Source organism: Anoxybacillus tepidamans PS2 (assembly GCF_000620165.1).
GTDB lineage: Bacteria > Bacillota > Bacilli > Bacillales > Anoxybacillaceae > Anoxybacteroides > Anoxybacteroides tepidamans_A.
In genome coordinates this window covers 1-115,343 of sequence record NZ_JHVN01000009.1, presented here as the reverse complement: position 1 = coordinate 115,343, position 115,343 = coordinate 1, and the positions used below count along the sequence as shown (strand labels likewise).

The 115,343-nt window shown below is 43.0% G+C and carries 96 protein-coding genes, 2 pseudogenes and 2 riboswitches (1 of these 100 running past the window's edge); of the genes and pseudogenes, 22 read left to right on the top strand and 76 right to left on the bottom strand.

Annotated features, from left to right (window positions below; genetic code table 11):
* The 31 genes and pseudogenes from prfB to N667_RS0109050 form a co-directional block, all read right to left on the bottom strand.
* Positions 1 to 390 (bottom strand): peptide chain release factor 2 gene (gene prfB, locus N667_RS0109195; protein ID WP_409978179.1). Its coding sequence is split into 2 segments (ribosomal slippage): positions 1 to 314 and positions 316 to 390, totalling 1,104 coding nucleotides (it extends 715 nt beyond the left edge of the window); the frame shifts between segments, so codons are not numbered across the junction.
* A gap of 90 nt (positions 391 to 480) precedes the next feature.
* Positions 481 to 2,994: a preprotein translocase subunit SecA gene (gene secA / locus N667_RS0109190; RefSeq protein ID WP_027409300.1), complete on the bottom strand. Its 2,514-nt coding sequence runs from the start codon at positions 2,992 to 2,994 to the stop codon at positions 481 to 483.
* 233 nt (positions 2,995 to 3,227) lie between these two features.
* Positions 3,228 to 3,776 carry a ribosome hibernation-promoting factor, HPF/YfiA family gene (gene hpf / locus N667_RS0109185; protein ID WP_027409299.1) on the bottom strand — a complete coding sequence of 183 codons (549 nt, stop codon included), beginning with the start codon at positions 3,774 to 3,776 and terminating at the stop codon, positions 3,228 to 3,230.
* A 660-nt stretch (positions 3,777 to 4,436) separates the two neighbouring features.
* Positions 4,437 to 4,823, bottom strand: coding sequence for a hypothetical protein (locus tag N667_RS0109180; RefSeq protein ID WP_027409298.1), 387 nt, complete (start codon positions 4,821 to 4,823; stop codon positions 4,437 to 4,439).
* Between the two features lie 11 nt (positions 4,824 to 4,834).
* Complete coding sequence (locus N667_RS0109175; RefSeq protein ID WP_027409297.1) at positions 4,835 to 5,185, bottom strand: flagellar protein FliT; 351 nt, start codon at positions 5,183 to 5,185, stop codon at positions 4,835 to 4,837.
* Positions 5,185 to 5,586 carry a flagellar export chaperone FliS gene (fliS, locus tag N667_RS0109170; protein ID WP_027409296.1) on the bottom strand — a complete coding sequence of 134 codons (402 nt, stop codon included), beginning with the start codon at positions 5,584 to 5,586 and terminating at the stop codon, positions 5,185 to 5,187. Before fliS ends, N667_RS0109175 begins: the two co-directional genes overlap by 1 nt.
* A gap of 20 nt (positions 5,587 to 5,606) precedes the next feature.
* The gene (locus N667_RS0109165; protein ID WP_035098532.1) at positions 5,607 to 7,097 is read right to left on the bottom strand and encodes a flagellar hook-associated protein 2; all 1,491 of its coding nucleotides are present in this window, start codon (positions 7,095 to 7,097) and stop codon (positions 5,607 to 5,609) included.
* A gap of 18 nt (positions 7,098 to 7,115) precedes the next feature.
* A complete protein-coding gene (flaG, locus tag N667_RS0109160) occupies positions 7,116 to 7,472 on the bottom strand; it encodes a flagellar protein FlaG (protein ID WP_027409294.1) in 357 nt (118 codons plus the stop codon).
* A 443-nt stretch (positions 7,473 to 7,915) separates the two neighbouring features.
* Positions 7,916 to 13,009: an OmpL47-type beta-barrel domain-containing protein gene (locus tag N667_RS0109155; RefSeq protein WP_027409293.1), complete on the bottom strand. Its 5,094-nt coding sequence runs from the start codon at positions 13,007 to 13,009 to the stop codon at positions 7,916 to 7,918.
* Between the two features lie 76 nt (positions 13,010 to 13,085).
* A riboswitch (cyclic di-GMP riboswitch) is annotated at positions 13,086 to 13,180 on the bottom strand.
* 950 nt (positions 13,181 to 14,130) lie between these two features.
* Positions 14,131 to 15,198: a glycosyltransferase family 2 protein gene (locus N667_RS0109150; RefSeq protein ID WP_027409292.1), complete on the bottom strand. Its 1,068-nt coding sequence runs from the start codon at positions 15,196 to 15,198 to the stop codon at positions 14,131 to 14,133.
* A gap of 17 nt (positions 15,199 to 15,215) precedes the next feature.
* Positions 15,216 to 15,359: a sugar nucleotide-binding protein gene (locus tag N667_RS19765; protein WP_232223945.1), complete on the bottom strand. Its 144-nt coding sequence runs from the start codon at positions 15,357 to 15,359 to the stop codon at positions 15,216 to 15,218.
* Between the two features lie 62 nt (positions 15,360 to 15,421).
* Positions 15,422 to 15,724 (bottom strand): annotated as a pseudogene (locus N667_RS19110) (glycosyltransferase family 2 protein); the annotation flags it as partial.
* Positions 15,725 to 15,737: 13 nt separating this feature from the next.
* The gene (locus N667_RS0109140) at positions 15,738 to 17,666 is read right to left on the bottom strand and encodes a glycosyltransferase family 2 protein (protein WP_035098530.1); all 1,929 of its coding nucleotides are present in this window, start codon (positions 17,664 to 17,666) and stop codon (positions 15,738 to 15,740) included.
* Positions 17,667 to 18,045: 379 nt separating this feature from the next.
* Positions 18,046 to 18,861 (bottom strand): flagellin Hag, encoded by an 816-nt coding sequence (gene hag / locus N667_RS0109135; RefSeq protein WP_027409290.1) that lies wholly within the window; start codon positions 18,859 to 18,861, stop codon positions 18,046 to 18,048.
* Between the two features lie 134 nt (positions 18,862 to 18,995).
* Positions 18,996 to 19,181 carry a hypothetical protein gene (locus N667_RS0109130; RefSeq protein WP_027409289.1) on the bottom strand — a complete coding sequence of 62 codons (186 nt, stop codon included), beginning with the start codon at positions 19,179 to 19,181 and terminating at the stop codon, positions 18,996 to 18,998.
* Positions 19,178 to 19,426: a carbon storage regulator CsrA gene (gene csrA / locus N667_RS0109125; protein WP_027409288.1), complete on the bottom strand. Its 249-nt coding sequence runs from the start codon at positions 19,424 to 19,426 to the stop codon at positions 19,178 to 19,180. Before csrA ends, N667_RS0109130 begins: the two co-directional genes overlap by 4 nt.
* A gap of 15 nt (positions 19,427 to 19,441) precedes the next feature.
* A complete protein-coding gene (fliW, locus tag N667_RS0109120; RefSeq protein WP_027409287.1) occupies positions 19,442 to 19,879 on the bottom strand; it encodes a flagellar assembly protein FliW in 438 nt (145 codons plus the stop codon).
* Between the two features lie 19 nt (positions 19,880 to 19,898).
* The gene (locus N667_RS0109115; RefSeq protein WP_027409286.1) at positions 19,899 to 20,492 is read right to left on the bottom strand and encodes a DUF6470 family protein; all 594 of its coding nucleotides are present in this window, start codon (positions 20,490 to 20,492) and stop codon (positions 19,899 to 19,901) included.
* Between the two features lie 45 nt (positions 20,493 to 20,537).
* Entirely contained in the window at positions 20,538 to 21,452 is a 915-nt protein-coding gene (gene flgL, locus N667_RS0109110) for a flagellar hook-associated protein FlgL (RefSeq protein ID WP_027409285.1), read from the bottom strand.
* 10 nt (positions 21,453 to 21,462) lie between these two features.
* Positions 21,463 to 23,067, bottom strand: coding sequence for a flagellar hook-associated protein FlgK (flgK, locus tag N667_RS0109105; protein ID WP_027409284.1), 1,605 nt, complete (start codon positions 23,065 to 23,067; stop codon positions 21,463 to 21,465).
* 77 nt (positions 23,068 to 23,144) lie between these two features.
* Positions 23,145 to 23,639, bottom strand: a complete 495-nt coding sequence (locus N667_RS0109100) for a flagellar protein FlgN (protein WP_027409283.1) — start codon at positions 23,637 to 23,639, stop codon at positions 23,145 to 23,147.
* A gap of 31 nt (positions 23,640 to 23,670) precedes the next feature.
* Complete coding sequence (gene flgM, locus N667_RS0109095; protein WP_027409282.1) at positions 23,671 to 23,934, bottom strand: flagellar biosynthesis anti-sigma factor FlgM; 264 nt, start codon at positions 23,932 to 23,934, stop codon at positions 23,671 to 23,673.
* A gap of 80 nt (positions 23,935 to 24,014) precedes the next feature.
* A complete protein-coding gene (locus tag N667_RS0109090; RefSeq protein WP_027409281.1) occupies positions 24,015 to 24,431 on the bottom strand; it encodes a TIGR03826 family flagellar region protein in 417 nt (138 codons plus the stop codon).
* Positions 24,432 to 24,470: 39 nt separating this feature from the next.
* Positions 24,471 to 24,908: a YaaR family protein gene (locus N667_RS0109085; RefSeq protein WP_027409280.1), complete on the bottom strand. Its 438-nt coding sequence runs from the start codon at positions 24,906 to 24,908 to the stop codon at positions 24,471 to 24,473.
* Between the two features lie 11 nt (positions 24,909 to 24,919).
* Complete coding sequence (locus N667_RS0109080; RefSeq protein ID WP_027409279.1) at positions 24,920 to 25,177, bottom strand: flagellar biosynthesis protein FlhB; 258 nt, start codon at positions 25,175 to 25,177, stop codon at positions 24,920 to 24,922.
* Positions 25,174 to 26,955, bottom strand: coding sequence for a hypothetical protein (locus tag N667_RS0109075; protein ID WP_027409278.1), 1,782 nt, complete (start codon positions 26,953 to 26,955; stop codon positions 25,174 to 25,176). The genes N667_RS0109080 and N667_RS0109075 overlap by 4 nt, the downstream gene beginning before the upstream one ends.
* A gap of 83 nt (positions 26,956 to 27,038) precedes the next feature.
* Positions 27,039 to 27,755, bottom strand: a complete 717-nt coding sequence (locus N667_RS0109070; protein ID WP_035098527.1) for a ComF family protein — start codon at positions 27,753 to 27,755, stop codon at positions 27,039 to 27,041.
* Positions 27,752 to 29,176, bottom strand: a complete 1,425-nt coding sequence (locus tag N667_RS0109065; RefSeq protein ID WP_269528349.1) for a DEAD/DEAH box helicase — start codon at positions 29,174 to 29,176, stop codon at positions 27,752 to 27,754. The genes N667_RS0109070 and N667_RS0109065 overlap by 4 nt, the downstream gene beginning before the upstream one ends.
* A 175-nt stretch (positions 29,177 to 29,351) precedes the next feature.
* Positions 29,352 to 30,194, bottom strand: a complete 843-nt coding sequence (locus N667_RS0109060) for a DegV family protein (protein WP_027409275.1) — start codon at positions 30,192 to 30,194, stop codon at positions 29,352 to 29,354.
* A 97-nt stretch (positions 30,195 to 30,291) separates the two neighbouring features.
* On the bottom strand, positions 30,292 to 30,972 hold the full coding sequence (locus tag N667_RS0109055) for a response regulator (protein WP_027409274.1): 681 nt from the start codon (positions 30,970 to 30,972) through the stop codon (positions 30,292 to 30,294).
* A 34-nt stretch (positions 30,973 to 31,006) separates the two neighbouring features.
* Positions 31,007 to 32,146, bottom strand: a complete 1,140-nt coding sequence (locus N667_RS0109050) for a sensor histidine kinase (RefSeq protein ID WP_027409273.1) — start codon at positions 32,144 to 32,146, stop codon at positions 31,007 to 31,009.
* A 273-nt stretch (positions 32,147 to 32,419) separates the two neighbouring features.
* Here N667_RS0109050 and N667_RS0109045 point away from each other — a divergent pair, with 273 nt between their 5' ends.
* From N667_RS0109045 to N667_RS0109025, 5 genes are all read left to right on the top strand, one after another.
* Positions 32,420 to 33,058, top strand: coding sequence for a YigZ family protein (locus N667_RS0109045; protein ID WP_027409272.1), 639 nt, complete (start codon positions 32,420 to 32,422; stop codon positions 33,056 to 33,058).
* Positions 33,059 to 33,170: 112 nt separating this feature from the next.
* Positions 33,171 to 34,214 carry an LCP family protein gene (locus N667_RS0109040; protein ID WP_035098575.1) on the top strand — a complete coding sequence of 348 codons (1,044 nt, stop codon included), beginning with the start codon at positions 33,171 to 33,173 and terminating at the stop codon, positions 34,212 to 34,214.
* A gap of 124 nt (positions 34,215 to 34,338) precedes the next feature.
* On the top strand, positions 34,339 to 36,585 hold the full coding sequence (locus N667_RS0109035; RefSeq protein ID WP_027409270.1) for an SH3 domain-containing protein: 2,247 nt from the start codon (positions 34,339 to 34,341) through the stop codon (positions 36,583 to 36,585).
* Positions 36,586 to 36,660: 75 nt separating this feature from the next.
* Positions 36,661 to 37,326, top strand: coding sequence for an SH3 domain-containing protein (locus N667_RS0109030; RefSeq protein ID WP_027409269.1), 666 nt, complete (start codon positions 36,661 to 36,663; stop codon positions 37,324 to 37,326).
* A 3-nt stretch (positions 37,327 to 37,329) separates the two neighbouring features.
* Positions 37,330 to 38,661 (top strand): SpoIID/LytB domain-containing protein, encoded by a 1,332-nt coding sequence (locus N667_RS0109025; RefSeq protein WP_027409268.1) that lies wholly within the window; start codon positions 37,330 to 37,332, stop codon positions 38,659 to 38,661.
* A 27-nt stretch (positions 38,662 to 38,688) separates the two neighbouring features.
* Here the strand turns inward: N667_RS0109025 and N667_RS0109020 are convergent, their stop codons facing one another.
* From N667_RS0109020 to N667_RS0108960, 13 genes are all read right to left on the bottom strand, one after another.
* The gene (locus N667_RS0109020) at positions 38,689 to 39,912 is read right to left on the bottom strand and encodes a glycosyltransferase family 4 protein (RefSeq protein ID WP_027409267.1); all 1,224 of its coding nucleotides are present in this window, start codon (positions 39,910 to 39,912) and stop codon (positions 38,689 to 38,691) included.
* The gene (gene galU / locus N667_RS0109015; RefSeq protein ID WP_027409266.1) at positions 39,909 to 40,775 is read right to left on the bottom strand and encodes a UTP--glucose-1-phosphate uridylyltransferase GalU; all 867 of its coding nucleotides are present in this window, start codon (positions 40,773 to 40,775) and stop codon (positions 39,909 to 39,911) included. The genes N667_RS0109020 and galU overlap by 4 nt, the downstream gene beginning before the upstream one ends.
* A gap of 3 nt (positions 40,776 to 40,778) precedes the next feature.
* On the bottom strand, positions 40,779 to 41,849 hold the full coding sequence (locus N667_RS0109010) for a glycosyltransferase (RefSeq protein ID WP_027409265.1): 1,071 nt from the start codon (positions 41,847 to 41,849) through the stop codon (positions 40,779 to 40,781).
* Complete coding sequence (locus tag N667_RS0109005; protein WP_027409264.1) at positions 41,846 to 42,958, bottom strand: glycosyltransferase; 1,113 nt, start codon at positions 42,956 to 42,958, stop codon at positions 41,846 to 41,848. Before N667_RS0109005 ends, N667_RS0109010 begins: the two co-directional genes overlap by 4 nt.
* A 9-nt stretch (positions 42,959 to 42,967) precedes the next feature.
* Entirely contained in the window at positions 42,968 to 44,365 is a 1,398-nt protein-coding gene (locus N667_RS0109000) for an O-antigen polymerase (protein WP_027409263.1), read from the bottom strand.
* A 12-nt stretch (positions 44,366 to 44,377) separates the two neighbouring features.
* Positions 44,378 to 45,433, bottom strand: coding sequence for a non-hydrolyzing UDP-N-acetylglucosamine 2-epimerase (gene wecB, locus N667_RS0108995; RefSeq protein ID WP_027409262.1), 1,056 nt, complete (start codon positions 45,431 to 45,433; stop codon positions 44,378 to 44,380).
* Positions 45,434 to 45,481: 48 nt separating this feature from the next.
* Positions 45,482 to 46,912: a lipopolysaccharide biosynthesis protein gene (locus N667_RS0108990; RefSeq protein ID WP_027409261.1), complete on the bottom strand. Its 1,431-nt coding sequence runs from the start codon at positions 46,910 to 46,912 to the stop codon at positions 45,482 to 45,484.
* Positions 46,913 to 47,644, bottom strand: a complete 732-nt coding sequence (locus N667_RS0108985; RefSeq protein WP_027409260.1) for an acyltransferase — start codon at positions 47,642 to 47,644, stop codon at positions 46,913 to 46,915.
* Positions 47,645 to 47,669: 25 nt separating this feature from the next.
* On the bottom strand, positions 47,670 to 48,983 hold the full coding sequence (locus N667_RS0108980) for a nucleotide sugar dehydrogenase (protein WP_027409259.1): 1,314 nt from the start codon (positions 48,981 to 48,983) through the stop codon (positions 47,670 to 47,672).
* An 18-nt stretch (positions 48,984 to 49,001) separates the two neighbouring features.
* A complete protein-coding gene (locus N667_RS0108975; protein ID WP_027409258.1) occupies positions 49,002 to 50,015 on the bottom strand; it encodes a Gfo/Idh/MocA family protein in 1,014 nt (337 codons plus the stop codon).
* Positions 50,012 to 50,737, bottom strand: coding sequence for a hypothetical protein (locus tag N667_RS0108970; protein WP_027409257.1), 726 nt, complete (start codon positions 50,735 to 50,737; stop codon positions 50,012 to 50,014). Before N667_RS0108970 ends, N667_RS0108975 begins: the two co-directional genes overlap by 4 nt.
* Before the next feature lie 92 nt (positions 50,738 to 50,829).
* The gene (locus N667_RS0108965) at positions 50,830 to 51,942 is read right to left on the bottom strand and encodes a DegT/DnrJ/EryC1/StrS family aminotransferase (RefSeq protein ID WP_027409256.1); all 1,113 of its coding nucleotides are present in this window, start codon (positions 51,940 to 51,942) and stop codon (positions 50,830 to 50,832) included.
* Between the two features lie 162 nt (positions 51,943 to 52,104).
* Positions 52,105 to 53,187: a glycosyltransferase family 4 protein gene (locus N667_RS0108960; RefSeq protein WP_027409255.1), complete on the bottom strand. Its 1,083-nt coding sequence runs from the start codon at positions 53,185 to 53,187 to the stop codon at positions 52,105 to 52,107.
* Positions 53,188 to 53,403: 216 nt separating this feature from the next.
* Here N667_RS0108960 and secA2 point away from each other — a divergent pair, with 216 nt between their 5' ends.
* Both secA2 and N667_RS0108950 read left to right on the top strand, forming a co-directional pair.
* Positions 53,404 to 55,776: an accessory Sec system translocase SecA2 gene (gene secA2, locus N667_RS0108955; protein ID WP_027409254.1), complete on the top strand. Its 2,373-nt coding sequence runs from the start codon at positions 53,404 to 53,406 to the stop codon at positions 55,774 to 55,776.
* A 14-nt stretch (positions 55,777 to 55,790) separates the two neighbouring features.
* The gene (locus N667_RS0108950; protein ID WP_027409253.1) at positions 55,791 to 56,681 is read left to right on the top strand and encodes an accessory Sec system S-layer assembly protein; all 891 of its coding nucleotides are present in this window, start codon (positions 55,791 to 55,793) and stop codon (positions 56,679 to 56,681) included.
* 207 nt (positions 56,682 to 56,888) lie between these two features.
* Here N667_RS0108950 and N667_RS18490 read toward each other — a convergent pair whose 3' ends face one another.
* The 3 genes from N667_RS18490 to N667_RS0108935 all read right to left on the bottom strand — a co-directional run bounded on the left by N667_RS18490 (position 56,889) and on the right by N667_RS0108935 (position 59,801).
* Positions 56,889 to 57,404: a C40 family peptidase gene (locus N667_RS18490; protein WP_051530004.1), complete on the bottom strand. Its 516-nt coding sequence runs from the start codon at positions 57,402 to 57,404 to the stop codon at positions 56,889 to 56,891.
* Positions 57,405 to 57,639: 235 nt separating this feature from the next.
* Entirely contained in the window at positions 57,640 to 59,037 is a 1,398-nt protein-coding gene (locus N667_RS0108940) for a S41 family peptidase (RefSeq protein WP_027409252.1), read from the bottom strand.
* A gap of 26 nt (positions 59,038 to 59,063) precedes the next feature.
* A complete protein-coding gene (locus tag N667_RS0108935; protein WP_051530003.1) occupies positions 59,064 to 59,801 on the bottom strand; it encodes a hypothetical protein in 738 nt (245 codons plus the stop codon).
* 115 nt (positions 59,802 to 59,916) lie between these two features.
* On the opposite strand from N667_RS0108935, the gene N667_RS0108930 reads away from it, so the two are divergent.
* Positions 59,917 to 61,845 (top strand): WD40 repeat domain-containing protein, encoded by a 1,929-nt coding sequence (locus N667_RS0108930; RefSeq protein WP_027409250.1) that lies wholly within the window; start codon positions 59,917 to 59,919, stop codon positions 61,843 to 61,845.
* 15 nt (positions 61,846 to 61,860) lie between these two features.
* Here the strand turns inward: N667_RS0108930 and N667_RS0108925 are convergent, their stop codons facing one another.
* The 3 genes from N667_RS0108925 to N667_RS0108915 form a co-directional block, all read right to left on the bottom strand.
* A complete protein-coding gene (locus N667_RS0108925) occupies positions 61,861 to 62,256 on the bottom strand; it encodes a hypothetical protein (protein WP_027409249.1) in 396 nt (131 codons plus the stop codon).
* A gap of 148 nt (positions 62,257 to 62,404) precedes the next feature.
* On the bottom strand, positions 62,405 to 64,846 hold the full coding sequence (locus N667_RS19105; RefSeq protein ID WP_156936102.1) for a phosphodiester glycosidase family protein: 2,442 nt from the start codon (positions 64,844 to 64,846) through the stop codon (positions 62,405 to 62,407).
* A gap of 226 nt (positions 64,847 to 65,072) precedes the next feature.
* Positions 65,073 to 66,317 (bottom strand): CAP domain-containing protein, encoded by a 1,245-nt coding sequence (locus tag N667_RS0108915; RefSeq protein WP_232223942.1) that lies wholly within the window; start codon positions 66,315 to 66,317, stop codon positions 65,073 to 65,075.
* 219 nt (positions 66,318 to 66,536) lie between these two features.
* Between N667_RS0108915 and N667_RS18480 the strand changes: the two genes are divergently transcribed.
* The 3 genes from N667_RS18480 (at position 66,537) to N667_RS0108900 (ending at position 70,760) form a co-directional block, all read left to right on the top strand.
* Positions 66,537 to 68,537, top strand: a complete 2,001-nt coding sequence (locus tag N667_RS18480; RefSeq protein ID WP_051530002.1) for a hypothetical protein — start codon at positions 66,537 to 66,539, stop codon at positions 68,535 to 68,537.
* Between the two features lie 319 nt (positions 68,538 to 68,856).
* Positions 68,857 to 70,161 (top strand): processed acidic surface protein, encoded by a 1,305-nt coding sequence (locus N667_RS0108905; protein WP_027409247.1) that lies wholly within the window; start codon positions 68,857 to 68,859, stop codon positions 70,159 to 70,161.
* 5 nt (positions 70,162 to 70,166) lie between these two features.
* Positions 70,167 to 70,760, top strand: coding sequence for a class D sortase (locus N667_RS0108900; protein WP_027409246.1), 594 nt, complete (start codon positions 70,167 to 70,169; stop codon positions 70,758 to 70,760).
* 86 nt (positions 70,761 to 70,846) lie between these two features.
* On the opposite strand, the gene N667_RS0108895 is transcribed toward N667_RS0108900, so the two are convergent.
* The 3 genes from N667_RS0108895 to N667_RS0108885 form a co-directional block, all read right to left on the bottom strand.
* A complete protein-coding gene (locus N667_RS0108895; RefSeq protein WP_027409245.1) occupies positions 70,847 to 72,736 on the bottom strand; it encodes an LTA synthase family protein in 1,890 nt (629 codons plus the stop codon).
* A gap of 297 nt (positions 72,737 to 73,033) precedes the next feature.
* Positions 73,034 to 74,071 carry a hypothetical protein gene (locus N667_RS0108890; protein ID WP_027409244.1) on the bottom strand — a complete coding sequence of 346 codons (1,038 nt, stop codon included), beginning with the start codon at positions 74,069 to 74,071 and terminating at the stop codon, positions 73,034 to 73,036.
* A 382-nt stretch (positions 74,072 to 74,453) separates the two neighbouring features.
* Positions 74,454 to 75,404: a DUF3298 and DUF4163 domain-containing protein gene (locus N667_RS0108885; protein ID WP_027409243.1), complete on the bottom strand. Its 951-nt coding sequence runs from the start codon at positions 75,402 to 75,404 to the stop codon at positions 74,454 to 74,456.
* 412 nt (positions 75,405 to 75,816) lie between these two features.
* On the opposite strand from N667_RS0108885, the gene N667_RS0108880 reads away from it, so the two are divergent.
* Together N667_RS0108880 and N667_RS19760 are read left to right on the top strand one after the other, a co-directional pair.
* Positions 75,817 to 77,757 (top strand): ATP-binding cassette domain-containing protein, encoded by a 1,941-nt coding sequence (locus N667_RS0108880; protein WP_027409242.1) that lies wholly within the window; start codon positions 75,817 to 75,819, stop codon positions 77,755 to 77,757.
* A 23-nt stretch (positions 77,758 to 77,780) separates the two neighbouring features.
* Positions 77,781 to 77,945, top strand: a complete 165-nt coding sequence (locus N667_RS19760) for a hypothetical protein (protein WP_156936101.1) — start codon at positions 77,781 to 77,783, stop codon at positions 77,943 to 77,945.
* 528 nt (positions 77,946 to 78,473) lie between these two features.
* On the opposite strand, the gene N667_RS18475 is transcribed toward N667_RS19760, so the two are convergent.
* From N667_RS18475 to N667_RS0108850, 5 genes are all read right to left on the bottom strand, one after another.
* Positions 78,474 to 81,125, bottom strand: a complete 2,652-nt coding sequence (locus N667_RS18475) for a hypothetical protein (RefSeq protein WP_051530001.1) — start codon at positions 81,123 to 81,125, stop codon at positions 78,474 to 78,476.
* A 480-nt stretch (positions 81,126 to 81,605) separates the two neighbouring features.
* Complete coding sequence (locus tag N667_RS0108865; protein ID WP_027409241.1) at positions 81,606 to 82,367, bottom strand: hypothetical protein; 762 nt, start codon at positions 82,365 to 82,367, stop codon at positions 81,606 to 81,608.
* A 30-nt stretch (positions 82,368 to 82,397) separates the two neighbouring features.
* A riboswitch (cyclic di-GMP riboswitch) is annotated at positions 82,398 to 82,480 on the bottom strand.
* 103 nt (positions 82,481 to 82,583) lie between these two features.
* A complete protein-coding gene (locus N667_RS0108860; protein WP_051530000.1) occupies positions 82,584 to 83,366 on the bottom strand; it encodes an SLAP domain-containing protein in 783 nt (260 codons plus the stop codon).
* A 74-nt stretch (positions 83,367 to 83,440) separates the two neighbouring features.
* On the bottom strand, positions 83,441 to 84,787 hold the full coding sequence (locus tag N667_RS19100; protein WP_027409239.1) for a DUF5050 domain-containing protein: 1,347 nt from the start codon (positions 84,785 to 84,787) through the stop codon (positions 83,441 to 83,443).
* An 18-nt stretch (positions 84,788 to 84,805) separates the two neighbouring features.
* Positions 84,806 to 86,137, bottom strand: a complete 1,332-nt coding sequence (locus N667_RS0108850; protein ID WP_027409238.1) for a UDP-glucose dehydrogenase family protein — start codon at positions 86,135 to 86,137, stop codon at positions 84,806 to 84,808.
* A gap of 154 nt (positions 86,138 to 86,291) precedes the next feature.
* Between N667_RS0108850 and N667_RS0108845 the strand changes: the two genes are divergently transcribed.
* Positions 86,292 to 87,245, top strand: a complete 954-nt coding sequence (locus N667_RS0108845) for a LytR family transcriptional regulator (RefSeq protein WP_027409237.1) — start codon at positions 86,292 to 86,294, stop codon at positions 87,243 to 87,245.
* 20 nt (positions 87,246 to 87,265) lie between these two features.
* On the opposite strand, the gene N667_RS0108840 is transcribed toward N667_RS0108845, so the two are convergent.
* Entirely contained in the window at positions 87,266 to 88,429 is a 1,164-nt protein-coding gene (locus tag N667_RS0108840; protein WP_027409236.1) for a peptidoglycan-binding protein, read from the bottom strand.
* Between the two features lie 201 nt (positions 88,430 to 88,630).
* Between N667_RS0108840 and N667_RS0108835 the strand changes: the two genes are divergently transcribed.
* A complete protein-coding gene (locus N667_RS0108835; RefSeq protein ID WP_027409235.1) occupies positions 88,631 to 90,217 on the top strand; it encodes a hypothetical protein in 1,587 nt (528 codons plus the stop codon).
* Positions 90,210 to 92,972 carry a DEAD/DEAH box helicase gene (locus tag N667_RS0108830; RefSeq protein ID WP_027409234.1) on the top strand — a complete coding sequence of 921 codons (2,763 nt, stop codon included), beginning with the start codon at positions 90,210 to 90,212 and terminating at the stop codon, positions 92,970 to 92,972. The genes N667_RS0108835 and N667_RS0108830 overlap by 8 nt, the downstream gene beginning before the upstream one ends.
* A gap of 189 nt (positions 92,973 to 93,161) precedes the next feature.
* Here the strand turns inward: N667_RS0108830 and N667_RS0108820 are convergent, their stop codons facing one another.
* Entirely contained in the window at positions 93,162 to 93,647 is a 486-nt protein-coding gene (locus N667_RS0108820) for a hypothetical protein (RefSeq protein WP_027409233.1), read from the bottom strand.
* 200 nt (positions 93,648 to 93,847) lie between these two features.
* Between N667_RS0108820 and N667_RS0108815 the strand changes: the two genes are divergently transcribed.
* Positions 93,848 to 94,258 (top strand): helix-turn-helix domain-containing protein, encoded by a 411-nt coding sequence (locus N667_RS0108815; protein WP_027409232.1) that lies wholly within the window; start codon positions 93,848 to 93,850, stop codon positions 94,256 to 94,258.
* A 155-nt stretch (positions 94,259 to 94,413) separates the two neighbouring features.
* Here N667_RS0108815 and ssb read toward each other — a convergent pair whose 3' ends face one another.
* From ssb to N667_RS0108800, 3 genes are all read right to left on the bottom strand, one after another.
* Positions 94,414 to 94,758 (bottom strand): single-stranded DNA-binding protein, encoded by a 345-nt coding sequence (ssb, locus tag N667_RS0108810; protein WP_027409231.1) that lies wholly within the window; start codon positions 94,756 to 94,758, stop codon positions 94,414 to 94,416.
* On the bottom strand, positions 94,755 to 94,964 hold the full coding sequence (locus N667_RS0108805; protein WP_027409230.1) for a hypothetical protein: 210 nt from the start codon (positions 94,962 to 94,964) through the stop codon (positions 94,755 to 94,757). The genes ssb and N667_RS0108805 overlap by 4 nt, the downstream gene beginning before the upstream one ends.
* Before the next feature lie 188 nt (positions 94,965 to 95,152).
* The gene (locus N667_RS0108800) at positions 95,153 to 96,331 is read right to left on the bottom strand and encodes an RNA-guided endonuclease InsQ/TnpB family protein (RefSeq protein WP_027409229.1); all 1,179 of its coding nucleotides are present in this window, start codon (positions 96,329 to 96,331) and stop codon (positions 95,153 to 95,155) included.
* 237 nt (positions 96,332 to 96,568) lie between these two features.
* On the opposite strand from N667_RS0108800, the pseudogene N667_RS18465 reads away from it, so the two are divergent.
* Together N667_RS18465 and N667_RS0108780 are read left to right on the top strand one after the other, a co-directional pair.
* Positions 96,569 to 97,979 (top strand): annotated as a pseudogene (locus tag N667_RS18465) (ISLre2 family transposase).
* Between the two features lie 326 nt (positions 97,980 to 98,305).
* A complete protein-coding gene (locus tag N667_RS0108780; protein ID WP_027409225.1) occupies positions 98,306 to 98,767 on the top strand; it encodes a YwpF-like family protein in 462 nt (153 codons plus the stop codon).
* 24 nt (positions 98,768 to 98,791) lie between these two features.
* Here the strand turns inward: N667_RS0108780 and N667_RS0108775 are convergent, their stop codons facing one another.
* The 5 genes from N667_RS0108775 to N667_RS18460 form a co-directional block, all read right to left on the bottom strand.
* Positions 98,792 to 99,334 (bottom strand): class D sortase, encoded by a 543-nt coding sequence (locus N667_RS0108775; RefSeq protein ID WP_051530008.1) that lies wholly within the window; start codon positions 99,332 to 99,334, stop codon positions 98,792 to 98,794.
* Positions 99,335 to 99,378: 44 nt separating this feature from the next.
* Positions 99,379 to 100,344 carry a processed acidic surface protein gene (locus N667_RS0108770; RefSeq protein WP_051529999.1) on the bottom strand — a complete coding sequence of 322 codons (966 nt, stop codon included), beginning with the start codon at positions 100,342 to 100,344 and terminating at the stop codon, positions 99,379 to 99,381.
* 170 nt (positions 100,345 to 100,514) lie between these two features.
* Complete coding sequence (locus N667_RS0108765; protein WP_027409222.1) at positions 100,515 to 101,888, bottom strand: aspartate kinase; 1,374 nt, start codon at positions 101,886 to 101,888, stop codon at positions 100,515 to 100,517.
* Positions 101,889 to 101,980: 92 nt separating this feature from the next.
* The gene (locus N667_RS0108760) at positions 101,981 to 102,415 is read right to left on the bottom strand and encodes a DUF1284 domain-containing protein (protein ID WP_027409221.1); all 435 of its coding nucleotides are present in this window, start codon (positions 102,413 to 102,415) and stop codon (positions 101,981 to 101,983) included.
* Between the two features lie 72 nt (positions 102,416 to 102,487).
* Positions 102,488 to 102,994: a competence protein ComK gene (locus N667_RS18460; protein WP_051529998.1), complete on the bottom strand. Its 507-nt coding sequence runs from the start codon at positions 102,992 to 102,994 to the stop codon at positions 102,488 to 102,490.
* Between the two features lie 319 nt (positions 102,995 to 103,313).
* Between N667_RS18460 and N667_RS0108750 the strand changes: the two genes are divergently transcribed.
* The 3 genes from N667_RS0108750 (at position 103,314) to N667_RS0108740 (ending at position 105,994) form a co-directional block, all read left to right on the top strand.
* Positions 103,314 to 103,883 carry a hypothetical protein gene (locus N667_RS0108750; protein ID WP_027409220.1) on the top strand — a complete coding sequence of 190 codons (570 nt, stop codon included), beginning with the start codon at positions 103,314 to 103,316 and terminating at the stop codon, positions 103,881 to 103,883.
* 178 nt (positions 103,884 to 104,061) lie between these two features.
* Positions 104,062 to 105,582, top strand: coding sequence for an aldehyde dehydrogenase (adh, locus tag N667_RS0108745; protein ID WP_027409219.1), 1,521 nt, complete (start codon positions 104,062 to 104,064; stop codon positions 105,580 to 105,582).
* Between the two features lie 82 nt (positions 105,583 to 105,664).
* A complete protein-coding gene (locus N667_RS0108740) occupies positions 105,665 to 105,994 on the top strand; it encodes a DUF779 domain-containing protein (protein WP_027409218.1) in 330 nt (109 codons plus the stop codon).
* 83 nt (positions 105,995 to 106,077) lie between these two features.
* Here N667_RS0108740 and dgoD read toward each other — a convergent pair whose 3' ends face one another.
* From dgoD to N667_RS0108700, 8 genes are all read right to left on the bottom strand, one after another.
* A complete protein-coding gene (dgoD, locus tag N667_RS0108735; RefSeq protein WP_027409217.1) occupies positions 106,078 to 107,226 on the bottom strand; it encodes a galactonate dehydratase in 1,149 nt (382 codons plus the stop codon).
* A gap of 292 nt (positions 107,227 to 107,518) precedes the next feature.
* Entirely contained in the window at positions 107,519 to 107,680 is a 162-nt protein-coding gene (locus N667_RS19755; protein WP_156936099.1) for a hypothetical protein, read from the bottom strand.
* 137 nt (positions 107,681 to 107,817) lie between these two features.
* Positions 107,818 to 108,171: a hypothetical protein gene (locus N667_RS0108730; RefSeq protein ID WP_156936098.1), complete on the bottom strand. Its 354-nt coding sequence runs from the start codon at positions 108,169 to 108,171 to the stop codon at positions 107,818 to 107,820.
* Between the two features lie 294 nt (positions 108,172 to 108,465).
* The gene (locus N667_RS0108725) at positions 108,466 to 109,458 is read right to left on the bottom strand and encodes a DUF5050 domain-containing protein (protein WP_027409215.1); all 993 of its coding nucleotides are present in this window, start codon (positions 109,456 to 109,458) and stop codon (positions 108,466 to 108,468) included.
* 81 nt (positions 109,459 to 109,539) lie between these two features.
* Positions 109,540 to 110,364, bottom strand: a complete 825-nt coding sequence (locus tag N667_RS19095; protein WP_051529997.1) for an RHS repeat-associated core domain-containing protein — start codon at positions 110,362 to 110,364, stop codon at positions 109,540 to 109,542.
* A 246-nt stretch (positions 110,365 to 110,610) separates the two neighbouring features.
* Positions 110,611 to 111,369: a HEAT repeat domain-containing protein gene (locus tag N667_RS19090; RefSeq protein ID WP_027409214.1), complete on the bottom strand. Its 759-nt coding sequence runs from the start codon at positions 111,367 to 111,369 to the stop codon at positions 110,611 to 110,613.
* Between the two features lie 368 nt (positions 111,370 to 111,737).
* Entirely contained in the window at positions 111,738 to 112,496 is a 759-nt protein-coding gene (locus N667_RS18445; protein WP_051529996.1) for an RHS repeat-associated core domain-containing protein, read from the bottom strand.
* 351 nt (positions 112,497 to 112,847) lie between these two features.
* The coding region (locus N667_RS0108700; protein WP_027409212.1) for an RHS repeat domain-containing protein at positions 112,848 to 115,343 on the bottom strand (2,496 nt) is incomplete at its 5' end.

Sequence of the window (115,343 nt, the reverse complement as noted above, 5' to 3'; positions counted from 1 at the left end):
AAAATCGCATTGTTTTTATCATACGGTTCGTTGAGCAACAATTGAAGTTCAAACTCGCTAAAATCTTTTGTCAGCTTTTTCGCTTCAGAAACAAGCTCTTGCTGCAAGTCCTCGTCCGGCTCTTCTTTTACGAGCTCATACGTTACTTCTAAGTTTTCAAAACGCTCTTCTAATCGGCGAAACTCTCCGACTAAATCTTTGAGCGCATTGGCCTCGCTAATGATGGTTTGCGCCGCTTTTTGATCATCCCAGAAACTTGGCGCCGCCATTTGCTCGTCAAGCTCGCGAATGCGCGCCTCTTTCACATCGAGGTCAAAGAGACCCCCTAATATCCGCTAATCGCTTAGCCATTTTTTCAAGTTCTTGCTTTACTTCTACTAAATCAATCATCGATCGTCACCTCGTCATTCATTTTACTTGATCTCATTTATAACAATCAACGGGCAAAAACAAAGCGAGAGGCGTCCCCCTCACTTTGATTTAAGCATTTTTCCCGCAGCAATTTTTATATTTTTTGCCGCTTCCGCAAATGCATGGATCGTTGCGGCCGACATCCATCGCTTTTCTTACCGGCTTGCGCTTCACTTCGCCCTCGTCTTCTTTCGGATGTACCGCTTCACCTTTCGCCACTTCCTGGCGTTCAAGGTTGCTGTGAATTTCCGCTTTCATAATGTATTTGGCGACTTCCTCTTCAATCGAAGCGATCATCGCTTCAAACATCGCATATCCTTCCATTTGATATTCACGAAGCGGATCCACTTGTCCATACGCCCGCAAATGGATGCCTTGGCGCAATTGTTCCATCGCGTCAATGTGATCCATCCATTTCATGTCGACGGCACGAAGCACGATGACTCGTTCAAACTCACGCATTTGCTCCGGTTCGATATGCTGCTCTTTTTCATCGTAGCGCGCCTTCACTTTGTCCCAAATGAACTCGATCATCTCTTCCGGCTCTTTACCGCGCAAATCATTCACTACAACGTCTCCTTCTGGCAGAAGGTTAGCGTTGATATAATCGATAATGCCCTTAAGATCCCAATCTTCCGGCAGCTCTTCGCTCGGCGTATGCGCGTTCACGACGCGCTCAATGACCGATTGAATCATTTTTTCTACAATGCTGCGAAGATTTTCGGCATCAAGAACCTCGAAGCGCTGGCGGTAAATAATTTCCCGCTGTTCGCGCAACACATCGTCATATTGCAACAACTGTTTGCGCGCATCAAAGTTGTTGCCCTCAACCCGCTTCTGCGCCGATTCAACCGCTCTTGTCACCATCTTGCTTTGGATTGGCTGCGAATCGTCCATGCCTAAGCGGTCCATCATCGCCATTAAGTTTTCCGAACCGAAGCGGCGCATAAGCTCGTCCTCGAGGGATAAATAAAATTGTGATACCCCTGGATCTCCTTGACGGCCGGAACGTCCGCGCAACTGATTGTCAATGCGGCGGCTTTCATGGCGCTCCGTACCGATAACCGCCAATCCGCCAAGCTCAGTGACACCTTCTCCCAATTTAATATCAGTTCCGCGTCCCGCCATGTTCGTCGCGATGGTCACCGCTCCTTTTTGGCCGGCTTGTGCGATAATTTCCGCTTCTTTTGCGTGGTTTTTCGCATTCAACACATTATGGCGAATGCCGCGCTTTGTTAGCATATTTGAAATCAATTCCGATGTTTCGATAGCGACCGTACCGACAAGCACCGGCTGTCCTTTCGCGTGGCGCTCAGCGATATCCTCCACAACCGCCCGGAATTTGCCTTCCATCGTTTTAAAAATGAGGTCTGGACGGTCTTCGCGAATCACCGGTCTGTTAGTCGGAATCGCCACAACATGCATGTTATAAATATTGCGGAACTCTTCTTCTTCCGTCTTCGCTGTTCCCGTCATTCCCGCCAGTTTTTCATACATGCGGAAATAGTTTTGGAACGTAATTGTCGCAAGTGTCATCGATTCATTTTGAATTTCCAGGCCTTCCTTCGCTTCGATCGCTTGATGCAGACCATCGCTATAGCGGCGGCCTCTCATCAGGCGGCCTGTAAACGGGTCAACGATCACGACTTTACCTTCTTCGACCACATAATCGACATCGCGATGCATCGTCACATGCGCTTTTAATGCTTGATTAATGTGGTGGTTGAGCGTAACGTGCTTTAAATCGAACAAGTTGTCAATGCCAAACGCCCGCTCCGCTTTTGAAATCCCTTCTTCCGTCAACTGCACGCTTTTCGTCTTTTCATCGTACGTGTAGTCCGTATCTTTTTTCAGCGTGCGGACAAACGCGTTCGCTTGAATATACAGCTTCGTTGATTTTTGCGCCGTGCCGGAGATAATGAGCGGCGTACGCGCTTCGTCAATTAAAATCGAGTCCACCTCGTCGATGACGGCAAAGTGAAGCGGACGCTGCACCATATGCTCTTTATAAAGCACCATGTTGTCACGCAAATAATCAAATCCGAATTCGTTGTTTGTTCCGTACGTAATATCGGCATTATATGCCTCTTGCTTTTCTTCACGCGACATGCCTGTTAAGTTCAAGCCGACGGTTAAGCCTAAAAATTCATATAGCTTGCCCATTTCCGTGGCGTCGCGGCTTGCTAAATATTCGTTAACGGTGACAACGTGTACGCCTTTGCCCGTGAGCGCATTCAAATACACTGGCATCGTGGCGGTCAGCGTTTTTCCTTCCCCTGTTTTCATCTCGGCGATATTGCCTTCATGCAGGACTACACCGCCCATGATTTGCACTTTATATGGATACATCCCAAGGACGCGCTTTGCCCCTTCGCGCACGACTGCGAACGCTTCGACTAACAAATCGTCAAGCGACTCGCCTTGCTGATAACGCGCTTTAAACTGTTCCGTTTTTTGACGCAGTTCCTCATCAGAGAGTTTCGCCATGTCCGGACCGAGCGCATCAACTTGATCCGCAATTTTTTCCAAACGTTGAACTTGGCGTTTGTTTGGATCAAACACCTTTTTTAATACTCCAAGCATACATAACGCCCCTTATTTGATATAGACTCACTAATTTACATGATATCATTTACAGGAATAGGTGACAACTCAGACGCGGGGGATAGAGGGGGAAAGCAGACAAAGAAAGAACAGTATTTCAGTTCAAAGCACTTATTCGCTTTAGTGACAGGCCACGAGCGGCCACAATCATCATTGTATGCACGTGCTTTTAAAATTGTAACATCCCCTGCCTAAAAGGCAGGGGATGAAATTTAGTTCGCTTCAATTAAGCCATAGCGGCCATCTTTGCGGCGATAGACAATGTTGGTGCGGTTCGTCTCAGCGTTCGTGAAAACGAAAAAGTTATGGCCTAGCATGTTCATCTGCAAAATCGCTTCTTCACTATCCATTGGCTTTAAGCTAAAACGCTTTGTTCGCACAAGTTCAAAGTCCTCTTCATCTGCTTCAGCTGATGCGGCCGGAACGTCATTTGCTGCAAATACATATTTCGTTTCCTTATCGCGCCATTTTCGGTTCACTTTCGTTTTATGCTTTCGAATTTGTCTTTCCAACTTATCAACCACTAAGTCGATCGCTGCATACATATCATCATGGCGCTCTTCAGCACGCAAGACTAATTGCGGCATCGGAATCGTCACTTCGATTTTTGAGTGTTTATCGTTATATACTTTTAAATTAACATGTACGACAGTTCCTTCGGTCGATTCAAAATAACGTTCCAACTTGCCGATTTTCTTCTCGGCATACTCACGCAATGCTTGCGTCACCTCAATGTTTTCACCGCGAATGTTGTATTTCATACGCTGAAGCCTCCTTTAATAAAGGGTTATCTCTATAATTCTACAATTACTTACAAAATCCTTCTTAAAAACGCTGGGTTTTTTGGTAATTTTGTGAAAAGCCCGAATTCTTATGGTAATATTTACTCGTATTCATCCCTTGTTATGCGAATTTGATTGGACTGCCTATGTATGGGGTGGGTAGTAGTACAGAATCATCAGAAGCGGAACGTGGCGGTGGACTAGCAGCCGACGTTTTCCGTGCAAACAGCGCTCTGTTTTATCAAACGAACCGATCAAATCTATGTTGATGAGAAATATCCATTTGACATTCCAACACCACCTATGCAACAAAAGGCTGTTAATACAGTATATGAAACGATGGCGTCTCTCATTAATGAAAAATGATGGTCATTCTTCGATTTCAGAATGGCATATCAAAAAGTTTTAGGATCATTATTAGGGGATTTATTAAGCAAGGGGTGGGTATTGAAATGTCCGATTCTATTTCGGGGCAGTTCTGTTTTTCACTGCCTGATCAACATTGTTGTCATTGTGGCCGCTCGCACCGACCGTCCGAAACCGTCGCTGCAAAGAACTTAAAGTCCGTACGAAGTAAATGGGGATACAGCCGTGAAAGACGATAAAAAAGAGCTCTCCTGTGGGAGGGAGAGCTTTAGGTTATTGTTGAACATACGGCTGTAGCGCCTCTTGAATCGTACGTTTCCACTCTTGGAAAGCAGGAGAGAGCCTTTGTTGAATCACTCGTTGTTTTGCATTCATGTCTTCAAGTTGACCCTCAAGAGCCATCGCTTCTTCTAATACATCGGTAAATCGTTCGAGGCCGTGGATGATACATGGTTCCTCTGTGAGCCATTGGCTTAAATACGCGTTCGTTGCGTTAATGCTCTCAAATGCCTTCAAGATATCAGTAAGTACCATGTCCGCTTGCGTGCGCTCATAGTTTGTAAAACTTTCCTCAATATAGTCAAATCCTTCTTTGATCGTTTCAAGAAGAAGGTAATATTTATATACTGTCTCCATTTGCGCACTTGCTAATATAACCATCTCACCACAACCTATCGTTTTTTATCATAAAACATTCCATCAACAGAAATCGCTTGGTATGGATTGACGTAATTTTGATTTGCCATTTTCTTTTGCTTCGTGGCTTTTAAATCTTGCTGAATCTGCTGCTTCAGGTGCTCAAGCTTTTGATTAATCGTTTCATTCAAAGAGACAATTTCTATTCCCATTTCCTGTTCTTCGTCGGTATAAGGGGGCTTCAGCTGTTCAATCAGTTCGTCTCTTTGCAACAGCAGCCTTCTCACCGCCTCAATCGTTTCATCGCGCGACTCTCTTGCGATCGGTTTCTCTAGAAGGTCGTACAATGCTTTCGTCACCTGAAACAACTCAACTACGATACTCACTACGCTTGGCCACCTTGCGCGTATTGGCGCTGGCGGCAAATCTGAATGACCTGTTTCCACGTATCGCGGAACTCTGTTACATAGCCTTCGACTTCTTCTAAAATAGTCTTATCTGCTTTAATGTTCGCCTCAACGAGTCGACGGTAAATGTAATCGTACATCGCCATCATATGTTTCGCTACTTCGTATTCCATGTTAAGCGTGACCATTAACTCTTGAACAATTTTTTGCGCTTTTAACAGATTCGTATTTCGCTCTTCAACGTTTTGTTCATCAATCGCTCTGCATGCCTGCTTAATAAACTTTAAGCAGCCATTATACAACATCAACGTCAACTCACCAGGCGATGCGGTTTGCACGGCATTGGTCTGATATGACTGATACGGATTGTTCACTGCCATTAGAAACACCCCTTAACTAATTATTTCGATCCTCCAAACGCATTCATCAAATATGCGCTTTGTGCATTCGCTTTATTGATTGCTTCCTCCATCGCCGAAAACTGACGATAGTAGCGGTCTTCAATTTCCTTTAAGCGGTCGTTAAAAACCGAGATTTGGTTATTAATGTTATTTAGGTCACGACCAATTGAAAATTGCTGATTGGTCCAAATCGTTTTTCCCGCTTTTTGTTCGATTTTTCCAATTGTATCTTTAATTGTATCGCGCAAACGGCGGGCAATCCCTTTTGTATCAAAGCTCGAACCATTCGCATTAAACAACTGATACACTGAATTTGGATCTTTTTCAATAGCCGCGCGCAATTTTGTCTCATCAATAATTAGCTTTCCGTTATCTAAAAAGTTGCTCGATGTCGTAATACCGATTTCAGAAATCGTATCGTAATTCGCATTAATAGTCGGGTCGTTGACTTTGCTGTAAACGCCCAAACGCATTTGATTTAAGCCACTAGACAAAATAGAGTCGCTACGAAGAAGACCGCTTTTTGCTTTTTCTTCCCACAATTCGACCTGCTTATCTGTCATCGCTTGTTTTTGCTCATCCGTAAGCGGTGGATAATCGCGATAGCGAGTTTCCGATATTTTTGCATTAATTTTGCCGATAATGTCATTGTATTTATCTACGAAACCTTTGATCGCATTGAAAATAGTATCTGTATCCGTTCCTGTTGTAACAGTTGCTGTTCCTGCCGACTTGAGCGTATATGTGACGTTATTAATTGTAAACGTGTTTGTTGCACGGGTAGTTGATAATCCGTTAATCGTAAACTGAGCGTCCTGTCCGGCTGTCTTTCCTGTGAGATCTGCGCCGGCTACAGCCCCGCTAAAGCCAAGCTGTTGGAAAAAGGTTGCCGTCGTAGCATCTCCCATTACTAAACTCGCTTGGGATCCCGTATCCTTTTTCGTAATCACAATTTTGCCTGTCTGTGTATCTTGAAACACTGTAATGCCAAGATCGCTATTGCTATTTAACTGAGCAATAACTGAATCTAGTGTTGAGTTAGCAGTGATTGTAACGGTCACTGGATTCGTAGAAGGCGAACTGCCATCACCGTTTGTTACATTAATTTTAAGAGTCGTATCCGTACCAATTGGCGTATAACTCGGCGTTCCACCAGAAATCCAAGTTGCCGATGTTGCCAATTTTGTTACATTCAAAGTCGTACTAATATTTGAAGCTGACGAATTCGCTGTGGCGCTGATTACACTATCATTTGAACTAACAGCTTTCTTTTTTAACATGCTGCTTTGCAACGTTAAGTTATTAAAAATATAACTATCTAAATCTTGCAGAAGCGAATTCATTGAACGATAATCATCGCGTTGCCATTCTAAAATTTGTTTTTTCTGATTTAGCTTATCAAGCGGCATCCTTTCGGCTTTCATTAAGTCGCTGACTATTTTATCAATATCCATGCCACTTGCAAGGCCGCTAATGCGCAGCGTGCTCATAGATTAAATTCCCCTTCCCTAAATTTTTTTATCGACAATTACCCCGAGAAATTCCATCATTGCTGCATACATATCAAGGAGCTTTTTCGGTGGAATTTCACGGATTACCTCCTTCGTTCGGTCGTCAATGACCTTTACATAATATTCTTTTAATTGATCGTGTAATTCAAATTTTAGCGATGTTTGACTCGGTTGCAGAAACTGGTTCACGCTATTAATAATATTTTCTATTTGATCCTTCGAAATTTGTTTCGTTTCATTCTCTTTTCCTACTTTTGATTGGATAGCGATTTGCTTTGATTCATTCGAACCTAGCTGAGTTTGCGTATTCTCTAAAGAAAAAGAAGATTGGGAAGAAATACGTTCAATCGCCATTCGTGTCTTCTCCTTTTTATAACATTTCTTACTTCTTATATCGGATAGAAATAAAAATTATGAAGAGATGTACGAAGAAAAACTAAAGCTCTTGGCTAAATTATCAACAACGTTTTCACACAACGCTAGTATTAGAAAGGGATTTTTATGTTAGAACTATCTTCTCCAAATAGCCAATAATAATATCCTTTTCGCAGTAGTATAGGTAAGAGTGAGGACACCTATAAGGCTCATAACATATATTTGCCTAGTTTCTTCAAATGATTAAAACGTTTTAATCTATAGTAGTATTTTGTAGGTGTTTTCTCACCTTTTTGATTTCCTTGGATTTATTTTATATAATATAAAATAGAAAGAAGTATTATTTTAACTTCATATACTTAGAAACGCCCCCATACCATAAAAATATATGGTTTGAGGGCGTTTCTTTTGTAGGAAAATATTTATTTTTGTACTTTAACCGTTGTTTGGCCAACTACGAGATAGCCATCAAGATAACAGCGAAACTCGACGGTTACTTCGGACGATGTCCAGTTAAAATCAGAACGCTCAAATTTAAACTGTCCGTTCTTTGCTTGATTGTAGTATCCATTATTACTTTTTAGCGCATTTACTCCGTTTAAAGTCGCTGTATTTAGGTCGAAACCTTGACTATCGTACCCCTCTGGAAGAGAAACACGAACAGTGAACACTCCATTATTCCCTTTAATGACCTTTGGCGTTACTTCGATCGTTGCTGGGATATATACGGCAAATCGCTTTTCAATAGTAGTAGTTAGACCCGCACCGTTTGTAGCGGTCACAATTATTTTATAAACACCTGGTTTATCGAGAGTTAGAAAAGCACCGTTGCTTATCACTTTTCCGACAGTTTCATTTGGGCCGTAAACAATCATTTGCTCCGAAGCGATGCCAGACAACTCATCAATAGCTGAATATTGTAGTTGCAGTTTCGAGCCTAATTTGTATTCTCCACCCAACTGCATATTGATAATTGGAGCCGTTTTATCAATTTTCACTTCAATTGTCCGCGGCTGCTCGCTGTTCCCCGCTTGGTCTACCGAGTAGAACGTGACTTTATTAATTCCTTCTTTATCTACCACAAACGAGGTACCTTCTACGTAATCTGAGCCGTTAATTGAGTAGAACGTCTTCGCCACGCCACTTCCTTCATCCGTTGCCGTGAGCTTCACCGTCACTTTTTCTTTGCTCCATGATCCGTTCGCATCGGATGCCGTTACTGGAGCAGTCTTATCAATCTTCACTTCGATCGTCTTCGGCTCCTCGGCATTTCCGGCTTGGTCTACCGAATAGAACGTGACCTTGTTAATGCCTTCTTTGTCTACCACAAATGACGTACCTTCTACATAGTCTGAGCCGTTGATTGAATAGAACGTTTTCGCCACGCCACTTCCTTCATCCGTTGCCGTGAGCTTCACCATCACTTTTTCTTTGCTCCATGATCCGTTCGCATCGGATGTCGTTACTGGAGCAGTCTTATCAATCTTCACTTCGATCGTCTTCGGCTCCTCGGCATTTCCGGCTTGGTCTACCGAATAGAACGTTACCTTGTTAATGCCTTCTTTGTCTACCACAAATGACGTACCTTCTACATAATCTGAGCCGTTGATTGAATAGAACGTTTTCGCCACGCCACTTCCTTCATCCGTTGCCGTGAGCTTCACCGTCACTTTTTCTTTGCTCCATGATCCGTTCGCATCGGATGTCGTTACTGGAGCAGTCTTGTCAATCTTCACTTCGATCGTCTTCGGCTGTTCGGCGTTCCCCGCTTGGTCTACCGAGTAGAACGTGACCTTATTAATTCCTTCCTTATCTACCACAAATGACGTACCTTCTACGTAATCTGAGCCGTTGATTGAATAGAACGTCTTCGCTACGCCGCTGCCTTCATCTGTCGCGGTTAAGTTCACTTTGACAGAATCATTGGACCAGCTAGGAATTTCATTTGCCTTGGTTACCGGTGCCGATTGGTCAATTTTAATATAGGCAGTTTTGACCGATTCCTTATTTCCGACCTTATCGATTGAATAGAAAGATACCTTATGCACTCCTTCTCCTTCAACAGTAAAGGACGTACCTGCCACAAAGTCACTTTCATCTACTGAATAGTAAGTGTTTGCTACTCCTGTTTCATTATCCGTCGCGCTCAACGTCACGAAAACTTTTTGGTTTACCCAGTTTGCCGGTGCATTTATCGTTGTTACTGGCGCCTCTGTATCTATAATCAATTTTGCAATGACTTTGTTAGACGGTTCGGATTCACCGAAGGAATTACTATAGGACGTTACATAATATACATGGTCCGCATATGACAGATTTGAAACTGTATAAGACAGATTATTTACTTTTTCTGCTATTAAAACAGGCTTTCCATCAATAATTTCATATATATTATATCCGTTAGCATAAGTAACAAAGTCCCAAGTAATAAGAGCGCTTGTGTCGCTTAAAAGTTTCAAGCTTGCTGTCGGCGGCTGCATAACTGGATAAACGATATTTTCTGTAATTCGATTTGAAGGTTCGGATTCACCAAAACGTGTGCTGTAGGCTGTCACTTCAAATGAATGCGTGTCTTCTGTCAAATTGTAAACTTTGTAACTTAGCGCTGTCCCTTTATAGATCAGCTCTCTATTACCATCTACAATGTGATAAACACGATATTCATTAGCCCAAGGGACAGACTTCCAGGATAAGGTTATGTTATTAACATTGAAAATAGTTCCAGATAACTGCGGCGGTTGTACGACCGGCCAAGTTAATTTGAACGTTAACGTGCTTCCTTGTTGTGATTCGCCGAAGCGACTGCTATACGAATGAATCTCATAGGTATAATCGCCTTCTGGCATATTCGTGAACGTTGCGCTTGTACTAGTTACGGTTTTTTGCAACACAGGCTTTCCATCAATAATTTGATAGATTTTATAAGATGTCGCATAACTAGCCGCATTCCATCTTAATGTGATATCATTCCCGTTCACAATCGCATACGTCGGATTAGCTGGCGCCTGCATAGTTGGAAAAACTAGTTCAAAAGAAACTTTGCTTCCTTCAGGCGACTCCCCAAAACGGTCACTATAAGAATGGACCTCATATTCGTAATTGCCTTCTGGCATATTTGTAAATGTAACGGAAGTGCTTGACACAGTATTTTTTAGTACTGGCTCCCCATCGATAATCTGATAAATTTTATAAGCCGTTGCATAAGTAGCCGCATTCCATCTTAATGTGATATCATTCCCGTTTGTAATACTATAGGTCAAATTCGTCGGTGCCTGCATTGTATACCCACTTAGATTTACAGACACTTTGCTTCCTTCAGGCGACTCTCCAAAGCGTGTGCTTACAGAACGAACAATGTAAGTATGTTCGCCGGCCGACACTTTAGAGATTGTTGCCGTAAGAGACGTAACTGTACTTTTTAGTACCTCTTGACCATCAATAAGCTCGTACACTTTATAACTCGTTGCATATTGGACAGATGACCAAGTCAAGACGATATCATTGCCATTCTGAATCTTATAGGTTAAGTTGCCCGGTGCCTGCATAATTGGATAAACCAACGAAAACTTCAATTCTGCTCCATTCGGTGACTCCCCTAGAAGCGATGATACGGAATGAACAACATACTCATAGTCTCCACTAGGTAAGTTTGTGTACGTCACAGAAGTGCCGGTTACCGTACTCTTTAGAACTTTTTGGCCATCGACAATTTGGTAAACCTTATAACTTGTTGCATATTGAACAGGCGACCATTTTAAAGTAATATCATTTCCATTGGCTATACTATAAGTCAAATTTGCTGGGGCTTCCATCGTTTGCCCGTTAAGCGTCACCGTCAATTGGCTTCCCTCTGGTGACTCACCAAAACGTGAAGAATAAGAGTGTACAATGTACGTATATTCACCAGGCGCCATATTAGTATAAGTCACACTCGTTCCTGTAACAGTGCTTTTTAACACCTTTTGACCGTTAACAACTTGATAAACCTTATAACTTGTTGCGTAAGGGGAAGGATCCCAACTCAAAGTGAAATCCGTTGCATTTTTAATCGTCTGTACTACATTAGCCGGCGGCTCCATAGTCGGATAGACGAGAGAGAAAGAAACTTGATTTCCGTCTTGGGATTCCCCAAAGCGATCGCTGTAAGAATGTACTTCGTAAATATAATCTCCAGCTTTCATGTTAGTGTACGTGACAGTTGTTCCGGTTACTGTACTTTTCAAAACTTTTTGGCCATCGACAATTTGATAGACTTTATAGTTAGTTGCATTTGACACACTATCCCAACTGAGCACAATGTCATTGCCATTTTGAATCTTATACGTAACGTTACTTGGCGCCGTCATATCTACAGATTGAATGGTTAATGAAACTTGGCTACCTTCTGCTGATTCACCGAAGCGGTCACTATAAGAGTGTACCTCGAAAACATAATCGCCGGCTGGCATTTTTGGATAAGATACGCTTGTTCCTGTTACTGTACTCTTCAAAACTTTTTGGCCGTCAATAATTTGATAAACTTTATACCCAGTCGCATAAGGGACACTATTCCATGTCAAAACAATATCATTGATATTTTGAGTCTTGTAGGTAAAATTTCCCGGTGCCGCCATTGTGACATCACTTACAGTGACAGTAAGGAGGCTACCTTCTGCTGATTCACCGAAGCGATCGCTGTAGGAATGTATTTCGTAAGTATATTCCCCAAACGGCATTTTAGTATAAGTTAGGCCTGTTCCTGTTACTGTACTCTTCAAAACCTTTTGTCCATCAATAATCTGATAGATTTTATAATTAGTAGCATAAGGAACGGAATCCCATTTTAAATTAACGTCATTGCCATTTGTCAACGTATACGTAAAATTCGCCGGAGCTTTCATCGTTGGATAAACAATTTCGACTGTAACAGGAGCCGAGAGCGGAGACTCACCGTATAGAGAATTGACGGCCGAAACAGAGTACGTATAATTTCCAGCAGGAGCATTGCCTATTGTATATGTTCGTGACGTCAACGATTTCAATAACGTCTTTTGGCCGTCTGCAGAGATTTGATATAAATTATAGCTTTCAGCATACTGGGATGCACCCCAGTTAAGCACAATATCATTGCCGTTTTGAATGCTATACGTTAAATTCGCTGGCGCTGTCATTTCAGGATAAACAATATCGACTGTAACAGGAGCAGATGGGCCAGATTCTCCTTCTGTACTCAATGTTGATACAACATATCGATACGATCCTTCAGCAAGATTGTTCAAATTATAACTGGTCGTCGTTGTCTTTCCAAGAAGAGTAAGTTGCCCATCTTTAATTTCATACACATTGTATCCTGTCGCTCCGTAAACTGAATTCCACGTCAGTTTTACATCATCAGGAGTTACTTTTTGCGCTGCTAGATTACTAGGAGGTAAAATACTGCTTTCTGCTGCTAATGCGCTTACAATAGGAAAAAACAATTGAAGCACAAGCAGAAACAATGCTACATAAGAGAAATGCTTCAGATGTCGTTTCCTCATACCATAGACCCACCTTCCCTGAAATAAATAAAAAATGAACCCAACAAGGTTCATAGGTCACGAAACTATGATCCCTTGTGGCAACCGGCTGCCATCCATAGGAAAATGTCCCTATGGTTCAGGCCCTTGGCTTTGCGTCCCATGGTTTCCCATGGTTTGCCTTTTTCACTTGGTTTTTTTTACTATTATAAATTACTCATAAAGCCGATTGAAATAGGTCTAATGTCCTTGATCTAAGATTTTAAAACATTTTTTATTATCATTTGCCCGTATCCTTATCTGTAAAAAAGAACAACTAATAAACAAAAATATAAATTCCTGTCAAATAGGTAATGAGAAAAGGAAGTGTACAAAATTGTAGCCTTTTCTCAATACTCGAGTTTTTTTCGAAAACAATGACGATGGTAATATTTCCAAATTACTTAAAAGGGACGCTAAATAGAACTTATTTTGTCTTTAAATGTGAGAAAAAACGTGCGAACGGATTTCTAGGGATGGCTTCCATGAATTTAGAATGCTTGAATTTGGCTCTCATACAATTAATTGGTCATGTACTGAACCGAATGAAAAGGAACCTTCTAAACTAATAATTCTTTGTTAAGCACTTTGGGTAACAAATACCAACTATGTTCCTTGAAAGGTCTTCCAGTGTACAACTTGTCGTTAAGCGCTTTCTACAAGCAAGAAATGCCTCCTATACTCTTTTATTGATAATTCAAAAAAACTATATGAATAAAGTTTATTACGACGCGGCCCCGTTAATAATTTAGAAACAAGACAATTATCCCCTAATTTTAACTATCATTATGATATTCCACTAAGCATGCATAAAAACTATTTCTATTTAAACTCAAATAGACAAAAAATAATAGTTTACTGAAATATTTTTATCCTCTTAGCGACATCTCTCCTAAAACATTTTTCCATCATTAGATCAACCGGTTGCTCAATTTAGAGCCTTTTGAAGTTCTATTTCTCCTTTGAAGTTTTGATAATTCTTCATCTTGAGTTCGTTCTTTCTTCTTTCACGCCCTAGAAACAGCAAGATCAAGATGAAGAAGTTTATATAAATGTTAACATTTTAAGTTTTATCTATAATTACTAAGATTTCTCGATAAAAACTATCCTAAAAGTTTTAAACGCTCGATTGCTCTTTCATATTGTCCGTTTGCTGATTGCTGGTAGAATAAAATAGCTTTATCCGTATTACCAAGAACTTCATGAAATACCCCTAGGTTGTAAGCAGCAAGAAAACTTCCTGTTCCTTTTACACTATCATATTGATCCGTCTCCCCTATTTCTAAACAACGGAGAAAAGATTGTTCAATAAGCGGAAATAAATGAGCATATTGATGAATATCACCAAAAATTAACTCCATATAAAACAAACCGCACGAAAAATGGAAATCTGGCGAATCAAATAATCGATGCTTTTCTGCATCAATAAGTTGGAGTCCTTTTTCAAACGATTTGTTCCCTATGATCGTATATAAATAATCAATAATGAGGCTATGGCGATACCACGATTGAATAGGAGCGAGGCGATAGCTTTGTTCAAAGTATAATTCTGCTTGTTGCAGTTGCTGCATAAGCTTATACTGTTTTCCTACTTGGTATAAAATATAATCATTTAACGGTTCTTTTTCGAGCTCCAGCAACAACAATCGGAGGTTGCGGTCTGTCTTATCTGCATAAACATACCCGTCATGGTGCATTTCTATATTTAGATTCTCTCTCGGCAAATCGGATTCTACCTGTTCGTGCACCCTTCCGACATATTTGACCCCTTTAGGCAAAAGCCGCGATAAATAAGCCTGCGCATACCGTCTTTCACCATTTTGGATAAACTCATCAATGTGTCGAATGCGACCAATTTTTTTCTCATTTTTCTCAATAAATTGGCGGATAGTACATTTACATTGACCCACTAGATATTCATCCGCATCCAGTACTAAATTCCAATCACTCGTAGATTGTTCAAGCGCATAATTGCGAGCGGCCGAAAAATCATCGATCCATTTAAAATCAAATATTTTCGCCCCAAACGAAGAGGCAATGTCTTTCGTTCGATCCGTAGATCCTGTGTCTGCAATAATAATTTCATCCACTATACCTTTGACGCTTTGCAGACACCGTCCTAAGTGACGTTCTTCATTTTTGACAATCATAACTAATGCTAGTGTCGTCAAGATTTCACCTCATATAATCAAATAAATTCCTTCAATGCTTTTCTCCAGTGCCTTAACTCCTTAAAACTGTTAAGTCTTAAAACCATATGCTCTAGTACGGAATACAAAAGGAGCGCGGCAGGTCTTGGGTAATCTTCTGTCTTACATCGCTCTAACCTTATTCTTAAACCGGCTTCTTCAAAAATCGCGTTCGCAAATTCATATCAAGAACAAGATTCCGAATTCGAAAGATGATATCAAGCCAATTTTGTGTTACGACTGTGTCGTTATTTAAAAGGAGAATATTATCCTCTGTTGCAATCTCTATCCCTTGATTGTAACCTTTTGGAAACCCTAAATTATGATTATTGAAAATTGTTTGAATATCATATTGTTGTCTTAACCATTCTACCGTTCCATCAGTAGAATGGTTGTCAACAACAACGATTTCATAACTTCCCTGCTTCGTATATCGACGAATGCTTTCAATACATTGCTTTGTATATTCCAGCTTATTATGTGTCAGGATAATAATACTTGTTTTCATAGCGCTCTTCTTTTCATATATCCTGTTGCATGAGCCATTTACTATCCGAATAAATATCCAAAGCCTGCCGGATGATAAACTTTCTTTCTTCCCACATACCGCAAAGTTTCATTAGTTCAATCACATATTTATAAAGGCGGAAATCGTTATATCCAAGACTAATAGCTTGCAAACCATATTGAACAGCATTAGTAAGTTGATTTTTAACCGACAATCCCTCAATGATGTTTATAAATGACTGAGCATCCAATTCGTTGACATTATCGACACACTGGTAAAGATCTAAAGCAAGTTCGATAAATTCATAACGGTGAAGCAGATGTCCCAATTCAATATGAATGCGTTGATCAAACGTTTCTTTTAATTGAATAAGCCGTTCAAATAAATTGTATTCTTTTAACTGTAAAGTTCGTTCGAGCAAACGTATATAAAAAGCCGGTTCTGACGCTTGTTCCGCTTCGTTCATAATAAACCATAAAAACTCCTTTTCTTTTTCATCGGAAACAAGATGGAACAATAAACGAACAACTTCAAACTTATTTGTGCTTAAAGAGGCAACTAAAACATCATACAAATCTAAACTTCCGGTTTTAATGTACATTTCCAGCGACTGAACTGAGTTTTTCAAAATCTCTTCTAAAGCTTCTCCATATTTTTTTTGTAAAATATTGATTTTAATTTGAAACCCCTTTTGAATTGTTTTTTCTTTCAATTTACCGGTATAAAATTGTGCAACTGTACTCAACCGTAGCGAAATAACTACTCTAAGCAACAATAGAATCGATTGGTCACTTTCAAACCAATTTCTTTTCTCTAAAAACTGAATAATTTCTTCTTCGTTATGAAACCTCGATAACAATAATAAAACGTGATATAGCGCTTCGTAACTTTTGTTGTTAACTGATAATGCGCTTGTATAATGTTGAATCGCGCTTTGGATATCTCCTTTATGCTTGTAAATATGTCCGAGTAACATATGGGGATCATATTCCAAGTATTCAAAAGTTTTAACACAATGCGTATATTTATCTTTATTTTGAACAAGTTCATTAAGTTCAAGTAAAGCATCGTCATAACGATGTTGTAGGTAATAAATCTCTCCCTTCAAATACTTAAAATCAGCCGTTATGCTATATAGTTTTTCTGCATCAGCAATGACGTTTAATGCATCATGGAATCGTTCTAAATATTTTAAACATAAAACAATTTGAACAATACAAAACGATACCCAACTTAAACGAAAATCAGTCTTTTCTTTATATGCTTTCAAAAAAGATTGTATCGCCTTTTCAATTTCTCCCTTAGAAAGATATTCATTTCCTAAGTTAAAATAGTCGAAAGCTACATTCTCACGTGCTTGTAGTTCTTTTTCAATTAGCGGTGCATTTCGTTGATGCTTATCTTTTTCTGTTATTGTTTGATGCATATAACCTGAATGGTAAACATTTAATAATCCTTGTATTGCGTTTAACGGCTGGCCATCTTCCCTTCTTAGCTGTTCATGAATCGCACGATGATAGCGGATATTGGGGATGTTTCTGTATAATCTTGTATTTCGATGCTGAAGCACTCGCTCTCCATACGTCCCCATGAAATTATAGATGGTGACATCATATGCATCAGTATTCTCATTCGTTTGCCTTAATACTTTGACCATTTCTGTCAGATTGGAACGATCAACATACTCATCGGCATCCAGTACAAGAATCCACTCGCCATTTGCGTGCTGTTGAGCATAGTTTCGAGCGTCAGCAAAACTGTTCGTCCATTCAAACTCATAGACGCGATCAACATATTGCAACGCGATTTCCTTCGTCCGATCTTCAGAGCCTGTGTCTACAATAATGATCTCATCGACAATTCCATAAACGGAATCTAAACAACGTTGCAATACTTTTTCTTCATTTTTGACAATCATGCACAATGATAATAATGGCTTCATAATTTCCTTCCTTTTCTTTGATGGATTTCACTTTTTGGTTTTGTACTTAAATTTTTCAAAAACTCTTTTACAGCTTAAAACAACAACAGTAGTGCAACCATTACTCATCACAACTCATGTGCTGAGACATCTTGATTGGGGCAAATTCTTTTTATTATATTAAATGGTTAACATAGAAACGAATTCATAAATACTTCTACTATTTATATCGGATAGAAAAACATTTTTATAAAGAGGGAGAATTATAAAAACGGTCCCGGTAATGTCAAAGAGATAAGAGGGGGAGCAGCCAGCAATCGAAAGAGAGACACTATTACAAATTAGTAATAATAAAAAAACAAAGACCCTAGACAGTCTAGAGTCTTTGTCCTTGAATTTATTAGCGAAGCAATTGTAATACTCCCTGCGGCTGCTGATTTGCCTGCGCGAGCATTGCTTGCGCTGCTTGAGAAAGAATATTGTTCTTTGTGAATTCCATCATTTCTTTCGCCATGTCTACGTCACGGATGCGAGATTCTGCCGCTGTTAAGTTTTCTGAAGACGTTGACAAGTTGTTAATAGTGTGCTCTAGGCGGTTTTGAAGCGCTCCAAGCTTTGAACGCTCTTGTGATACAGCGTTAATTGCATTGTCAATATTTTGAATTGATGTGCTTGCCAAGCTGTTGTCAGCCACAGAAATATTGGCAGCATCAACAGTAAGTGCAGTTGAGTTCATTGTAGCAATATTTAGAGTAATAATTTGACCATTATTCGCTCCTACTTGGAACGTTGCTGTTAATGAGCCATCAAGCAAGTTTTTAGTGTTAAATTGTGTTGTGTTAGAAATGCGGTCAATTTCAGAGATCAATTGGTTTAACTCGTCTTGGATGTTGTTGCGGTCTGTCGTTGTATTTGTATCGTTACCACCTTGAACCGCTAACTCGCGCATGCGTTGAAGAATCGCATGAGTTTCGTTCAATGCGCCCTCTGCAGTTTGGATTAAAGAAATCGCGTCTTGAGAGTTTTTCGCAGCCATATCTAATCCGCGAATTTGACCGCGCATTTTTTCAGAGATCGCAAGACCTGCTGCGTCGTCACCTGCACGGTTGATGCGAAGACCAGAAGATAATTTCTCCATGTTTTTAGATGCAGCGTTTGTGCCAGCTGTTAATTGGCGGTACGTGTTAAGAGCCGCAATGTTGTGGTTAATTCTCATTTCCATTTCCTCCTTGAATTTTGATTCCACATCCTTGTGGTTTTACAGTGAAGAAAGTCGGCCGCCTTTCCTCACTGTGTTCACTTTTAATATCGGTTTTTTATTTTAAAGTTTAATAGTTTTTTATAAAAAAATTAGATTTTAATGTCGAGAAATTGCGAAAATGGAGACGGCTGCTGAATTTCCCGAATCATGTGCGCCGGATCATCTTTATGCTTATTAATGATTTCGTTTAACGCCTGTTCAGCTATTTGTTTATTGTCTTCCACTACTCGAGCGATCACCCCTTGAACCGGTACACCGCCGATGCTAAGGCTCATTCTTGTTTCCTCCCTTTCAAATGCTGTAATTGCTTATTTAATTCTTGTAAAAACGTTTTGGAGGCGAGAGACGCTTCATTATTTTCTTTCTGGATGGCGAGGTACACTTCTTTTCGATGAATTTCGACGTGTTTTGGCGCATTAATGCCTAGTTTAACCTGATCTCCTTGAATGGCCAAAACCGTGATTTCAATCTCCTCGCCAATTTGAATCGCTTCGTTCAACCTGCGCGTTAGCACTAACATCTTTTCTCGCCTCCTTTATTTGACCCCAGCCTTTTCAGGGAATAGTCGATGTTTCGTCTGATACGGCGTATTGGTTAGAATGACTTGCTTGCCTAATTTTTTTTCATAATTCAACACAATCGGCGCCTGCAAGTTCGCAGTCGTATTATCAAACGGATCGGCAACGGTCAAAATCGTATAAATGGCCACGTCTTTTTCTGAAGAAAGTTCAAGCTGCTCGACCGTCTGTTCATCTAACTCGATATCGTAGTCTAGAAAGTACGAAAATGGATCGATCATCGCAAACCCGAGCGCTGGTGTTTGCACTGATTGCAAGATGATAAATGGAGTATCCTCAAGCGGCAGCAACACAAATTGTTTTTCGTTCAAAAATCCCGGAATACCGTTTTCAAAATGAAAAATCTCGTTTTCGTTAATATCTAGTTCACCATGATATTTTGTACGAAGTTTCATCGTTTCACACCTTTATTGATTAAATTGAAGTCTCAAAATGGTTGGTGCCAACAAATTTTAAATTGACAAAATCGATTTTTAACGAGTTACGCTGCGCTAAATCAACATTTACTTTCCCCGGCGTATAGCTAATAATCGGCTTGTTAATTTTTACATCAATGTTCGGATGATGAACCTTTACATCAATGTGTACTTTCGCTGGCTCATAGTTTGTTTTGACGCTAAAAAGAGATGGAACCCAGCCAATGTTAAATTCATACATCGGCTCTTCGCTATTTTCTTTCGCTTGATCGGCGAGCGGGTTGCCGCCATCTTCAATTCGCATCAGTTCATCTCCTTGCTCGGACAGGCGGGCCATTCCCTCAAGCCAATCTTCATATCCTTTTTGGGCAAACTCTTCGATACGGCGGAAAATATGCTTTAAATCCATATCCTCCCACGCTTTTGTCTGATCGATAGTTAATTTACTCGGTGTCGTTTCAATGGAAATTTCCGCGGGAGGCTGCTCGATCTCAAGCTGCGCTGGCAACTGTTCGATTTCTTGCACAGGCGGTGTTGTTTTCATCGCAATTTGCGCAAACGTTGATTCTAAGCGAATTTGCGGAAGCTGCATTCGTTCCCCTCCTAAAGGAAAAGCTATCTTGTGCCACAAGATAGCTTAACGTAAAAAGTCAAGAAGCGTAGGCTGGATGATGCGCGCGCCAACTCCAAGCGCGGCGCGATGTACGCTCTCTTGTGTTTTTAAATCGGTAATGACTTTTTCAATATCCGCATCCTCATTATCCGACAAAATACGGTTCGCAATAACTTCTTGCTGATCAACCCGATCCTCCATGAGCTCGACACGGTTTGAGCGAGCACCTAATTCAGCGCGGGCACTCAACAAATTATTAATATGTTTGTCAATGTAGCTAAGATATTGGCTAATATCTTGTCCGGTCTTTGCCGGATTGTTTAAATCTTGATTCAAAAACTCCAAATCGCTAAATAGTCCATTTCCATTGGCTGCAGTTGCAGTAGTATCATAACCAAACACTTTTGTCGCATCAACGTTTACTGGAATATAAATTCCTTGCGATAATTCAATGTTCACTTGCTGTGAGTTTGTAGGAGCCACTGGCGGTGTTTGGTTTAAGTCGACCGGTTGCTTTAATGTATCCGTTCCGTTAAAAATATATTTATCGCCGGCTTTCGTGTTGGCAATCGAAGCAAGATGATCTGTCAACTGCTGAATCTCTTGCGAAATCGATGCGCGTTGGCTCGATTCATACGTGTCGTTGCTCGCCTGCACGACAAGTTCGCGAATGCGCTGCAACGCCTGTGTTGCTTTGTCCAGAGCAGAATCGGAGTTTTCGATCCAGTTGTAAGCCTCAGAAAAATTTCGTTTGAATTGTTGCACTTCTGTTAAGTTCGTGCGGTACGCCATTCCTTTCATCGCCACAACCGGATCGTCAGACGGACGATTAATCTTCTTTCCCGTTGACAATTGATCTTGATATTTGCCAAGTTGCGCATAGCTGGCGCTTAAATTTCGCAGCATATTAGAAGCTAGCATTCCTTGTGTTACACGCATGTTACTTCACCTACCTTCCTACAACGCCCATGCTGTTAATGACTTTATCAAGCATTTCATCAATGACCGTAATCTGTCGCGCCGCTGCATTGTAAGCCTGCTGGAATTTAATCATATTCGTCATTTCCTCATCTAATGAGACAGAACTCGTAGATTGGCGGCGGTCGTCCACCGATTGTCTTAACGTATCGCTATTATTTTTCATTCGTTCCGCCTGCTGCCCGTCCACACCAAGCTTACCGATCCAGCCTTCATAGTTTGACTTGATCGTTCCCGATGTTAAAGGAAGCCCAAGCGCTGTTATATTTAAAGTTGTTGATGTGCCGACTAAGCTTACAGAACTAGAGGACAATAGCATTTTTCCAACATTCGCTAAGTTGATCGCATTGCTTCCGTTCCCTGACTTTCCATCCATCGATGCGGCAATTTTTGAAAGATCATCGATCGCTGACGATAAGGAAATATTTTTAGCAGCATTGGTAGTTGTTAGGCCAGTAAAAAAGTCAATACCAGTCGTAGTTCCATCTAAGGCATATCCCATCTCATGAACTTTATTAAAGATCGTTCCAAATGTGTAGGCCAAATCATTCAAATGATTGATCATTTCTGGATAAATTCCTTTTGTATTTCCTAACGAGTCTTTATAGCCGAACGATTCTATTAATCCTCGCAGCTTACCAGGAGAGAATGATGTAGCCGGAATAGTTGTACTGCCCACCTGCAATTGATCCACATCACTTGTCGGCGTTTCTTTCACGCCGTCCCCATCAACATCTTGTCCGCTCGGAAGAGAAAGCGTGTTTGTCGTACTTCCTTGTACTAAATAAATTTTATTGCCGCTTCCGTCGAAAATCGGATTGCCGCTGCTGTCCGTTAAATAAATATTGTACGTCCCTTCGGCGATTTTTAAGGAATTGCCGCCGTTCGCCACCTTTTCGACTTGAATGTTTACAAGCTGCGACAGCTGATCGACCAGCCGATCCCGTTCGTCATATAAATCGTTCGGCAAATAACCGTGCGGCTCAACTTCGCTAATTTGTTTGTTAAGATTGCTGATTTGCGTTGTTAATGAGTTAATTCCTGTAATGGTGACACCAATTTGGCTTCCGAAATCTTTTTGAATTTGCGACAGCGAATCATACAAATAATGGAACGTTTCAACGACTGCCAAACCGCGTTGGCGTACGACGGAGCGCGCTCCTTCATCCTCTGGATTTGTGCTTAAATCCTGCAATGACTGCCAAAATTGGTCCATCGTTTTCGATAACCCATTGTCGGAAGGCTCGTTCATAATATCTTGCATTTTCTGCGTGGCATCCGCTCGAGCTTCCCAATAACCGGATTTATTGTTTTCACTGCGATATTGAATGTCCAAAAAGTTTTCCCGCACCCGCTCAATTGAACCTGCTTCTACTCCTGTTCCCATCTGTCCCGGGATTTGCGGGCGGTTCATCGAAGCGGCCGGATACGGCTCGGTTTGAACGAAATTGACGCGCTGACGCGAATAGCCCGGCGTGTTCGCATTGGCAATGTTTTGGCCTGTGACATATAAAGCCGTTTGCTGCGTAAACATGCCTCGTTTCGCTATTTCTAATCCTTGAAATGTTGAACGCATTTGGTTTCCTCCACTCCCTGAAGCTGTGTGTTGGCTCAAGCCGGCACGTTTCTCTATGTCTTAAACGTTGATCCCGCTTATGCTTTGGAATCGAAAATGGAACGGCTATTTTCATACGAAGATGAAGTTGAATTTGGATGGCGGTAGTTAACTTCCGGCGGCTGCGGCAAGATGAAGTTCAGCGTCATATTAACGAACTGCAGCGACTGTTGAATGAGCTGCTGGTTGAGCTGGTTGACATTCTTTAATTCCGAAACAACCGCTGATAACTCCTCTTGCAATCTTTTAAGCACGCTTTTCTTCGGTTCTTCCACCCATTCGATACATGCTGTTAAAGTCAGTTCTTCTCCCAAATGGCCCGATTGCTGTGCGATCCTCTCCATGAGTTGCATCCGCTCTTTTTCTAATTGGCTCACAGCGGCAATCTGTTTTTGCTCTTCCTTGATCATGGCGGTGAGGGCTTCCATATCGCCTTTTTTTAACACCTCGGTTTTTGTTCGTGCCGATTCTAACAGACGCTCATGCAGCCTTACATATTCTCCAAGCAAATCAATTAATTGCGCGGCAGACATGAAATTCCTCCATTAATCATTGTGATAGATGTCAGTTTTTAAAATAAAAATCGTATATGCTTTTAGCGACTGCGTCCGCATCGATTTTGTAAGTCCCGTTTTGCACTTGCTCTTTTAAAGCCCGCACTTTATTTTGCCGTTCTACCCACCATTGTGAATGCTGCTGAAGCTCTTTTGCCTCGTCGGAAATTTCTACATGGTCTTGCTTTGAAGCTAGCTTATTGTCTCCCGAACCTTTGTCAATATGGCGGCGATAAGGATTGACTCCCATTGAATGAATATTGTTAATCCGCACAAACGCTCCTCCTTTCCTTGCCCGATTCTCTGTTTCCTACTTATATTATCGGCATATAACGGAAATTTTTTATATAAAAATCAAGAATCTTTCTTGTCTTCTTTTCTTGTGTAATAGACCGTTCTTTGTCTCTGTTCCTTCTTTTTCTCTTCCTCTTGCTGCATGCGCTCAATTTGCTTGTTCAAATCTTTCGTACATTGGGCGCAAAGCTTCCCTTCACGAATAAGCGTTCCGCATCGGCTGCATGGATAGCCTAAATTCGGGAAATTAGCCAGCTGTAGACGGCCTGATTTAATAAATTTAATAATGAGCCGTTCTTCCACTCCTGTCGCCTCTACGACTTGGGCCATTGTCGCCATTCGGTTTTCCCGTTTGCGTATATAGTTATACACTTTTTCAAATTGCTTCTCTTCTTCCCGGTAACATACGTCGCAAATATCGCGAAATTGATTTTTGACGAATAAGCGGCCGCAATTCGGGCAATTTTCTAAGTTCATGTGTAATCCCCCATTTTCTCTTTCAATGTGTAGCAGTCTTTACGTATAAATGTTGATAATCAATCCCTGGATTTCACCAATGGTGCTCAACAAATTGATGCCGTCTTGTTCCTTTTGTAAAATTTGGTTCGTCAAATCGATGAGCTTTCGGTCCACTTCTTTGACAATTTTGTATAAGCGCTGGCGGCCATTCCAACTAAAACCGCGCTGCTCTGTTAGCTTCATTCCATTTTGTACCGCATCGTCCAACAACGTTTTCACGAGTTTTTTATATTTGCGCAAATCCTCGACAGAACGCGATTCAGCTAGTACCTTCCCTTGATCTTCAATTTGCTTGACAAGCTCTTGAAAACGTTCATAGATAAAATCTTCTTGCTTTTTAGCCATGACCTCGGCAAACGAAACAGACGAGGACGTCACGTTTTCTTTTTGACTCGTTTTGATCATATTGGTTTTAGTTACTTTTTGAACTTCCATATGCACCGCCCCTATTTTTCTTCAATGTTTTTGATGAGACGCAAAATTTCTCCGATAACGGCGTAAAGCTGCGAAGGGACGCGGTTCTCTGAATCCGCTAAATGCTCAATGAGAGTTTCATCCTGTTGGATCGGTATGTTTTTCTGCTTGGCGCATTCGATAATATCTCTTGTCACGCTTATATTCCGCCGCGGCTCTTCTAATAGACGGTTTGCTTCTTCTTCATAGCGGGTTAATGCCGAAAAATAACTTCCATACTGGTTTTTCATATCGTTATATCATAACCTTTCTCGTTGTTTGCCTCTTTGATTGATAACGTAGGCGAGGCTGGCTGTTCATTCATCGGAGCGAAAGTAATCTTACTTACATTGTAACCGATCTGCTGTAAATTTTCCTTTGTTCCTTCAATAAGCGGCTTTAAAGCTTCTTCCATTTGCGGGTGATCGCTCTTGATCGTAATAGCTAAATTGCGATCGGCCGCCTGAAGAAACAATCCGATTTTTCCATACTTCTCCGTATCAAACAAAAAATATAAATTGCAGTTTTGCCAATCAAGCTTCCCGTCATCATTGCGGGAATTTAAGTACACATTGACTGTTTCGATTTGATCTTTCATCATCAACGGCAATTGATACACCATTGTTTGCATGGAGCTTTTTGCCTCAAACTTGCTTAATAGCTGCTGTCCTGTAATATTGGCTACTGCTCCTTCGGCTTGGCGGGCCGCTTCTTCGTTTCCTTCGGCCATGCTCATCAATAGCGATTTCATATTTTTTAACGGCGTTGCTTCATTTTTCGCTGACATTTGCGATAGTTCGTTTTCGTGCTGCATGCCGAGACGGCGTATTTGCTCAAATGTATTTCTTGCTGAAAACGGTTCGCTAGGTGCTTTAAAAAACCGTTCCAGCTGCGCAGCTACTTGTTGCGAAGCAGATGTTTTCTGCTCGTTTAGCTCTAGTTCCGAAACAAAATGTTTGACCTTTACATCGGCAGGCTCAAAGCGCAATGCCTCAACGACCTTTTTGACCTCTTGAACGATCGACAAGGCTTCGTTTGGCTTTCTAGCCGCTAGCAATTGCTTCGCTTCTCCCAATTTCGCGCTTGCTTGCAACAACTGTTTTTCCGTGCCCATATCGGCAAACAGCATAAATTGCCCTTGTAAAATGGCGCGGTCTAACGTATGAATCGCCGCTTCAATAAACATTTTTCCTTGCTGTCGTGCCTGAGGTTGGGCATTTGCTAATAGCACCTGGGCATTTTCAAGCTTTTGTCCGATTTCTTTCTGCAGCTGCCTAAATTCATCCGACGCCCGCGCCATTTTTTCACTCACCGTCCGAACGATGATGTCTTTCGTTTGAATCGAAAGCCCAGAAAACCATTCCTCATTCCCGTATGTCCATTGCGCTGCGAAGTGATCCCCGCTAGAAACATCCTTGCTGTCCGTTGGAGAAGGAAGCTCCGAATCTGTAAGGTCGGCAGGTTGATCCGCCCGCGGCTTATTCTTTGCCGCTTCATCGTTGGACAGGAAACGGCCAGCTTCCATGATTTTTGTTAAAATGTCCCCTAGCGGCTCGCCATGCAACGTTTCATGAACCGACTGCAAATGAATATCCGTCATAGGAAGTTTTTTATTGGCAAGGGCTTGAATCGTTGCAAGCTTTTCTTCCATCGTTCCTTTGGCCCGCTCTATAAATCTTTTCAGTGCTGCTTTCTCTTCATTCGTCAAACGGATGCCTTGCTTGCTTAATAACTGTTCAATTTTCGCTAGCACAGTTCCTTCGACGCCTAGCATGGGCGATTTCGGCGCCGCCGCTTTGACATCGAGGGTCCCTTCATGCATCCCTGTAATTTGTATAGCCAGCTTCTCCGTATTCGGTAGATTGTCTTGAAAACGGACATGCCAATCTTGTCCTTTTATCGTCACAATCGCCTCGTGGTCATTGAGTTTTTGTTTAATGGTTGCAAAGACGGTTTCTCCTTCTTTTATTGAAGAGACGGGCTCGTTATTGGCAGGAAGGTTCGCGCTCCAATCGTTGAAAATTTGCATTCGTGACACACTCCGCTCTTTCATATTTGCTATTTTTTATATCGGCACGATTTTGCTGAATGTTTACGGGCAATCCTCTCCAGTTATGAGCGGGCGAGAGTGAAGGAAGAAATATCGACAGCACCAGCGTGGCGTAGTACTTTCGCCGCATGATGGACCGTTGTTCCCGTTGTGTAAATATCGTCAATCAGCACGAATGAAGCGCCAGCGGGCAGCGATACATCCGAACGCAAGTGAAAAACACGATCCGTTTCAAGCCGCTCATGCCTCGATTTTTTTGACTGCTTTGCCGAATCGAATCGTTCTAATGCGTCTAAAATTGGAAGGCCAAGCAATTCGGCGAGCGCTTTAGCCTGATTAAAGCCTCGTTCATATAAACGTGCGGAACTTAGCGGGATCGGGACGAGAATCGAATTGCGCGGAAAATGGCGGAAAAATTCACGGCACATATCGGTACGAAACGCTTCAACGAGCGCATAGTCCCCACGAAACTTCCAGCGGGCAATCACCTCTTTCATAAAAGCATCGTACACGTACACGGATCGATTTTTCGTTAACACGCCGCTCCATGTACTGTCATGCTTCCAGCGGACGCAATCGATGCATAATTCCCCTTGCCGATACGATTCGTCAACGCGGTCAAACGGACGGCCGCAGCATTCGCATAGATCCCCAGCAATCAGGACAAAAGAGCAACGGCATTCATGGCAAAGCACGTCTGTCTGTTTCAACATCAACAAATGTCTCCAGCTCATTCGCTGCGCATAACGCCGATGGCACAACAGACAATATTCGCTCATGGACTCTTTAATAGCCCCCTTTCTGTTGCTTCTTTATTCATGCGAATGATTTGTCTCCGTGCTTGGACCATCGCTCTTGTCTTTCCGTAATGAAAAAAACGGATGTCCCCGTTCGGATAATGTGCGCTTCGCCCAACCCTTCCGGCAATTTGGACGAGCGCTCCTTCTGTAAATATGTCATCTTCCGCCCCTAGCACAGCCACATCGATATTCGGAACGGTTACTCCCCGTTCTAAAATCGTCGTCGTGACTAAAAGAGGAATCTCTCCTTTGCGAAATGCGCGAACTTTTTCCTTTCTTTCATCGTCTTCAGCGTGCACTCCCTCAATTCGATGGTCGAACGGTTTTAAAATCGAGACGACACGCTGCAGTAACTCAATATGCGGAACAAACAAAAATGCTTGTTTGCCTGTTTGAATTCTTTTTCGGATCCATGCATATACGTTGGCAGGAAGCGTTCCGCGCTTTACTTTTTTCCGCCAATTGCCGCACCATTCAAACGACGGAATAGGAAGAGGATATCCGTGGTAGCGCGCAGGGATGGTAATGGCCTTTCGTCTTCCCCGCTTGATTTCTTGCTGCCATGATTGATGAGGAGTAGCGGTTAAGTAAATGAGGGAAGCGGTTTCGCGCCGAGCTTGTTCTGTCGCATATTGCAGCATCGGTTCCACCGAATACGGAAACGCGTCGACTTCATCGATAATCATCGTGTCAAAGGCGCGATAAAATCGCAGCAGCTGATGAGTCGTGGCGATGACAAGAGGCGCTTGTTTGCTGCGATCTTCGCTTCCCCCGTACAAAGCAATGACCGGCACGGATGGGAATGCTTGTTGAAGGCGGGGAGCCAATTCCAACACCACATCAGTCCTTGGTGTCGCGATACAAACACGTTTCCCAAGTTCCAGCGCGCGATTAATGCCAGGAAAAAGCACCTCTGTCTTTCCCGCGCCACAGACCGCCCATACCAGCCATTCTTCATTGTTCTCGATCGCTCTCGTTACTGCTTCGGCCGCCTGCCGTTGTCCCTTAGAAAGCGCACCGTTCCAAACGAGCGGTTGTTCGTAGACAGTAGATTCAATTGGAAATGCTGAAATAACAAGCGGTGTGCACTCGCTCACCCGTCCCATCGCAATACATTGACGGCAATAGGTACACATCTTTCCACAACGAGCACACATAAAAGAAGCGAATAAATGCACCTGTCGGTTGCCGCAGCGCATGCATTGATAGCCATGCTCCGTTCGGACAATTCCCTCTTGATACGATAGATATCCATGTTCATAGTGGGATTGGATCAGTTCGGGAGGAAACGGCAGTTCATCAAGAAGAAAGCGCTTGCCAGCAAGAAACGCCAAAAGTTCAGAAGAAGAAACATGAGGATGCTTCTGTGGGGAAATTACAGAAGTACGATTCGACGGCACAGCTTCCCACCACCTTTTGCTGGTGTCTCTGTCGTACAGAGCGTTTGACCATGTATCAATCGCATCATATCCCTCCACTTGTGATGAATCGGCGGGCTGCTCAAAGTCAATCGATACTCATGCATGTTGTAGTAAAAAGGGAGGAAGCGCCACAAAATATAGCGGCGCCGATCATCTACGGACGATACCAAGCAAGGCCCAGCGCCCCCTCACCTAAATGTGTTCCTATGACGGGCCCGAAATAGCTAATCGAAAATTCTACGTTCGTATATACTTCCTCGAGTTCGCTCTTCCACGCTTTAGCTTCGCCTAAGCGGTTGGCGTGGATGATCGCGGCTTTCATCGGTACGCCTAACTTCGCGTCTTCAGCAAGCAGCTCCTCGATTCTTTTTATCGCCTTTTTTCTTGTCCTAATTTTTTCAAACGGCACAATAACTTTGTTTTCAAAATGAAGAAGCGGTTTTACTTGAAGAAGGCTGCCGATGAACGCCTGCGCGCCGCTCAACCGGCCGCCGCGCTGCAAGTGGATTAAATCGTCCACCATAAAATACGCCCGCAACGATTTTTTAATTTCATCAAGCCGAGCAATGATTTCATCAGGTGTACGCCCTTCAGATGCCATACGCGCCGCTTCAAGAACATAAAAACCTTGCGCCATGCAGCTAATTTCAGAATCATACGGATAAACATCGATGCCATCCACCATCGTCCCTGCGGTCACCGCTCCTTGGTACGTACCGCTGATGCCGCTTGACAGATGGATGCTAATGACGGCATCATATTCTTTTGCAAGCGTCTCGAACAGTTCGACAAACGCTCCTATCGGCGGTTGCGATGTGGTCGGAAGGTGCTTGTGTTGCTTTACTTCGACAAAAAATTGTTCCGCGTCGATATCGATTTCCTCACGGTACGTTTCGTTGCCGAAGGTCACACTCAGCGGAATCATATGAATGCGCAGCGATTCGCGCACGATTTTTGGGATATATGCCGTACTATCTGTAACAATAGCCGTTCTCATAAATCGATACCTGCCTCGCTCTTATTCTTGATTACATTGTAGCGAAAAATGCCGCACTTTGCATTAAAAAAGGCTGCCGAAGCATTCGGCAACCTCGTTAACGCACTTCCACCCATCCGTTTTTTATAGCTACGACAACCGCTTGCGTACGGTCGTTCACATTTAACTTTTGCAAAATGTTGCTTACATGGTTTTTCACCGTTTTTTCACTAATAAACAGCGCCTCGCCGATGCCGCGATTGCTTTTTCCGTCTGCAAGAAGCTGCAATACTTCGCATTCGCGGCGCGTTAATAGATGAAGAGGTAAGCACACTTCCCGCTTGGTTTTTTCCTCTTTTCCGTTTGTTCCTGCTGCTAAGCGGCGATACTCTTGAATTAAATTGTGCGTCACGCGCGGGTGCAAGTAAGAGCCGCCTTCCGCTACTACTTTCACCGCTTCTACTAATGTATCCGCATCCATATCTTTCAGCAAATAGCCAGAAGCTCCTGTCTTGAGCGCATGCATTACATAGTTTTCATCATCATGAATCGAGAGAACGACGACTTTCGTATTAGGATATGTTTCGACTAATTGACGAGTAGCTTCTACTCCATTTACATTCGGCATGTTAATATCCATAATTACGATATCTGGTTTGTACTGTTCGACAAGCGCAAGCGCTTCGCTTCCGTCGGCGCCTTCCGCTACGATTTCAAATTGCTCTTCAAATTGTAAAATTCGTTTGACTCCTTCGCGAAACAGTTGATGGTCATCAATAATAATGATGCGCGTCTTCATCGATCGTTCCTCCCTTTTGTTGTTCTATCATCTACTAGAGCGGTATTTGAATAAAAATGGTCGTGCCCACACCCATTTGCGAGCGAATGTTCATTGTTCCTTCTAACAGTTCCACTCGTTCTTTCATCCCTATTAAACCAAAAGCGTTTTCTTTTTTTTGCGTCGTATCGAACCCTTTCCCATTATCTTTAATCATAAGAAAAAGGTACTGCTTTGTAATCTCCATTTTCACTTGAATTTCTGATGCTTCGGCATGCTTGAGCGCATTCTGGACCGATTCTTGAACAAGGCGAAAAATGGCCACCTCAAAACGGGAAGGCAATCGTTTTTCTTCCCCAATATGTACAAATGAAATTTGCATTTTATTGTTATATTCTTCGATATTTTGCAAATATTTACGGAGGGTAGGAATTAAGCCCAGATCATCAAGCGCCATTGGTCTTAAATCATATATAATTCTTCGCACTTCGTAAAGTGCAGAACGGACCATTTTTTTGAAATCTTGTACTTCTTGAATCGCCTCGTCCACACTGCGCTCCCGAATGATGCGCTCTATCAAATCAGATCGCATCATCACATGGGCCAGCATTTGCGCAGGACCGTCATGAATTTCCCGCGATAAACGTCTACGCTCCTCCTCCTGAGCCTCAATAATTTTCAGACCGAATTCTTGCTTTTGTATCGCTCCCTCGATAAACTCACCGATTTGGCGAAGATCGCTGCTTAAATACTGGAGAACAACAGTGATTTGTCCAATTAAATGGTCCGCTCGTTCAATCGTTTCCTTAAGCCCGTATATGCGCCGCTCCAACTCATCGCGCCGCAGCCGCAATTGTTTCTCTTGCTCGCGGATCATAGTGACCTTCATTTGCAGTTCATGTGCTTTTTCGTAGGCTTCCCGAACTTCCATTTCTGAGTAGCGGGAAAAGTGTCGGTTTACTTCTGAGAGCCGTTGCCGAGCAAGGCGCGCCTGTGTTTCTAATTGATCAGCTTCCTGAATAATGATATGAACAAGATGTTTTGTCTCATTGAGCTCATTCATTAAGCGCTCATGTTCTTGCCTTGACTGCTCGCCGATATGAAAAATTTCATCTTTGCTGTGGTGAACGGTGTCAATCATTTTTTCGACAATTTTATCCAATTCTTTCGCATCCAATTTTTTTTGAGACGCCATATCAATCCCCCGTGCTCAACTAGCCAAATATGTATGAAACAAACAAATTTTTCTAGCGAAAAGTTTTATTTGAAGGAAAAAAGCTGTCGATTTATAATAGAAAAAGCTGCGATACTTTTTCGCTGACCTATTTCTCTCGGTATACTAGTTCGACCATATACTCAATTTTAGTATAGCATGTTTTACAAAACTTATCGTGAATAAATTCGTTTTGGGAATAAAACTGTTTTACAAATGGTTTGCCTGTTAGTGATTAGTGAGGTGTTTGAAGCGTTGCTATATAAATATTATACCGTAAAGGGATATGGGGAAAGCGAGATCGTACTGGAAAAATCGCGCTTTATTTGTTACGTCAATCGGGCGACAACCGAAGAAGAAGCTGTCCAATTTATTCAGTCGATTAAAAAGAAACATTGGGATGCAACCCATAATTGTTCGGCCTACTTAATCGGTGAGCATGACCACATTCAAAAAGCAAACGACGATGGGGAACCGAGCGGTACAGCTGGTGTTCCGATGCTCGAGGTGTTAAAGAAAAAAGGGCTTAAAGATACAGTAGCGGTGGTTACCCGCTATTTCGGCGGTATCAAACTCGGGGCGGGCGGTCTTGTCCGCGCCTATGGAAAAGCGGTATCTGAGGGATTAAAGGCAGCTGGGATTGTCGAACGCCGCCTTATGCGTGTCATGCATGTCATCATTGATTACACATGGCTTGGCAAAGTGGAAAATGAGCTGCGCTCTTCGATTTATGCCATTAAAAATATTCATTACCTCGACCAAGTTGAAGTGGAAGTGTTTGTCGAAGAAACCGCTAAGCAACCTTTCCTCGAGTGGATGACCGACTTAACGAACGGAAAAGCAGAAATTCGAGAAGGCGAAATGACGTATTTGGAAGAGAAAGTAGAAGAATGACAAAGATTTTAACTTGTCTCGCAAAGCATGATCATAAACGAGCGACATAAACAATAAATGTTCTATTGTACAACAAACCATTCTATTTTTAACTGAAAAGAGGGTTTTTATGATGGATTCAAGGACAAATAGAAAATCCTTAAAAAAGAAGAAAAAGAAAAAAAGCAAAAAGTTCCGCTTGTTTATTCTTACGTTTCTTCTTTTATTAATTGGAACAGGAAGTGTTTTTGCTTACCAGATATATTCTGAAGCAAGAAAGGCAAGCGAGAAAATATACGAAGCGTTAGACCTTTCTAAATTGAAGAAAAAACCGCATGAACACATTGAAATTCGAAAAGACCCGATGACCGTTTTGCTTGTCGGTGTTGAAAATCAGGGCATCGCAGACGGGGTTAAGGAAGGTCATTCTGATGTTATTATGCTTTTAACGGTAAATCCAGCTACAAAAAAAGTATACATGCTGAGCATCCCGCGCGATACACGGATCTATATACCAGCGGAGGGCCGGAAAGATAAAATCACTCACTCATACATGCATGGCGGCATCGAATCAACGATTTCCGCTGTCAACGAATTGATTGATGTGCCAATCGACTATTATATTACAACGAACTTTGAAGGATTTGAACAAATTGTCGATTCGCTTGGCGGCGTAACCGTTGATGTACCATTTACCTTTAAAGCACAACTTACTGACTCCTTAAAATGGTATACTTTCCACAAAGGTGAAATGGAGTTAAATGGAAACCAAGCGCTGGCATATGTGCGAATGAGAAAGTCTGATCCAAGAGGAGACTTCGGAAGAAACGAGCGGCAAAAACAAGTGCTCAAAGCTATTGTTGAGAAGAGCACATCGATTACTTCTCTGACAAAACTCGACGATGTTATCGCACGTTTAGGCGACAATGTTCGCACGAATATTCCGCCGTCGGATTTACTTTCATTTGTTTACCTTTATAAGGAAATGAAAAATGTTCCAATTGAAAACCTCCATTTAAAAGGATACGACGACTATATTAATAACACCTATTACTATATTCCAGATGACCAATCTGTCGCAGAAATTAATGAAACATTAAAGCAGGCGCTGGATAAAAATCCAACTAGTTCCTATACTCAAAATAGTATCAGTGAAGATTCCCAGTCTTCTAATTAAATAGTTTATATTTAAAAGGGGCCCTAAGACACGGGCCCCTTTTAGCACTTTATTCCGATTGGAAATTTCGACAAAAATCGGTTACTATAAATATTAGAAGAATAATAGAGTTCGGAGGGATAATGTGAAAAGGTGGATAGCTTCTACGATTGTAGCAACTAGCTGCATATGGCCCACATTTGTTTTGGCCGAAAATACATCACCAAACCAGTACCCCCTGCAAATGGTGGCCGATGAAACAACAATGGTACGAAAGGGAGCCACAACATCATATCCGGTCGTTACTTCTATTCCATTAGGACAACAAGTAACAGCGATCGATGAATTTACTAATAAATCCGGGGAGTTGTGGTATCGCGTTCAATTTGGTCACATCACCGGTTGGGCATTAGCTGAACACTTTGAGATCCAAAAAGAAACAAACATCGGAAAACAAGCGGTTGTGCTGCAAAACAACGTGTCGTTGCGCAAAGGTGCGTCTTCTTCATATGAATCAATTCAAACATTGCGGAACGGACAAATTGTTCAAATTATCGATGAGTTCAAAAACTCCCTTCAAGAAACGTACTATCGCGTGAGTGTATCCGGAAAAAAAGGATGGGTACTTGCAAATCAATTATATATTGCAAACCACCTTCCAACCACACTGCCGTCTTATTTCTCCGTTGCCCAAACTGCCCAAGTGAAGCGCGGAGCAAGCAATGCGTACCAAACAGTCGCCACCATCAGCAAAGGACAAACGATCACTGTAATCGATTTGTTTGTAACCAGTCAAAAAAGCTTATGGTATCGCATCGACACAGGAAAAATCAAAGGCTGGGTACCTGAAGAGACATTGAAAAATGCGATAGCCGTTGCAGCGCCGACTATGCTTGCAGGCCAGCAACAAACCAAAACATATCAACTGTTGATCAACGTATCAGTGGCAAATGTTCGGCAAAGTCCGTCTATGAGCGCCAAAGTGCTGACACAACTAAAAAAAGGAACAGCGTTAAAAGGAACAGCTGTTTCAATCGACTCCAAAGGTGCTAAATGGTATAAAGTCGTTCTTCCAAACAACAAAACTGGTTGGGTACACGAGACGGTTGTCAAAGTAACTAGCAGTAGTGCAACGTCACCGTCCAACACGACATCGTCATCTACCAAAAAAACCATTATCACAAATAGCGCCGTTCTTTATGCAACACCAGCCTTTAATGCGGCAGTTGTTGAAAGAATGAAAAAAAATAGTCAAGTTACAGTGCTCGAAACCATTAACGGTTCTTTATTCAAGTGGCTTAAAGTGACTTCTCCGTCTAGAAAAACCGGATGGATTCCGGAATTTGAACTAAATAGCACATCAACAAAATATGTCTATACGACAGCATCCTCGGTTCCGCTTCGGCGTGGAGCTTCGGAAGCGTACCAAACGTTGCGAACGCTCAGCTTAAATGAACGGCTTTTATACTTATATAGCTACAACGAATGGCTATATGTCGAAACAGTTTCAGGGGTGCGAGGATGGATACAAAAAGCAAAAACTTCTTCGATTGCCGTTAACAGTCTCGTTCAACCAAAAGTTAGAACAAGCGGGAAAGATCGATATATTGAGTGGACGAAAACAAATAATTTTTCAGTTTCGTACTCTGTTTTATCGGGCAACCGCCTAAAGATCACGGGAACGTTCGCATACGCGGAGATGCCAAAATTCCCAATTGCGGGAATACAGTCGGTTGAACAAGTGAATTCTTCGGTTATCGTTACGTTTGCACCTGGATATACGTTCACTATTCGCAATTACAGCGATCGAGTTTCTATCAAAATTCTCGAAACGGGATTAAAAGGAAAGAAAATTATTATTGATGCGGGACACGGTGGTCAAGATACAGGTGCGATTGGTCCAACCGGTTTGAAAGAGAAGGATGTTAATTTAGACACCGCTTTACTTTTAAAAGCCGAATTGGAGAAAGCTGGCGCTATCGTTACATTAACGCGCAGCACAGATGTATTTTTAGAACTTTCCGAGCGGACGGCAATTGCTAATAATTCGGATTATGATGCATTTATTAGCATCCATATAGACTCTTATTCTCGTACATCCACAGGGACAACGACCTACTACAATGTGTCCACTAACTTTAACGGTCCAAAAAGTAAAATACTAGCCCAATACGTGCAACAGCGGCTCGTTGGGCAATTAGGAAGGCCAGATCGCGGCTATAAGGAACAAGAATTTTATGTAAATCGCAAAAACGAATTGCCTAGTATTCTTGTAGAATTAGCATTTATTTCAAATCCGAATGAAGAAGCGCTGCTAAAAACAAAAGCGTTCCGCCAAAAAGCTGCCGTTGGTATTCGCCAAGGGTTAGAAGACTACTTTGATAATTTTTAATGACAACGAGTTGCTTTGAAGTGTTCCCGGCTTTGAAGCAACTCTGTTTTACAAAGGGTATAGGAGGATTTAACTATGAAAGCGAAAAAATGGGCAGTTTCGCTTGGTCTAACAATTGGAATCGTTACAGGATCTGTTTTTTTTACCCCATCTATCATGAAAGCGTCTGAAGAAGTAGTTCTAGCAAGCGTCGATTGGGTGACAGCGCAACTCAATCCAATTAAATCACAAATTGCGGATTTGCAAGCAAAGGTCGCATCGCAACAAAAAGAAATTGATAGTTTAAAGCAACAAATAGCAAAAGCAAACACGCTGCCATCAACCGTTTATGCAATCAAAAACAAAACAGCGATCCGCAGCGGAGCTAGTACGTCTTACAAAGTTGTCGCTTACAAAAATACCGGCGATTCACTAAAGGTCATAAGTACTCTTTCCTCCTCTCAAGGAGTATGGTACTACGTCCAAGTATCTTCTAACGTGAAAGGTTGGGTTGCTTATAGCGATGTTTCTCTGACGCGCAGCACAGCGAGCAGCAATCAAAAAACAGTGGTCACCACCACAAAAACGAACATTCGAAAAGGGGCAAGCACTTCTTATCCGGTTGTTGAAACGGTAGAACGCGGTGCCATGTTGCTTTTTATCCAATCCTTTACGAACAGCAAAGGTGAGTTATGGTATAACGTGCAAACAAACAGCGGAAAACGGGGCTGGATGGCTGGGTATTTAGGCGAGGTGAAATAACCGATGAGATACATTTTTTCTCTCACTCTTGCAGCGATGTTTCTGTTCGGTCTTCCTCTCTCGCCGAAAGCAGCAGACGTCGTGACGTACTCGAATCCTGTCAACGTGCTTGTATATCAAGGAAACTCTGCTTCTATTTTAGTAAATGGAAACTATCAGCTATTTAATAAACAAACTGGGGCTATTACCCCTTTAGCCAATAATACAACATTAACAATTCAATATACGCCAATGGGCGTCATCGTTTCAAACGGAACAACATCTACTTCATCTACCGTCGGCTTCACCATTCAAGAAATAAAAGGAGTTTATGCCCTTTCTTTGCTAAAGGTGAATAATAAACTGTATCGCGGCAGCGCTGATATTACGGTTAAAACGAATACTCTTCAAGTTATTAACATTCTTGATATGGAAGATTATTTAAAAGGGGTCGTACCGAACGAAATGCCGGCGTCTTGGCCAAAAGAGGCATTAAAAGCTCAAGCGATTGCTGCAAGAAGCTATGCACAAGCAACCAAAAGCACACTCACCACAAACCCAAACAGCCAAGTATACAGCGGATACAGCAGCGAGGACTCTCGCACAAATGCTGCCATTGCTGAAACACAAGGGTTATATGTAAAGTATAACGGAAAAGTCATTCAAGCCTTTTTCCACTCAACAAGCGGAGGAAAAACGGCAAACGTAGGCGATGTATGGAACTCCAATCAAAGTTTGTTCCCATACCTTTCAAGTGTCAGCGATCCATATGAGTCATCGCCTTATAGCAATTGGTCATTTACCTTTACACCAAGCACCATTTTAAAGTCGTTCGGATTTAATGATTCGTCAACAGTGCTATATGATATGTCGATAACAAAAACAGGTGCTAACGGAGAAGTAGGTGCAGTCACAGTTGTGACTTCATCCGGTCAAAAGACAATAAGCGGAGACGAAAGCAAGATCCGGAGCTTATTCCCGATTAACGACTCGCGCTACTATAATAAGCTACTCTCCAACTGGTTTACTATTACGGTTAATCGAGATGGTTCCTTATATGCGCAGACGGTCTCTGGAAAAACGCCTCTCTATAAGATGAATGGACAACGTGTTCAAACAAGTGCCGGCACCCAAACAATCACCAATACAAGCAACATCAAAGTACAAACAGCCTCCAGCGTCACCTCTCTTCCATCTTTAGGAACTGGGGTCGTTTCCTCGGTTGTTGTCAACGGAAAAGGATGGGGACACCGCATTGGAATGAGCCAATATGGCGCCAAAGCATTTGCTGAAAAAGGTTGGACAGCCGTACAAATCCTACAATACTACTTTAAAGGAACTACCGTTTCTAAATAAATAGAGCCTGGACAAGCTCGTCCAGGCTTATTTATGTTCTGAAAGATGATGTAATAAGTCATCGACAATGCGGCTCCATGAATACTCCTCTACAGCTAACTTTCGGCCATTTTCCGACATCGCCTTATATTCATCAGGAGAAATAGCTAAAAGTTTGCGGATTTCAGCCGCAATCCCTTCTGGATTTTCCGGTGGAGCAATTCGACCGCAGTTGTGCGTTAATAAAATATCAGCGCTTTCTCCGTCCCCGCAATAAAGGACGGGCGTACCTGTAGCGATCGCTGGGAAAATTTTCGATGGGCGTGCGCCTTTAAATAAATCAATATTGCGCAACGAAACAATGCTGTAGTCAGAAATCGAGAAAATTTCCGGCATTTTCGCTACCGGCACTGAGCCGTAAAACGTCACATTATCAAGCTGAAGCTCCTCTTTCATTTTCACTAACTTTTCCCGTTCTTGTCCATCCCCAACAAACAAGAAATGAACATTCGGGTGCTCATCCTTTAAAAGAGCAGCAGCTTGCAGGACCGAATCGAGCCCTTGTGCATATCCCATGGTCCCTGCATACGTAAACACTGTTTTTCCTTCTAAACCAATTTCTTTAATCAGCTGTTCGCTTTTCGGAAGCGGTTTAAACACATCTGTATTCACGCCATTCGGCAATAAAAACACATCTTGAGCCGGCTTCCCATGCTTAATCATGTAATCACGGATGCCTTCTGTTGCTGTCGCAATCTTCCATGATTTTTTATATAGAAAATGTTCCAGCCATGTTGCCATCTTAATAAACATCTTATTTTTTAAAATACCTAATTCCACCGCCGATTCCGGCCAAATATCGGCCACGTTGAAAACAAATTTTGCTCGTTTGAGCTTCGCGCCAACATAGCCGGTAATCCCTAAAAATAATGGCGGCGAATTACAAATAATCACATCCGTCGGCTTTGATTTCCAAAGCGAATAAAAAGCGCTAAAGGTGAAAGAAAAATAAGAAGCTAACCTCTTCCAAAAACTACCTTTAGGGGACGGATAAATCCATGTTCGGTGAACCGGAATACCGTCCCACTTTTCAAACATATAGAACATACCGCGGTATTCTTCCGGAATGACCCCTTTTGGATGATGCGGGAATGCTGTTAACACTTCCACTTGATGACCGCGTTTGAGCAGCTCTTTACTAACCTCATAAACACGTATTTGCGGCGCGCCCGTTTCAGGCGGAAAGTGTTGACACAAATAAATGATTCTCATAGCTGTTGCAGTTTTTCCCTTAAGTATGGTTCTAATTTTTCTTTTAAGTCTGGGCGCTTTAAGGCAAAATCAATAGAGGCTTGCAAAAAGCCAAATTTATCTCCCACATCATAGCGCGTTCCCTTAATTATATAGGAGTAGATATTCTCTTTCGCCAACAAACGGTCAATAGCATCCGTTAATTGGATTTCTCCCTTTGAATCCGGTTTCACTTGCTCAAGCATCTCGAAAATAGCCGGCGTGAGGATATATCTTCCGATAATCGCTTGTGTAGATGGCGCTTTTTCCGCTGCTGGCTTTTCTACTAATCCTTTCACCGTATACAACTCACCATTTTGCTGATCATAGTCAACAATTCCGTATTTATGAACTTCCGAACGTGGAACATCTTTGACTCCGAGAACGCTTGAGCGGACATGCTGATATTGTTCAATCATTTGCCGCAATGCAGGAACGTCACTGTCAATAATGTCATCACCTAACAAAACAGCAAACGGTTCATCGCCGATAAACTTTTTCGCGCATAACACCGCATGCCCAAGCCCAAGCGGCTCTTTTTGACGAACATAATGAATATCGACTAAGTTGGAAATCGACTCGACGACTTTTAACATATCATGTTTGCCCGTTCTCTCCAACAACATCTCGAGTTCCACTGATTTATCAAAGTGATCCTCAATCGCTCGTTTGTTTCTTCCTGTTACGATAATAATATCCTCAATCCCCGATTGAACTGCTTCCTCAATAATATATTGAATCGTTGGCTTATCAACAATCGGCAGCATTTCTTTCGGCTGCGCCTTCGTCGCTGGCAAAAAGCGCGTTCCTAATCCTGCCGCGGGAATGACTGCTTTTTTGATCATCACTCACACCCCGTTCAATGTTTGTTCATACAGCTTTAACATGCCATTTGCGTTATCAATCCAATTGTATTGTTCTTTAACATGGGAAATTCCGTTTTGCCCCATCTGTTTGCGCAAAGATTCATCACTTAAAAGCTGTCGAAAGGCCTGCGCTAAAGCGTTCGGATTTTCTTTTGGCACGATCAATCCCGTTACATCCTTTTTGACAACTTCCGGAAGTCCCCCAACGTTTGATACAACGACTGGCACTCCGCATGCCATCGCTTCCACCGCTGCTACACCGAAACTTTCGCTATCCTCTGTAGAAGGAACAGCAAAAATATCTATTTCATTAATATATGTTGGCACTTCCGTATTTGGTACACGCCCCGTAAATGTAGTAACATGTCGAATGCCAAGCGTCTCTGCTAACTGTTCATATTCTTGACGCTGTGGTCCATCACCCACAATCATTAAATTCGTCTGCGGGTAATCTTGATGAATCATCGCAAACGCCTTAATTAAATCGGCAATTCCGTATTTATCTGACAGGGCTTTAACGGTTCCAATCGTAATAGTCTCTTTTTCTCGTTTTTCCAACGGTTTAAAAATGGTAAGATCAACGCCAAAAGGCGTTACCTCGACTGGCTTGTCCGTATATTTTTTCGTTTCCTCTGCCATCACATGGCTTGTCGAACAAATCACATCCGCTTTTCTCAAAGTAAATTCAACAATGCTTCGATTCACTCGATTTTGCTGGGGAAATTGATAAATATCCCGTCCCCATACAGAAACATAAAACGGATGATAATTTGCAAGGGCACCGACAAATCCATAACTCGACACATAATGGGCGTGTAAAATGTCGGGTTGGAACGATGAAAGAAAGCTTTTTAGGGCGAATACGCTCGAAATATAAGAGAATTTCCCGGGAAACCATTTCGGCAACTTCACTGTTTCGACTTCTTTCGCATATTCTGGCGAATAATGATCTTGAAACGTGATGACTTTGACATCGATACCTTGTTGTTGATAAAATCGCGCCCACTTATGAGTATGGATCGACTTGCTTGGAGCTAATAACGCAATCTTCATGTTTCATCACCCGCTAATGTTCTCTTTACTTTCTCTACCCTTGCAATCCAAGAATGCTTTTCCATGAACGTTTTTATAATTTGGTGGCGATAATGTTCTTTTTGATCGATCATGATTTGAATCGCCTGAGCCATTGATTGAGGATTGTCTTCGCAAATGACTCCATATTCGTCCTCTTCAATAAAACGCTTTTGTGCTAAACAATTTGTTGCTACAACAGGAAGCTCGTTCGACAAATACTCTACAAGTTTTACTGGCACGGAAAAATCATTATATTCACTGCGCAATCTCGGGATGAACGCAAAATCCATCTGCTCATATAAACGATCTAGTTCCGCTCCGCTTATATGCTTGACTTCAACACCTAAACGGCGAATTCGTTCCTTTTTGTCAGCAGAAAGAGCATCATATTCATTTTTTCGACACACAATCGTCAATTGCATTGTCGGTTTATGTTCATTGACGATTTCTAGCGCATCGAGCAGCAAAAATAACCCGTAATCTTCGCTATTAATGCCGCCGACATACAATCCTCTAGCAATCGAATCATGGCGTTCTTCCCTAGCAACCTCTCTTCGTTTCCCGCCAGGTGGCAGATCAGTCATTGGGCGGTCAATCGCTACATATTTCCCCATCTCCACACTTGGCAAAAAAACGACATCACAATATCTTTCATAAAAACGTTCTTCCCAGCGATAAATCGTCTGCATAACTTTCTTTTTCCAGCCTTTTAACGGATACAGCTCATCAAACTTCCAGTACACATCACGATAAAACACACCTATAGGAACGTTGCGCTCTTTTAAATAACGCAACACAGTCCGGTCAATGAACGGCTTTTGCGGCTTATGCCCTGGATCTGTGAGCCATAGCGGAATCGTCTGATTTTCCATATAGCAAAACCAAATATTATCAAGCTTTCCCTCGCGCACGAGCTCTCGGAACCGTTTTTCACGTTCCGCTGACGTGCCGGCAATCAAAATTGTTTCCGCTCCCTTTTTTTCGCTCCATTCGCGAAACGCTTTATACATTTCATGCGGTCTTAGCTTCGAGCCGCTGTTAGCTTGTTCCGCCAACGGAAACGGATAATAGACGAGAACCTTTTTCATTTTAATCCCTCATCGAACATTGAATTTTTTCAACAATCCAGTCTTTCGCAAAAGCGGCCATACATCCGCCTTCACCCGCAAAAATAATACCATTCCGCCGAACAATACGACAAGCAAGATCCAAATCGGATTGAATAGAAAATCGGTAAATCCCCCAACAATGGTGCGCGGTATATTCACCGAAAAATAAACAAGCAAGCTAATGAACACAGGATTTTTCGGCAAACGCAGAAAGCAAATATATAACAGCTGAATAACGACGCCGACATAAAGCGTACCAGCAATAATCCCTAAATAACCGAAATTGGCATACGCTTCAGCCACAAAAAGCGTATTAAGCACACCGCCTGTCCCATCTTCAATTCGCTCCGGGAACACGTGCGCCATCACCATCCGGGCAGAGCGAACGTTGTCGACATCAAACAAGTTCGTTAAAATGGAAGGCAAGCTTCTTCCATGCAAAAACGGCAATGCCTCGCCAAACAAATTCAAATGTAAAAAGGTGGGAGCAATTTGCGCGAAAATGATTCGACCGATCGGTCCTTTATTATAGGACAAAAATGATCCAACATCGTGAACCCCTTGAATCACAACGTACATTCCCACTAAGACAATGCCGCCGATCAATCCGTATGCCACAACTTTGCCTAACGACAATCGCAGTTTTCCAATATAGATGCGCACAAGCAAAAACATGATCAAATAAAAGAAAATAGGCGATTTGGCTAAGTCATATACATTCACAAACACGGCACCGGCAAACAATATTAAAAATAATATTTTCCATCGAAACTCATTCGTAAGAACAGAAAAAATATAGGCTATTAATGATAACAGGGGGGTAAGAGAAAGGGCAAAAATGTTACGAAACAGCACATTCCCTTTAAAGTGAAGGGACGCTTGAATCCGTAGCTCCGCTAAACTCATATCCCCATGCCCTGTTATCAACGCAAAAATTGGAACATGCGGCGTTTTCCAAATGGTATATAAAATCGCTAGCACACTCATTCCGGACAAAGCGACGAACAAATAAAAAAATTCATTGGATCGGTGAGTGCCAATAGGTTGAATCGGACTCTCCAAATATCGAGAAAATTCAGTCGCTGCCTCAAAACCGCATAACTTGGAGACAAAAAGCATGGCTAGCGGCAAGAATACCATTACAAAACAAACAACGGCAAAGCCGATCGCCCGGTATTCGTCCGGCCTAAATAGCTTATCGGTCATGTAATAATGGTCAACACCGAGCGCAATGAGCAACGAACCAATAAAACTCGAAACAAGCAACGAATAATAGTATACAATCGACACAAGATTCGGTTTCACGATTGACAGGCTTCCTGACACATAGCGAAACAATGCGGTCGACACAAATAATACAACAAGCCAAATTGACACATATAACATAAGAATGCACCCTTAGCGCTCGATCGCCTCAACAATTTTTTCAGCCGCTTTTCCATCCCCAAATACGTCCGAATACACCGGATGGACTTCCTTTTTCACCGCAGCAACGATTTTATCTACATCGGTTCCAACAAGAATATTCGCTTCCGTCTCAAGCGTTTCTACCCACTCCGTCTGTTCACGTACAGTCACGCATGGCACTTGCATAAAGTAAGCTTCCTTTTGAACGCCACCTGAATCAGTAATGATCTTTTTCGCATGGCTTTCAAGCGTCAACATATCAAGGTAGCCGACAGGTTCAATAACTTTTAAGTTTGGAATCGCATCGACGCTTAAACCATACGCTTCTAGTTTATGCTTTGTGCGCGGATGCATTGGCCATACTTTCATATCTTCGATTTGCGCAAATGCCGCTAAAATATTTTTCATGTTTTCAATATTGTCAGTGTTTTCTGCGCGATGAATTGTAATTAAATGATATTGCTTTTCACTTAAGCCCAGATCAGCAAGAATCGTCGATTTTTGCGCCGCAAGCTCTTTATTATATAAAACCGCATCATACATGACGTCGCCAATATTGATGACATTGCGCGTAATATTCTCATTTTTTAAGTTTTCAACGGCCGTATCAGTCGGACAGAATAAAAATTCCGACACATGGTCTGTCATAATTCGGTTAATTTCTTCCGGCATTTTTTTGTTAAAGCTGCGCAATCCCGCTTCGATATGAATAACAGGCACGTGCAGCTTTGCCGCCACAAGCGCCCCGGCAAGCGTCGAGTTCGTATCCCCGTATACAAGCACGTAATCCGGCTGTTCCTTCAAAACGATTTCTTCAATTTTAATAAGCATTTCCCCTGTTTGTTTACCGTGGTTGCCGGAGCCGACCCCAAGATAATAATCAGGCTTTGGAATGTTTAATTCTTCAAAAAAGATATCGGACATGTTCGCATCATAATGTTGTCCTGTGTGAATAATAATTTCCGTATGTTTTTTGCGCAATACGCGCGACACTGGAGCGGCTTTAATAAACTGCGGTCTTGCACCCAAAACGGTCACAATTTTCATTTCGCATCCTCCTTTAACATCCCTCTACCGTTAGCATTTCCATTCCCTTCACGAATTCTCCAAGGCAGGTTGGCGGCGAAAGTCGCGATCAACGCGGCTTACAAGCGCCATAATAATAAAATAGGCCCAGCTTAACAAAATAAACAAGACGCTCATTTGCTTTTCTTGAACATAGATAACGGCAGATGTGCTAATTACCATATTAACAAATAAAAATGCCATTTTCGCAAATGACACTGGCACATAGTATACTTGTTGGCTTTTTCTGAAAATGAATATCACGGCAAATACGTATGTTACCATATTCGCGATAACCGCACCCCAGCTAGCTAAAAACGGCACAAGAACAAAGTTCAGGCCGATGTTTAGAAGCGCTGCAATCGTAAATATGCGGGTAATATAGCCGGTTTCTTTTTTAAAGAACAGACCGACGGAAATAATTAAATAATAGAAGTTTAAAAATGTGACACACGACAAAAAGGCGATATATTGATATGCTTCATAATAACCAGGTTTAAAAAATGTTTTCATCACCCACGGGCTAAGCGTTGCTATTGCCATAACGCCAACAAGACCTAAAAGCAATAGCGCCATATAAATTTTCGCAAATATATACGGGCTATCCTTTTTATCTTTCACAGACATCGAATATGGCCGCCACGCCATTTGCACACCGCTTGTGACAAGGGTAATCATCATCGCTAGACGGAGCGCTACTCCAAATACCCCGACATCCGCAAGCGAGGCGAAATGTTGAATAAAAAATGTGCTTGAATTAGCGATGACCCAAAACGCGATCGATGTAGGCGCTAAAGGTGCCGCATATGCCAGCAGCTCCTTTAAAACCGGCCATTCAATGCGAAACTTTAAATATTTCCATGTCACGCGAAGCATAAGGACAAAGATGGCAACGCTGCTGATCAGCCTTCCCATAAACATTCCGGCCGGTGTTTGTGAAAAAAACTTTAACCCGGCATACGAAAGCACGGCCACAAGCAACATTTTTAAAACTGTGAACAACACGACTTTTTTCGTTTGGAATTCAAATCGCATCACCGTCGTTGCAACGACAAAAATTGTGTCAAGGAGCAACGTAAACAAATTCACATACAACAAATCCACATAATGCGGGCTTTGCAATAATTTTTCCGAAATCCAAGGCCCCGCTACGACTACAAGCAAGAATAAAACAGCAACCACAAACAGCCGAAAATACATGACGTTTTGCACATACGACAGCCGCTTGCTTTCATCCTTTGTCTCATAATAATAAAACGATAGTGCCGAATCCGTCCCAAAAATCACAAGGAACGTCAACATTGATGTCCATCGGTCTAAAATATCGACAATTCCGTACTGCGACTTCGATAAAAAATTCGTATACACCGGCAGCATCACAAAAGCAATTAGCTTCGTTCCTACGTTCATGAATGCGTAAAGGAGCGAATCCGCTCCTAAACGCTTAATTTGTGATAACAACTATAACAACTCCCGCTCATCAACCATTTTGCTGAATTTTGCCGGAAGACCTTTAACAACTGTTTTTGGCTCCGTGTCTTTTGTAACGAGCGCACCTGCTGCAACGAACGTTTCTTCCGCAACAGTAATGCCAGGCAAGATGATCGATGCGCCGCCAACACGGGCACCTCGCTTAATGATAGCCCCTTTAATTTTCGAAAAGCGCTCTTCTGTCCGGCCCATATAATTGTCGTTCGTCGTTGTGACGCAAGGAGCGATGAAAACATGATCCTCTAACGTCGAATACGCAGTGATGTACGAGTTGGATTGAATTTTCGTACGATCGCCGATTTCTACGTAGTTCTCAACGCACACTCCGCGTCCGACAATGACATACTCGCCGATTTTGACATTTTCCCGCACACTCGCCAGGTCTGCTACTAACGTATTCGCTCCGATCGTCGCTCCGCGGTAAATCACCGCATTCGCCCCGATCGTGCAGTTTTCGCCAATGTGAAGCGCTGGAAGTTCGCCTGTCAGCTTCACTGTACTCGTTTTTCCTGGTTTCGGCGGCTTTCCAAGCACCGCGCCATCGGCGATCGTCGTTCCATCGCCGATGACAGTGCCTTCATGAACGGTCACTCGATTTCCGATTTTGACATTTTTGCCGATCTTTACATCCTTTTCAATGACCGTAAAATACCCGACTTCTACCGTTTCATCCAGTACAACAGAAGGATCGATAAAGTTCATTTTTTCTTCTCCTCTTCATTCGGGATTATAACTTAACATATTTATTCGGCTTCTGAACATTTTTTAGGGCGTTCCGCGTATCAAAAATCACATGGCTGTTTTGTGCAATCATTTCATAGTCAAAGTTTGAATGGTCCGTCGTAATAAGTACGATATCAGACTGCTGCAGCAATTCCGCTGTTAACTCCTCTGTTTTAATCACCCGGTTGCATGAACGGAATGATGAAACATAAGGATCGACCACTGTAAACTCCGCCCCGTGCTGTTCAAGCAATTCAATAATTTTTAATACAGGGGACTCGCGCACATCGTCGATATCTTTTTTATATGCTACGCCTAATACCGCTACTTTTGAACCGCGAAGCGCCTTGCCTTCTTCGTTTAAGATATGCATCGTGCGATTGACAACATACTCTGGCATCGCATTGTTAATTTCGCCTGCAAGCTCAATAAGGCGAGTGTGATAGTTATATTCGCGAGCTTTCCAAGTTAAATAGAATGGGTCGATCGGAATGCAGTGGCCGCCTAAGCCCGGGCCTGGATAAAACGCCATAAAGCCGTATGGCTTCGTCTTCGCTGCTTCAATGACTTCCCATACATCGATGCCCATCCGTTCGCAAAGAATCGCCATTTCATTTGCCAGCGCAATGTTAATATGGCGGAACGTATTTTCGAAAATTTTCTCCATTTCCGCCACAGCTGGGCTCGATACTTCGTGAACATCGCCCTCAAGCACCGAACGGTAAAGCGCGGCGGCTACTTTTGTACATTTTTCTGTTACACCGCCAACCACTTTTGGCGTATTTTTTGTCTTAAACACTTTATTACCTGGGTCGACGCGCTCCGGCGAGTAAGCGACAAACACTGTTTCGCCTACAGTTAATCCTTTTCTCTCAAGCGCCGGTTTTACAATTTCTTCCGTTGTACCCGGATATGTTGTTGATTCAAGGACAACGAGCATTCCTTCGTGTGCATATTTTGCGATTTCGTTAGCGGAGTTCTCCACATACGATGTATCCGGCTGATGATGTTCATCAAGCGGCGTCGGCACTGCGATCGCTACCGCATCCACTTCGGAGATGCGCGCGTAATCCGTCGTTGCTTGCAAATATCCTTTTTTCACCATTTCATGCAAGTCTTCATCAACGACATCCCCGATATAGTTAATGCCGTTATTGACTTGATCAACGCGGCTTTGTTGAATGTCAAAACCGATTACTTTAAAACCTGCTTTGGCTTTTTCAACCGCTAAAGGCAAGCCAACATACCCTAATCCTACTACACCAATAACCGCTTCTTTATTTTCAATTTTGCTTAATAGCTGTTCATAATGACTCATAGTGAATCGTTCCTTTCGTTATGATAGTGTGACTTTTCTTCCTGTTTCTGCTGATTCTAAAATCGCTAAAATGAGCTTCACAGGAGCAAGTCCATCCTCTCCTGTCACAACTGGCTCACGATCTTCCTGGATCGCTTGAACCATGTCCTCGACAATACATTGATGACCCGGTTTTCCGAAAGGATCATGATTAATTTCGGCAATGACTTTTTCTTTCTCTTCTTCAGAAACGCCCGCAATATCCCACGTTTCAATAAAGTTCGCAGTCCGGCCGCTCACTTTCACGGACGCTGTTTCACCGAAAATGGCAATCGACTCTTCCAAGTTTTTCGGATAAATTGTCGTCGCTGCCTCAATCACTCCAAGCGCTCCATTCTTGAACTGAACAACAGCGACAGCGACATCCTCTGTTTCAATGTTGCGCAACCGCGTTGCAGCCATCGCTTGTACTGATTCGACAGGTCCCATTAACCAAAGCATTAAATCCAAATCATGAATCGCTTGGTTCATCAGCACTCCGCCGTCAAACTCTTTTGTGCCGCGCCAAGGGGCTTGGTCATAATATTCTTGATTGCGATTCCAGCGCACAGTAGCGTTCGCATGGCTTAGCTTTCCGAATGCCCCTTGATCCATTTTTTCTTTTAGCTTTTGAATCGCTGGCCGGAAACGGTTCGGATGCACAACAGCGAGCTTGACGCCGTTTTCTTTCGCCACTCGAATCATTTCTTCAGCATCTTCAAGCTTTAACGCCATTGGCTTTTCAACGATAATATGGCGCTTATGTTCCGCGACGATTTTCGTTAATTTGGCATGCAAACCAGAAGGTACGCATATATTGACAACGGCAATGTCCTCGTTCTCTTTTAACATCGTTTCTAAATCCGTATATGTTTTCACACCTTCAGAAAATCCTGTTAAACGTTCCGGGTTCGTATCACATACGGCAGCTAACACAGCCCCTTCGGCATTTTCAATCGCTTCGATATGTTTTTTAGCGATATGCCCCATGCCGACGATCGCAAATTTAATCATTGATAGTACCTCCTAGCCTCAAACAAATACTTCATTAAGGTAAGCAGCATAAAAGTGAGAAATACTCCTAACACAAGCCCGCTCGCAATTGCTTCTTTTGCATACGTTTTTGATGGAGCAACAGCCTCGGACAGAACAGAAGGCTCTTCGTAAAATATGAGATCGCCTTTAATTTTATTGACCTTTTCTGTTACGTCCGCCAACGTCTGAAGCAATTCCGCCTTGCTTGTAATTTGGTCTATTCCCAATGATTGTGTGTCAAATTTGTCATCATAATTTTGAGCCAATGTGTTGAGCCGTTTCATTTGTGTTTCGTAATCGTTTAAAGTCTCCATCGTCACGTCCAATCGCTCTTTAGAGTGCTTCTTGAGCTCTTCATTGTAGTGCGTGACAATGTAGTGCAGATCTTTCTGCACGCTTTTCTCGTCATTACCTTTGACGGTAATCTTTACATATTTGTCTTCAGTAACTACGATATCTAGTTGATTTTTAACATTCGGAAATTTGGCCATAATATTGTCTGGGTTCGTTAAATCGCTTCGACTAATCGATCCGGTAAACACAACCGCCTTACCGGTATACTTGGCATGGTCCAAAATAAAGTGCACGCCTAAAAAGGTGGCAAGCGCCACAATCGGCGGAACGATCAAAAACAGTATCTTCTTTTTCCAAAAATATAAAAGATACTCATACAAAACGAATCTTTGCTTGTCAGCTGACAAAAAATCCACCATCCTTATCATAATCTAAAGGTGCCCATTTACCAGTAAGAAAACGCCCCCTGCACAAAAGCGGCGACGTTTTCTTGGTAAACTTATTTCTTATAAAACTCGGCGATTTTAGACACTACGTATTCCTGTTGTTCCACTTTCAACTCTGGGAACATCGGAAGCGATACCGCCTCTTTTGCCGCTTTTTCTGCTTCTTTAAGATCGCCTTCTTTATAGCCTAAATCTTTAAATACTGGTTGCAAATGCAACGGGAGCGGATAATATACCATCGTCGCGACCCCGTTTTCATTTAGAAACGCCTGAAGTTCATCGCGCTTCGGCACACGGATTGTGTATTGGTGGAACACATGGTAACGATCCTCCGCCTCCACCGGCGTTACGACCATATCTCCAACCATTTCTTTTAACAGATGCGTATATGTAGCCGCTCGTTCACGCCGCAATTTTGACCATTCATCAAGATGCGGGAACTTAACATTCAAAATCGCTGCTTGCATTTCATCAAGACGGCTGTTATACCCTAGCACATGATGATAATATTTTGGTTTGCTGCCGTGAACGCGGATGACGCGGCACTTCTCGGCGATTTCATCATCGTTTGTAACAATCATTCCGCCGTCCCCGTATGCCCCTAAATTTTTCGTCGGGAAGAAGCTATACGTCGCAGCAGTTCCCAATTCTCCAACGCTTTTCCCTTTATATTTCGCCCCGATGGCTTGAGCCGCATCTTCAATGATGGCAAGCCCGTGCTTTTTAGCAATCTCAACGATCGGATCCATATCCGCCATTTGGCCATATAAATGGACAGGAAGAATCGCTTTTGTTTTTTCGGTAACTGCCTCTTCGATTTTTGCAGGATCGATATTGAATGTTACAGGATCAATGTCGACAAACACTGGCTTTGCTCCAGCGCGGACAATCGCGCCACCTGTTGCAAAAAACGTAAACGCTGTTGTAATAACTTCATCCCCCGGTCCTACACCCGCTGCTTGTAACGCTATATGTATTGCATCGCTCCCGTTTCCGCAACCAATCCCGTGTTTTACGTTGCTGTAAAGTGCGATATCATTTTCTAATTTTTTTACATGATCACCTAAAATAAAACGAGACGAGCTCATAACTTCGTCTAATACCGTTAAAATTTCTGATTTTAAACTTTGATATTGCTCGCTTAAATCTAACATTGGCACTTTCATAAAGATTCCTCCAATAAATTTGGTATCAAACTGATAACACGATTAGTTTATCACATTTTTTGGTTTATATAGTGCTCTTTTTTGACAAATTTCGCATATTCTCACCTGAAAAAAACCGTTTGTACCTGCAACAGACACAAACGGCCAACATGCTCTATGCGCTTACTGATGGTCGCCATATACTTTTCTTCCACCGCGAACAAGCTTGCGGATCAAAGTCATAAACGGCTTGTACTGCTCATTGACAAGACCGATGAGCTCCGCCAAAATTTCCCCTAACACAAGCAGCCCGAATACAAGCAAGATCGATTGCCATAGTGTCGAGGAAGAAAATAAAATAGCGCTGACTCCAAACATAATGCCAAAGCAGTAAATTAGCAGCACCGTGTTGCGGTGGGAAAAACCGAGCGCCAACAACCGATGATGCAAGTGGGATTTGTCTGGAGCGGAAATTGGTTTTTTATTGACAATGCGGCGAATAATCGCAAAGGTCGTATCAAAGATCGGCACGCCAAGAATAATGACAGGGACTACAAAACTGAATAGCGTGACGCTTTTATATAGACCGAGAAGCGAGAGCACCGAGATGGCATACCCTAAAAATAAAGCTCCTGTATCCCCCATAAATATTTTCGCTGGATGGAAATTGTAGAATAGAAATCCAATAATGCTACCCAATATAATAAGGGATAATGTAAAAATCAACACTTTATCGGCCATGCCCGCCAACGCAGCGATCGTTGCTACTCCAATCGCAGAAATGCCAGCCGAAAGGCCATCAAGACCATCAATCAAGTTAATGGCGTTCGTAATGCCGATAATCCAAAAAATTGTAATCGGGTAGCTCCATAAACCTACATCAAATTTTCCAACAAAAGGAATCGTTAAAAGATCCACTTTTAGTCCGCTCGCGACAACTAAAATCGCGACGATAAGCTGACCAAGAAACTTCACTTTTGCCGACAACTCGTATAAGTCATCAAGCATGCCGATAAGGACAATCAAAATAGCCCCTACCGTAATTCCTGTCACCTGTTCGTTATAAACTCCCCCGGCAAAATAACCTGCAATAACGCCGATGAAAATAGCTAAACCGCCAAGACGCGGCATCACTCGCGTATGCACTTTTCTTTCATTTGGTTTATCAATTGCACCGATCTTGATCGCAAACTTTATAACAAGAGGCGTCACTGCAATAACCGTCAAAAACGAGGCAAAAAACGCCACAATTGCTTGCATGTTCATAAATAGATCACCTTTGACCTGGGATTGATAAGTTACACATCATTTTTATGTTACCACATAAGCGACGTAAATCAATCTTTTTTTGTTTCAAAACATTCGGCAAGTTTGGATGATGTAACGGGATTTTGTATTTTTTTCCTTTCATCCGAAGCAGTTCCTTTTTGCTATAGTATGTTATAATTCGTCTAGGAATGAATTTAAGTAGGAGAGAGAATCATGTTAACAAAGATGAAAAAATTATTTGACGAAAGCGCCCGCGATATAAAGAGGTTACAAAAACTCGTCGAACAGGTCAATGCATTAGAACCACAAATAGCCTCTTTAACCGACGAGCAACTGCAAGCAAAAACGGATCATTTTAAGCAACAATTAAGCGAAGGCAAGACGCTTGACGATTTAAAAATTGAGGCGTTTGCGGTTGTGCGGGAAGCAGCTAAGCGCGTCATCGGTTTGCGTCATTACGATGTGCAGCTTATTGGAGGCTTTGTTTTACATGAAGGAAATATCGCCGAAATGCAAACAGGGGAAGGCAAAACGTTAGTAGCGACCCTCCCAAGCTACTTGCATGCTCTTGAAGGAAAAGGCGTGCACATTATTACTGCCAACGAATATTTAGCGCGCCGCGACCGCGAGCAGATGGGAAAAGTATTTGAATTTTTAGGGCTGACCGTTGGGCTAAATATTTCGCAAATGTCCCCGCACGAGAAAAAGCAAGCATATCAGGCGGATATTACATACGGAACAGGAACCGAATTCGGCTTTGACTACTTGCGCGATAACATGGTATACGACATGGCCGAAAAAGTGCAGCGAAAGCTTCATTACGCCATCGTTGATGAAATTGACAGCATTTTAATCGATGAAGCTCGCACACCGCTTATTATTGCCAATAAATCAAGCGTCGGAGCTGAGCTGTTTAAAATTACAGCCCAAGTTGTCAAACATTTTAAAGCGGAAGAAGATTATGAGTTATACCCAGAAACAAAACAAATCTTTTTAACCGATAGAGGAGCGGCAAAAATTGAACAAGCATTCGGCATCGACAACTTGTACGATGCGGAGCATCAAGCGCTGCTGCATAACGTGATGCAGTCATTGCGCGCCTTCATGATTATGAAACGCGATGTCGATTATATCGTGAAAGACGGAAAAGTGCTTCTCGTCGATCAATTTACGGGACGGATTATGGAAGGCCGGACATTTAGCGACGGATTGCATCAGGCCATCGAGGCAAAAGAAGGGGTCGAAATTACTGAGGAAAACGACGTTCAAGCCACTATCACTGTGCAAAACTATTTCCGCATGTACGAAACGCTCTGCGGCATGACAGGGAGCGCTACCCCATCAAAAGATGAGTTTTGGGATACGTATCGCCTCCATGTCGTCACGATTCCAACGAATAAGCCGCGACGCCGCGTTGACATGAACGATCTCGTTTATCGCACATACGAAGCAAAGGCGAAAAAAATTGTCGCTGAAGTAAAGAAAATGAACGATATTGGCCGCCCGGTGTTAATCGGTACAACATCGATTGCCCAATCGGAACGATTGTCGCAATATTTAGCCAAACACGGCATCCAACATCAAATTTTAAATGCAAAAACAGAAGAGGATGAAGCGCGCATTATTGCGCTTGCGGGGCAAAAAGGGCAAGTCATGCTCGCTACCAACATGGCCGGACGCGGAACAGACATTTTGCTAGGGGAAGGTGTCGCTGAACTTGGCGGGTTGCATATTATCGGAACGGAACGTCATGAAAGCAACCGCATCGACATGCAGCTGCGCGGGCGAGCGGGACGCCAAGGAGATCCGGGCTCTTCGCAATTCATCATCTCTTTAGAAGATGAGCTATTTAAAGGATACGACAAAGAAGAATTGGAAAAATGGACAAGCAAAATTAAAACAGATGAAGACGGGCTTATCGTTTCCCCAGACCCTATTAAATTTGTAAGAAAGGTGCAAGAAACGATTGAGCACGCCCATCATTCCGCGCGATCCCATTTGTTAAAACTTGATACGGTCATAGACCAGCAAAGCAAAATTATTTACCAAATGCGCGATCGCGTGCTCGCATGCGAAGAAGATGAAATTTTGGCCGAAGCGCTTGATTATATAAAAAATTATTTGCTGCAAACCATCGAAAAATATTGTTTGCCTGATGTTTTTTACGAAGAATGGAACATTAAGGGCCTTTATGAAGAATTATCGTTTGTCTTTTTGCGCTTTGACAAAACAATCGATGATTTGAAAGAACTAGAAAAAGATCAAATTGAAAAGATCGTCTTAGAAGAATACGAGAAATTAAAAACAGATTTGCTAGCGCTCCAAGGAGACGAAGCGCTCGCAGCGCAGTTGCGCCGATTCATGGTCCAAACGATCGATTCAAATTGGATTCGCCATCTCGATACGATCAACCACATAAAAGACGGCATTCATTTGCGCGGATATGGCCAGGAAGATCCGTACCGCCTTTTCGAAATGGAAGCATTTCAAGAGTTCGTCCGTCTAAAGCAGGATATTGAAGCCGATATTTCGATTCGCTTTATGAACTATCTTAAAAGCCAATTTGACGTAGACGGCGACCAATAAGGGGGATTGTGTGAATGATTTTTAGACGAAAAACTAAAAAAACCGATGAAAATCTTACTGCTCTTCATTCCGAATCGACTACGCGACAAGATGAAGGCATACAAACAGATGAAGTTAAAACGAAGCTATCTTTTCACCCTGATTGGGATTTGCCGCCGCAAGAAAAGTACGTCTACCAATTTCATCATCAACAGCTGCCGGCGTTAAAGCCGAATCAAATTTCGATTTCAGGCATGAAACTGATCGAATACAACGAAGGATTTGTCGTGGTTGCCTTTTTGCGCAGCACGCTGCCAAAACCGATTCGCTTTGAACAAATCAATTTGCTGCTCCTTGATGAAAATGGACAAGCGATTGCGAAGCGGACGTTTGAGATGGACAGCTTTGGAGAATTGCCGCCAATGACGGCAAGACCGTGGCGGTTTCTCTTTTCAGCGGAAGACAAGCTCGTTGATAAAATTCCGCAAGAAGGATGGAAAATTGCCTTTGAGCTTAAGCAAGCCGCAAAACCGCAAGAGCATCGCCTCGATTTAGCGGCAAGCTGGGAACAAGCGTTGTCAACAGAGCAGCGGGAGCATTTGCAAAGGATGATCGAAACATTGCCGCCGCTTTCCGCCGGAGAAATTAATTTTATGGGACTGGAAGCAAAAATAAATGACAATCACGATTTAATGGTCACATTGCTGATTCGCAACGGCAGCGATAAAAATATCCAGTTGGAGCAAATTCCGCTAATCGTTGAAGATGCCTCTGGCGATATTGTTTGTAAAGGAGCGTTCCATCTCGAAGATTTCGAAGTCAAAGCGAACACAAGCAAACCGTGGACGTTTATTTTCCCGGCTCATTTGCTGCTGAAAGAACATATCGATTTAACGAGCTGGAAAGTATATCCGCCCCGCTCTTGATGAGCTGCTACGAAAAAAGGAACTTCCGAGAGAAGGAAGTTCCTTTGTTTTATGCATCTAACGTGACGAACCAATCCAAAAACCTGCTAACCGCCCCCCTTTCATCTTTTTAGAGCGGGAGACTTCGCAGTCATAAATAAAAAGATGCTGTTTCGAACAGGGAACGCTTTCCTTGTCTCAAACAGCATCTTTTTAGATACTATATCATTAACGGTACAACAAACTAAATCCGCTCTGCATTGCTAACGGATGAATCTGGAGCGCTTGTGCCACATCGTTTGTGTCGAAATAACGACGAGCACCTAAATAAGAGTTTTTCCAATATTTTTCATCAAGAGCAGAAACCGTCACACCTTTTGACGAACTCGCGTGAATAAATTGATTGTCACCAATGTAGATCCCGGCGTGCGAAGCCGTTTTTTTGTACGTTGCAAAAAACACTAAATCTCCAACCGCTAACTTGCCCTTCTCCACTTTTTTCCCTTTTTTATACTGTTCTTCTGCTGTTCTTGGCAAGTTGACGCCAAACTCGCGGTACACATAGGTGACAAAACCGGAACAGTCGAACCCTTTTGGCGTCGTACCTCCCCATTTGTAAGGAACGCCGATATATTGTTTGCTGAATTCGACAATATCTTTCTTTGGCTCTGCCGCGAACGTATGTATATAACTGCTAAAGAAAAATAGGAATGAAAATATTGTTAGTATGAGCCCCCGTTTCATTCGTTCCCTCCTAGCAATGCAGCATTGTTCGCTGATACGAATGAACTATATCAATATACCCGATAAAATTGTACAATATTTCGACAATTTGTTGTGTTTCATTCCTATTAAAAATTCGTTTTAATATTACAATTGTGTTACAAATTTTACTCTCAAATTTCATTTTTCTACAAAATTCTCGTAAAAAAACCGGCTCATAACTTTGAGCCGGTCTCCTTCATTATGCTAAAATCTCCTATTTTGCTACACTGAATTCCAAAAAGGCGCCTTTCTTCATGACAACGCCTTCCTTGCTTTTCAGCGTCGGCGGAATTACTAGTATATAAGAACTACCTTTTTTAAGAGGATTATTCGGTTTAATGACAAGCTGTGTTCCTTTGCTGATTTGAGCGGTCACTGGAACTTCTTGCGCTCCAAGCTCGTACATTTTGATCCCTAGTTTGCTAGTATCTGTGGCTAACAACTTGCGCGAAAACTTCATCGTAAACATTTTATCCGCCGGGACATTGCGCAATTTTCCGAGCGACTGGTACGAACTCAGCTGTTTTACGATTAAATCGCGGTGCGCTGTCGTCAGCTCCTTATTAACAGCCGTCGTCACATTCGGTTTGACTCCGACCTCGTGAATCGCTGTTCCATTCGGAGAGAAGAAGCGTGCGATCGTCAATTTCAACACACTGCCATCCGATAATTCAAAAATTTGCTGCATCGATCCCTTTCCAAACGTTCGCTGTCCATATAACGTAGCAGCTCTTTGGTCTTTGACAGAGGCCGCCAGCATTTCCGAAGCGCTGGCGCTTGAAGAATTGACAAGCACATCGATCGGCCCGTTCATTTTAATGGATTGCGGGATGGCGCCATATAGTTCCGGTTGATTGGATCGGTCGCGAAGCTGAAACGCCTTTCTTACATTCGGGAAAAAGCCAAGGATCTGTTGGGCCGTATCGACATATCCTCCTGGATTATCACGCAAATCGAAGATCCATCCCTTTACCCCAGAAAGAGAACGAATCGCCTGTTCAATATCTTTCACAGAGTCTGTATCAAAAGTATAAAGACGAATATATCCGATATTTCCTGCTAATCTAGAAAACTCGACATTGGGCCAATTGACTTTTTCGCGCACCACATCAAATGACAGCGTTTCATTCGTCGCTGGGCGAAGCACCTGCAAATGCACCGTTGTTCCTTCTTGTCCTGTAATCAACGTTACGGCTTGTTCCGATGCATGGCCGGCTACTTTTTGACCGTCTACTTCCGTAATCACATCTCCTGCCTGCAAGCCTGCCCGTGCCGCCGGTCCATCCTTCAGTACGGATACGACTTTAATCCCCGCAGGATCTTCATCCATTTCTACACCGATTCCGACAAATTCCATATTGATCGAATCAAGAAATTGCTGATACTCTTCCTTCGTCATATAAGTGGAGTATTTATCTAAATGCTTCACGATATCCTGTGGTGTCGAGCCTTTTAATACGTCCTCGCTCACCAGATCTACATAATATTGACGAATATAATCACGAATCTCATCGAGCGTCGTAGTCGTGGCGGCTGAAACATTCCACGTCGACGCCGTGAATGAAAATAGAAAGACAAAAGGAATAAGAAAATTTTTCATTACTTTCCGCATAACGGTTCCCTTCTTTCACAAGGTCATTATTCCACATCAATAATCACAGGAGCCTTAAAATCTTCCAAATAAAGGCTCAACTCTTTCTTCGTTTTCGCGTCTTTCACGTTGGCAAGCCATTGATCGCATAAAGCAAGCAAGCGCTCTGCTTCTTCCACATCATCGTTATCATAGGCGTCAATGATGCGGTCAAAAGCGAGCATGATATTCATTGGATAAAAGGCTCTCTGCTTCGTTGATTCGGCAGGATGCTGGAACTTTTCAACCATCTTTTGTCGAACCGATGGATAACTTGCCTTTTGAATAAGCGCAGACGCTTTTTTCAACTGATTGGCAAACGAAGGATAAACATCATAAAGCGTATCGACATCTCCGGCGGAAAGTGCCCGATCAATGCGGGATTTCAACGTTAGTAGCTTCTCTCCACTTTCAATCGCGCTAATATAATACGACGCTTTCTGAATCGTGAGATAAGCCGCATCAATCCGTTTCGTATACTGGCGTTTTGTTGGGCCGTCCTTTAGTCTCCCTACTTCCTTCTTTGCCGCGCTGTAGCTTTTTTTCGTCTCATTAAAGAGGCTGTACGGCTTTTCGAATGCGGTTGACCGAATTTTCTGATCAAGCTGCTTGGCATTGCGTTCTAGCTTTTCTACGACTGGCTGGATGGATGCTGCTTTCGTCTGACTAGGCAGAAAAACCGCCGCAAGAAACAACACGGTTACAACAGCCATGAACCGCCCGAGCCATATGGTTGATTTGCCCACGAAACTCACCTACTATTCTCTAGAATATACATCCATTTTAATAGAAATTAAAATAATATTTCAATAAATACATAAATCTGTTATGGTAAAATTATAACAAAGGGGGCACAGCACGATGATCAGAAAATCTTTTATTTTAATCATCCCTTTTATACTAGTCATGTTTTACACGCCAATGGCCTATGCAGGCTACTCTTCTGTTAAAATCGGACCGCAAATTCAAAACGTGATTGCCATGAATGCAGCCGCCGGAACAACAAGCGATGGAACACCGCAAATGTATATTACAATGCAAGGAGAACCAGCCAAACTTGTCGTTGTCAATCTTGAAACAAATCAACTCGTTGACGAAAAACCGCTCGCCTCATCGTCAAGCGCTTGGGCTATTACTGTCAATCATGATGGAATGGTTTGGATCGGTGGAACACCGACAGCGCATTTATATAAATATAATCCGAACACCAAACAATTAACAGATATCGGAAAAGTAAGCGGATCTTCCTCTACATCGATTCACGATCTAGAAGTTGTGGGAAGTGACATATACGGAAGCAGTTCGCCGAATGGAGATGTTTTTAAATATACAAAGGAAAAAGGCTTTACGAATTATGGACAAGTCATTTCGGGGAAAAAGCTGGCGCGAAGCCTCGCCTACTCCTCAACTGCAAACACACTGTTCGTTGGTCTGGGAGCCAAAGCCGAGCTTGTAGCGTGGAATTTAAAAACAAATCAAAAACTCCCGATTCTTCCGCAAAAATACAAAGCGGAAACTTCCATTTATGATTTAGATGAAGCAGGCGGCATCCTATTTGCCAAACTAGAGCCAAGCAAAAAGATTTTATTATTTGATGCGAAAACGTACAAATTTTTAGGGGAGCTGCCGGCAAGTTCGCGCGGCGTATCGCCAAAAGCTCCTGATGAAAACGTCGTATATTACACGCACCAATACCAATTGTATCGCTTCAATTTAAATACAAAAACAAGTGAAGCGATTCCGGGGACCCTAAAAGGAACAGAAGCGGTTTCTCTTGATTTTGTGAAACTGCGCGATGGCAATGATGCTTTAGTCGGTCTGCTTGGCAATTCAGGAACGTATCTTTTTTACAATCTGAAAACAGGAGAAAAGCGGATTGACAAGCTCCCTCTTCCGCCGCAAGCGGTGACGATTTACAACATCGCAACAGGACCGAACGGATGGATTTACAGCAGCGGATTCGTTTCTGGGCAGCTTGGCATCTTTAACCCCGTTTCCCAACAAACGATGCTTGTAAAGCATATCGGTCAAGCGGAAAGCATGATGCCGTTCAACGGAAAACTTTATCTCGGCGTGTATCCCGGAGCGATTATTTACGAGTGGAATCCGAACCAACCGGAAACAGCCACCCCGCTCTTTTCGATTGGCTACGGCCAAGATCGGCCGCTTTCGATGACAGCTGCCAACCATACGCTATTTATCGGATCGCACCCGAAAAATGGAGAAATTGGCGGAGCCCTTACCGTGTACGATATACAAACGAAACAGAAAATAACACGCCGCAACCTCATCCCTGAACAAAGCGTCTCAGCGCTAACATACTATAACGGTTACGTGTATGGCGGCACCTCGATTTTCAGCGGCAAAAACTTAAGCGGGAAAGTCGACGCCGTGTTTTTCCGCCTGCGAGCAAACAAACCGACAAGCGCGGTGGAAAAAATAAAGCTGCCGCTCGCACATCCGCGTCTCATTCACGCGCTCATGGCAGGACCGAACGGAAAAATATGGGGCCTTTCCGACGGCAATTTATTCACCTATGATCCAAAGAAAAATAAGACCTCTGCTATGAAGATCGTCCCGACTACAAGCGGATACATCCGCAATGGTACTCTCTTAGCCGGAAAGGACGGTTGGATTTACGGTGTCGTCGAACGAAAGCTATTCCGCATCAATCCAAACACCGATAAATTAGAATTTTTAGTAGATGGCGCCGAAGACATTGCCCAAGACAACGTCGGCAATCTGTACTACAAAATAAAAGAAAACTTATGGATGCTAAAAAAGGAGTGAGTTCCCCTCACTCCTTTAACTAAAATCCGGCCAATTTTCCTGCTGTTCGTCCCCTTCAATTTTCGCCAACGTGCGATAGCGAAACGGCAACAAATCGCTATCCTGTTTATTCAAAAACGGTTGAGCAAGCTCGAATGGAATCAAATCGAACTGTTCTTTATTTTCCGCAATCAAATATAACCCGACAATTTTCCCTTTTTCCAATATATTTAATGTAAGAAATGCTGGATAATATGTTTCGTCCTTTGCTTCAAGAACGGCCTTTGCCGTAACTAAGCCATTTCCTTCTTCCTCAATATCGTGATTGCTGATTTTTTCTAATACTTTGACGGCCCAGCCTTGTTTTTTATAGCCCCCGATTAATTTAGGAGGGTTTTCCTGTAATTGTTTCAATAGGTCTTGATTTGTCATAAAAGCGTTATAACCCCCTCCAGATTTTTTAGCGATTCTGTTTTATGATATACATACTTTCAAATGAAATGCAAACGTTTTTCTATGGAAATTCAAGACATCGAACCAATAAACAGCGTACAAAAGGGGCACCCCATTAGAAGAGCCCCTAGTTGTAAATCGCCTGAATGTCGTCAATATATATCGTTCCGGCATTTTTGTTCGCTTCATTAACCTCCATATAGCGAACCGGCATTTCTAATGTAATCGGCAACACGACATTAGATGGAAGATCCGCCGTGACGTATTTCCACCCTGTCCAATCAACGCTTTTCGCAAAATCGAGCCAATACCGCTTGCCGCTTCCATCTTTTATTTGTGCCCGCAGCCAGTGGCCCTTCGCATCCCCATATAGCCACATGCCGATTTTCGTCGGTCTTCCCTTTAGCACCATACCGGTTTTCGCCGCCGCATACACTCCGGATGTCCCCGGCTTGCCGCTAAAATCATAAGCAATTTGCAACGCGCCTTGGCCGTTTTGAACCACGTTATTCGTTAGCGATACGCTCGCGGCAACATAGTTCGTTCCAGAGGCAAGCCATTGGTTGCTCGTATTCTCAAAATCTTCAATCGTTACCTTGTCCGGAATTCCGACGGTCACCGGAATGACGGCCGTTTTTGCGCCAATCTGAACCGTCACGGTTCCTGTTCCTTGCTTGCCGGCTGCTTTAAACGTACCGTTTTCAACCGTTCCAAGGCCATTAGAAACGGTATAACGGAAGCTTGTTGGATTGATCATGATTTTCTTGCCTTGATAAAAAGCTTGAATGCTGAGAGGTTGCGAGCCGTTCTCGTGAATATAAATTTCGTTCGGCTGCACCATAAGCTGATCCACCTCGTTGACGACACGGACGCCAATGCTTCCCGCTGCGCTGCCCAAAGAGGCGGTCATCGTGCCTTGCGTCGGCTGTTTCGCTGCAATAAACGAACCGTCTTGCAAAAACGTTCCCGCGTTTGAACTCCATGTGACAGGTTGCGATAGAGGAACTGTTGCCCCTGTTAATGTAACACCTTTGACCGATAAACCGAGATTTCGATAGGTCTCTCCTGCCCACAACGTGATTTCCTGCGGTTCAATGGCAAGCTGCTTCACATCCTTTGCTTGTCCCCGATACACGACAAGCAGTGAATTCGCTACCGGCCGGGCGGTTCCATCCGACGGTTTGTTGATGACCGCGAGCTTCCCATTCGGCTGCCGCACAACAAATGTTGAGGAGCCGCCTCCATCGAACGTCATCGCATCCACCGCCCCAAAATCTTTCATTAACTTGGCTAACTCGTTCAGCGTAACGCCGTTGCTGTGTGATGGATTGCGCCCGTCTACTACAACAGTAAATACGTTTCCGTTTTTATCGATTCCAATTGCTGTGCGCGGGTGCACCCCCGCAATATTAAAAGATTGTGCGACACCACCAGCTACAAGACGGTATCTTCCTCCGATCGCCTCCTCGACACCATTCCACGCTGCCTGGTCATATTGAATGGAGATTTCGACCGTATCGCCGATTTTTGCTTGCTTCAAGTAACTGCTTGCCTCGCCGTGACCCGATAGCACGATTTCGCCCGGAAGAAGCGGTGCGCTTCCTACACCAGTCACGACTTCTTTCACAGTACCAATCATGGTTCCATTTCCATTCAGCTTCCCTTGCAAGTTCGTCAGCACCACTTCCGTCCCAAGCGAATTCGTCAATGTCGTTGCTGAGAAATATGGAGTATAAAGAACAAGATGGTTGGCATCGCGGCGCTTGTTGATCGAATGAATGATATGCGGATTCTTTCCGTTGATGGTCATTGCGAGTTGGACATCTGGGTTGCCGATCATCGCCTTTCCGTTTGCGTTGATGCCGAAAATGACGCGCTGATCTATTGGCGTCATATTGGTCGTAATAATCTCTCCGTTATGAACCATTAAATCCGTTGGAGAACCATTATCTTTAAAATAGTCGCCATTCACCGCGCCGAGAACAACATCGCCTTCTACATCAGCCCGTTTTGCCTGATCTAGAACCGGCTCTATGCCAAGCACTTGTTCATCTGACAGCGCTGTTTCCATTCCGATCTGCTCCATTGCTAAATTAATATCGAGTTTATACACATGCTGCTTGCCGCGATCGCTATAAATCTCCAACTCTGATTTTTTCACTCCCGGCACAATAACGGTCGAAGATTCATCGGTCACTGTTCCGAGAGACAGCTTTCTTATACCGTAGCGCTCGGGATTCACAAGTTTTAATTTTTCTTTTGGCGGTGTTTTATACAATACGTATCCTTTAATGTTCGTAACGTACAAATTGTTGCCGAGGCCGTACTGCTTCCCGTCAGATGAATAGACGCGATACTGTTCCCCCGGTTTTAATACCCTCACAGAACGAAATGTTCCGTTCTCTTTTTTCCATAGATTAATGGGTTTCAATATTTCGATTTTGCCAATCTGTCCTTTTACAAGCTTTGTCCCTTCCCAGTACACAGCAGCCGCCTGCACATTCGGCTCCGCCAACGCCCATACAAACAAAGCCGCAAAGAAAAGACTAGCCAACCATTTGCGTAACATTTGGAAACTCTCCCTTTTTACTAGTTTCATAGACTTCTTTCGACATACATCATCTATTATACGACAAAAAAGGTCATAGTTTCCATAAATTCAGTTATAATTTCCCTCTATTATATTTGTAATTCCATTTTTGTATATTTAATTATAGAAGAAATTATCTTAAATGCACAAAAAGAAAAGGAACTCAAGCAGCACGCTCTCGTTCCTTCATTATCATTGATAACAATTATGGTGTATAAAAATCTTGCGTATAATACGGCTGGCCGGCAGTGTTGAATGCCACTCCTACCCCTAACCGCTGAAAGTCCTGATATAAAACATTGCGACGGTGATCGTACGAATTCATCCACGCTTCATGAACGAAAATGGCATTAAATTGTCCATAAGCGATGTTTTCCCCAGCTACATGATACGAAATTCCGTCTCGCTCCATACGGTCAAATGGAGACAGCCCTTGTAAATTCTTATGATCAAAATACCCATGTTCCGCCATATCTTCACTATGCTTTCTCGCGGTTACAGCGACTTTTCCGTCCCACGTCAATAGCGGAAGCTTGTTTTTTAACCGAACCGCATTAACTAAATCAAAAATTTGATACTCATAAGCGGTGCGCAACGATGTACTGGCCGTACCATAAAAACCTTTTTTTCCTTCCTCCAGCTCTCTTTTTACGATTTGCACCGCCGTTACACGGTTGTTATTGTATTTGTCATAAAAAAATGTTACATAATTCCCATTAATTAAATACATATCGTACTCATCATCTGCAATCATATATCGCGCGTTTCCTTTTTGAATATAAGAAAGCGGCGTTCCGTATTTCTTCTCCACTTCCTGTTTTGAAGCGCCAAGCGCAATTCCTGTCTTTGTGCTGACAATCGGCTGGTTCGTATACATAGCGGCAATGCGGTCATTTTTGTAACTCACCATAAGAAAATCTTTATAGCTGCCGCGGTCATATGTTTCCCAATATAAGCCGTAATCATTGACCGTCTTTCGTTTCGCTTTTCCGTAAATCGCCTCTACCTTCGCCCGCGAATCGCCAACGGCCAGCCGGTTCATCGAAACAACGGCACTCATGGACTTCGCCTGCTCGATGCAAGCAACCTCCGCTAACTTCGCTTTTGAAGGCGTTTCGTATTTTACATTCGCATCCCGCTTAACATAATAACCGCCGCCGACACCCAAATAATCGGACTTAAAAGCATAAATTCGGTAAGAACTGCCCGGAGCAAGCGTGCGTACCGCCACTGGCGTGTTGCCATTGAATTTTACTAAGCTCGTTTTCTTCAACACTGTCAGCCGCCCGATTTGCCCTGGCTTTAACTCTGACCCGTTCCACCAAACCTTTTCATTCCCCGTGTAAGAAGCACAGCTTTCCGTTCCAGCTGCCTTTGGAGTTGTCGAGCCAAATAAACTACCGACCAATAAAATAATCGCTGCCAACCACACCTTCATCACCTGAACCACAGCGCTCCCTCCTTAAAACTCGACTTATCCCTATCATACTAGGAAAAGAAGATTTTTATAACAGACTGTTTGTACCAATTTTAGAAGAGAAATAGATTCAGCATTCTCTCATAAAAACGAAAAACAGCCAACGTCAGATTTTGTCGAAAAAGGTTGACTCGTGTCGTAAATTATTGCTATATATGAATCAGACTGTTTATGCGTAAATGGGAGGACAGCATGAGGCAAAAGTTATTTTTTTCTTTAATGATATCGCTAATTACAACTGTTACCATTTCTTCTTTTACCGCTAAAGCAGATAATGAGGCGAGTTTTATAAAAATTGGACCGCAAATTTATAACGCGGTCACCCTGGCATCAAAAACAGGAAGCGATAAGCGAGGAACTCCATATCTATATGTTATTTTGCAAGGAATGCCCGCCGCATTTAGCGTCGTGAACTTAAATACAGGAAAAACGGTGCGTACCTATCAATTAGCCAATTCAACAAGCGCTTGGGCTATCGATATTGATCCTAAAGGCAAAGTATGGATCGGTGGAACTACACAAGGAAACATCTATTCATTCGATCCTAATACCTTTCAATTCAGGGACTACGGAAATCAGCTAGACGGTTCTTCAGAAAGCAGCATTCAAGAAATTTTAGCTTTAGAAACAAAAGTATTCGGCGCCACAGCGAATGGCGGAGCATTTTTTAGCTTCTCGAAAAGAAAAGAAAAAAGAGATACGCCCGTTATGAGATTAATGTACGATAAGCAGTTCGCCAGAGGGCTTGCTTATGATGAAAAAAACAATACACTTTATATCGGGCTTGGAACAAAAGCAGATCTATTGGCTTGGAATTTATCGACCGGAAAAAAAGAATCGATTCTTCCGGCCAAATACAAAACAGAAGCATTTGTCACAAAAATGAGAATAACGGGTGGATTACTATTCGCCAAAATTGAACCCGCCAATAAATTTCTCGTCTTTGATATAAAACGAAAAAAAGTCATTGACGAATTCGATGCGACAGCCAGATATGTATCGGCCATGAATGATAAAAAAGAAGTGTATTATACAAATAAAGGTGTCTTCTATAAGTACAACCTGATCACCAAACAAAAAATAAAAACGAAAATGGTTCTTCCGGATAAAGTGCTAAGACAAGGAAACGATTCTTTATCGTTAGACTGGGTGAGAGTTAAAAACATGAACCGCAATGAACTAGTACTTGCCGGATTATACGATAATCAAGGAGGATATTTTATTGCTGATACGAGCAAAAACAAATTATATTTAAAAACCGCCGTTTTGCCAAAACAGCCAATTGAACTGTATACGATGATGCAAAATGAACAGGGAGACCAAATATATATCAATGGCTTCCTGTCGGGAGGACTGGCGCTGTACGATCCACAAACAAACCAATCAAGGCAACTAAGCGGAATAGGCCAAATCGAAAGCATGTTGTTTAAAGGAAATATGGTGTATCTAGGCGGGTATCCGAAAGCGCGAGTTTACGAGTACAATACAGAGCAAGAGTGGAAAGGAGCTCCTATTAATCCGAAGCAGTTATTCGATCTTTCGGTATACGGTCAAGAAAGGGTCACTGCGTTAGCTTCGTTAGACGACACTCTCTACATCGGAACATATCCTGAAAAAAGCGACAAAGGCGGCCTGCTTGTTAAATACAACACACTAACAAACCAAAGTGACATTTACGAAAATTATATCAATGACCAAAGTATTGTATCTCTAGTAAAAAGCGGAGAGTATATTTACGGAGGAACAAGCATATTTGCGAATTTCAAAACCGCAAAGGAAGATGCAAAGTTTTTCCGTTTCAAAAGCGGTGAAGAAAATCAAAAAGAACTGATTCCTCTTCCTTTTAAAGCCCATATTATTGCCACCCTGCTCAATCAAAATGATACCGTCATCTGGGGCATGGCCGATGGCACAGTGTTTTCCTACAACACTGCGACAAATGAATTCAAAACGAAACAAATCGTTCCAGCTATTTCAGGCCGATTTAAAAACGGAAAAATTTTATTCGGACTCGACGGATTTTTATACGGAACGGTGGAAGGGAAATTGTTCAAACTAAATCCTGAAACGTGGGAACTATTTATACTGAAAGAAGATAACGCAAAAGATTTAGCGCAAGACCGATGGGGAAATCTCTATTTTCGCTACCTTTCAGACATGTGGATGTACCCTATCGCCAAAACGAACCCTTAAACAGCAGAGAAAATAACCCTCTCCTTCAATAAGCGAGAGGGTTATTTCTTTTAGTTAATTTGACAGTGCTGAAACACTATGCATTATGTTACAACTGCATAATAAACATTTACATGCAATCCCTATTGTCTTAACGTGCATTATATAGTAGTATAGCCTAGTCGGATTGCTTATGATGGCGCATAAGCGCTTTATATTATGGAAATAAAATGCAATAATATTTGAAATTTATTACATTAATACTATATTTTTATCGATTTCTGAACATTTTGTTTTCGTTTATACTAGAATAGTAGAATCTTGAAACGGAGGGTATCATATGAAAAAATTAGTTCCTTTTGCCATCGCAGCATCTCTTGCCATCGCAACATGCCCTGTTTCCGCTTTTGCGATCGAGCGCAACGATCCTGAGCTGCAAAGCTATTTGAATGAAATCAATATGACAGCGGATGAATTGGAAGAAATGTTGTGGAATGACTATGACATGTCATTGGACGATGTTGAAACAGTGGACGAAATCCGCGACACGCTTGGCGAAGTGTTGACAGAAGACAATCTGCAACAATTGCTGAACTATTACGGGCTGACCGAAGAAGAACTGAAACAAATGCTCGTCGATAATGGAGATTTAGAACCGAATGAAAAAATTACTGACGTGTTCAAATTTTATAACGAGCTAGCGGACTACGTCGATTTTCTTCTTCCTTACTCCACTCCGATTACGGAAGAAGCGTTGGCGAAATTTTTGCAAGAACGCAATATGACCAAAAATGAATTGATCGCTCTTCTTAATAAACATGGCGAATCATTGGACGACTATGAGTCCATTGGCGACTTAGCCGATGCCGTGGATTATTATAAAGATTTAACGCCGCTTACGGAAGAAACATTAAAAAAACTTTTAGACGAATTAGGAATGACAAAACAACAGCTTGAAAAACTGTTGGCAGCACACGGCGATTCGTTAAGCAACTATACAACAGTCGAAGAGTTGTCGGCAGCTGTCATCGATTATATGACGCCGGATTTAGATGAGCTCGGTTTGACAGAAGCCGAACTACAAAATCTCTTTAACCACCTCGAAGCGATCGACGCGAACGATCCTCAATTCGCTAGCAAAATGGAAGAGATTATACAACGAATGGAAGCGATCGGTGCAGATGACTTTTCAGGGGTTAAAGAATTGTCTCCGGCGCAAATTGCGGAAATCGCCGATATCATGCATGACATGCTCGATCTTTTCCAATTAGACGTGAAGTTTTATTTAACGAAAAACGGAGTGAAAAAGCCGTTAAGCCTATCTACGTTGATGACCATGACATCGACAAACGGCTATAATCTCACGATTGAAATTTACAACAAACAAGGGCAGCTCTTAGCTGATCTTGTCTTGACGCCAGATATGTTCAACTCCGACTTATTTGGAAACATCGGTAAAGATTTAGAGAATGGCGAAAAAATCGCCAAAATCGAAAAACATGTAAAACCAAAGCCAATCAAGAGAACTGAAGCAGGGGCGAAACTGCCAAAAACAGCTTCTCCTTATGCGGCAACTGCACTTTTCGGCATTTTCTTGATCGCGGCTGGCGCTTTCCTAGTACGTTTCCGCAAAGGGGCGGCATAAAATAAATGCGCAAGCAACGACTCGTTCGCATTCTTGGCATTAGCTTCATCGCAGTCGGTGTTGCGCTCACTTCCCTATATGGCTACAAATGGATCAAAGGAGTGAGCGCCGTCAAGCCGATGCCAAAGGAAGCAGCCGCGCCTGCTCCTACAGTGCCGGAAACAACGCAGGAAGTCATTTACCCGCGCCAACCGAAAACGGGAGAACATATCGGTGAACTTATTATTCCCAAACTGAACGCCATTCTTCCCATCTACCACGGAACGAATGAAGATGAGTTGGAAAAAGGCGTTGGCCATTACGCGGGAAGCGTTCTACCAGGACAACAAGACAACTGCGTGCTTGCGGGGCATCGCGACACCGTTTTTCGCAAACTCGGTGAAGTCGGCAAAGGCGATTTGTTAATTGTAAAAACGATGGCGGGAGAGTTTACTTACAAAGTCCGCAAAGTGCGAATTGTCGATGCTGACGATCGAACAGTGATTCGCCCGAAACCAAGAGCGACACTAACCGTTTCCACCTGCTATCCGTTTCACTACATTGGAGCGGCGCCGAAACGGTACATTCTAGTGGCAAACTTAGTGAAAACAACGAAATAACTCGATTCAATTGCGAATCAAAACAAAAAACAGGAGAGCGAATCCGCTCTCCTGTTTTTTCTATGGCTACGCCTCATTCTCACCATTTATAAACTCCGTTTTTTTAACAAAATATCGAATAAATTGTGATCGAAGATAAAATCGGAAATGTCAATTTCGTATTTAACCCGCTCGTAGTTGCGGCGGCACTTCTCAACATCCACCTTTTTCCCCGTTTTCACGTCTGTACAAGTGCCGTGGGAAAATTCACCGTCATCCGATGCTAAATAATCATAGCTGTCAGAGAAAAACGTGTATGGAACAATTTCATGCCTAAAACCGACATACCCTTCCTTTTTGGTGGTCAAATCAAAACCGAGCTGATAAAGCGGCTTGTCAATGCCCATCAAAGAGCTAATCGTAGGGAAAATGTCCATTTGGCTGCCGATGACATCATATTCAACTGGTTTTGTTTGCTTCGGATAATGAATCACTAGCGGGATATTGAACATCGTCTTTTTATCGAACGTAATTCCCAGCAATTTCTTAAGTTCTCCCGCATTATCCGGAAGCGGACCATAATGGTCTCCATAGAAGACGAGCAACGTGTTGTCCCAAAGTCCCTTTTCTTTTAAATCTTGAATAAATTCCCCGAGCGCCTCATCCGTGTAATGCACGCTTTGCAAGTAATTGCCGGTCATCGTGTTTTGAAACTCTTTCGGCAGCGACAGCTTTTGCACTCTTGCAGGCAATTGAAACGGACGATGGCTTGATAATGTCACAATAAAGCCATAGAACGGCTGCTTTTCACTTTGTTTTTTATAAATTTCCGCCATTTTATGGAACATCGCTTTATCCGATATCCCCATTCCTAATATATCTGGAGAACCGATACTCGGGTGGCCCTTGTAATAGAAAACATCATATCCTTGCGACTTATACGCATTTTTTCGGTTCCAAAACTCCGGCGAATTCCCGTGGGCCGCACTTGTAATATATCCTTCCTCTTTCAACACAATCGGCAACGAATAAAACGTTTTGTCCACATAAGTGCGATAAGCTCCGTCTTTTCGGCTTGGATATAGCGAGTTATTCGCCACAAATTCCGCATCGGAAGTATTCCCGCGTCCGATCTGCAAGTAAATATGATTGAAATAAAGGCTTTCTTTAATGAGCTTGTTCAAATTCGGCGTCACTTCTTGGCCGTTCACCTTTAGCCCGACCACAAAATTGTTGAACGACTCAGCTTGGATCATAATCAAGTTTTTGCCTTTAGCGACACCGTAAAATGGCGAGTTTTTATGTTCCGCTTGCCGAGCTTGGAAATATCGCTTCATATCTTCTATTTTTTTCTTTTCCTCTGAAGTGAGAGAACGCTGCTCCGCAAACACTGGACTTTTTTCCATTAAATATTCATAAGTGTCGTACAAATGAGCCGAGACAGCTCCGGCCATGCCGACTTTCAGCTGATCGCTGAAATCGGCTTTAATTTGCCACGCTGGTACAAGAAGAAGAGCAATACCCGCAAGCAAACTAAGCGATGAGAAAGTGGTATTTTTTTTGCCCGATGCATAATCTTCGCCCCGTTGTAAAAACATATAAATCAATGCAATAAGCAGAACGACAAGACCGACAAAATAAAAACCGTCTCTCGGTTTAATGAGCGTGAAAATCGAATCGGCAATCGCATTCACTTGAGTGACCTGGCTAATCATCTCAATAGAGAGGATGCCGTCGTAATAACGTTCATAAACAACATCGCTGTAGATTAGAACGTTGAAGATGATATACAAACAAAGCGAAAAAATAAGCCCGCGCTTCTTGCCTGTTACCATGAGCGGACAAATACAGATGAGCGACAGACCGAAACTCGATAAAACCAAATTGATATAATTAACCTTTCCAAAAATCTCAGTCATCGAAAAGAAATTGACGCTTGCCATTCCGGCAAAAATAACAAGCCCCCATAATATATAAAGCAATCGGCGTCTTTCCAACCCTTTTCACCACCTAAATAACAAATGATTCATTCCTTACACCTTATATAGACAAGCTTCTTTGCTATTTTAACACATTTTTTACACCCATTTAATATTTCCTTAATATTTTTTAATATCCTTAAAAATTCAAGTTCATACAAAAATTGTTTGTTGGATTTTATAGTGCGTAGGTGCGAAAAAATAACTGCCAAAGATCGATTGACGATCTTTGGCAGTCATTTCTTTTTCAATCCTAATGCCGCACTTTCAGTCAGCAAGCAGGCTGCTATCAGATTATATGGTGCCCCTCATTATTTACTGGGCGAACGAAAGCAAAATTTTGTACAGAACGCTGCGTTTTGGATCTAATGTTGCCAAAAATTCTTCAAACGTCGCCTTTTCTGTCAAATAGCTGGAATAACGAATCTTTTCCGCCGTTACTGGCTTGTTAATATTCCACGTTTCCGTATTAACGCGCAATTGAATGCCTGTCAATCCGCTTTCATTATCGATTCCTACCACGTTCAAGTTCGCTGATGATTTTCTTTGGAAAAAGTTCTTATCAACGAAAAGATCGGTCTTTAAATAATTTTTCGTGCTGAACAGCTGTGATTTTTTCAACTCCGGCAAGCTTTGCGCCATTTCTGCCTGCAATTCCTTTAGCCCTTCTCTAAATTCAGCCAATGTCATACTAGAATTGTCTCCCGTTGCCTTATTGAATTCATTCATGGCATCGACCATTTGGGCAAGCGCCTTTTCATCCGCCAATAAATTGTTCACGAACGCCAACAGAAGCTCCGGCGCTTCGTTCGCATATATTTCTGCATGTACCTTATATCCTGCCACTTTGCTGCCATGCACGGTGTCCGACTTTGGTTGCACAGTGATATGCTTAGGGTTTGGCAGCTTTTCTACAATGGCATTAGTGATTTTTTTCTGAAAATCATGAATCCATTGTTCGTTCGCCAATGTTTCACTGCTTGTCGGAATCACGATCGGTTTCTTCGCATTATCGATTAAGTATACTGTCTTCGTTCGGTCGGCATAGAGGCGAAAAGGAATTTTTCCTTTCTGCAGAATGAGATTGCCGCTGATGGACATCGTGTTGAGATTTTGCATTTTCGTTGAAACTTCAAGCTTTGCATTATTCAACAAATCTAGCACCTTTAATAAATCTTTGTCCCGCACTTGCACCCGATTGTATATGAAGTGCCAAGACGCCGTCATTTTGCTTTCGCCGGACTTAATATTGGTGCTGTTTACAATCATTTGATTGAAATTAACACCTTTAATCGATTGGCAGCCTGTCATCAACAAGATGCATGCCAATAAAACAAAAACTAGTTTTTTCATTAGTACTCTCCTCCAAATCTACTACTCTCTAACTATTATTTTTTAAAGATATATGCTGTGCCGATAGAAAGCAGACAAAGCATATATGATGTGCAGAAAACGGTGTTGTTGAATCTAGAGCTGCTAGAATAAGAGGGATGCTTGACATTGCTGAGGATCATCGATGCAAAGAGTGGCAGTTAAAGAAAAGTTCACGAATTTCCAACGTGACCATGTATGAACCTTGAATAATAGTAAGAAAAACCCATAGATTATTTTACTATATTTTGTATATAAATGTAAATGTTTTTTATAAAAAATTACATAATTAGATATATATTTACATATAAAAAAGGAACCAGCACCCATTCGCTTCGGTTCCTTTCTCACAATGGCTATGATTCTATCTAAACACAGAATAAGGAATTTTCACTTCAGGCATTCCCGCCGCATAAGGAGCGACTTCATATTCAAAAAACTTAACGACGATGCCGTTGGAATTGAAATAAAACGGACGATCGTTGTTCATTTGGATTTCCGATAAGCTGTCCGTAAATATCATTTCACCGCGGTTGGCGCGATTCATTAAATCGGTCACCGCGTATTTTTTAATCTTGTTTAAACCTTGCTTCGTTTTTGCTACATCCCCTAGTTTTAACAACTTCCCTGTGCGAACATCAAAGTTGTACGACGTGACATTGCTCATTCCGTGGGCGCCGCCTGTATACATATAATCGTAAATCAAAAGGCTTAGCTGATGATTTTCGTTATATTTGACTTCGTATGACATGCTGTAGTCATAAGTGTACATTCCTTCTTCATCCGGTGGAACCGGATAGCCGTGTTCTTCAAGATAACGCTGGCGGTCCGTTTTCTCTTGTTCCTTCAGCCGAACGAGGGCATTGTAAGATGCGCGAACATGTTTTTGAATCGTTTCATTGATTTGATTTTCGGCTGATTTGTTCATTAAACCGGATACTTGCGGATAATCGATCGCATTTTTATATCGCTGCTTAACGATCGCAACCCCTAACGCCTGCCGCTTCTCTTTCGACGGCGTCTCATACTTCACGCGGCCGTCGCGGTCGACAAATTGTCCGACGCCAAGCCCTAGCTTCCCCGACAAGAACGTATACACGCGGTACACTTCACCCGGTTTTAATTTCTTCACAATCTCCTTTTCCGCACCGTTCAGCCGATACAATTCGGTTTGCTGTAGAACGGTCACCCTGCCAATTTGCCCTTTTTTCAACTCCTTGCCGTCCCATAACACCGTAGCCGACGCCATATGAGGCGAAAAGCTGCCAAACATAAGGACCGAACAAGCGGCAATCCCTAAAATGAGTTTTTTCACGGCATGCCCTCCCAGTATTTTCAATTATACATTGACACTTTACCATATTATAGAAAGTAGTTAAATATGAACTTTAAAAAAATTCGTTCAACGTCTCCGACACCCTCCTAGAAAACAACAGAATAGATTAAAAGGTTAGCAACAATTCACACTTATATCCGCTTGTACAATCAAAAAGGGGAATTTTTCTAAGTAAAAGCGCTGGTTTTTAAGGCGCAGCTTTAAAAATGAATAAATACATTTAGTAAATTTATAAACCAAAATATATAGAATAATATGGTATAATGTGTAATGTTATACATATAAGTTATATCTTAATAATTCGGTCCCCCCATTTCATAGTTAACCAACTTATAAAATTCACATCAAATCTACCAATACTATCCGTACGAATTAGAAGGGATGAAAATAATTGATATCTTTAAAAAACATAAAGAAATACTACAAACTAAACGATGAAAAAATTGAAGTTCTAAAGGGCGTTACCTTAAATCTTTATCCCGGACAAGTAACTTACTTATTAGGAGAATCAGGCTGCGGTAAGTCTACGTTGTTAAATATTATTGGCGGAATCGATAAAGCAGATGCGGGGGAATACTTATTTGACGGCCTGAACGTTAATGAATTTAATGAAAAGCAATGGGCATACTTTAGACGGAAAAAAATCGGATTTGTTTTTCAAAGTTTTAATTTGATTCCTCACCTTACAGCTCTTGAGAACGTCGAAATGAGCATGATTCTAGGAGGCAGATCCCAGGAACAACGCCGAAAAAAAGCATTAGAGCTTTTGAATATGGTAGGCTTAGGTGCCAAAGCTAATTATTTGCCTAGCCAGCTTAGCGGGGGACAAAAACAACGTATAGCAATCGCTCGAGCATTAGCGAACGATCCAGATATTATATTAGCTGACGAACCGACCGGAGCATTAGATTCGGAAAACTCTATACAAATCATGGGGATATTAAAAAATATCTCTGCTCAAGGAAAAATTGTATTAGTAGTCACGCACTCGCAAGAGCTATCCCGATTCGCGGACCGAATTATACGAATGAAGGATGGAGTCATAATTAATGTCGAAGAGCTCAATTCAAATATAAATATGAAGGAAAATATTAATAATCACGTACAAAAAAAGATCAACACAGGAAAAAGACTAAATTTATTAACCACATCCAAACTATCAATCCGAAATATAAAAAATAAAAAATGGAGAAATATTTTAACTGCTATAGGAGCGTCCATAGGGATTTTCGGATTAGCTATTATTACGTTTCTAGGAAATGGAGTCAAGGAAAAGCTATCCGGCTCTGTAGATGAAGCGGCGGCAAAATCATCTTTAAGCGTAGCAAATGAAGAATTTAATATTTTAACAGAAAAAGACTTAAATAAATTAAGTAAACTTCATAATATACAAAATATATACCCATATAATCCGTTTCAAATTAGCATTAAAGCTGAAAATGGGAATAAAGCTACTTCATCAGCTGAAAGTTTAGTTCCAAAGGAACACGCAAAGATATATGGAAAGCATTACGTAGTAAAAGGCACGTTTCCTAATGAACAAAAGAATGAGATCGTACTGCCTGAACGAATTGCGCAGAAGCTATTCAAGAACCCCGAACAAGTGATTGGAAAAAATGTTTCCTTAGTCGTACAATTGATGTCCTTAAAGGAAGTTTATCCAACTGTTAAGATCAATGCAAAGATAACAGGACTACTGAAAAACAACTCTATTCCTTTGCTTGATACTGCAGGAATATCTTACGGGTTATCTAGACAGGTCATGAAAGAATCAACCGGCAATAACAATGCAGCCTTATCTTTTACGATCATTCCTACGTCTGTTAATGATATAGATTCTTTAAAGAAAAATATTAAGAAAATGGGATATAAGGCGCAAACTGACGAAGAAAGCCAAAATGAAATTGATCAATATGTTTCTTTAGCGAGCATCGCGTTAGGTATGCTGTCAAGCATATCTCTAATCGTTTCGTCAATTATGATCGGCATCGTTTTATATGTTGGTGTTTTAGAGCGTACTAGGGAAATAGGTATATTAAAAGCAATCGGGGCTCTTCGCTCTGATATTCGCCGAATATTCGTTACTGAGGGAATGATAATAGGCCTCATTGGTGGAATTTTAGGAGTTTTAGGTTCAGTTATTGTAGGTAAAGCCTCAAACTATGTTATCGAAACAGTGATGCATAAAAATAATTTAGATCTTTTTCAGTTTAATTTCATTCAAATGTTATTACTCATCATTTTCAGTGGACTACTAGGCATTCTAGCTTCATTTATTCCGGCTCATAAGGCTGCTAAACAAAATGCTGTAGAAGCCTTGCGTTATGAATAATATTTTTAGAGGTGCAAAGAATCATGAAATGGCTAAACATTGTCTTTATCTTAACTGTAGGTGCGGTTCTAGCTTATAAATTTTCAACCGGCCAAAAAGTTAGCAACTCGGCTCTAGCAATAGCAATTTTCTTTATGACTACAAACTTTATCGGATTATTTAGAAAGCATAAAGTGGATGAGCAATAGCAAAATCAAAAACATACCTCCTTCCATAACTGACCTATAGTGAAAAAACTAGACACTCTAATCACAAAGTGAAGCCTTAGAACGGTCCTCGCCAGGCTTCACTATTTATTTTCTAATTCTTCCAAAGCAAAGCCGCGATTATGATTATTTTGTCATATCTCTCATATAAATGATGATCGCGTATAGGAAACGTACGTCGCGAAGGAATAAATTTCAGTAGTGGGTCTTGTTAATGCTTGAGTGGTTTCGCTCGTTTTAGTAATAAACGGTTGATGGTTTGATACTTACTCATTCTTTCGCTCCTAAAATAAAAATAGCCTCAATTCCCCGAAGAGAATTGAGGCGAGTTAAAGTGTATGGAATTTGCATCCAATGTTCATAATTATATTAAATGCCTAGTGTTTTGACACGGTTTCTTAAAGTAAGATTACATACTGATATTAGATTTACTAAACTTAAATATAAAATATAAAAAGAAAAGCCCCGCAGAGATTTCTCTCCGCAGAGCTTTCTTAATATAATTAATAACTATTTAATAACGATTTCTTTAACATTTGCAATGTTGCCGTTAGCATCGGCTAAATCTAAAGTAGGTGCTGCTACTAATTTTACTACTTTTCCAGCTGCAAGTTCATCTGAAAGATCAGTATTAACTGTGAAATCGATAGAAGTTCCTGCAGCACCAGTAGTAACAGTCACTGTTGTAACTTTAACACCATCTACATATAATTCGAAGTCATTGGCATCAGCTGCACCAGAAGCGATTGCTTCTGAGAAATTAACCGTAATAACAGAAGAAGTTGCTCCTAGAGACTTAACTGACGAACTTGTTACAGATGGACGAGTGTTTTCAGTAATCAAAATATTTTTTGTTTCAGTATTCATTTGAGTTACATTAGAGCTGTAACCTGTTACACCACTAACTGTTACATTATAATAACCAGTGGCTTCAACTGTGTTATCGGTAATGTACACACGTACTACCGCTTTTGCGCCAGCAGCATTGGCTGTAGTTGGGTTATTATAAGTTAATACAGCTTCCTTAACTGTTGCACCTTCGATTGAATAGTTTGCAATATTAGTAGCAGTTGCTGGATTTACAGCATCAGCAAACCGTACATCAATATATGCTCCCTTTGCATCAATACCATAAACAACTGGGTTAGCTGAAATGAGTGCTAACTTATTAGTTGTTGAGCTAGTGCTATTCGAGAAGGAAACAGTTTTAGCAACTGAATCATTCTGGAATGCATCTTTAAAGAAACCAGCTGGGATATCTACCGTGTAATTTACGCCTTCTTTAATAGCACTAGTGCCATCATGTAGCTGAATGTAAACTACTTTTTTATCGTTAGAATCAACATTGATTTTTGCAGCTGGAATTGTCACTGTTTGTTGTACACCGTACTCGTCAATATACTTTAATGTTAACGCAGTTCCAACTTTTGATACCTCTTCACTGAATGTAACTTTAAGGTTATTTAGACCACTAACTCTAATTACCTCAGTGCTAACCACCTGTGGCGCAATTTTATCATGTGAAAAGCTAACTGTTTGGCTGAATACATCATTAGTGTTCTTGTTTAGATCCTCGACTGCACCTGCCGCAAAAGCAATAACTCCACTTGTTGTTGTGCTTGGCACTGTAATATTTAAAGTTGTCTTGTCATTAGAATCTACTGTCACATCCGCTGTAGTTAAAGCAACACCGTTAAATGAAACTTTAGTAGCATCTAAAAGTTTAACGGATTCTGAAAACTTAACTTTAACTGTAGTAGGTGAAGTAGATACAACCGATGTTACAACAGGTTTAGCTTTGTCTGCGTCACTAATAGTAATTTTAGCTGTTGAAGGAACAGAAATATTACTACCAAAGTCAGTAATCGTTGGGAAGTTAACTGTAATTTCTTTATTTACTGCTGTTGCCGAATCAAATACTACAGTGAATGATTTACCGTCTGCAGATAAACCATAACCAGTTGCACTTGTATTAAGAGTTACAGCACTACCATCTGCATAGTTTGCAGTTACTGTACCTACAGATGTTACAGGCTCAGAGAAGTTGACTTTATAAGTATACTTATCTACATAAGTAACACCTGTAATTGAAGCACGAGTTGTATCGTCATAATTAAATGCAGTTGTGTAGTTTCCAACTTTCTTACCGTTAGTTGCTTCGAACTTATCAGCAATAATCTCTAAAGAATGAGTTCCTTCCCAATTAGTTGCTGATCTAATAGTAAGTTCTTTGCCATCTGAGCTCAGAGAAGCTTCTAAAGAGTCAGCAGCTCCACCATCAACTTTAACCGTTCCGTCAACTAATGTGCTAACACCAGACACTGTTTCGATTACAGAATCCTTTTTAAGAGGAACATTAAATTTAACAACTAATTCTTTAGCATTAACCGCACTTACACTCACAACTTTAGGCGTTACTTTCGCCTCATAAGCAGCTTTAACAGTTGTTTGTAGAGCTGTTAATTCTGCTTTTAATTGAGCCACTTGTGGGAACCACTTGTCAGCATCTGCTAATGCTTTTTCAGCATCTTCTAATTTATCAGCTTTTACTGCCGCATCAGCAGCTGTAAGTTTCATGTAAACTGTTACGTCGTAGATTAAGCCGTTTTTCGTAGTTGTAGCGGCATCAATGTTTTCAAGCAATGCAGCGCGAACACCTGCACCGTAGATCGGTTTTACAAGAGCTGCAGCGTTCTTTAAAGCTGCAGAAAGTTGATGATAGTTGCTTTCTACTTTTGCAAGATCTTTCGCAGCCACAGCATCTTTTAGCGCTGCATGAAGCGTTTCAACTTTCGCTAAAGTGCCGTACGCTTTAATGTAGTTTTTACCGCCGTTTACAACGTTGTCTTTGTAAGATTTCTCTAAGTCTGCTAAGTAAGCGTCTTTCTTTTTACCGCCATACTTTTTCACAGTCGCAACAGCGTTAGCGTAAGCTTTGTCTGCAGCAGTAACTTTAGCTTGTACGTTTTTCACGTCAACAAGCTTGCCAGTTGTTGCAACAGATTTGTAAGAGTTGTAAACTGCCTTGAAAGATGTTTTCGCTTGTTTTACAACCGCATCAACGTTCACAGCCGCTTCAGAAGCATGAGGGTTTGCAGCTACGAACGCGCTTGCCGCAACAGCGCTTGCAGTTGCAAGTTTAATAGCTTTCTTTTTGTCCATAGAATAGTACGTCTCCCTTCTCTATATCTCCATTTAGAGCAATGAGTACTAAACATAGATTAGTAGAGTCATTGCCTAAAAAGGTCCAACGAGGTAAAAAACTCCTATTAACCTATTACTAGGCAATAGTTGCAAATGGTGCGTATGTTGCTATATCTTGATGTTTTTTCCCCATCGCTCCACATCTTCTATAATAATACATTTTTCTCGCGATTTCTAGTCTAAAATACAAATTTTTTTGTCAATTCTTGTATCAAACCCATTACAAAATGATTAAAAAATGAGTTTCACAACAACGCACACTATACATCATTATGATTATTTTCCCAAGTATAGAACTTTTTTTGGTATATACATAGTTTGAACCAAGGTTTATTTTACCATTAACCTTGAAATTTTTTCAATATTTTTTAAAACTTATAAAATGATAAATTCAAGGCATATGCTAAACAAAAAAAGAGCACCTGAAATCGGTGCCCTTTACAGCAAGTTAATTAACGCTTTTTTATTTTCTTGCAGCTGGTTATATAATTTGTCCGTTTTTTCTTTCAAGCTTTTGATTTCTGGTTTGTTAGTCCCGAATTTCTTTTCCAACGCGCGGATTTCATTTTTCACCGCTTGCAATTCGTTAGAAAGCGCACGCAGCTTGCCGATTAACTCATCGATTTGTTCTTGTTTTGCTTCTTCGCTCTCATCTTCATCATCACCAGGTTGTTCTGTAGAAACCGTTGTTTTGGCTTCTGTGGACGTTTGTGTGCCTGTCACAGAGGAAGAAGCTGTAGAGTCGGTTGATACCGTACCGGTTTGGTTCGCATCGCTTGGCTGCGTTTGATCTGTTGGCGTTGTTGTATTTTGTGTTTGGTCTGAAGGAGTTGTTGTATTCGTTTCGTCTGCTGGTGGCGTATTTGTTTCTGTTGGCTTGCTCAGCTCTTGAATGTCAGCAGCTACGCTTTTCATTCGCTCTTCGATTTTGCGAAGCTTTTTATTTAATTCCGCCACTTTATTTGCGAGCATTTGTTGCTCTTTTTTCATTTGTTCTTGTTTTTTCTTTTCTAGTTCCTGTCTTTTCTTTTCTTCGTTTCGCTTCTCTTCGCTTTTCCTGTTTTCTTGCTTCTTAATTGTCACTTGCACTTTTTGCGATTGCTTCACCCGCACTTCTTGTTTTCCCTCATGCTTCTCAGCGAATGCAGGTGATGCGACAAGCATGGATGCTAGTAAAATTGGCAATCCTTTTTTGAACATTACCGTTTCCTCCTTGATGTTTGATTGGGTAATGGCAGCTGGCTGGCATAGGTATCCCCTTAGCCCCTATAGCTTTGTGACGCTAAGTTTCCTTAGCTGTACCCTTGTACATAATTATAGCAAAATTCTGTTACTATAAAAGTCGTGCAAAATCCCTATTTTTCTAGCAAATATATGCAAAAATGAGAGACCTTCTCTATGAAGGCCTCCCATCAATTAATCTAGCTTTTCGATTTGGACCGGAAACGGGTTGCCAAGCTCCGTTCCCACCACATCGTAGCGATCGTCAAGCAACAAGCCTACAAAGCGAAGCTCGCCTTTAAAGTTGCTTGGGTCATTGGCGACTGTAAATTGAAATTGAATATAGTAATCATCGTTGTTCACAAGCTGCTCAGCGATGTCTTCGATTTCGCTCTTTGGTACTTTGTATTGCTCTAGGTACGAAATCGTTTCTAAAATTTGGTCATAGTAATCGTCGAAATAGACGCGCAGCGTGACGACATTGCCATCAATCGTCCCTTCTACCGGAAGCGGATCGTTTTCCGTGAAGAAGTACCAGCCCGAAAGTTCGTTGCCTCTTTGCTTTTCAATGAAAAATGAGACGTGCTCTTTGCCGCTTACGAGCTCATAGTCTCCCTTTAACGATTGCTTGATTAAAAGAGTAAATTGCTCGGGAGACAGCGGAACGTATTGAACGTTAGCCGCTTTCTTTACATAGAGGCCGCCGCCCAGGCTGTAAAAGAGCGATCCTTGGACGATTTTACTGCTGTAGACGCGGTATTGCTGTCCTTTTTTCAACGTGCGAACGGCGTTCATTTTGTTTTGCTTCCATTCGTACAACGGCGCATCTTTGACGATGACGATTTTGCCGATCATTCCTTTTTTCAGTTCTAAATTGCCCCATAGCGTTTTCGCTTCGGCCGTTTGTCCGCTCTGACCAAATGAACCGACCGCGACAATAAATGCGATTACTAAACATGTCAGCCATTTTTTAATCATCTTATGGACCCCCAAAAAGTAATCATACGTTTATTGTAAACCGAGCGGCTAAAAACAGGAAATATTTTTTTACATTATTTCACTAATAATCTATGAATCTCCTCTGATGCTCCGTTTTCATAGTAAAGCCATCCGTCTTTTACAAACAGCGGAATGGCGTATTGATTCGTGACCGCCTTGACCGCTTTGCTAGCTACATCTAGCTGATAAATCCAACCGCCTTTTGAGTAGTTGCTGAAATAAATCGTGCCGCCAGATGCGACAGGATCGTAAGCGCGGTCGACCGTAAGCCTGTCCTTTCTTGTTCCATCGATGTTCATTTTGTATAATCGCTCGTCGATGTTTGTGTAGTACAGTTCATTGCCAGAGCGCACAACACCTGTCATCGCTGAAAAATAAAGATATTTTTTGCTTGCGGCAAACGGGGTGTCTTTGCGATTCCACTGATGGTCTTTAGCCAGCTGCTGTTCCGGAATGAGAAAATACGTTAAATCGTACCGTCCCCCTGGCTCGTCCCGGTCGTCCCATGTCGCGTCAATATAATAGTCGTCTTGATTGATGCGGACGACATTCCACGCGTGCGGTTCACCGCTGGCTGTTCCGGTGACCATTTGCGACATGATCCCTAGCTTTGCTAGCAACAGTTGGAGTGCCTGGGCGTATCCTTCGCATACTGCCGTTCCCTTCACAAGCGCCCCGTAGGCGGTATACGACAGAAGCGGAATCGTGCCGCGTTCGTAGTTTTCTCTGTCATAGCGCGCATGCTGGACGACAAATTCATGGGCAGCATACACTTTTTCAAGCTCCGTTTTTGCGGTTTTATTAATGTCAGATACCGCACGATTAACAACCGCATTAAGTTGATCGCGCATCGATTGGATTTGTTTTTTTGGAAAAGCATATTCATATTCGAGCGTGCCGTCTGAGTAATAATAGGCGTAACGGCTATAAAAAATCTCAGGGTGCTCATGGAGTACTTGCACGTACGTATCAAACACATCGCTTGCCTTTGAACTGTAGCGGGCCACGTTAACCGAGTCGTCTAAATTCAATAGCGACGCGACAATCGCATCGTACAGCTTTTTCGCCTTCGCCGCTTCCATTTGTTTTTGTTTCGACGGTGTTTCGTACCGAATGTTGGCATTTTTTGCCACCCAGGCGTTTCCGCCAAGATTATATTGGCCCCCGTATTGCTTGTCATATCCGTAGACGCCGTATTGCTCGTTCGGCTTAAGCTTCCGAATGGCCACTAACTGGCCATTGTCCCGCCGCCATAATGTCGTTTCTTTCAAAACGGTGAGGCGGCCTGTTTGTCCTTGCTTCAATTCGATGCTTCCCCACATCACTTTCGCTTCCGCTGCGGGGCTAAAAGAAAACAGCAAAGACACTAGCAACAAAAGAACAATGTTTCCTCTCCCCATAACACGTTCCTTCTTTCTTTATTTTGTTTGGCAAATGCTCGAAAATACCGGTGCTCGTCCGATGGAGATATACGTAATATTCGCGTTTCTTGCCTCTTCAAGCGAATAGCAGTTGCGCCCGTCGAGAACAATGGGGCTATGCATGTGTTTGCGAAATTCAGAAAGCGGTGTTTGTTTAATTTCATCCCATTCCGTTACGATGAACGCTGCATCGGCGCCAGAAATGGCTTCGGTGATGGTGTCCGCGTATTGAACGGATGGCGGCAGCTGCTTTTTCGCGTTATCGGTCGCGACAGGGTCGTAAGCGACAACGGACGCCCCCTCGCCGATTAATTTTTTCGCCATGACGAGAGAAGCGGCCTCCCGCACGTCGTCTGTATTCGGCTTGAACGCCAAACCAAGAAGCGCTACTTTTTTGCCGCGTAGGTTTCCTACGTATTGCTTCGCCTTGTCGATTAAGATGGATTGCTGTTTGTTGTTGACTTTAATGACGGATTCTAATAATTCAAAATGGTGCTGTACGTTGCCGGCGATTTGCACAAGCGCTTTCGTGTCTTTCGGAAAGCAAGATCCGCCGTAGCCAATGCCCGCTTGCAAAAACTGCGGACCGATTCGTTTGTCGAGACCGATGCCGCAAGCGACATCATCGATATTCGCCCCGACTTTTTCGCATATGTTGGCAATTTCGTTAATAAAGCTAATTTTTGTCGCAAGAAACGCGTTGGATGCATATTTGATCATTTCAGCGCTTTCAATGTCTGTTTTCATAATTGGGATGCCGAGCGGTTCGTACAACCTAGCCACTACATCGGCCGCTTCTTCATCTTCCTTGCTTGCGCCAATGACGATTCGGTCGCCGTGAAACATGTCGTAAATCGCCGAGCCCTCGCGCAAAAATTCGGGATTCGATACGATGCTCGTCCGCAAAAACGGCGGCTTCAGCTGTTCAGCCATCCGGCGAATGCGTTCGTTCGTCCCTACAGGCACGGTGCTTTTTGTGACGATAATCACGTCTTTTTCGATATGGCGCACGATCGAGCGGACCGCGTTCTCTATGTACGTCAAATTCGCGGACCCGTCTTCGTTTTCCGGTGTGCCGACCGCAAGAAAAATCACATCCGCTTTTCCGTATGCTTCTTTCTCGTCCGCCGTAAAAGAAAGTCTCCCTTCCTTCATATTTTTTTCGATCAACTCTTCAAGCCCTGGCTCATAAATCGGCGAGCATCCCGCTTTTAAGAGCTCGATTTTCGTTTCATCTATATCAAAACATGAAACTGTATGTCCGATGTCCGCTAGACACGTTCCCGTCACAAGTCCTACGTACCCTGTTCCCGCCACTGCAATATTCACGGCTGTTCTCCTCTCCGTATAATCTGTTATGTCTATCTTACACTATTTTGCATTCTTCCGTCAGGCGTACAGCATTTCCATTTATTTATGGTCCGTGCCAAAAATTTTTATCACCGAGTTAGGGCACAATAGGTAAAAAAGAAGGAGAACGAATATGAGCGAACACCGCCAGCGAATGAGCCGCCGCATATGGATGATCGGAGGCATTACCGTCCTGCTTCTTTTCGGAGCAGCTGAAGGATATCGTTACTATATGTATCAGAGCATTCAAAAAACCGCCCAGCAAATCCATGAGCCGATCGAGCGCCCCGTTGTACAAAAACAACAGCGTCCAAAGCCGGCGGTTTTAAAAAAACAAACCCCGATTTCGTTTTTATTAATGGGGGTCGATGAACGAAAAGGCGATCGGGGGCGGGCGGACTCGCTGATCGTGTTAACGGTCAATCCCAATGAAAAATCGATTAAAATGGTCAGCATTCCGCGCGATACACGAACGGAGATCGTCGGGAAAGGAAAGCTAGATAAAATTAACCACTCCTACGCGTTTGGCGGGGCGGGGATGACGGTGGCTACCGTGGAAAAATATTTGGACATTCCGATCGATTATTACATTAAAGTGAATATGGAAAGCTTTAAAGACATCGTCGATGCGGTCGGGGGAGTGACCGTGAACAATCCGTTTGCCTTTACATATAACGGAACGAGGTTCGAAAAAGGAGCGATTACGTTAAACGGGGCAAAAGCGTTAAAATACGCGCGCATGCGCTATGACGACCCGCGCGGCGATTTCGGTCGCGAGGATCGGCAAAAACAAATCATTGAAGCGGTCATTCAAAAAGGGGAAAGCCTGTCTGCTTTCGTCCATTACGACGACTTGCTCGCGGCGGTCGCTAAAAATGTAAAAACCAACTTAACGCTGCAACAAATGAAGGAAATCCAGTCGCAATACAAAGAAGCGCACGAGCACGTTGAACAGCTTCATTTGAAAGGGCGCGGCACAAAAATCAACGGCATCTTCTATGTCGTGATCCCCGAAAAGGAGCGGCTCTCTGTATCGGACACGTTAAAAGCACATTTAGAAATGAAGCCAAAACGGACTGGCTCCTAAAGACAGCCAGTCCGCCTCCATTACCAATATCTTTTCGCTCCTAGGTAGCGTTTACTCCAATATGAGCTGTTAAATGTGCTAATCGTGACGCCAGTGGAGCTTCCGCTATGGAGAAATTGATTGTTGCCGATATAAATGCCCGCGTGGGAAGCGCCCGTCCCTTCCGTCTGGAAAAAGACGATATCGCCGACAGACGGAGTCGCAACGCTTGTCCCGCTGTTCCACATCGTCGCCACCGTGCGCGGGAGTGTAATGCCTTGCTGGCCAAAAAGATAGTAAATCAAACCGCTGCAGTCAAATCCTTCTTCCGGCGTCTCGCCACCCCATACATACGGCTTTCCTAATAACGGCGCGGCGTCAGCCACGAGCTCGATCGGGTCAAACTTCTTTGCTGGCGCTTGCGCAATCAGGCGTTGATACGTTTCAGCATCAACCGTTCCAGTCGCCTTTAGACTGACGCTTTGTTGGAATTTTTTCACCGCTTCGGCTGTAGTCGTCCCGTAGTAGCCGGTGATTTCCGGATATGTAAAATGCCCGAGCTGCTTGAGTTTCGTCTGCACCTCTTTCACTTTATCGCCGCTTGAACCAATCGTTAAGTAGATGGACGGAGGTGCCGAGACAGGCTGCGCCTTTTTAGTAAGAGCGGCTTGAAGCTTTGAAAGCGTCGTGTTGTCAGCGATGCCGGTCACAGGAAGCCCTGCTTGCTTCTGAAATTTTTTCACTGCGTCCGCTGTGACCGTTCCGTAGTAGCCGGTGATTTCCGGGTATGTAAAGTAGCCGAGCGTTTTTAATTGCTGCTGGAGCGTTTTGACTGTGTCGCCTTTTGTCCCCACTTTTAATGCTGTTTTTGCCGCAGTCTGTCCCACCTTTGGGGTAGCCGATGCCTTTTGAGTGCTGGATGTAGCTTTTAGTTTTGCATACGTTTTGTCGTCAACCACTCCGGTCACCGGAAGATGGACAGACGCTTGAAATTTTTTCACCGCTGTTTGCGTAATGGTGCCAAAATATCCCGTGGCAGTCGGATATGTAAAAAAACCTTTCGCTTTTAACAGCTGCTGTACTTCTTTAATTTGTGGATGGCTCATGCCCAGCTTCCACTCTGCCGCTTTTCCCGTTGCCGGTAACACAAACAGCGCTGAAGCAAAAGCCGACGTCACAATGACGTGTCTCGTCTTCCACCTCATTATTTCTCTCCCTCCTTTAGCCGTTCGCCATGTCGAAAAAAGGAATCCAATAGTTGGATTCTTTTTTTCGACTGGCGCTAGTTTTAGTATACCGAAACTTCCTTTTTCATTGGAAGATACTTTTGTTATAATTCTTGTATAAATGGGAGATAACATGATGAGAATGGGAGAATGTAGACGATTGGGAAAGGATGAACACGATTGCTGCAAACAAGTTTGTCCAAAGCGATGCTAGATGAAACAGCGCGCCGAATTCGAGAAGAACTTACCTTTCCCGCTTATGAAGACGCCTTGAAAAAAGGATTAAAGCTATACCGGGAAGGTTTCGTATATAACGCCATCTTAGTAGAAAAAGAGATTGTTCAAGCCAATGTGTTTGATGAAAAAGTGTATAAACCGGTCATCCATTTAACGGATCTTTCGCAAAGCCATTGTGAGTGCAGCACCTTTTTATGCCCGCACCTCTTGGCGCTCTTTTTTTATTTGTACGCCAATGTCAGCTCTGTCGGCGAACTCGTCCGCAAATGGAACACAAAACAGCCTTCCGTTCCGCCGAAGCTGGCGAAAGCGAGCGAAATCGCCCAGCGATCTGCTTCTGTCAGCGATTGGCACGAACAATTTCAAAGCGCCTATGAACAATTTTTAAGCCAATATCGCACGATCGACTATTGGTTTGCTCATCATTTGTGCGACCGTTTCTTCCCATCTTTGCTTGACAAGGCGCCTTACGCAACCGTAGAAAAACGGTTTTACCACCTTCACGCTGCATTATTTACGTTTTGTCGCCTTATAGAATATGGAGAGCACTTCGAGCGCCTTTCTTACCAGCGCTCTTATTGGGAGTCGGCCGTATCTGACTTTACCGGCATTATTCGCAACAAATGCGGCTCCTTGTTGAACACAGACATTTCGCCATCGTATTTGGCGCTTCTAGAAGACAGCTGCGAATACGCACGCGCCGCCTTATTTGCCGGTCAAGGGTTCACGGAAATGCGCGTCCGCGTGTATCAAATCGTCTGGAACGTCTTTGCTGCGAAAGGGCTGTCGATTGAACAGGAGCAAGAGAAGCTGCAAAAAGAAAAAGAGAATGATGCCGCTCGGTTTGAATGCTCGATCGCCTTAGCGCATCTCGCTTTTCTGCGCGGCTCTGATGAAGAAGTATTTGACCTTACAAAAAATATGGACGCACCAGACGTTCTTTATTATACGATGTTCTGGCTTCGCGAGTTAGGCCGCCTGGGCCAATGGATGCGCATGAAAGCCTGGTGGAGCCCGCTTATTGACGTAATAAATTCATTCCATGCTTTCTCTTATAACTACAAAATGCAAATGACACAAGAAATTCTTTATTTATTGGAGCAGTATACAGACGCTACCGGGGATTCAAGCGACTACGAACAATTTTTACAATTATTGCTGCCTTACAGCGCTTACGATTACAGCCATTTTCTGATATCGAGAAAGCAATATAAAAAATGGGTTGATTTGCATTTAATCGCCGGTGTCGAAATTGAAAACATTCACCGCTTATTTCTAACTGCGATTGAAAAGCACGACCGTTCGTTATTGCTGCCGCTCTATCACCAAGGCGTGCAAAAAATGATTCAAGCGAAAAATCGCCAGAGCTATAAACGGGCCGTGAAATATTTAAAGAAAATGCGTGCGTACTACCGCGCGTTAAAGCGCTACGATGTATGGCTCGAATATCGCGACAGGCTGCTTGAAGAAACAAAGCGTCTCCGCGCCTTCTACGAAGAACTGCAGAAAGGAAAGTTGCTTAATGATTAGGACATGTACCCTCTCATGCCGTTGGCTCGATGAAGAAAGCTCCTTTTTTCTTTATAGCGACTCCTCTTTACACATATGGAAGCCGATCGTGTTTTCGTGGCATGAGGAAAGCTTTTATGGGACGTTTTTGCCAAGCAGAAAAATCGGAGACGACGAAGGAGTTTTGTTATCCCCGTGGGAAGCGGTCACGCTTTTCGCTCTTTCGGCAGAAAATGAATTAGCACAGATTGAGTGGGATGAATCGACGTCCATTTGGCGCCAATGGGCCAAAACGATTGTTGATGACATTCACGAGCGCCGCTTGATGCCTGACTTCGCCGCTTGGAAACATGGAGCGTTCGGATGGAAACGAAAAGATGAAACAAACGAAGATCCATTTTTGACAAAATGGCGCTCTCTGGCGATGATGGATTGGATTCGGCGCGATCGCAATCTGCGGGAAACATGGGAAGAGATTGTTGACACCTATCCGCTGGTTATAAGCGAAGAACGGTACTGGATTGCTAATGAGGACGACTGGCTGTATGAGATCGGCTGGAGCGGCGATCGCCCGCCGTTTACAACTGCCTTGCGCTTAACCGAACCGGAGGAAGGCGCATCTAGTTGGACGTTGGAAACGACGCTGATTGCGGACGATACAAACGAAATGTTCATCTGGAAAAAAGATATGGCTTGGCCTGAACCGTGGCAAGCGTATGAACAGGCCGTACCGCGCGCCCATCGCCTTTGGCTGCGCATCGTTCCATGGCTGCGTGATGAGGATGGAGAGCTTTTATCTTCCTTAAACGACGATCAGGCATGGCGCTTTTTATCAGAAGCAAGCGAGCAGTTAATGGAAGCAGGAGCGCGCATCTTGCTCCCGTCTTGGTGGGAGTCGGTAAAACAGACGCGACTGATGCTGAAAGCGAAAGTGAAATCGAAAGCCAAATCCAATCAAGCGATGCTGGGGCTTGAAGCGCTCGTCGATTTCGACTGGAAGATTGCCACAAACAGCATCGAGCTGAGCGAAGAGGAGTTTGCGAGGCTCGTGGAGCAAAAACGGCGACTGATGAAAATTCGCGGACAATGGATCCACCTTGATCCTATGCTCATTCAGCGCATGCAATGGCTGATGAAAAAAGCGAAAGAAGAAGGATTGTCCATCCGCGATGTGCTGCAGCAAGCCTTTTTGCAGGAAGAAAACAGCCAGACGGCCGCAGAGGACGACGAATGGCAACATTTCAAAATCGATTTGGACCGCAGCTTTCAGACGCTCGTAAAACAATTGACCAATATCGATTGTATTCCGTCTGTTGCGATTCCCGCTTCGTTCAAAGGAACGCTGCGACCGTACCAGCAGCGTGGCGTCGATTGGCTTCTCTTTTTGCGCCGCTTCCGCCTTGGCGCCTGCTTAGCCGATGACATGGGGCTCGGAAAAACGGTACAAATGCTGGCCTATTTCACATACGTCAATGAGCAGGAGCGAACAAACCGGCCATTTTTGCTCATCTGTCCGACAAGCGTGCTCGGCAACTGGCAAAAGGAATGCGAGCGATTCGCTCCCCATTTAAAAATCTACGTTCATCACGGCGCCAACCGCGCCAAAGGAGAACAGTTCGCCAAAGCGGCAAACGAAGCCGATCTCGTTCTTACCACCTACAGCTTAGCTCATTTAGATTGCGAGGAACTTTCCTCTGTTCAGTGGGATACGATTTGCCTAGACGAAGCGCAAAATATTAAAAACGCCGATACAAAACAGGCGCGCGCCATCCGCAAATTCAACGGCGGGCATAAAATCGCCCTTTCCGGCACACCGATGGAAAACCGCTTAAGCGAACTTTGGAGCATTTTCCATTTTATCAATCCCGGCTACTTAGGAAGCCAGGCGCAGTTCCAACGCCGCTTTGCTGCGCCGATCGAAAAAGAGCGCGACGTGGAAAAAGTGGCGATGCTGCAAAAGCTGATTCGCCCGTTTTTACTGCGGCGAACGAAAACGGACGAAGCGATCGCCCTCGATTTGCCGGACAAACTCGAACAAAAAGAATATTGCCCATTGACCGCCGAGCAAGCGTCATTGTATGAAGAGCTTGTCCAACAGACGCTGTCTCGCATCGAAAAAGCGGATGGCTTCGAACGGCGCGGCATGATTTTGCAAATGCTAGGCCGCCTCAAGCAACTGTGCAATCATCCGGCGCTTTATTTGAAGGAGGAAAATCCAGCCGACATTTTAGCGCGGTCTCATAAATTAGAGAAACTGCTCGAGCTGGTAGAACAAATTCGGACAAACGGGGAAAGCTGCTTAATTTTTACGCAATATATTGAAATGGGCAACATGATTCAACAGCTGCTTGCTTCCCATCTCGATGAACGAGTTGCCTTTTTAAACGGCAGCGTCCCGAAAACAGAGCGCGACCGAATGGTGGAACAATTCCAGTCCGGTGCGTTTCATGTGTTCATTTTATCTTTAAAAGCCGGGGGAATCGGATTGAACTTAACAGCCGCTAACCACGTCATTCATTTCGACCGCTGGTGGAACCCGGCTGTTGAAAACCAAGCGACAGATCGCGCCTATCGCATCGGCCAAAACCGGTTTGTCCACGTGCACAAACTCATTGCCGTCGGAACACTAGAAGAAAAAATTGACGAAATGATCGAACGAAAGCAATCACTGAATGAAGAAATTATTCAAAGCGAAGCGTGGATTACCGAACTGTCCAACGATGAACTGCGCGAGTTGCTCGTTCTGCCGACAATGAATCATAAAGGAGCGTCATGATGAAGAAACAAACGAAACCAAAACAGCAAGAAACAAAAAAACAAACAGCTTGGGAGAAACTATGTGAACAAATGGCGCAAAAAATCACTGAAAGCAAAGAGCGCCGCCGCTAACATGAAATGGGATATCCCGCTTGTATCGGGGTATCCTTTTTCTTTCGGACGAACCGGCAATGCATATACGAGGCTGCTAGCGCTTCTGCTTCGCTCGAAACATCGAAAAATAAGCGACCTGATTATTTTGGCAAATATAAATCGATTGCAGGATATGATAAATGAGCTGCCTTTCGATGGCCAGGAGTTCGTTTGTATAGAGGAGTTTATATTTTTGTTGAAGGTCGTTCCATTCATAAGAGGTTACCACAATCGCACGTTTCTTTAAATCAAGCTTCACGGAAAACATATAGCGTTGATTGACAGATTTAAATAAAAAATACAGCCGCGCATGCTCTTGACATTGAACCGTTCGAAATCGAACTTCCCCGTCCATGGCTGCAAATGTCTCCTTTTCTTGTTTTAAAAAGCGAAGCGAATCGGCGAAGTTCGTCGGTGCAATCGTAGCCAAACGCAAAGATAGCGGGCTTTTAATCTCTTTAATAAACACTCGACATGTATGTAAGGAACGTTGTTTTGCTTTTCGTTCACTTACGATTAAATCGGCTAGATAAATATTCACACATACCCTCCTCTATGAGTAAATATTTATCATTTATTGATTATTTTAACAACAGGCGATTTCCTACAAAAGTTCCCCGACTCCCCATTTTTGTTCCTTTTATGAACTTTTACAATTTTGTTCTTAAAAAGAACCATTTCTTTCGCCACTATTCCTTATCTTAAATGTACCGTCATTTTCATAGAGTTGTGGTGAACCATATGACAAAGCTTGCCGATCATCTGAAATATTTACGAAAACAGCGAAATTGGACGCAAGAGGATGTCGCCCAATACCTGAATATATCACGCTCACAAATTAGCAAATGGGAAAACGGGGAAATGTTTCCCGATTTACAGTCGCTGGCGAAATTAAGCGACCTTTACAATGTCAGCATCGATTTTTTAGTAGGAAGACAAACGAATAAACAACAATTGCTGCGGGAGGTAAACCGCATTTATCAAACGGATGGAATCGACGAAAAAATGCTTGACATTATTGATTATTTAAAGCAAAATCCACACATTGAACAAGCGATCTACTCGCTCGCGCAGCTTCCCGCAAAAAAACGAAAACATATCGAATCAGCTGTTGTCTCTGTCATCAAAGAATTTTTACGAGCTACCGAATGAGCCGAAGGAAAGAAAAACGCCAACCGCATGCGGCTGGCCATCGTTTGAGGGGACAAAGAGAGGAAACAATACCTGAACGGCTGATATTTTCTATGGGGGCAACCATCCTCTATCTTTAGGGGGAACTTTGAGGGGGAAAAAAGAAGAAAGAATTTTTATTGTTGGACGAGCAAGGTGTTTGTTTTTCCGCCCATGAATCGGACCGATTCGGCCACTACTTCTGTGACATACACTCGTTTTCCGTCTTGATTTTCATAGTTTCTCGTTTGGATTCGGCCCATCACGCCAATAATAGAACCTTTGCGGCAATAGTTGACGGTATTTTCAGCCACTTTTCGCCAAAGAGTGCAATGAACAAAATCCGTGTCTACCTCTCCTTCTGCGTTGCGGAAATTTCGGCTCACCGCCAGCGTCACATTCGCTACAGCCGATCCATCGGCTGTATAGCGCAGCTCCGGATCCTTCGTTAAGCGTCCGACAAGCACCACTTGGTTAATCATTTGATCCCTCCCTTCCTTTTGATGTGCTGCATCTTTATCATAAGCAACGGTCCATCCCCTTGTAAAATGACGATTTTTGAATTTTCCGACTCCCGATTAGACAAAAAACCGCATATCTCGATGACAATCGCAAAAAGAAAACAGGAAAATTCAATTTTCGCATGTTCCTGCAATTTTTTATGCAAACCACTCGAAAATTTGTCCATATGAACCTCCCCCACCTCCATTTCATTTAGAGGTGGGAGTTTCTTACTACTCGATCGAAGAAGCTTCAACGCAGAAGAAGGCGGGCTTCTCCTGCTCGACGTTTGCATCGGAAGCCTTCTCGATCGATTCGGTAAGCAACATCGGCGTATCACCGATGGGGCGGTCCCACCCATCTACTACTTCTTGCTTAGGCAATCCGTAGATACGTGAGCGTCGTTGGCTTATCCCAAGGAACGATGCGTTGATAGAGCGCCTTGCTCAAAATGTTGCGGGCGCCGTGGATGTCCCGATGGGCTTCATACCCACAAGAACAAGCAAAGATTCGGGTTGAACTTTTTCTTCTTTTTTGGCAGACAGGACATGTCTGACTGGTATAGGACTCATCGACTTCCTTCAAGCGAATGCCTTGTTGAGCTAGTTTGTAAGCGAGATATTGCTTCACTTTTCCGAACGACCAATTGGAGAGTTTTTGCGCTTGTTTTCGGTGGACTTTCTTTTTCTTTCTCGTGTGTCGCTGAATTCCTTCGACGTTTCCGATGTACACATCCGACACGAATTGCGCAAGGCACCAATCGACGAATGGCTTGGTCGTTTTATGAAGCGCGTCCCGCAGTTGTCGTTCGGATTTGGATAAGAGGTATCGTTTGGCTCGTTCGTACTTCTTCCATCGGCGAGAGCCTTTTTGACATTTGGATTGTCGTCGTTGAATGTTAGCGAGTTTCTTGTTTCGCAGCCGATGAAGCGAGCGCACCTTTCTCCCTGTAATCAGGAGGGCTTGGCCGTTTTCACAAAAGGCGCCGATCGTATGGATTTCACCGAGATCCACACCGACGGAACGACCCGGTTGATACGCTTTCGCTTCCTGACCGTCGTCGTAGGTGATGGCTAAATACCAACCGTGGTCATAACAACATTCGATTTCCTTGATCGTTCCTTTCGGCAAGTGGGAGACATGGACGAGGATCGGTTCTTCTCGTGTTCCTTGATGGATGCCCATCGATAACGCAATGGTTCCATTCTCATAAATTTTGAACCCATCTTTCGCCCATTTGGTATTGAAAAATTTCTTTTGTTTGTATGGATAGCGGGTATGGCGAAGTCCTTTTTGAATGGCGGCTTGTGCCGATTGTCGTGCGAAGAAGTACTTGTGGCAAACGGCTTGGATCGACTGGCTGTGAAGATGGAAGCGGCCTTTTGTTTGCTTTTGCAGCTCGCTTTTTGAGATGCGGCGGCCATGCTGAAGAAAATGGTCTTTAGCGAGCCGGAGGCACTCATTCCAAACGCGGGCGGACTCTCGGTTGCAGGCCCAAAGCCGCTCGAGATCCCTTTTTGATGCACGAAAGGCGACTTTTTGACCGCGGAGCATCGTGATTCCTCCTTTTCTCTGCGTTTTGGCTAAGACGATTATAGCACATATGTTCTGTTTAGAAAAGCAAAAACGCCCGATTCATCTCCCACCTACATCTCATTTAGAGGTGGGAGACTTCTCGGTGAATGTATTAAAGGGGTTCGTATGAGTAAAATGTTTGTGGGAGGAAGCTAAATCCCCTTCCATCTGTTTCAAGGGGAGGTTTCCTTGAAAAGAAGAGGATGAGCAAAATAAATGCACAAAGGACTCTCTTCCTGTATGGTGATAAGTGCGACCAAATCACACAGGAGGTCAGAGAGTCCTATGCAACAGTTTATCACAGGTGGGCAAACATTAAAAGAGCTAGAAATGGAATTGTTTTTGATGTTGCAAAAAACGTATGGGGAAATGTTTCAACAGGTATTGGAATGGCTGGATGAAGAGATCGCTAAGCAACGAGATAAAAAACGCTATTACCTAAAAGATAAACGAACGGTACGCATCCAGACGCTCTTTGGGGAGGTGGAGATCCGACGCAATTACTATTTGGATCGAGAAAAAGGCGCGTATACGTGTTTGTTAGATCATGTTCTCGGCTTCGATGGAGCGAAGGGGCTGAGTCCATTATTGGAGGAAACAGCGATCGAATGAGCCGTTACCGGTCCTTCTTATCGCCAAGCCGCCGAAGCGTTAGAGAAGATGGTAGGCTATGCGATGATGAGCCATGAGACGATTCGGCAGATGGTAGTACAGGCGACGGTGGATAGGCATCGTCCGATGGAAAGGGGGCGACAGGTGTGGTTCTTGGAGGCGGACGGACTATATGTGAAACGGCAGCGAAGTCGCCGAAGAGGGAAGGAAGAAAAAATTTTGGCGGTGCACCAAGGATGGAAAGCAAACGGGGATCCTTGGTTGGAAAACGGCACTATGTACACCCAACAAAAGAGCCGGTATGGGAAGGATTAGAACGGTTTTTGATCAAGGAATACGGCTATGACCCAACGAGGGAGTGGGTGGTGATCAATGGAGATGGAGCTGCGTGGATTACGGCTTGTCGGGAATATTTCGGGAAGCGAGCGTTTTTCCAGCTAGATCGGTTCCACGTAGCGCGAGAGATTCGCGAATGCTTAAAAGAACACCCACGGTACCGGACGATTCGGAAAAAGCTGGCCTTGTTCGATGAAAACGGGTTATTAACCGAACTGCATAGTGCGGTAGGCACCCTAGGGGATGAGAAGAAAGAAAAGCAATTGGAGGGATGGATTCAACGGATCGAATCGATGCCAGGATGCTTGAATAATTACCGTCAATGGCTGCGGGAGAAAGGCATAGATATGACAGGAATGCGCCCATGGGAAGTGCAAAGGGAACGATGCACGTCTTTGCGAAGCGAGTAAAAAATGGACGGAGTTGGTGTGACGAAGGCATTCGAGCGTTTTTAAACGTGATGGTAGCCGTGAAAGACGGGTTAACGATTCAGACATGGAAAGGAGAGGTGCTTTCGCAAGAGGAGGAAAGAGAAAGGGAACGAGAAACGATCGTGAAAAAGGCGATCAAGCATGTAGGAACCAAGGTAGCGGAGTTGGTGCGAGGGAATATCCGCTATTTACATCATTCGTCAGGAACGCCTATTTACCAAGCATTAAAAGCATTGAAAGGGTTTTAAAAAAGCGAAAAAGGCACAGGCAAGCAGGATGAGAGGATTAGAAAACGCTTACATAAATCAAATTATTTAAACTATATAAATTGAATTTTTGTCTTACATCCTGATTTTTTGTGAACATGCAAGGTGAATCGCTTTATTGTAAACCAACTTTAGAAACAGGCTTGCGGAAATTCTTTATTGCAACTTATATAAATATATCCATTGAATTAAAATATCAAAAAAATCTCCCACAAACTCTTGACTCAATCAAGGGGCTCCGCCCATTTTTCTTTTGCTATATCGTTATGTTATAATTTTTTGTAAGACAACGTTGACGAGGTGATAAGATGAAGACCTTCAAGCTTGTGGGGCTCCAAGTCATTCGCGATGAGCGAAATCGGCAGGAAATTCCGCTCATTGACGGGCTTGTTATTAATAAAGAAGACGAGAAAAGACGCTGGCTGGTCGAAGCATACATCGATAAGCAGCACGAGCCGCTATTTGCCGAACTGCAAAATAATCACCATGAAATCCGCCTCCAAGTGACGATTTCTAATATTAACAATGACCCGGCCAACATGGTTGCGACCGTTCGTTCCATCACGCTGATGAACGAGCATATTAGCGTGCTTATGGAAGGAATGCTTCTTCGCAACAGAACCGATTTGGCGGAAGTTGTGCTTGCGGGGCTTGTAGAAAAAGGCTTGCAAGGTGAAGCGTTGCTAAAAGAATTTAAGCATGAACTTTATGAACGCCGCGGCGCGGAGGAACGGGAACCGGTAAAAGCGAATCACACAACAAAGGGCTAGTATGAACTAGCCCTTTTCTCTTTCTTATATTCGTTGTCGAGGCCGAACGAGTTCGGCAATGAGCACATACCTTTGCTTCGCATTACCAATAAAATCAAACGGATAGCACGTTGTCACCGTCAGCGTCGGGCGCGGTTTTTCCACCAGCACGGTGCGATCGTCCTCGCCGACGATGCGCACCTTTTTGATCCGATACACAAATTCCCCTCTAGCCGTTCGTACAATCAGCTGATCGTGTACACCCACGCCTTTCAGGCGACGAAATACCGTATCACGGTGGCCCGACAGCACCACATTCCCGTTTTTTCCAGGCAAAGCGCTTTTCGGATAATGGCCGACCCCCTTGCGCAGTTCCGCTTCATCGACCCCTTCGTAAATCGGCAATGAAAGGTTCAGCTTCGGAATGAACAATGCACCGATTCGTTCGCCGTTTTTCGGCCGGACGGCTTTCTCCTTTCGAGAAGCGGAAACGTGGAGGGCGCTTTGTTTATTTAACGGCTGGGCGGCGCGATAGCCTTGCCAATACGCATATCCGCTCCATGTTGCAATGGCTATTCCTGCTATCATGCAAGCTAGCGAAAAATATGTTACATATCTCGCCTTGACCTGCTTCACTCCGCTGTTCTCTCCCGTTTTCGCCAATAAAGAATGGCTCCAAAGAGCGTAAGCGCCACTCCCATTAGCATATAAGACAAATATGGAGAAGCGGTGTTCGGCATTTTATCGCCTTGCATTTTTTCTTTCATCTCTCCGCCGATTTCCCCAGCGTGAACGAAGCTTTCACCGGCGCGGACAATATAGCCGGATTTGAGCATCTCCTCCGACAGCTGCATATCGGCTAGCAAATCGCCTTGCAAGTTGTACATTTCAATTAATAAATCACGCCCGCCCAACGTCTCCATGTGAAGCAGGTTTCGATACGGTACTTCCTGCTTTTGTCCATTTTTCACTAAATAAAACTTCGGTTTAATCTCAAGCGCCGAAAGCAAATCTTCCCAAACCGACAGCAACTCATCCTGCTGCTGTTTTGTCAGCTCGGTTGGATCTTCTACGCGGAGAAACGGCTCGATCCGCTTGTCCAATCCTGCTAATTTCTCTGTCAACGCTGCTTCATTCAGCGACATAATATGCTCAAACAGGCGGTTGGCCTCTTGCTCTGTAAACCCGATCGCTGAAAGCATGTCGTTGACTTGCTGCATTTCTTGATTGTGATGCAAATAAAAATTGACCGCTGTGTCTAGATCTTCAATAAACGTATAATCTTGCAGCGTTTCGCCGAACTGGCCGAGCAGTGCTTCTAGCTCTTCCTTTGTTAATTGATGGCGCGTAAGCAACTCATTTAAATTTTCTTCCGTAATCGGCGCGCCAAGCCATTGTTTCAGCTCATCCAATGTTGCAAAATCCGCCAGCTTCATATCATAATCAGCTAAATATTGCTGCAAATCGTTCATCGTCCAACCAAAGCTGCTAATGTATTGCTGCACTTGTTCCTCATTCAACTGGGCTGCCGCGGGTTGTCCGAAGCTCACCATAACCGTCCAAAAACAAAAAGCAGCTGCCAAGAAAAGTTGTTTCAATCGCCCTTCCTCCTTATCCAAAAGTTCAATGCAATAGTATTATTTTCCAAAATAAGCGTTCTTATGTATGCAATAGCATGAAATCTGGATTTCACAAACTTTTATAGTAGAGCCTTTAGGCCTCTATATAAAAAAATCCACCTCTTTTTAGAGGTGGATTGAGAATAGACCTACTCTTTTTGGGCATATGCCGGGGCAAAATATGCTTCATATAGGGCGCGCACTGCCCGGTTCACTGCTTCTTCTTTTACACCGAACATCATGCTGACTTCAGATGAGCCCTGGTTGATCATTTCAATATTAATTTTTTCTTTCGCAAACGCCGCCGTCGCTTTCGCCGCAACCCCGATAGCGCGCTCCATTCCCTCGCCAACGACCATAATTAACGCCAAGCCATATTCAATATGAATATCATCGACCTGCAGCTCTGTTTGAATGCGGTCGATAATGCGCTGCTCTTTCTCCCCTTCAAGCTGGTTCGCCCGCAAAATGACCGACATGTTATCGATTCCTGACGGCGCGTGTTCATACGAAATTCCTTCATCCTCTAGAATTCCGAGAAGCTTGCGCCCAAACCCGATTTCGCGGTTCATTAAATATTTGCTGACGTTAATGCTGCAAAATCCGGTATCGCTGGCGATGCCGGCCACCGGCTCGTTTCCATGATCGCGCTTCGCAACGATCCACGTTCCCGGCGCATCCGGGTTGTTCGTGTTTTTGACGCATACCGGAATTCCGGCTTTATACACCGGTTCTAACGCTTCATCGTGAAACACGGAAAAGCCGGAATACGAAAGCTCCCGCATTTCACGATATGTAATCTCTTTAAGCTGCCGCGGATGATTAACGAGCGTCGGGTTCACGCAGTAAATCGAATCGACGTCCGTAAAGTTTTCATACACGTCTGCGCCGACCCCTGCCGCCACAATCGATCCTGTAATATCGGATCCGCCGCGCGGGAATGTTACGATATGTCCCGTTAGCGAATATCCGAAAAATCCGGGGATCACTAAAATACCGGAGCGATTTCGAAGCTGCTTCAATTTTTCATACGATTCTTGCAAAATTTGTGCATTGCCCGGTTCATCCGTCACGAAAATGCCAGCTTCGCGCGGGCTGACATAATGCGCATCCAGTCCAAGACTTCGCAAATAAAAAGCCATTAATCTCGCATTATGATCCTCCCCGCTCGCTTTGAGCGCATCCATCAGACGATCATGGGAGGAAGAGTAGGTTGCGATTTTTTGCCGCAAATCAGCTTTCAGCTGCTCCAACATTTCCGCTGCATATAATTCCAATCCATTGGCAATATCAGCATACCGAGCGGCGATTGCTTCGATGATTGTCTCGTATGCCTCTCCGTTTATCACAGCTTCACCTAGTTGAATTAACAAGTCCGTTACTTTTATATCCTCTTTATGCCGCTTTCCCGGAGCCGATACAACAATCATCCGGCGTTCTTCGTCCGACTGTACGATCCGTGCAACTTTGCGAAACTGCTCAGCGCTCGCTACAGAACTTCCCCCGAACTTTGCTACTTTCATTTTCCATAACCCTTCCTTTTTGAGAATGATTTATATTTTGTTATCATACCACATTTTTTTAGGAAGGCGAGCATTAATTTCTGATAATTCGATTATTTTTGTTGCACGTTCCCAGCCCTCACATTGGCGATGCCTTCTTTGCAGACGCCGTACTGAAGCCATGAGCATTTAGCGCATAAATAATCCAAGTCGTCTGGGCGCACTTTTCTCGCCGTCAGCTTTAACAATTCCGATTTTAAATAGATTTCATTTTCTTCTAGACCTAAGTGTTCCAACACTCTCCGGTCCATCGACACAACGTGTTCATTGGAATTTGGATCCGCTTGGCACGTCGATTCCCCGTGATGCGGACAAGTGAAACACGCCTCATCAAGCGCAACAACGACTTGAATCGGAAAGTCTTTCTCCTCATTGCGAACATCTTTCACAATTTCCCACATTTTCTCGACAAACGACGGACTGTACCCCATGCCGCGAAACCCGTGTATACATAATAAGTGGTGTCCCCTTAACCGCAATGGCTTCACATCTTTTTCTCCTCTCGCAATCTTTTATTTTCATTATACGCTGAAAAACTGCCTCGATGTACGAGACAGTTTTTAGAAAAGCCGCCATAACGGAAATTTTTGTTCAATGACTTTATAAATGCCGCAACGCGTTTCCATTGTGTAATAAAGCAACGTCGTTTTCGCCCGCCGCGCCTCGAGCGTATCTCGATGAACATCAATCATCAGGGAATTGCCGTTTGCGAGAATCACTTTCGCTTTCTTTTGTTTATACGGTTCAATATAGTGAATGTGGCGCAAAGCAAGCCAAAAGCATTTATCGCTTTCTGGGGAGCAAGTTGGTATCATGTATAATCGTAAAGAATCACAAACACAAATCGGAACCATTTGCTTGAGGCCGAGAATGAGCTTTGCTGCCTCCAATCTTCCCTCGTACCCGCAGCCGTAATACGTGCAACTATGCTCTATGATGTTTAGCGGTGATGCTTCCACCGTGTATGTGGCATTCGTTTCATGAACGATAGTGCATAATTGCCCTCTCTTGTTGTACACTGGTTCAAGCGCTTGCGTCTCTTCCTTGATTTCATAATATCTTTGCATCCCAATTCCCCCTCATTCACTATTTTCCCCTCAAACTTTTAGCACGTATGTTCGGTGCTAAATAAAAATATTTCTTCGGCGAATGACGGTCACCTCCTTCGTTTCTTTGCGATTAGAAATTTAAAGCAAGGTTTTGCTCAATCGATAGTTTATAAGTAAAGAGAAAACCCTTCATCTCTATTATACAAAAAATTACAAATTTTAAAATAATTTTTATCTGTTTGTCGGATTTTTTCCTTTTTTTTCTTTTCTATTGACTTCTTGCTGATGGCAATGGCATGCTAGATGTACGCATACTATAAAAGGCAGGGGCTATCATATGGAAGTAACAAAAGAAGAATTGACGCAGGTGCTGTCCGCACTCATGCAACAGCTTACCGACAGTTGGACAAAAGAAAAAGTTCATTCCGATGTGCTCGAAGTCATCATGCAAATGAGAATTGACGCTGAAAATGAGGAAGAGTATATGCAGCTTTTGCTTGGAAACGTAGCATTTTCGACGGAATCGACGTATGCGCTGCAGCACATTTTCCAAACGATCCTCACGAATCGTTCGTTTCCATCGTCCGACGTCGTCGGAGCAATGCTCGAAGAAGCGCAGACGAGCATTCAAGAACAGCTTCCTAACATCATTGACCGGTACATCGAGCATTTTTCGCAAATTGAGGACAAAAAAGAACGGAAACAGCAGCTCGAACGCTCTTATTGTGCTATTTTAGTAGCCAACCGCATTAAAACGGATTTTATTCTCAGCTTTATCCACGAGCAAAACCAAGAAATCATGAAAGGATTTTTCCATGCCGAGCCCGTCGACGTGCTTGAAGCGTTCCACCATTTAAGCGGCGCATATGCTACATTGCTTTTAGAAGGGCTTGAACTCGAATACTAACAAAAACCAGCGAATTCGCTGGTTTTTTTATTTCAACCAGTCATACTGAATGAGACAAGCAAATATAATCCATAACGGATGCAAGTCCATAGGCTTTTATACGACATTACTTGGCCTATAGGAACATTTCATTATGCGCCTTTTGGAAGCGCGTACAACTAAAAAAGGGGGAATTTGGATGATTTATGCTCAGCCTGGACAACCTGGTTCTCTCATCACGTTCAAAAAACGCTATGAAAACTTTATCGGCGGTAAATGGGTTCCCCCTGTCGACGGAGAGTATTTTGAAAACATTTCTCCTGTCACAGGACAAGCGTATTGCGAAGTGCCGCGCTCGAAAGCAGCCGATATTGAATTGGCGCTAGATGCGGCGCACGAAGCGAAAGAAGCGTGGGGACGGACCTCTCCGGCCGAACGCGCCCGCATTTTGAACAAAATCGCGGACCGAATGGAAGAAAATTTAGAGATGCTAGCGGTCGCTGAAACGTGGGAAAACGGCAAGCCGATTCGCGAAACGCTCGCCGCTGACATTCCGCTGGCGATCGACCATTTCCGTTATTTCGCCGGCTGCATTCGCGCTCAAGAAGGCTCGCTTGCCGAATTGGACGACGATACGGTCGCGTATCATTTTAAAGAGCCGCTCGGCGTTGTCGGGCAAATCATCCCGTGGAACTTTCCGATTTTAATGGCTGCCTGGAAGCTCGCACCTGCCCTTGCCGCCGGAAACTGCGTTGTCCTGAAGCCAGCCGAACAAACGCCGACATCGATCCTCGTATTAATTGAACTGATCGAGGACCTTCTGCCAAAAGGAGTCATCAATGTGGTCAACGGTTTTGGGCTCGAAGCCGGAAAACCGCTCGCTTCCAATCCGCGTGTCGCCAAAGTCGCCTTCACGGGCGAAACGACAACAGGTCGTCTCATTATGCAATACGCATCGCAAAACATCATCCCAGTCACGTTAGAGCTCGGCGGAAAATCGCCAAACATCTTCTTTGAAGATGTCATGGAAAAAGACGATGAATTTTTCGATAAGGCGCTTGAAGGGTTTACGATGTTCGCCCTCAACCAAGGCGAAGTGTGCACATGCCCATCCCGCGCCCTCATCCAAGAATCCATCTATGACGCCTTTATCGAACGGGCGTTAGAGCGCGTTAAACAAATTAAACAAGGCAACCCGCTCGATACGACAACCATGATCGGGGCGCAAGCGTCTTCGGAACAACTCGAGAAAATCTTGTCCTATATCGACATCGGAAAGCAAGAAGGAGCCGAGCTGCTCATTGGCGGCGAGCGCAACTTCTTAGAAGGCGAGTTGCGCAGCGGATATTACGTGAAACCGACTGTCTTCAAGGGTCACAATAAAATGCGCATTTTCCAAGAAGAGATTTTCGGGCCGGTCGTGTCGGTGACAACGTTCAAAGATAAAGACGAAGCGCTCGCGATTGCTAACGAAACGCTATATGGGCTCGGCGCCGGCGTGTGGACGCGCGACATCAACACCGCTTACCGCTTCGGACGCGGCATTCAAGCAGGACGCGTCTGGACGAACTGCTATCACGCCTATCCGGCTCATGCCGCGTTTGGCGGATACAAAATGTCGGGCATCGGACGCGAGACACATAAAATGATGCTTGAACACTATCAACAAACGAAAAACTTGCTCATCAGCTACTCACCGCAAAAATTAGGATTCTTTTAATAGCTAAATAGAAAGCCATTGTGCACCCGACAAAGGCAGCGCGCCGAGACGCGCTGCCCTTTTTTCAAAAGGAGGGAAACGGATGCAACCGAAAGTCATCGCCACCGAAGCGGCACTTGCCCTCATCGAAAAGCTGAAAGCCAAATACGGGCCGCTGATGTTTCACCAATCGGGCGGCTGTTGTGACGGCAGCTCCCCGATGTGCTACCCGCAAGGCGAACTGATCATTGGCGATTCAGATGTGCTCCTCGGCGAAATCGGCGGCTGCCCGTTTTACATCGCCGCCGCGCAATACGAATATTGGAAACATACGCAGCTCATTATCGACGTCGTCCCCGGACGCGGCGGCATGTTTTCGCTCGAAGGCCCCGAAGGTGTGCGCTTTTTGACCCGCTCGAAAGTGTTTGATTAATATAAATATAGGCAGAGCGCTTCTTCCTGTCATTGGAAGGGGGCTCTGCCTTTTTTCAAAATAAGCTCAATGAATCCATAGCTTTACCATTCTGCAATGCTGCCATCTTTATGTCTCCAAACAGGGTTTCTCCAATGATGTCCTACTTTGGCCAATTCTCTTACACGTTCTTCGTCCATTTCAATTCCTAAACCAGGGCCATCTGGGATTTTTACATAACCGTCCTTATATTTGAACACGCTTTTATCGACAATGTAATCCAAAAGGTCGCTTCCTTGGTTATAGTGAATTCCAAGGCTTTGTTCTTGAATAAAGACATTGTAACAGGTCGCATCTACTTGCAGACATGCCGCTAACGCGATAGGACCCAACGGACAATGAGGCGCCGCCGCTACATCAAAAGCTTCAGCCATAGAGATGATTTTCTTACATTCCGTAATGCCTCCTGCATGGGATAAATCGGGTTGAATAATGTCCACATAACCGCCTATAAGGACATTTTTATAGTCCCATCTCGAAAACATTCTCTCTCCTGTTGCAATCGGAATATTCGTCGCCATAGCAATCTCTTTTAGCGCCTCATTATTCTCCGGTAATACGGGTTCTTCAATAAACATTGGCCGATACGGCTCAAGCTCTTTTGCCAAAATTTTAGCCATCGGCTTATGAACCCGCCCATGAAAATCGATTGCGATTCCGATATACGGGCCTACAGCTTCGCGCACAGCCGCAATCCGTTCTACTGCTTGGTCAATTTTTTCATACGAATCAATCATCTGTAATTCTTCCGTTCCGTTCATTTTCAATGCTGTAAATCCCGCCTCAACTGCCTCTTTGGCTGCCGCTCCTACATCCGATGGGCGATCCCCTCCTATCCAAGAGTATACTTTAATCGAATCCCTGCATGCGCCTCCTAATAGTTGATAAACTGGTGCATTGTAATACTTGCCTTTTATATCCCAAAGCGCCTGATCAATCCCCGCAATCGCGCTCATTAGAATAGGACCGCCCCTATAAAAACCGGCGCGATACATTAGATGCCAATGATCTTCTATTCGCAAAGGATCTTTCCCCACTAAATACTCCATTAACTCTCTTACCGCTGTACCTACCGTCTCAGCCCTTCCTTCGATAATTGGTTCTCCCCAACCAACGATCCCCTCATCAGTTTCGATTTTTAAAAACAGCCAACGAGGCGGCACTTGGAATAGTTCATAACTTATAATTTTCACTGTAAAATGCCTCCTTTTCTCAGCTTCTTCGCTATTTGAATAGCATGAAAAACGCTCCTCCGACATGATGGGCTGAGCGCTGGGATCATACCTGCTTATATATACGTATTTTGCATTCATAATAGAATCTTCATCGATATCGCTTGGGGACAAAAAACTTGCAGCTAAATCTTCGAGGTAATAGTAAATGCAGATGTTTTTGGCATTTGTCTAAAGCAGATTCCGGCGGGAGCTTCTTCACCCATTGCTATTTGGCTTACATCGACGCCTTCGCCGCGAACAGCGGAAAAAATCAACGCGCCAAACTCGCCTTTCCTGCACGGCTGGTCCCGCCTGTTTGATATCCCTGTTTGGCAAGCGCCATTAGTATGTTCGTTTCTACTCTTGCAATTCTAGCTAAAACATTCGTCGCATCCCCCATCTGTCTCGATGTATTAGATGAAAACGTAACCATTATTTTCCCAATCTATACTTACTACATCGACGATCGTTTTTCCTTTTCGCCAATAATAGATCCGTACATTCCGCCGGACACCTCCGTCGCATGCTGTGGCTTGCCGTGCCATGGCAGTGGCATTAATGATTTAGAAATTATCTAACGGTTTGACCGTTGTCATTGGTAATGCGGATTAAGTTTGATCCGTCATAGTGATAATGGTACGTGACGCCATTGACTGTTTTCGTTTCTCTGAGTCCATCTGGGCGATACGTGAAGCTTGCAATCGTGTTGCCGTTTAAGTCTTTGACCGAAAGCGGGCGTCCTTCTCCATCCCATGTGTATTGATAACGGTCGTCTTGCAAAAGGTTGCCGGCGTCATCATACGTAAACCCTTCGACTTCGTTGGCCGCATTAAACGTCAACGTCTTGCCATGCGGATTTTTCAAGTTTCCAGACGCGTCGTAGTCGTATTGAACCGTGTTGCCTTGGTACGTCCATGACTTCAAACGGTTGGCGAAGTCATACGTAAACAGTAATTGTCAAAATAGCTCTGATGATTTAGTCGCCTGTATCATATCCAAATGTCATATAGAATGCAGTGATTTTAATAATTATGGAAGGGGGTTTTCAGAAAAGATTGATGTTCTCCATTTATGTTGTGTTTGTGGACTAGCTTCGAGGTTATAGTAATGCCCACTCCCTGAAGAGCGTTTATGGTGGATGATACGATCTCCAAATGGAGTGGGTTTTTCATTTGAATTTATGAAACTATTATGCACGCTGCAACACGTTTAATATTATTATTTGACCCTTTCTTTACGCGAACCGTCTATCTTAACTCTATATAGTATATCGTTTTTATCAGAATTATAATAATAGATCCAGCCATCGATAAGGTTAAATGTAAATTGTATTGTATCTTCGCATATCTTCATTCTGTTTGTTCCATCAATTTTAATTCTATATAGATAACCATTGTCATTATAATTTTTATAGTAAATCCAATCATCCGATACAATGATACCAGAAGCGTTATCATCACTTACTTTCGTTTTAGAAGTCCCATCGGTTCTTATTTTATATATTTTGTCACCGTCTAAAACATTCACATAATAGATCCAACCGTCTGATACATTTATTTCTTCCGCTTCATTTGGAAGTATTTCCAATAGTTGTGTACCGTCAGTTTTGATTCTATAAATACTCTGCTTCTTGTCTGATTCATAGTGTATATAATAAATCCAATCACCCACTATATTTATTGCGCTAGAATTATGGTTATTTAATTTTCTTTTATTACTTCCATCTGTTTTCATTTTATAAAGATGATTATGGTCGGAGAGATTTACATAATAAATATCGTCGCTAACAACATGAACATCGCTTACATCATCGTTAGAGAGCCGTTGTTTTTGAGAACCGTCTATTTTTACCCTGTACAGCTTGCTATTGGGTCTCGATAATCCCGTATCAACCGTATAATAGATCCAATCGCCGACAACATTTATATAGGACGGTAAATCTCTATTAATTCTCATTGCTTGTTTACCGTTTTTTTTCATTTTGAAGAGACCATTCCGTAAATCCAGTAGCGGAATATGCGGGTCGGCAGAATTTGTGAAAAATATCCAATCACCTTGTTCGGCCACAAACGCATAATTGTTTATATTACCTGCTGAATTACCTTCTTGATTTCTATTTTTCACGATAGTTCCATCTCCATGCTCAGGAGTGCACCCAATTAAATGAAATACAACCCCAAAAATTAAAATAGTATAAAAAATACGCCTCATTGGGAACCTCCTATCAAATTTATTAAATGGCGGGGGAGTCGTGCCACTCAAAGCTCCCCTACCAAAAGCCATGAAATCAGCTCACCAGTCCTTCCAACCACGAATTACATCATCAGCTAGCCTAGGGATTCTTATCCTTTTTAATGTGTCTACTTGGAAATCGCTTAATATTGGTTTCCCCTTACGTGTGCCTCTGGCTAGTACTTCAGCGGATTTTTGCATGCAGTTATTATAAAAAACATCGTACTTCTCTGAAGGCTTAAGTAACTTTTTGGCATATGAGTATGATCCTTCGAAATTCCCCTTAATATAGACTGCACTTGTATATTTGCCGCCCGGCAACCCATTGTCTTTAAGCCATTTGTTCAGCTTTCCAAGATCTTTTACATTTCCACTAGGAACCTTACGCAAATAAACTTCTGCAGTACCATGAGGTTTGCCCCCACGTCCTCCCCAGTAAAAATAATACCAGGAACCATCCTTTCTTTGAATAAGGAGAGATGTGTGCCCAAAACCATGTGCACCATTCTTAGCTGTTATCCAAATAGCATCGTTGCCATCAGGATCATAATACATTACAGGGTTACTCTCACAATAGAGATATAAATTTTGAGTTAATGGTCTAGTGTCGTGCCCCGAGAATGCATCCCTCGAAACAAACCTCGCCGTTTCTGGATCGTAGTACCTTGCTTGCAGGTAGTACAGCTTCGTTTCCTTATCATAATAATATCCCGCATATCCTAACGGTTGTCCAGCAACAGCTGTATTTTCGGAAACCGAAAGCACTTTGCCCCACGGGTCGTAGCTGTAATTCGCAACCGTCGCACCGTTCTCATCAACAATGCGGACGACATCGCCGCGATAGTTCGTGACGTAGTAGAACGTATCACCATTCGCATTCGTCACCGTATTCGGTTTGCCATTCGCCCATGTGAATGCCCATACGGTTTGGCCGCTGTCATCTGTGATGCGGATTAAGTCCGAGCCGTCAATAGTTATATCTGCCCCAGCCTAGCCTAAATAAAAGGATGTTCCGACAAACGATTGGAACCTCCTTTTTCCGTTATTATGCTTCTCAAACATATCAATACATCTTGGCACCATTATTGATTGTGATTTTTATAATTATTAGAGTTTATCTAGCACCGCTCGTTAGTCTATATTCTTTTCTACAAAAATCTCATCCAATTCTGCGAGCGCTCCATACAGAGATGACTGAACAGCCGTTGTTTTTTCCTTTGACAATGCTTTTCTCAAACACTCTTTGATCTTTGTAAAATTATTCATATCGGCGATCTCTACAAGACTGTTTGCGACAGCACATCGCACCCTATAGGATTTGCACTTTAACATTTTTATAATGTCATTCAAATACCCTATCTCACCTAAATGATATAATCCTAAGTAAAATCCAAGACGTGCCCGATTTCGCCTCTCTCTATTTAATTTTTCTTTCAGTAACGAAATGATTCTCTTATCTCCTAATTTTCCAAGTACTTCTGCAGTATATGCACGGACAAGTTCATGCTTATCATCTAGGGATTGACAAAGGTATGGGATCGCTTCTCTATATTCAATTAAACCTAGTACTTCTGCAGCAGCAATCCGAACTAACAGATTTGGATCGTTTAATTTGGGAACTATAACCTCTCCTACTTCATCACCTGAGAAAAATCCTAATTGTTCTATGGCATACATCCGCACTTCGCTGTTAGAATGATCAGTTAATTGAATAAGTTTATTTTTTATATCCGTATTTGTATTAAAAGTTCCTAATATTTCAATAGCGGCTAGCTTCACTGCCAAGTCTTCATCTTCAACATAAGATAAAATCTCGTTGATTGTAGCTACTTCTACTTGTTGAGCTTCTCTTAATTCTTCTATTCTTCTAATTTTATCTTTTCTGTCCATAACCTCAGCCCCGTTAATTTTTTAACATTATTCATACCCATTCACCATTCACTAATATACCACCTATGTGTTATCTCTATGTTAATGTAAGAAAAACATTTCGCGCACTAAGTTGAAAACAAAACATTGTTTCAAAAACCCTACTCTATATGGAGTAGCGTGCATGGTAGAGCTGTTGCATACGCGTACCCCGTTGTTAGAATCCTCTTGAAAGAATCCATGCACGCAGAAGTCTTATATCAAGCCTAATAATAGGACAAGGTAATTTTTATATAGATATACAGATTTTATTCTTAGTTTTTATAGAGCTTAAGGTTCTAATCATCTATTTTATTAATGTTATTTAGATTTTCAGATACAAAAATCTATTATCTGTTTCTTTTTCGTTGATTTCGTTGTTTCCTCGCTTTCTCTTCTTTTACATAACGTTGTCGCTCTTTAGAAGATAAACTTTTATCTTTAGCCAGTCGCCTTATTTCATCATCGGATAAGTGGGTCAGCCCAGTATCTCTGACACGTTGTTTTCCACCCTTGGCAAAATATAGCCCCACCCCTATTGCAATACCATCTGCAATAGCTTGTCCTACAACAATAATTACAGGAATCGCCCAAGCAAAATGCCCATCCGGATCGACATTCATCACCGGATTGTTATTGGCATACGTATAGGCATTTTGAGTGATCGGATCATCTTTGTCTCCTGGATCTGGATCCCTCGAAAGAAACCTCGCCGTCTCTGGATCATAGTACCGTGCCTGTAGGTAGTACAATTTTGTTTCTCTATCGTAATAGTATCCCGCATATCCTAACGGTTGTCCAGCTACTGCCGCATTTTCCGAAACCGAAAGCACTTTGCCCCACGGGTCGTAGCTGTAATTCGCAACCGTCGCACCGTTCTCATCAACAATGCGGACGATATCGCCGCGGTAGTTGGTGACATAATAGAACGTATCGCCATTCGCATTCGTGACTGTATTCGGTTTTCCATTCGCCCATGTGAATGCCCATACGGTTTGACCGCTGTCATCTGTGATGCGGATTAAGTTTGATCCGTCATAGTGATAATGGTACGTAACGCCATGGACCGTTTTCGTTTCTCTGAATCCATCTGAACGATATGACAACATAGATGAAGGCCTTTCCCCGTATCGTATCGGGAAAAGGCCAGTCATTACCCACAGACACATTGTCTATTATACGCGACTAAAAAATTTCTTAAATATTTAGCCAAGGCCTAATAATACCAAATATTCCAATACAGAAGCATAAAATTGTACCAATAAACACTAGGACTTTAAAGAAATAATAATTAAAGATGGGCGGTAATGGAGTAAAATGTTTAAATGCTTTATACTTATCAGAATTCAAAATATTATCTTTAGTAAAAAGTTTATTGAACGCCCAACCAGAAACAAAGCTAAAGAAAATCAATATAATCCCGTAAAAAGTATCTGATTTTAGAAAATCCAACACTTTGATCACCGCCAATTTTTGTATTTGTTATATAGTTTCATTAAAAAAGGTTTAATACCTGCATAAATAGCACTGTAACGCTCATTGAGAAATGCCGTGACTTCATTTTCTAATAACCCCGAAATACCGAGTGTATCCCCCATCGTGTTAATCAAGTAAGTCAAAGGCGCTAAATGGCCGCTTAACATGTTTAAACCTAATGAGGAAAGCACCTTCGCTTCCCTTAACTCAGCAATTATACCGAAACCTAGAGCACCAGCCAAAGCACCTTTCCCCATTGTCCAAATCAAAGTGCCAAACTTAAAATGACGCCAAGCCTTTTTAACTCCATAGGTGGCAATAAGATCCGCGATGTACCCTATTACATTAATAAACGCGCCTGCTATTGCCCCTGCTACTATTTGACCCAAATGACCACTTGGGTCAGTATATTTAACGGGGTTATCCTTTACGTAAACATATTGGTTCAAACTGAGTGGATCGTCTTCAACTCCATGGAATGTATCCCTCGAAATAAACCTCGCCGTCTCTGGATCGTAGTACCGTGCTTGGAGGTAGTACAGCTTCGTTTCCTTGTCATAATAGTATCCCGCATATCCTAACGGTTGTCCAGCTACTGATGCATTTTCCGAAACCGAAAGCACTTTCCCCCACGGGTCATAGCTGTAATTCGCAACCGTCGCACCGTTCTCATCGACAATGCGGACAACATCACCACGGTAGTTCGTGACGTAGTAGAACGTATCGCCGTTCTGATTCGTGACCGTATTCGGTTTCCCGTTTGCCCATGTGAATGCCCATACGGTTTGGCCGCTGTCATCTGTGATGCGGATTAAGTTCGTGCCGTCATAGTGATAATGGTACGTGACGCCATGGACTGTTTTCGTTTCTCGGAGTCCATCTGGGCGATACGTGAAGCTGGCGATGGTGTTCCCGTTTACGTCTTTGACTGAAAGAAGACGCCCTTCTCCGTCCCACGTATATTGGTAACGGTCGTCTTGTAGAAGGTTGCCGGCGTCATCGTACGTAAACCCTTCGACTTCGTTGGCCGCGTTAAACGTCAGCGTCTTGCCATGCGGATTTTTCAAGTTCCCCGCCGCATCGTAGTCATATTGAACAGTGTTGCCTTGGTACGTCCATGACTTCAGACGGTTGGCGAAATCGTACGTAAACGTATGCGTATTCGTACCGTCAAAGTACGTCACGATATTGCTATCCGCATCGTATCCGTACGTCAAATCCAACGCATCGCCGCCGATAACACGCTGGGCGGTTAATCGTCCCCCATCATCATAGGATGAATAAACATTGAAGGAAGACGTATTAGCGCTATTTTTCAAACTTGTACGGATGGGCAGGCCTTTTTCATTGTAGTAAAACTCGGTCGTTTGGCCCGTCGGCACTTGAATGGACGCTAGATGCTGTAAGACGTCGTATCCAAATGTCGTGGTATATGAATGGCCGCCAGTCGTTTCCACATAGGAACTGCGCAGCCCGTTCGACGAGCTGTTCTCATCTGTCACATAGTTGTTTTGCAGCTGGTACCCGCTCGGTTCTTGAGACGTCTTCAAGCGGTTGTACGTGTCATACGTGAATGAGTACGTTTGGCCGTTTGCATCAATGCTCGTCACGTTTCCTGCATAATCGTACGTATACGAAGCGACTTTCTGGCCGTTGACCCATTTTTCAGTTAATTGGTTTTTGCTGTCGTATTTGAATTCTTGCTTGGCAAGAACCGTTGTATCTTTTCCTTGTTCGACCGACTTTAAGTTCCCGACATTATCATAATCGTAGCGAATGAATTTGCCTAACGGGTCTTGTTCCTGCGTCAACAAGTTGATCGCGTTATAATCCAGCGTCGTCACGTTATTTCTCGGATCGATCCGTGTTTTTAAGTTCCCTTGTGCATCGTACGTATACTGGGTCGTAATGCTTTGTTGTCCCGATGGATCCACTAACGTTACCGACGTTAACTTGTCTAAATAGTTATAAGTGTATGTCGTGTTTCGTCCAGCGGGTGTTGTGACGGATGTCTGGTTTCCATTCGCATCGTAACCGTACGATGTCGTTTGGTTTAGTACATTGGTCTCCGCTGTGACAAAATTGCCATCTGCACTATATATCGTGGTCGAAGTCGAAGCCCGTTCTTCGAGCTTCATATTGTCAAAATAGACCGTGCCGGATTGGTTGTTATAAAGGCCGTAAATTTTCGCCTGGCTAAAATCTTTCGCCGCCCGGAACGTCTTTTTCACAAACTGCCATTGATCCGTCAATGTTTTATCGAACGGAATCGTAAACGTTCCCGTTGTTCCATCGGTATAAACAAACGTCAACTGCAATGCAAAAGTACCTGTCGTATTTGGATTTTTCACATACGCCCAGCCGGACAATGTCAATGGATCGCCTTTTTTCCCACTGACGGAAACTTGTTGTCCGACATAACGGCTCGCACTGCTGACGCCATTAATTTTGACGGAATATTGTCCCGCTTTCTCTTGTTC

Coding starts and splice junctions, on each gene's coding strand:
- N667_RS0109090 (WP_027409281.1), bottom strand. CDS start 24,431: ATGAACTTAGAAAATTGCCCGAATTGCGGCCGCTTATTCGTCAAAAAT.
- N667_RS0108975 (WP_027409258.1), bottom strand. CDS start 50,015: ATGATTAAATTTGCGATCGTCGGCATGGGGCATATCGCTAAAAAACAT.
- N667_RS0108940 (WP_027409252.1), bottom strand. CDS start 59,037: ATGCGGAAAGTAATGAAAAATTTTCTTATTCCTTTTGTCTTTCTATTT.
- N667_RS0109130 (WP_027409289.1), bottom strand. CDS start 19,181: ATGAGCCTTAGCATCGGCGGTGTACCGGTTCAAGGGGTGATCGCTCGA.
- N667_RS0109115 (WP_027409286.1), bottom strand. CDS start 20,492: ATGCAGCTTCCGCAAATTCGCTTAGAATCAACGTTTGCGCAAATTGCG.
- N667_RS0109030 (WP_027409269.1), top strand. CDS start 36,661: ATGAAAGCGAAAAAATGGGCAGTTTCGCTTGGTCTAACAATTGGAATC.
- N667_RS0108840 (WP_027409236.1), bottom strand. CDS start 88,429: ATGAGGTGGAAGACGAGACACGTCATTGTGACGTCGGCTTTTGCTTCA.
- N667_RS0109050 (WP_027409273.1), bottom strand. CDS start 32,146: ATGGCGTCTCAAAAAAAATTGGATGCGAAAGAATTGGATAAAATTGTC.
- N667_RS0108845 (WP_027409237.1), top strand. CDS start 86,292: ATGAGCGAACACCGCCAGCGAATGAGCCGCCGCATATGGATGATCGGA.
- N667_RS0108815 (WP_027409232.1), top strand. CDS start 93,848: ATGACAAAGCTTGCCGATCATCTGAAATATTTACGAAAACAGCGAAAT.
- N667_RS0108965 (WP_027409256.1), bottom strand. CDS start 51,942: ATGAAAGTGCCAATGTTAGATTTAAGCGAGCAATATCAAAGTTTAAAA.
- N667_RS0109075 (WP_027409278.1), bottom strand. CDS start 26,955: ATGCAAATTTTCAACGATTGGAGCGCGAACCTTCCTGCCAATAACGAG.
- N667_RS19105 (WP_156936102.1), bottom strand. CDS start 64,846: ATGTTACGCAAATGGTTGGCTAGTCTTTTCTTTGCGGCTTTGTTTGTA.
- N667_RS19100 (WP_027409239.1), bottom strand. CDS start 84,787: ATGGGGAGAGGAAACATTGTTCTTTTGTTGCTAGTGTCTTTGCTGTTT.
- N667_RS0108900 (WP_027409246.1), top strand. CDS start 70,167: ATGCGCAAGCAACGACTCGTTCGCATTCTTGGCATTAGCTTCATCGCA.
- N667_RS0108775 (WP_051530008.1), bottom strand. CDS start 99,334: ATGATAGCAGGAATAGCCATTGCAACATGGAGCGGATATGCGTATTGG.
- flgL (WP_027409285.1), bottom strand. CDS start 21,452: ATGCGTGTAACACAAGGAATGCTAGCTTCTAATATGCTGCGAAATTTA.
- N667_RS18480 (WP_051530002.1), top strand. CDS start 66,537: ATGAGGCAAAAGTTATTTTTTTCTTTAATGATATCGCTAATTACAACT.
- N667_RS18445 (WP_051529996.1), bottom strand. CDS start 112,496: ATGTTGTCATATCGTTCAGATGGATTCAGAGAAACGAAAACGGTCCAT.
- N667_RS19090 (WP_027409214.1), bottom strand. CDS start 111,369: ATGGACAGAAAAGATAAAATTAGAAGAATAGAAGAATTAAGAGAAGCT.
- wecB (WP_027409262.1), bottom strand. CDS start 45,433: ATGAAAATTGTGACCGTTTTGGGTGCAAGACCGCAGTTTATTAAAGCC.
- galU (WP_027409266.1), bottom strand. CDS start 40,775: ATGATCAAAAAAGCAGTCATTCCCGCGGCAGGATTAGGAACGCGCTTT.
- N667_RS0108980 (WP_027409259.1), bottom strand. CDS start 48,983: ATGAGTCATTATGAACAGCTATTAAGCAAAATTGAAAATAAAGAAGCG.
- N667_RS0108860 (WP_051530000.1), bottom strand. CDS start 83,366: ATGATTAAAAAATGGCTGACATGTTTAGTAATCGCATTTATTGTCGCG.
- N667_RS0109155 (WP_027409293.1), bottom strand. CDS start 13,009: ATGAGGAAACGACATCTGAAGCATTTCTCTTATGTAGCATTGTTTCTG.
- fliW (WP_027409287.1), bottom strand. CDS start 19,879: ATGAAACTTCGTACAAAATATCATGGTGAACTAGATATTAACGAAAAC.
- N667_RS0109165 (WP_035098532.1), bottom strand. CDS start 7,097: ATGAGCACGCTGCGCATTAGCGGCCTTGCAAGTGGCATGGATATTGAT.
- N667_RS0109010 (WP_027409265.1), bottom strand. CDS start 41,849: ATGAAGATTGCGTTATTAGCTCCAAGCAAGTCGATCCATACTCATAAG.
- N667_RS18490 (WP_051530004.1), bottom strand. CDS start 57,404: ATGAAACGGGGGCTCATACTAACAATATTTTCATTCCTATTTTTCTTT.
- secA (WP_027409300.1), bottom strand. CDS start 2,994: ATGCTTGGAGTATTAAAAAAGGTGTTTGATCCAAACAAACGCCAAGTT.
- N667_RS0108780 (WP_027409225.1), top strand. CDS start 98,306: ATGAAGACCTTCAAGCTTGTGGGGCTCCAAGTCATTCGCGATGAGCGA.
- adh (WP_027409219.1), top strand. CDS start 104,062: ATGATTTATGCTCAGCCTGGACAACCTGGTTCTCTCATCACGTTCAAA.
- fliS (WP_027409296.1), bottom strand. CDS start 5,586: ATGGCAGTGAACAATCCGTATCAGTCATATCAGACCAATGCCGTGCAA.
- N667_RS0109180 (WP_027409298.1), bottom strand. CDS start 4,823: ATGGTTATATTAGCAAGTGCGCAAATGGAGACAGTATATAAATATTAC.
- N667_RS0109080 (WP_027409279.1), bottom strand. CDS start 25,177: ATGAAAAACCAGTATGGAAGTTATTTTTCGGCATTAACCCGCTATGAA.
- N667_RS0109085 (WP_027409280.1), bottom strand. CDS start 24,908: ATGGAAGTTCAAAAAGTAACTAAAACCAATATGATCAAAACGAGTCAA.
- N667_RS0109025 (WP_027409268.1), top strand. CDS start 37,330: ATGAGATACATTTTTTCTCTCACTCTTGCAGCGATGTTTCTGTTCGGT.
- N667_RS0108750 (WP_027409220.1), top strand. CDS start 103,314: ATGGAAGTAACAAAAGAAGAATTGACGCAGGTGCTGTCCGCACTCATG.
- N667_RS0109005 (WP_027409264.1), bottom strand. CDS start 42,958: ATGAAAAAGGTTCTCGTCTATTATCCGTTTCCGTTGGCGGAACAAGCT.
- N667_RS0108950 (WP_027409253.1), top strand. CDS start 55,791: ATGATTTTTAGACGAAAAACTAAAAAAACCGATGAAAATCTTACTGCT.
- hag (WP_027409290.1), bottom strand. CDS start 18,861: ATGAGAATTAACCACAACATTGCGGCTCTTAACACGTACCGCCAATTA.
- N667_RS0109140 (WP_035098530.1), bottom strand. CDS start 17,666: ATGAAGCCATTATTATCATTGTGCATGATTGTCAAAAATGAAGAAAAA.
- csrA (WP_027409288.1), bottom strand. CDS start 19,426: ATGTTAGTGCTAACGCGCAGGTTGAACGAAGCGATTCAAATTGGCGAG.
- N667_RS0108905 (WP_027409247.1), top strand. CDS start 68,857: ATGAAAAAATTAGTTCCTTTTGCCATCGCAGCATCTCTTGCCATCGCA.
- ssb (WP_027409231.1), bottom strand. CDS start 94,758: ATGATTAACCAAGTGGTGCTTGTCGGACGCTTAACGAAGGATCCGGAG.
- N667_RS0108800 (WP_027409229.1), bottom strand. CDS start 96,331: ATGCTCCGCGGTCAAAAAGTCGCCTTTCGTGCATCAAAAAGGGATCTC.
- N667_RS0108830 (WP_027409234.1), top strand. CDS start 90,210: ATGATTAGGACATGTACCCTCTCATGCCGTTGGCTCGATGAAGAAAGC.
- N667_RS0109000 (WP_027409263.1), bottom strand. CDS start 44,365: ATGTTATATGTGTCAATTTGGCTTGTTGTATTATTTGTGTCGACCGCA.
- N667_RS0109060 (WP_027409275.1), bottom strand. CDS start 30,194: ATGAGAACGGCTATTGTTACAGATAGTACGGCATATATCCCAAAAATC.
- N667_RS0109020 (WP_027409267.1), bottom strand. CDS start 39,912: ATGAGAATCATTTATTTGTGTCAACACTTTCCGCCTGAAACGGGCGCG.
- N667_RS0109055 (WP_027409274.1), bottom strand. CDS start 30,972: ATGAAGACGCGCATCATTATTATTGATGACCATCAACTGTTTCGCGAA.
- N667_RS0109070 (WP_035098527.1), bottom strand. CDS start 27,755: ATGAGCGAATATTGTCTGTTGTGCCATCGGCGTTATGCGCAGCGAATG.
- N667_RS0109100 (WP_027409283.1), bottom strand. CDS start 23,639: ATGTCTGCCGCGCAATTAATTGATTTGCTTGGAGAATATGTAAGGCTG.
- N667_RS18475 (WP_051530001.1), bottom strand. CDS start 81,125: ATGGACAAAAAGAAAGCTATTAAACTTGCAACTGCAAGCGCTGTTGCG.
- N667_RS0108985 (WP_027409260.1), bottom strand. CDS start 47,644: ATGAACTTTATCGATCCTTCTGTTGTACTGGATGAAACGGTAGAAGTC.
- N667_RS0108740 (WP_027409218.1), top strand. CDS start 105,665: ATGCAACCGAAAGTCATCGCCACCGAAGCGGCACTTGCCCTCATCGAA.
- N667_RS0108930 (WP_027409250.1), top strand. CDS start 59,917: ATGATCAGAAAATCTTTTATTTTAATCATCCCTTTTATACTAGTCATG.
- N667_RS0108805 (WP_027409230.1), bottom strand. CDS start 94,964: ATGGACAAATTTTCGAGTGGTTTGCATAAAAAATTGCAGGAACATGCG.
- secA2 (WP_027409254.1), top strand. CDS start 53,404: ATGTTAACAAAGATGAAAAAATTATTTGACGAAAGCGCCCGCGATATA.
- N667_RS19760 (WP_156936101.1), top strand. CDS start 77,781: ATGAAATGGCTAAACATTGTCTTTATCTTAACTGTAGGTGCGGTTCTA.
- N667_RS19755 (WP_156936099.1), bottom strand. CDS start 107,680: ATGGTTACGTTTTCATCTAATACATCGAGACAGATGGGGGATGCGACG.
- N667_RS0108765 (WP_027409222.1), bottom strand. CDS start 101,888: ATGAAAGTAGCAAAGTTCGGGGGAAGTTCTGTAGCGAGCGCTGAGCAG.
- N667_RS0108725 (WP_027409215.1), bottom strand. CDS start 109,458: ATGAGGCGTATTTTTTATACTATTTTAATTTTTGGGGTTGTATTTCAT.
- N667_RS0108865 (WP_027409241.1), bottom strand. CDS start 82,367: ATGTTCAAAAAAGGATTGCCAATTTTACTAGCATCCATGCTTGTCGCA.
- N667_RS0109040 (WP_035098575.1), top strand. CDS start 33,171: ATGGATTCAAGGACAAATAGAAAATCCTTAAAAAAGAAGAAAAAGAAA.
- hpf (WP_027409299.1), bottom strand. CDS start 3,776: ATGAAATACAACATTCGCGGTGAAAACATTGAGGTGACGCAAGCATTG.
- N667_RS0108960 (WP_027409255.1), bottom strand. CDS start 53,187: ATGAACATGCAAGCAATTGTGGCGTTTTTTGCCTCGTTTTTGACGGTT.
- N667_RS0108925 (WP_027409249.1), bottom strand. CDS start 62,256: ATGACAAATCAAGACCTATTGAAACAATTACAGGAAAACCCTCCTAAA.
- flgK (WP_027409284.1), bottom strand. CDS start 23,067: ATGCGTTCAACATTTCAAGGATTAGAAATAGCGAAACGAGGCATGTTT.
- flaG (WP_027409294.1), bottom strand. CDS start 7,472: ATGGCGATTGAACGTATTTCTTCCCAATCTTCTTTTTCTTTAGAGAAT.
- N667_RS18460 (WP_051529998.1), bottom strand. CDS start 102,994: ATGCAAAGATATTATGAAATCAAGGAAGAGACGCAAGCGCTTGAACCA.
- N667_RS0108890 (WP_027409244.1), bottom strand. CDS start 74,071: ATGAAAAAACTAGTTTTTGTTTTATTGGCATGCATCTTGTTGATGACA.